General features: G+C 71.0%; 86 protein-coding genes and 4 pseudogenes (1 of these 90 running past the window's edge). 47 read left to right on the top strand and 43 right to left on the bottom strand.

Translation table 11 applies throughout. The annotated features are described in order from the left end of the window. Together AB0H12_RS20830 and crtI are read left to right on the top strand one after the other, a co-directional pair. A protein-coding gene (locus tag AB0H12_RS20830) for a polyprenyl synthetase family protein (protein WP_499624512.1) crosses the window boundary here: on the top strand, window positions 1-119 show its end. It extends 988 nt beyond the left edge of the window; 119 of the gene's 1,107 nt are visible here — the last part of the coding sequence; its start codon lies beyond the left edge, outside the window; its stop codon occupies window positions 117-119. Window positions 120-132: 13 nt separating this feature from the next. Then, window positions 133-1,602, top strand: coding sequence for a phytoene desaturase family protein (crtI, locus tag AB0H12_RS20825; protein ID WP_499624511.1), 1,470 nt, complete (start codon window positions 133-135; stop codon window positions 1,600-1,602). A 26-nt stretch (window positions 1,603-1,628) separates the two neighbouring features. Here the strand turns inward: crtI and AB0H12_RS20820 are convergent, their stop codons facing one another. Both AB0H12_RS20820 and AB0H12_RS20815 read right to left on the bottom strand, forming a co-directional pair. Then, the gene (locus AB0H12_RS20820; protein WP_499624510.1) at window positions 1,629-1,925 is read right to left on the bottom strand and encodes a DUF3140 domain-containing protein; all 297 of its coding nucleotides are present in this window, start codon (window positions 1,923-1,925) and stop codon (window positions 1,629-1,631) included. Continuing rightward, window positions 1,922-2,137: a hypervirulence associated TUDOR domain-containing protein gene (locus AB0H12_RS20815; protein ID WP_499624509.1), complete on the bottom strand. Its 216-nt coding sequence runs from the start codon at window positions 2,135-2,137 to the stop codon at window positions 1,922-1,924. The genes AB0H12_RS20820 and AB0H12_RS20815 overlap by 4 nt, the downstream gene beginning before the upstream one ends. A 326-nt stretch (window positions 2,138-2,463) precedes the next feature. Between AB0H12_RS20815 and AB0H12_RS20810 the strand changes: the two genes are divergently transcribed. After that, window positions 2,464-3,807: an NAD(P)/FAD-dependent oxidoreductase gene (locus AB0H12_RS20810; protein ID WP_499624508.1), complete on the top strand. Its 1,344-nt coding sequence runs from the start codon at window positions 2,464-2,466 to the stop codon at window positions 3,805-3,807. Continuing rightward, window positions 3,804-5,405, top strand: a complete 1,602-nt coding sequence (locus tag AB0H12_RS20805) for an aminotransferase class I/II-fold pyridoxal phosphate-dependent enzyme (RefSeq protein WP_499624507.1) — start codon at window positions 3,804-3,806, stop codon at window positions 5,403-5,405. Before AB0H12_RS20810 ends, AB0H12_RS20805 begins: the two co-directional genes overlap by 4 nt. A 125-nt stretch (window positions 5,406-5,530) precedes the next feature. On the opposite strand, the gene AB0H12_RS20800 is transcribed toward AB0H12_RS20805, so the two are convergent. The 3 genes from AB0H12_RS20800 to sigK form a co-directional block, all read right to left on the bottom strand. Further along, complete coding sequence (locus AB0H12_RS20800; RefSeq protein WP_499624506.1) at window positions 5,531-5,926, bottom strand: HNH endonuclease; 396 nt, start codon at window positions 5,924-5,926, stop codon at window positions 5,531-5,533. 128 nt (window positions 5,927-6,054) lie between these two features. Next, on the bottom strand, window positions 6,055-6,690 hold the full coding sequence (locus AB0H12_RS20795; RefSeq protein ID WP_499624505.1) for an anti-sigma factor: 636 nt from the start codon (window positions 6,688-6,690) through the stop codon (window positions 6,055-6,057). Next, window positions 6,687-7,286, bottom strand: coding sequence for an ECF RNA polymerase sigma factor SigK (gene sigK, locus AB0H12_RS20790; protein ID WP_499624504.1), 600 nt, complete (start codon window positions 7,284-7,286; stop codon window positions 6,687-6,689). The genes AB0H12_RS20795 and sigK overlap by 4 nt, the downstream gene beginning before the upstream one ends. Window positions 7,287-7,583: 297 nt before the next feature. Here sigK and AB0H12_RS20785 point away from each other — a divergent pair, with 297 nt between their 5' ends. Then, on the top strand, window positions 7,584-8,594 hold the full coding sequence (locus AB0H12_RS20785; RefSeq protein WP_499624503.1) for an SMP-30/gluconolactonase/LRE family protein: 1,011 nt from the start codon (window positions 7,584-7,586) through the stop codon (window positions 8,592-8,594). A gap of 102 nt (window positions 8,595-8,696) precedes the next feature. Here AB0H12_RS20785 and AB0H12_RS20780 read toward each other — a convergent pair whose 3' ends face one another. The 3 genes from AB0H12_RS20780 to AB0H12_RS20770 form a co-directional block, all read right to left on the bottom strand. Beyond that, window positions 8,697-10,958, bottom strand: coding sequence for an NACHT domain-containing protein (locus tag AB0H12_RS20780; RefSeq protein WP_499624502.1), 2,262 nt, complete (start codon window positions 10,956-10,958; stop codon window positions 8,697-8,699). A gap of 88 nt (window positions 10,959-11,046) precedes the next feature. Continuing rightward, a complete protein-coding gene (locus AB0H12_RS20775; RefSeq protein WP_499624501.1) occupies window positions 11,047-11,301 on the bottom strand; it encodes a hypothetical protein in 255 nt (84 codons plus the stop codon). A gap of 127 nt (window positions 11,302-11,428) precedes the next feature. Next, the gene (locus AB0H12_RS20770) at window positions 11,429-12,688 is read right to left on the bottom strand and encodes a family 43 glycosylhydrolase (protein WP_499624500.1); all 1,260 of its coding nucleotides are present in this window, start codon (window positions 12,686-12,688) and stop codon (window positions 11,429-11,431) included. Between the two features lie 790 nt (window positions 12,689-13,478). Here AB0H12_RS20770 and AB0H12_RS20765 point away from each other — a divergent pair. The 5 genes from AB0H12_RS20765 to AB0H12_RS20745 are packed head-to-tail and all read left to right on the top strand — an operon-like array spanning window position 13,479 to window position 18,111. Beyond that, window positions 13,479-14,420 carry a hydroxymethylglutaryl-CoA lyase-like TIM-barrel protein gene (locus tag AB0H12_RS20765; RefSeq protein ID WP_499624499.1) on the top strand — a complete coding sequence of 314 codons (942 nt, stop codon included), beginning with the start codon at window positions 13,479-13,481 and terminating at the stop codon, window positions 14,418-14,420. Next, window positions 14,413-15,165: an iron-containing redox enzyme family protein gene (locus AB0H12_RS20760; protein WP_499624498.1), complete on the top strand. Its 753-nt coding sequence runs from the start codon at window positions 14,413-14,415 to the stop codon at window positions 15,163-15,165. Before AB0H12_RS20765 ends, AB0H12_RS20760 begins: the two co-directional genes overlap by 8 nt. Then, window positions 15,162-16,106 carry an aminotransferase class IV gene (locus AB0H12_RS20755; protein ID WP_499624497.1) on the top strand — a complete coding sequence of 315 codons (945 nt, stop codon included), beginning with the start codon at window positions 15,162-15,164 and terminating at the stop codon, window positions 16,104-16,106. Before AB0H12_RS20760 ends, AB0H12_RS20755 begins: the two co-directional genes overlap by 4 nt. Continuing rightward, window positions 16,103-17,458, top strand: coding sequence for a hypothetical protein (locus AB0H12_RS20750; protein ID WP_499624496.1), 1,356 nt, complete (start codon window positions 16,103-16,105; stop codon window positions 17,456-17,458). Before AB0H12_RS20755 ends, AB0H12_RS20750 begins: the two co-directional genes overlap by 4 nt. Next, the gene (locus tag AB0H12_RS20745) at window positions 17,455-18,111 is read left to right on the top strand and encodes an RraA family protein (RefSeq protein ID WP_499624495.1); all 657 of its coding nucleotides are present in this window, start codon (window positions 17,455-17,457) and stop codon (window positions 18,109-18,111) included. The genes AB0H12_RS20750 and AB0H12_RS20745 overlap by 4 nt, the downstream gene beginning before the upstream one ends. A gap of 86 nt (window positions 18,112-18,197) precedes the next feature. Here AB0H12_RS20745 and AB0H12_RS20740 read toward each other — a convergent pair whose 3' ends face one another. From AB0H12_RS20740 to AB0H12_RS20715, 6 genes are all read right to left on the bottom strand, one after another. Next, the gene (locus tag AB0H12_RS20740; protein ID WP_499624494.1) at window positions 18,198-19,118 is read right to left on the bottom strand and encodes a hypothetical protein; all 921 of its coding nucleotides are present in this window, start codon (window positions 19,116-19,118) and stop codon (window positions 18,198-18,200) included. Beyond that, window positions 19,076-19,696 carry a hypothetical protein gene (locus tag AB0H12_RS20735; RefSeq protein ID WP_499624493.1) on the bottom strand — a complete coding sequence of 207 codons (621 nt, stop codon included), beginning with the start codon at window positions 19,694-19,696 and terminating at the stop codon, window positions 19,076-19,078. The genes AB0H12_RS20740 and AB0H12_RS20735 overlap by 43 nt, the downstream gene beginning before the upstream one ends. A 160-nt stretch (window positions 19,697-19,856) precedes the next feature. Then, window positions 19,857-20,333 (bottom strand): SMI1/KNR4 family protein, encoded by a 477-nt coding sequence (locus AB0H12_RS20730; protein ID WP_499624492.1) that lies wholly within the window; start codon window positions 20,331-20,333, stop codon window positions 19,857-19,859. Next, entirely contained in the window at window positions 20,326-29,247 is an 8,922-nt protein-coding gene (locus tag AB0H12_RS20725; protein ID WP_499624491.1) for a SpvB/TcaC N-terminal domain-containing protein, read from the bottom strand. The genes AB0H12_RS20730 and AB0H12_RS20725 overlap by 8 nt, the downstream gene beginning before the upstream one ends. A gap of 173 nt (window positions 29,248-29,420) precedes the next feature. Further along, window positions 29,421-30,053, bottom strand: a complete 633-nt coding sequence (locus tag AB0H12_RS20720; protein WP_499624490.1) for a hypothetical protein — start codon at window positions 30,051-30,053, stop codon at window positions 29,421-29,423. Between the two features lie 2 nt (window positions 30,054-30,055). Continuing rightward, window positions 30,056-40,138 (bottom strand): polymorphic toxin-type HINT domain-containing protein, encoded by a 10,083-nt coding sequence (locus AB0H12_RS20715; protein WP_499624489.1) that lies wholly within the window; start codon window positions 40,136-40,138, stop codon window positions 30,056-30,058. A 468-nt stretch (window positions 40,139-40,606) separates the two neighbouring features. Here AB0H12_RS20715 and AB0H12_RS20710 point away from each other — a divergent pair, with 468 nt between their 5' ends. The 3 genes from AB0H12_RS20710 (at window position 40,607) to AB0H12_RS20700 (ending at window position 43,769) form a co-directional block, all read left to right on the top strand. Next, the gene (locus tag AB0H12_RS20710; RefSeq protein WP_499624488.1) at window positions 40,607-41,086 is read left to right on the top strand and encodes a hypothetical protein; all 480 of its coding nucleotides are present in this window, start codon (window positions 40,607-40,609) and stop codon (window positions 41,084-41,086) included. A gap of 623 nt (window positions 41,087-41,709) precedes the next feature. Continuing rightward, entirely contained in the window at window positions 41,710-42,231 is a 522-nt protein-coding gene (locus AB0H12_RS20705) for a ricin-type beta-trefoil lectin domain protein (RefSeq protein WP_499624487.1), read from the top strand. Between the two features lie 35 nt (window positions 42,232-42,266). After that, on the top strand, window positions 42,267-43,769 hold the full coding sequence (locus AB0H12_RS20700; RefSeq protein WP_499624486.1) for a glycosyl hydrolase 53 family protein: 1,503 nt from the start codon (window positions 42,267-42,269) through the stop codon (window positions 43,767-43,769). Between the two features lie 423 nt (window positions 43,770-44,192). On the opposite strand, the gene AB0H12_RS20695 is transcribed toward AB0H12_RS20700, so the two are convergent. The 3 genes from AB0H12_RS20695 to AB0H12_RS20685 form a co-directional block, all read right to left on the bottom strand. Beyond that, window positions 44,193-44,957, bottom strand: a complete 765-nt coding sequence (locus AB0H12_RS20695) for an ABC transporter permease (RefSeq protein ID WP_499624485.1) — start codon at window positions 44,955-44,957, stop codon at window positions 44,193-44,195. Between the two features lie 12 nt (window positions 44,958-44,969). Continuing rightward, window positions 44,970-46,025 (bottom strand): ATP-binding cassette domain-containing protein, encoded by a 1,056-nt coding sequence (locus tag AB0H12_RS20690; RefSeq protein WP_499624484.1) that lies wholly within the window; start codon window positions 46,023-46,025, stop codon window positions 44,970-44,972. A gap of 170 nt (window positions 46,026-46,195) precedes the next feature. Beyond that, a complete protein-coding gene (locus AB0H12_RS20685) occupies window positions 46,196-46,507 on the bottom strand; it encodes a hypothetical protein (RefSeq protein ID WP_499624483.1) in 312 nt (103 codons plus the stop codon). Window positions 46,508-46,794: 287 nt separating this feature from the next. On the opposite strand from AB0H12_RS20685, the gene AB0H12_RS20680 reads away from it, so the two are divergent. From AB0H12_RS20680 to AB0H12_RS20670, 3 genes are read left to right on the top strand one after another with little or no spacing between them, the layout of a single operon-like run. Beyond that, window positions 46,795-47,484, top strand: coding sequence for a hypothetical protein (locus AB0H12_RS20680; RefSeq protein ID WP_499624482.1), 690 nt, complete (start codon window positions 46,795-46,797; stop codon window positions 47,482-47,484). Beyond that, window positions 47,481-47,711 carry a hypothetical protein gene (locus tag AB0H12_RS20675; protein ID WP_499624481.1) on the top strand — a complete coding sequence of 77 codons (231 nt, stop codon included), beginning with the start codon at window positions 47,481-47,483 and terminating at the stop codon, window positions 47,709-47,711. Before AB0H12_RS20680 ends, AB0H12_RS20675 begins: the two co-directional genes overlap by 4 nt. A gap of 32 nt (window positions 47,712-47,743) precedes the next feature. Continuing rightward, window positions 47,744-48,862, top strand: coding sequence for a DegT/DnrJ/EryC1/StrS family aminotransferase (locus AB0H12_RS20670; RefSeq protein WP_499624480.1), 1,119 nt, complete (start codon window positions 47,744-47,746; stop codon window positions 48,860-48,862). Window positions 48,863-48,895: 33 nt separating this feature from the next. Here AB0H12_RS20670 and AB0H12_RS20665 read toward each other — a convergent pair whose 3' ends face one another. The 6 genes from AB0H12_RS20665 to AB0H12_RS20640 form a co-directional block, all read right to left on the bottom strand. Next, on the bottom strand, window positions 48,896-49,900 hold the full coding sequence (locus AB0H12_RS20665; protein WP_499624479.1) for a histidinol-phosphate transaminase: 1,005 nt from the start codon (window positions 49,898-49,900) through the stop codon (window positions 48,896-48,898). Further along, entirely contained in the window at window positions 49,897-51,201 is a 1,305-nt protein-coding gene (locus tag AB0H12_RS20660; protein ID WP_499624478.1) for an FAD-dependent oxidoreductase, read from the bottom strand. The genes AB0H12_RS20665 and AB0H12_RS20660 overlap by 4 nt, the downstream gene beginning before the upstream one ends. Continuing rightward, window positions 51,198-52,856: a prenyltransferase/squalene oxidase repeat-containing protein gene (locus tag AB0H12_RS20655; protein WP_499624477.1), complete on the bottom strand. Its 1,659-nt coding sequence runs from the start codon at window positions 52,854-52,856 to the stop codon at window positions 51,198-51,200. The genes AB0H12_RS20660 and AB0H12_RS20655 overlap by 4 nt, the downstream gene beginning before the upstream one ends. After that, window positions 52,853-53,872, bottom strand: a complete 1,020-nt coding sequence (locus AB0H12_RS20650) for a UbiA family prenyltransferase (RefSeq protein WP_499624476.1) — start codon at window positions 53,870-53,872, stop codon at window positions 52,853-52,855. The genes AB0H12_RS20655 and AB0H12_RS20650 overlap by 4 nt, the downstream gene beginning before the upstream one ends. Window positions 53,873-53,902: 30 nt before the next feature. Continuing rightward, window positions 53,903-54,922 (bottom strand): polyprenyl synthetase family protein, encoded by a 1,020-nt coding sequence (locus AB0H12_RS20645; protein WP_499624475.1) that lies wholly within the window; start codon window positions 54,920-54,922, stop codon window positions 53,903-53,905. Window positions 54,923-55,003: 81 nt separating this feature from the next. Continuing rightward, a complete protein-coding gene (locus AB0H12_RS20640; RefSeq protein WP_499624474.1) occupies window positions 55,004-56,017 on the bottom strand; it encodes a methyltransferase in 1,014 nt (337 codons plus the stop codon). 75 nt (window positions 56,018-56,092) lie between these two features. Between AB0H12_RS20640 and AB0H12_RS20635 the strand changes: the two genes are divergently transcribed. After that, complete coding sequence (locus tag AB0H12_RS20635; RefSeq protein WP_499624473.1) at window positions 56,093-56,956, top strand: TauD/TfdA dioxygenase family protein; 864 nt, start codon at window positions 56,093-56,095, stop codon at window positions 56,954-56,956. On the opposite strand, the gene AB0H12_RS20630 is transcribed toward AB0H12_RS20635, so the two are convergent. Beyond that, window positions 56,950-58,119, bottom strand: coding sequence for a cytochrome P450 (locus tag AB0H12_RS20630; protein ID WP_499624472.1), 1,170 nt, complete (start codon window positions 58,117-58,119; stop codon window positions 56,950-56,952). The two genes, AB0H12_RS20635 and AB0H12_RS20630, sit on opposite strands and share 7 nt — an antisense overlap. 76 nt (window positions 58,120-58,195) lie before the next feature. Between AB0H12_RS20630 and AB0H12_RS20625 the strand changes: the two genes are divergently transcribed. Beyond that, window positions 58,196-59,362 carry a nucleotide disphospho-sugar-binding domain-containing protein gene (locus tag AB0H12_RS20625; protein ID WP_499624471.1) on the top strand — a complete coding sequence of 389 codons (1,167 nt, stop codon included), beginning with the start codon at window positions 58,196-58,198 and terminating at the stop codon, window positions 59,360-59,362. Further along, on the top strand, window positions 59,359-60,543 hold the full coding sequence (locus AB0H12_RS20620; RefSeq protein WP_499624470.1) for a cytochrome P450: 1,185 nt from the start codon (window positions 59,359-59,361) through the stop codon (window positions 60,541-60,543). Before AB0H12_RS20625 ends, AB0H12_RS20620 begins: the two co-directional genes overlap by 4 nt. Here AB0H12_RS20620 and AB0H12_RS20615 read toward each other — a convergent pair. The 5 genes from AB0H12_RS20615 to AB0H12_RS20595 form a co-directional block, all read right to left on the bottom strand. Next, window positions 60,503-61,909, bottom strand: a complete 1,407-nt coding sequence (locus tag AB0H12_RS20615; protein ID WP_499624469.1) for a condensation domain-containing protein — start codon at window positions 61,907-61,909, stop codon at window positions 60,503-60,505. The two genes, AB0H12_RS20620 and AB0H12_RS20615, sit on opposite strands and share 41 nt — an antisense overlap. Further along, window positions 61,902-62,141 carry a hypothetical protein gene (locus AB0H12_RS20610; RefSeq protein ID WP_499624468.1) on the bottom strand — a complete coding sequence of 80 codons (240 nt, stop codon included), beginning with the start codon at window positions 62,139-62,141 and terminating at the stop codon, window positions 61,902-61,904. Before AB0H12_RS20610 ends, AB0H12_RS20615 begins: the two co-directional genes overlap by 8 nt. Further along, window positions 62,138-62,326: a hypothetical protein gene (locus AB0H12_RS20605; protein WP_499624467.1), complete on the bottom strand. Its 189-nt coding sequence runs from the start codon at window positions 62,324-62,326 to the stop codon at window positions 62,138-62,140. Before AB0H12_RS20605 ends, AB0H12_RS20610 begins: the two co-directional genes overlap by 4 nt. Before the next feature lie 352 nt (window positions 62,327-62,678). Further along, window positions 62,679-62,801 carry a hypothetical protein gene (locus AB0H12_RS20600; protein WP_499624466.1) on the bottom strand — a complete coding sequence of 41 codons (123 nt, stop codon included), beginning with the start codon at window positions 62,799-62,801 and terminating at the stop codon, window positions 62,679-62,681. A gap of 76 nt (window positions 62,802-62,877) precedes the next feature. Then, complete coding sequence (locus AB0H12_RS20595; protein ID WP_499624465.1) at window positions 62,878-65,742, bottom strand: AfsR/SARP family transcriptional regulator; 2,865 nt, start codon at window positions 65,740-65,742, stop codon at window positions 62,878-62,880. Between the two features lie 232 nt (window positions 65,743-65,974). On the opposite strand from AB0H12_RS20595, the gene AB0H12_RS20590 reads away from it, so the two are divergent. Continuing rightward, a complete protein-coding gene (locus tag AB0H12_RS20590) occupies window positions 65,975-66,721 on the top strand; it encodes a hypothetical protein (RefSeq protein ID WP_499624464.1) in 747 nt (248 codons plus the stop codon). A gap of 107 nt (window positions 66,722-66,828) precedes the next feature. On the opposite strand, the gene AB0H12_RS20585 is transcribed toward AB0H12_RS20590, so the two are convergent. From AB0H12_RS20585 to AB0H12_RS20570, 4 genes are all read right to left on the bottom strand, one after another. Continuing rightward, the gene (locus AB0H12_RS20585; protein ID WP_499624463.1) at window positions 66,829-66,981 is read right to left on the bottom strand and encodes a hypothetical protein; all 153 of its coding nucleotides are present in this window, start codon (window positions 66,979-66,981) and stop codon (window positions 66,829-66,831) included. Further along, window positions 66,978-67,109: a hypothetical protein gene (locus AB0H12_RS20580; protein ID WP_499624462.1), complete on the bottom strand. Its 132-nt coding sequence runs from the start codon at window positions 67,107-67,109 to the stop codon at window positions 66,978-66,980. Before AB0H12_RS20580 ends, AB0H12_RS20585 begins: the two co-directional genes overlap by 4 nt. A gap of 53 nt (window positions 67,110-67,162) precedes the next feature. Next, window positions 67,163-67,453, bottom strand: a complete 291-nt coding sequence (locus AB0H12_RS20575) for a DUF4342 domain-containing protein (RefSeq protein ID WP_499624461.1) — start codon at window positions 67,451-67,453, stop codon at window positions 67,163-67,165. Window positions 67,454-67,824: 371 nt separating this feature from the next. Then, entirely contained in the window at window positions 67,825-68,514 is a 690-nt protein-coding gene (locus AB0H12_RS20570; RefSeq protein ID WP_499624460.1) for a TetR/AcrR family transcriptional regulator, read from the bottom strand. Between the two features lie 106 nt (window positions 68,515-68,620). On the opposite strand from AB0H12_RS20570, the gene AB0H12_RS20565 reads away from it, so the two are divergent. Next, window positions 68,621-69,598: an SDR family NAD(P)-dependent oxidoreductase gene (locus AB0H12_RS20565; RefSeq protein ID WP_499624459.1), complete on the top strand. Its 978-nt coding sequence runs from the start codon at window positions 68,621-68,623 to the stop codon at window positions 69,596-69,598. 290 nt (window positions 69,599-69,888) lie between these two features. On the opposite strand, the gene AB0H12_RS20560 is transcribed toward AB0H12_RS20565, so the two are convergent. The 3 genes from AB0H12_RS20560 to AB0H12_RS20550 all read right to left on the bottom strand — a co-directional run bounded on the left by AB0H12_RS20560 (window position 69,889) and on the right by AB0H12_RS20550 (window position 71,506). Then, window positions 69,889-70,323 carry a sigma-70 family RNA polymerase sigma factor gene (locus AB0H12_RS20560; protein WP_499624641.1) on the bottom strand — a complete coding sequence of 145 codons (435 nt, stop codon included), beginning with the start codon at window positions 70,321-70,323 and terminating at the stop codon, window positions 69,889-69,891. 302 nt (window positions 70,324-70,625) lie between these two features. Continuing rightward, entirely contained in the window at window positions 70,626-70,925 is a 300-nt protein-coding gene (locus AB0H12_RS20555) for a hypothetical protein (protein ID WP_499624458.1), read from the bottom strand. A gap of 35 nt (window positions 70,926-70,960) precedes the next feature. Further along, window positions 70,961-71,506 carry a transposase gene (locus AB0H12_RS20550; RefSeq protein ID WP_499624457.1) on the bottom strand — a complete coding sequence of 182 codons (546 nt, stop codon included), beginning with the start codon at window positions 71,504-71,506 and terminating at the stop codon, window positions 70,961-70,963. Between the two features lie 786 nt (window positions 71,507-72,292). On the opposite strand from AB0H12_RS20550, the gene AB0H12_RS20545 reads away from it, so the two are divergent. Next, the gene (locus AB0H12_RS20545; RefSeq protein WP_499624456.1) at window positions 72,293-72,784 is read left to right on the top strand and encodes a DUF5662 family protein; all 492 of its coding nucleotides are present in this window, start codon (window positions 72,293-72,295) and stop codon (window positions 72,782-72,784) included. 314 nt (window positions 72,785-73,098) lie between these two features. Here AB0H12_RS20545 and AB0H12_RS20540 read toward each other — a convergent pair whose 3' ends face one another. Continuing rightward, window positions 73,099-73,590, bottom strand: coding sequence for an ABC transporter transmembrane domain-containing protein (locus AB0H12_RS20540; protein WP_499624455.1), 492 nt, complete (start codon window positions 73,588-73,590; stop codon window positions 73,099-73,101). Between the two features lie 396 nt (window positions 73,591-73,986). Here AB0H12_RS20540 and AB0H12_RS20535 point away from each other — a divergent pair, with 396 nt between their 5' ends. Then, complete coding sequence (locus AB0H12_RS20535; RefSeq protein WP_499624454.1) at window positions 73,987-75,030, top strand: cation:proton antiporter domain-containing protein; 1,044 nt, start codon at window positions 73,987-73,989, stop codon at window positions 75,028-75,030. Window positions 75,031-75,658: 628 nt separating this feature from the next. Further along, window positions 75,659-77,872 (top strand): ATP-binding protein, encoded by a 2,214-nt coding sequence (locus tag AB0H12_RS20530; RefSeq protein WP_499624453.1) that lies wholly within the window; start codon window positions 75,659-75,661, stop codon window positions 77,870-77,872. A gap of 555 nt (window positions 77,873-78,427) precedes the next feature. Here AB0H12_RS20530 and AB0H12_RS20525 read toward each other — a convergent pair. Then, entirely contained in the window at window positions 78,428-78,994 is a 567-nt protein-coding gene (locus AB0H12_RS20525) for a hypothetical protein (protein WP_499624452.1), read from the bottom strand. A 716-nt stretch (window positions 78,995-79,710) separates the two neighbouring features. Here AB0H12_RS20525 and AB0H12_RS20520 point away from each other — a divergent pair. The 4 genes from AB0H12_RS20520 to AB0H12_RS20505 all read left to right on the top strand — a co-directional run bounded on the left by AB0H12_RS20520 (window position 79,711) and on the right by AB0H12_RS20505 (window position 85,466). Beyond that, a complete protein-coding gene (locus tag AB0H12_RS20520; protein ID WP_499624640.1) occupies window positions 79,711-79,890 on the top strand; it encodes a transposase in 180 nt (59 codons plus the stop codon). Between the two features lie 526 nt (window positions 79,891-80,416). Further along, the gene (locus tag AB0H12_RS20515; protein ID WP_499624451.1) at window positions 80,417-80,848 is read left to right on the top strand and encodes a hypothetical protein; all 432 of its coding nucleotides are present in this window, start codon (window positions 80,417-80,419) and stop codon (window positions 80,846-80,848) included. 472 nt (window positions 80,849-81,320) lie between these two features. Further along, entirely contained in the window at window positions 81,321-84,623 is a 3,303-nt protein-coding gene (locus AB0H12_RS20510; RefSeq protein WP_499624450.1) for an nSTAND1 domain-containing NTPase, read from the top strand. A 228-nt stretch (window positions 84,624-84,851) separates the two neighbouring features. After that, window positions 84,852-85,466, top strand: coding sequence for an AfsR/SARP family transcriptional regulator (locus AB0H12_RS20505; RefSeq protein ID WP_499624449.1), 615 nt, complete (start codon window positions 84,852-84,854; stop codon window positions 85,464-85,466). An 11-nt stretch (window positions 85,467-85,477) separates the two neighbouring features. Here AB0H12_RS20505 and AB0H12_RS20500 read toward each other — a convergent pair whose 3' ends face one another. Then, a complete protein-coding gene (locus AB0H12_RS20500) occupies window positions 85,478-88,306 on the bottom strand; it encodes an FG-GAP-like repeat-containing protein (protein ID WP_499624448.1) in 2,829 nt (942 codons plus the stop codon). Continuing rightward, a complete protein-coding gene (locus AB0H12_RS20495; protein WP_499624447.1) occupies window positions 88,300-94,533 on the bottom strand; it encodes an RHS repeat domain-containing protein in 6,234 nt (2,077 codons plus the stop codon). The genes AB0H12_RS20500 and AB0H12_RS20495 overlap by 7 nt, the downstream gene beginning before the upstream one ends. A gap of 342 nt (window positions 94,534-94,875) precedes the next feature. Here AB0H12_RS20495 and AB0H12_RS20490 point away from each other — a divergent pair, with 342 nt between their 5' ends. The 9 genes and pseudogenes from AB0H12_RS20490 (at window position 94,876) to AB0H12_RS20450 (ending at window position 103,325) form a co-directional block, all read left to right on the top strand. Next, entirely contained in the window at window positions 94,876-95,205 is a 330-nt protein-coding gene (locus tag AB0H12_RS20490) for an integrase (RefSeq protein WP_499624446.1), read from the top strand. Window positions 95,206-95,398: 193 nt separating this feature from the next. Next, entirely contained in the window at window positions 95,399-95,605 is a 207-nt protein-coding gene (locus AB0H12_RS20485; protein ID WP_499624445.1) for an integrase core domain-containing protein, read from the top strand. A gap of 216 nt (window positions 95,606-95,821) precedes the next feature. Next, the gene (locus AB0H12_RS20480; protein WP_499624444.1) at window positions 95,822-97,267 is read left to right on the top strand and encodes an ATP-binding protein; all 1,446 of its coding nucleotides are present in this window, start codon (window positions 95,822-95,824) and stop codon (window positions 97,265-97,267) included. An 83-nt stretch (window positions 97,268-97,350) separates the two neighbouring features. After that, a complete protein-coding gene (locus AB0H12_RS20475; RefSeq protein WP_499624443.1) occupies window positions 97,351-97,662 on the top strand; it encodes a transposase in 312 nt (103 codons plus the stop codon). 5 nt (window positions 97,663-97,667) lie between these two features. After that, window positions 97,668-98,069 (top strand): hypothetical protein, encoded by a 402-nt coding sequence (locus AB0H12_RS20470; RefSeq protein ID WP_499624442.1) that lies wholly within the window; start codon window positions 97,668-97,670, stop codon window positions 98,067-98,069. A gap of 40 nt (window positions 98,070-98,109) precedes the next feature. Beyond that, a pseudogene (locus AB0H12_RS20465) lies at window positions 98,110-98,469 on the top strand (transposase); the annotation flags it as partial. A gap of 143 nt (window positions 98,470-98,612) precedes the next feature. After that, window positions 98,613-100,085, top strand: a complete 1,473-nt coding sequence (locus AB0H12_RS20460; protein WP_499624441.1) for a hypothetical protein — start codon at window positions 98,613-98,615, stop codon at window positions 100,083-100,085. A 311-nt stretch (window positions 100,086-100,396) separates the two neighbouring features. Then, window positions 100,397-100,708 (top strand): integrase, encoded by a 312-nt coding sequence (locus AB0H12_RS20455; protein ID WP_499624440.1) that lies wholly within the window; start codon window positions 100,397-100,399, stop codon window positions 100,706-100,708. A gap of 808 nt (window positions 100,709-101,516) precedes the next feature. Next, on the top strand, window positions 101,517-103,325 hold the full coding sequence (locus AB0H12_RS20450; RefSeq protein ID WP_499624439.1) for a caspase, EACC1-associated type: 1,809 nt from the start codon (window positions 101,517-101,519) through the stop codon (window positions 103,323-103,325). Here AB0H12_RS20450 and AB0H12_RS20445 read toward each other — a convergent pair. Both AB0H12_RS20445 and AB0H12_RS20440 read right to left on the bottom strand, forming a co-directional pair. After that, complete coding sequence (locus tag AB0H12_RS20445; protein WP_499624438.1) at window positions 103,274-105,019, bottom strand: glycosyltransferase family 2 protein; 1,746 nt, start codon at window positions 105,017-105,019, stop codon at window positions 103,274-103,276. The two genes, AB0H12_RS20450 and AB0H12_RS20445, sit on opposite strands and share 52 nt — an antisense overlap. After that, window positions 104,988-105,440, bottom strand: coding sequence for an effector-associated constant component EACC1 (locus AB0H12_RS20440; protein ID WP_499624437.1), 453 nt, complete (start codon window positions 105,438-105,440; stop codon window positions 104,988-104,990). Before AB0H12_RS20440 ends, AB0H12_RS20445 begins: the two co-directional genes overlap by 32 nt. Window positions 105,441-105,968: 528 nt before the next feature. Here AB0H12_RS20440 and AB0H12_RS20435 point away from each other — a divergent pair. The 8 genes and pseudogenes from AB0H12_RS20435 to AB0H12_RS20400 form a co-directional block, all read left to right on the top strand. Continuing rightward, a pseudogene (locus tag AB0H12_RS20435) lies at window positions 105,969-106,445 on the top strand (helix-turn-helix domain-containing protein); the annotation flags it as partial. Window positions 106,446-106,526: 81 nt separating this feature from the next. Beyond that, complete coding sequence (locus AB0H12_RS20430; RefSeq protein WP_499624436.1) at window positions 106,527-106,937, top strand: integrase; 411 nt, start codon at window positions 106,527-106,529, stop codon at window positions 106,935-106,937. Window positions 106,938-106,957: 20 nt separating this feature from the next. Further along, window positions 106,958-107,113, top strand: coding sequence for a hypothetical protein (locus AB0H12_RS20425; RefSeq protein WP_499624435.1), 156 nt, complete (start codon window positions 106,958-106,960; stop codon window positions 107,111-107,113). Window positions 107,114-107,202: 89 nt separating this feature from the next. Next, window positions 107,203-107,595 carry an integrase core domain-containing protein gene (locus AB0H12_RS20420; RefSeq protein WP_499624434.1) on the top strand — a complete coding sequence of 131 codons (393 nt, stop codon included), beginning with the start codon at window positions 107,203-107,205 and terminating at the stop codon, window positions 107,593-107,595. A 272-nt stretch (window positions 107,596-107,867) separates the two neighbouring features. Next, entirely contained in the window at window positions 107,868-109,685 is a 1,818-nt protein-coding gene (locus AB0H12_RS20415) for a hypothetical protein (RefSeq protein ID WP_499624433.1), read from the top strand. Between the two features lie 29 nt (window positions 109,686-109,714). Continuing rightward, a complete protein-coding gene (locus tag AB0H12_RS20410) occupies window positions 109,715-111,277 on the top strand; it encodes an ABC transporter substrate-binding protein (RefSeq protein ID WP_499624432.1) in 1,563 nt (520 codons plus the stop codon). A gap of 463 nt (window positions 111,278-111,740) precedes the next feature. Further along, window positions 111,741-111,899: a hypothetical protein gene (locus AB0H12_RS20405; protein ID WP_499624431.1), complete on the top strand. Its 159-nt coding sequence runs from the start codon at window positions 111,741-111,743 to the stop codon at window positions 111,897-111,899. A gap of 144 nt (window positions 111,900-112,043) precedes the next feature. Next, the gene (locus AB0H12_RS20400) at window positions 112,044-113,429 is read left to right on the top strand and encodes a hypothetical protein (protein WP_499624430.1); all 1,386 of its coding nucleotides are present in this window, start codon (window positions 112,044-112,046) and stop codon (window positions 113,427-113,429) included. Between the two features lie 277 nt (window positions 113,430-113,706). Here AB0H12_RS20400 and AB0H12_RS20395 read toward each other — a convergent pair. Then, window positions 113,707-113,971: pseudogene (locus AB0H12_RS20395) on the bottom strand (transposase); the annotation flags it as partial. Between the two features lie 133 nt (window positions 113,972-114,104). Between AB0H12_RS20395 and AB0H12_RS20390 the strand changes: the two are divergent. Next, the gene (locus AB0H12_RS20390; RefSeq protein ID WP_499624429.1) at window positions 114,105-114,857 is read left to right on the top strand and encodes a S1 family peptidase; all 753 of its coding nucleotides are present in this window, start codon (window positions 114,105-114,107) and stop codon (window positions 114,855-114,857) included. A gap of 9 nt (window positions 114,858-114,866) precedes the next feature. Beyond that, window positions 114,867-115,343, top strand: a pseudogene (locus tag AB0H12_RS20385) (integrase); the annotation flags it as partial.

The raw sequence follows: 115,343 nt of genomic DNA, 5'->3' as shown, positions 1-115,343 counted from the left end.
AGCACATCGAAGCGTTGACCACCAGCGGCCTCGCCGCGCTCGACCGGGCGGCCGTCGACGACGTCGCCCGCACGCACCTGAGGCAGCTGGCGGCCAAGGCCGTCCGCCGCCGCGATTGACGGGGGGAGCGCCGTGGCGCACCTGGTGAGGGGTCGCACCGACTCGGTCGTCGTGATCGGCGCGGGCCTGGCCGGCCTGTCCGCCGCGCTGCACCTGCGCGGGGCGGGGCACGAGGTGACGGTGCTGGAGCAGCACGGCCACCCCGGCGGCCTGGCGGGCAGGCTGGACGTGGCCGGCCACCTCGTCGACACGGGACCGACCGTGCTGACCATGCCGGAGCTGCTCGAGGACGCGTTCGCGGCGGTGGGCGGACGACTCGCCGACCACCTCGACCTGGTGCCGCTGCACCCGGCCTACCGGGCCGAGTTCGCCGACGGCAGCGCGCTCGACGTGCACACCGACGCCGACGCGATGGGCCAGGCGATCGCCGAGTTCGCAGGCGTCCGCGAAGCGGAGGGCTACCGAGAGCTCCGCGAGTGGCTGACCCGGCTGTACCGGGTCGAGCGCGACCGGTTCATCGGCGCGAGCTTCGACTCGCCGCTCGACCTCCTCGGCCGCGACCTCGTCACCCTCGCGCGGCTCGGCGGCTTCGGCTCCCTCTCGCGGGCGGTGGGTCGCTTCCTCCACGACGACCGGCTCCGCCGCGTCTTCACGTTCCAGGCCCTGTACGCCGGGGTGTCCCCCACCGACGCGCTCGCCGCCTACGCGGTGATCGCCTACATGGACACGATCGCCGGCGTGTGGTTCCCGCGCGGCGGCATGCGCGCGGTCCCGCAGGCCCTCGCCGACGCCGCGGCGGCGGCAGGGGTCCGGTTCCACTACGACACCGAGGTGGTCTCGCTCGACCGCACCGGCCCGCGGGTGACGGCCGTCCGCACCACGACCGGCCGCTTCCCGTGCGACGCCGTCGTGCTCGCCACCGGCTCCGCCCAGAGCACGCGGCTGCTGCGCGGCGAACCGCGGCGTCTCCTCGCGCTGCGGTGGTCGCCGTCCGCGGTGGTGGTGCACCTCGCGGCTCCGCGCGTGGTCGACGGGGTGGCGCACCACACCATCTCGTTCGGCGCCGCGTGGGAGGCCACGTTCGACGAGATCATCCGCGAGGGCCGCCTCATGAGCGACCCGTCCCTGCTGCTCACCACACCGACCGTCACCGACCCCGGACTGGCCCCGCGGGGACGGCACCTGCAGTACGTGCTCGCCCCGTGCCCGAACCTGGACGCCGCGCCGATCCGGTGGGACGCCGTCGGCCGCCGCTACGCCGCGGAGGTCGTCGACGAACTCGTCGCCCGCAAGCTGCTGGACCCCGACGTCGAGGTCCTGTCGGTGACGACGCCCGACGACTGGGCGCGGGCCGGCCAGGCCGCCGGGACCCCGTTCTCGGCGGCGCACACCTTCGCCCAGACCGGCCCGTTCCGCCCGCGCGACCTCCCGTTCCGCGACGGCAACGTCGTGCTCGCGGGCGGCGGCACCACGCCCGGCGTCGGCATCCCGCCGGTGCTGATCTCCGGCAGGCTGGCCGCCGAACGGCTTCGGCGGCGGTGACGAGCGGGGACTCGCCCGCCGCGTCGTCAGTCCTTGAGGGGGTCGTGCACCCAGTTCATGAGCGAGTAGCGCCACCGCGTGTGCGTGACATCCCCCTCAGGGCGCTGGGCGAGGTGCCGGTGGACGTAGCCGACGACCTTGCGCACGCGCGCCTGGTCGTCCTCGGTCAACTCGCCCTTCTTCGTCCTCGGCAGGTCCACGATCCGCCTGCCGGACTCGTGCCCGACCGATTCGCCGCCGTCGGACCGCGACTCGTCGGTGTCCGACCACCGCGCCGACTCGGCCGCCGTCATGTTCACGGCGTCCTCGAACTCGCCGCTCACGAGTCGTCCTTCAGCGCGGACGGCTTGTGCACGGCGTCCTTGCCGCTCTTGTCGCTGCGCACGCGGTACTGAGGCTCCTCCTCCGACGCGCGGACCTGCCTGCCCGCGGCCTCGGTGTCCTCGGTGATCTCCTCGACCACCTCGCCGTGCACGGTCTGCCCGTGGCTCGACCACGTGACCTCGTCGCCCTTGTGCAGCTTCTTCTCGCACACAAGCGAATTCTGCGCGGCCTCGTCCCGGCGCGCCGGACGGTGGCGCGCCGATCGGGCGTACGACGCGACAGGTTCACCCGGTGGCGTGGCCCGCCCCCGCGTCCCGGTCGCCCGCGCGACGCCATCACCCGATCGGGGCCCTACAGCGGATCAGCTGCGGGAAACGCGGACATGCAAGGAATCGTCACGTTGGAATTCGAACCAGTGCCGGACAGCGACTGATCGGGTCATCGGATTTGCCCATCACATAGGTGAATGACGGTGTGACGAAAGCCGGAAGTCGCTCGCCCATTCGGCCCTGTACAGGGTATGGAGGTGCTGTTGGGATGATCGACATGTACAACGCCATTGTGATAGGTGGTCGGTGTGCCGGGGCGGCGGTCGGCGCGCACCTGGCCCGACGGGGGCTCCGGGTCTTGGTGGTGGACCGGTCGCGTTTTCCCAGTGATGTCCTGTCCACGCATTTCGTCTGGCCGCACGGAGCGTCCTACCTGAACCGCTTGGGGGTGTTGGACCAGGTCCGGGCCGTGACGCCCGCCCACACCGAGGTCACGGTGGTCAACAACGGGATCGCCTTGCGCGGCAGCGTTCCCGAAGAGCTGCTGCGCAACCAGTTCCGGTTGCTGCACGACGACGACACCGGTATCACCACGGAGTACTTCTCGGTCCGCCGGCACGTGCTGGACAAGATCCTGGTCGACAACGCGGTGCGAGCCGGTGTCGAGTTCCGCGAGGGCTACACCGTCAAGGAGCTCCTCCGGGACGAGGACGGGACCGTCATCGGCATCAAGGGGCGGGACGGCACGGTCGAGCACGCGCAGGTGGTGATCGGGGCCGACGGGCGCAACTCCTTCGTCGCGCGGGCCCTCGGGGTCGAGAAGTTCGACGAGCGGCCGAGGTGCACCTTCGCCTATTGGAGCTACTTCAGCGGCATCCCCGACGCCGCCGCGCAGATCCACCGGCGGGGCAGGCTCGGGATGGCGATGGCCTCGACCAACCACGGGCAGACCATGGTGCTGACCTGGGGGCCCAGCGAGTGGGCCGCGGAGTTCCGGGCCGACGTCGAGGGCAACTTCCACCGCGCGCTCGGGCTGATCAGCGAGGAGGCGGCGGACACCGTGGCGCGGGCGCGGCGGGAGGAGCGCTTCTACGGGACGCTCGACCAGGCCGCGTACCTGAGGCAGCTGCACGGACCCGGCTGGGTGCTGGTGGGCGACGCCGAGTCGTTCAAGGACCAGTGCACGGCGCTCGGGATCACCCACGCCCTGCGTGACGCGGAGCTGGCCGCCGACGCGGTCGGCCGGTGGCTCGGCGGCGAGACCGACCGGGACACCGCCATGGCCGGGTACGCCGCCAAGCGGCGCAGCCAGACCGCCGCGGCCTACTACGACTACGTGTGCACGCTCGCGGAGATGAAGCCGCTGCGGCACGACGAGCTGCAGCTGTTCGCGATCCTGCGCGGCAACCAGGCGGAGACCGACCGCTTCATCGCCACCCACGTCGACGTGGCGCCGGTCTCGGAGTTCTTCGACCCGTCCAACGTGTTCCTGCTCAACGACACGGCCAAGGAGTCCTCGCGCGACCACGTCGCGTTCGCCGACTTCGAGGCGACCTACCGCGCGTACCAGCAGAACCCGTTCCTGCGAGTGGAAGCGGAGGCGACCCGATGACCGGCACCCTGCCGCACGAGCGCGAGGACGGCGAGGTCGTCGCCGCGCTCATCGCCGCCGCCGACGCGGCCGACATCGACCCGCTCGCCGCGTCCAAGTCGGTCGCCGAGGCCGCCCGCGAGGTGTCGGACATGATGCGGAACTGGGCGACCCACATCCCGTGGGAGGACCTGGAGGAGCTGGACACCCTCCCGGCGGACGAGGTGGTCCGCTTCTTCGGCGAGGACTACCCGGCGATCCGCGCCGACCTGGAGCCGATGTGGGAACCGGCGACGACGGCCGCGCCCGCGATCGACCCCGACGAGGACTACGCGCTCGACAAGAACGCCTACGACTTCTTCCGGCCGGTCGGGGCCAACCTGCTCGGCCGGACCGAGGAGTTCCACGGCTGGGTGGAGGCGCGCAGGCGCACCGAGACCTGGCAGTACTCCCGCGTCCTGGAGGCGGCGCCCGGTGGGTTCGCGACCATCACCAACGACCTGAGCAAACCGGCCAGGGGCATCAACTTCAACTCCCAGGACTACCTGTCGTTCAACGCCCACCCGGAGATCAGGGAGGCGGCGGTCCGGGCGATGCGCGACTTCGGCCCGCACAGCGCCGGGTCGCCGATGGTGCTGGGCAACACCCGCATCTCCGACGAGCTGGAGGTCGCCCTCGGCGAGCTGGTCGGCCTGGAGCACGTGACCCTGTTCTCGAACGGGTGGTCGGCGGGGTTCGGCACCGTCACCGGCCTGGTCCGCCAGGAGGACCACATCCTCATCGACCGCCTCGCGCACTCGTGCCTGCAGACGGGGGCGCGTGCGGCGACGAAGAACATCACCCGCTACACCCACCTCGACGTCGAGGCGGTGCGCGCCCACCTGGCCCGGATCCGCGCCACCGACACCCACAACGGCATCATGGTCATCACCGACGGCCTGTTCTCGGTGGACGCCGACTGGCCGGACGTCGTCGCCTTGCAGGAGATCTGCCACGCCTACGACGCGACCCTGCTGGTCGACGTCGCCCACGACCTCGGCTCGATGGGCCCCGGCGGCACCGGCGTCCTGGGCATGCAGGACATGCTGGGCAAGGTGGACCTGGTCATGGGCGCGTTCTCCAAGACCTTCGCCTCCAACGGCGGCTTCGTCGCGGCCGGGTCGCCCGCGGTGAAGCAGTACATCAAGATGTTCGCCGGGTCCCACTTCTTCTCCAACGCCCTGTCCCCCATGCAGACCGCGGTGGTGCTCAAGGCGGCCCAGATCATCCGCACCGACGAGGGCGACGCCCTGCGCGGGCGGCTGTTCTCGGCGATCCACGCCCTGCGCGACGAGCTGACGACGCGCGGGTTGACCTGCATGGGCTCGCCGAGCCCGATCGTGCCGGTCCTGATCGGGAACGAGAAGCTCGCCCGGACGGTCAACCGCCTGCTGTTCGACCGCGGGGTGCTCGCGTTCATGGTCGAGTTCCCCGTCACCCCGACCGGCGCCTCGCGCTTCCGGTTGCAGGTGCAGGCCGCGCACGAGCCGGAGCAGGCGAGGGAGGCGGCCCGCATCATCGACGAGGCCCTGCGCGACGCGCGGGAGCACCTGTCCAGCGCGTTCGGCAACTCGTTCTGACGGGAAGGGCGCTCGCGGCGAACGCGAGCGCCCTTCCCCGCCGCACGCCTGATGAGGTCGGCCGGCGTCGAGCCGATCCGCGACCGGCCGGACCGCCGCCCGCGTGAAGCCGTGGAATCCGCCGGCTAACCAAGCGCCTCGTCGTGCGCACCGCTCTCTCGGACGACCGGGCTCGCGAACCGCGACGCCAGCTCGGCGTTGACCTCCACGTGGCGGAGCAGGAACGCCCGCTCGTCCAGCCGCTTGCGCCTCAGCCAGCCGGTGACCTCGTCGTTGCACTTGCTCGCGTTGCACGACCCGCACGCGGGCACGATGTTGTCGAGCGTGTACCGCCCGCCGCGCGACAGCGCCTGCACGCAGTCCTTCTGGAGGGGCACCCCGGTGGACCCGCAGTAGGCGCAACCACCCCAGGCGTCCTTGAGCGCCGTCCACTGCGCCACGGAGAGGTCGTGCTCGACGCGCTCCATCCGGCGCTTCCGCTTGCGCGCGGCACGTGCCCTCCTGCTCCCACCGACGGCCATGCGCGAACCTTACGCTCCGTCACCCCTCCGGCACCGGCGGACCCGCCGGGCACGGCGGCGTGCCGGACCCGCGTGGTCGCGTCCACATCGGGTGTTCGTGGCGGATCTCCCTTCGTGGTCGGTGTTCCTCAGACGAGCGGAAGGACCACCGCGGTCGGTGTCGTGGGACGGGCGGATCCGCCCCGCGGCTCCACCGTCAGCCCCACGGCCTCCCTGCCCGTGAAGCCGCTCGCCAGCAGGGGTTCGGCGTGCCCGTCGGACGACGTGAGCAGCCCGGCCGGTCGCGGCCCGTCGGCGCCGATCAACCACAACTGGTACGTGCGGTCCTCGGGCAGTCGCGGCAAGCCCTGGGCGAGGAAGAGGACTTCGCCCTCGGCGGAGGACGCCACCACGGCGCCCGTGCCGCCGCCCGTCACCTCACCGCGGACGAGCTTGGCGTCCGGTGCGGCCAGCAGGTCGGCCATCCGGCTGTGGTAGCCGTCGACCTGTTCCAGCGCTCGCAGCTCCCGTTCCAGTCGGCGGTTGGTGTCCACGCCCTGGATACCCGACGTGATGGCGACCGCGATGCCCGCCGCGGCGGCGAGCGCCGCGGTCCGGCGCAACCACACACCCGCGGTCCGGGCCGGACGGGACGGCTTCGGTCCGGTGGGGACGGTCTTCGCCTGGTCGTCCTCCGGAGGGAGCTGCCGGGTGTCGGCGATGGCGTCGAGCACGTAGGCCCCGATCAGCGTGTGGACCTCGGCGCGCGCGGTGCGGTCGGTCACCGGTTCACCCCCAGGCAGTCGCGCAGTCTGATCAAGCCGTCACGCATCCTCGTCCTGACCGTGCCCAGCGGGATGCCGAGCACGGAGACCGTCTCCGGGTAGGTGCAGCCCTGGAAGTAGCCGAGCAGGATGGACTCCCGCCGCAGGTCGGTCAACGTCGACAGGCACCTCCGCACCTGCCGCCGCTCGAGGCGCGCGGCGACCTGCTCGCTGACCGCGTCGAACGGCGTCTCGACGTCACGACGGGCGGCGACGTCCTCGCGCCGGGTCGCGGCCTGCGCGGAGCGGACCCGGTCCACCGCACGGCGGTGCGCCATCGTCATCACCCACGCCGACGCGCTGCCCCGCTCCGGGTCGAAACGGGCGGCGGTGCGCCACACCTCCACCAGCACCTCCTGCGTGACCTCCTCCGACTGCGCGTGGTCCCGCAGGATCCGGCGGACCAGGCTCAGCACCTTGCCCGCCATCGCGTCGTACAACCGCTCGAACGCCTTGTCGTCACCGCGCGCCACCAGGCACAGCAACTCCTCGGCCGAGGCGTCACCCGCGTCATCGACACCCACTACCGCTTGGAGCTCGCGCTCGCGCCCTGCCATCGTGACCTTCCCGATCGACTGGTCCCGAGAGGCGTTCGTCGCCGACCCCTCTTCGGTTCGCGACGAGGAAAGTGACGCCCGTCACATAGGTCGGTTGAGCCGCCGGCCGACCATGGCTGTCGGCGCCACCTATCACGGAGCCGACCCGATGACCTTGTCGACGACGAACCGGTTGCGCTACGGTGCGATTGGGAGCGCTCCCAATCGCACTGGTCGACACCTGGCGACGACATGCTCCGCCCCGGCGTGTTAGCGATAACAAGCCGATTGCCTTGTCCGCCAAGACAAGGAGACACCATGACTCACCGCAGTGCATCGCGCCACCGTCGCTCGCGGACGCTCACGGCGGTCGCGATCGCCGTCGCCGGTGCCGTGGCCCCCGGCGGTTCCGCCGACGCCGCAACGGCCTCACCGTGCACCCCGGGCGCGAGCTACGGCCCACCGCTGCCGACCCGCGCGGTGGCGGCCCAGCTCATCCGGGGCGGGTTCAACTTCCTCGAAGGCCCGACGTGGGACCAGCGCACCGGCACCTTGCTGCTGTCGCACATGCAGCGCCCCACCGGTCCGCAGGGCGTGCAACCTTCGGCGGTGCTCCGGCACACGCCACCGGCCACCTTCGAGACGTTCGTCGCCGACTCCGGCAGCAACGGCCTCGCGATCACGCCCGACGGCACGCGGTTGCTCGCCGCCACCCACGACAACCGCACCCTCTCCGCCTACAACCTGACCGACCGCAGCCGCACCACGGTCGCGGCCGACTACCTCGGCCGCGCCTTCAACTCCCCGAACGACCTGACCACCGGCCCGGACGGCACCACCTACTTCACCGACCCGAACTACCAGCGCGGCAACCGCGCCGACGAACAAGGCGGGCGCACCGGTGTCTTCCGCGTCCGCGACGGCGTGGTCAGCCTCGTCGACGACACGCTGCGGCAGCCCAACGGCATCGTCCTGTCGCCTGACGGCAAGACGCTCTACGTCGGGGCCACCGCGAGCAACACGATCGTGAAGTACACCGTCCTCCCCGACGGCACCACCGGCAGCCGCACGACGTTCGCGAGCATCCGGACGCCGGACGGCGCGACCGTCGACTGCGCGGGCAACCTGTACTGGGCCTCCTACGACGAGGGCCTCGTCCACGTCTTCTCCCCGTCGGGCGAACGGCTCGGCAGCATCTCCGCCGGGCGCAACAGCACCAACGCGGCGTTCGGCGGGCCGGACGGGCGGACGCTGTACATCACCTCCGGTGTCTCCGGCGGGTTCGGCCTCTACCGGACGTACCTCAACGTGCCCGGGAACCCGTACTGAACGAACCGGTCTCCATCCTGGCCCGGTGTGACGCGTGCGGCGATCGTCGAGGCGGCGGGTGTCGTGGTCGGCGCGGGCGGCACCCGGGTCAGGACGTGCGTGCTAGCCGGAGCTCTCGTTCACCCGTCGGCGCACCCGTTGGGCGAGCTCGACGGGGTCGCAGTCGGCCAGGTGGTCCCGGATGAGGCGATGCGCGAACCGGTACTCCGCACCCACCTGGATGAGCAGGATCCGTTCCGCGGCGAACCGCAGCAGGACCGTGCGCCGCCAGGGCAGCTCCGCCGCGGCCAGCGGCCGGGCCAACACCTCCGCCAGCCCGTCGGTCATCACGTCGACCGGGAAGGCGTCCACGGTGAAGACCGGGAACACCGCCAGCCCCATCAGCAGACCGGCGACCGGACCGACCACCGCCGCGTCCACCGGCGCGCCGGGCGAGGCCGCGGCCAGGCCGGCGCAGGCGCCGAGCACCATCACCACCCCGCCGAGCAGGCTCCACGGGATGCGGGTCGTCACCGGGACGTGGACCGACCACCACACCGCGGAGAACGCGTTGGCCACCACCGCGAAGACCGCGCCGAGGAGCAGTCCGACGGCCAGCCCGCCCAGCAGCCCGGGTGACGGACCGGTGTGGGCCATCACCGCGACCGGCAGGGCCATCGCCACCACACCGAAGTAGACCGGGCCGTCGCGCTCGGCCACGATGGCGAGGACGCTGCCGAGCACGAGCGTGGCCAGCAGCACGAGCCCGTAGGCCGTCGGAGCGGCCCAGGTGTGCGCGACGTGCTCCGCCACCGCGGCCACCGGCACGGCCGCCGCCGCCACGGCCCCGCCGACACCGAACGCGACCGCCGACGACCTCCACCCCCGTCCGGTGCGCGGGTCGACCGGCATCGCCGGTGCGGAGATCCGGTGCATGACGAACAACGCCGCGGGCAGACAAGCGCTCACGACGAGCGCCGGAACCATCCCGTAGCGCAGGGCCACCACCGCCGCCGCGACGCCCGCGAACCCGGCGAGAAGGGCCGGCACGACGCGGGTCGCGAGACCGACCACGGCGTCGGACGGCACGAACGGCAGCCACGCCACCCGCTGCGCCAACCGGCGGCGGGCGACGTCGTCGTTCCACAGCGGGCTCGACGCCAGGCGCGCCAGGAACCGCAGCCCGCGGATGACCTGCTCGTCGTCGAACGGGGCCGTGCCCGCCCGTCGGCGGACCAGCATCTCCACGACGTAGTCGTCGAACAGGCGGCGGTGGTGGTCGGCCGCCGTGCCGCCCTCGTCCAGCTCGTCGGCCTGACGGCCGGGTTTGTAGGTCAACGCCATGATGTTGAGCATCAAGGGCGTGACGAGCAGCTCCCACAGGCTTTCGCTGCGCCGCAACGCGGTGCGAACCCCGTCCAGCGCCGGGCCCACGGCGTCGAAGTAGTCGAGCAGGCGACCGCGGTCCAGCGGTTCGATGCGCACCGCGTCGTACAGCGCCAGCCTGCGCTTGAGCCGCTCGTAATCGGCGAGGCGGCACGCCACCGCGATCTGGAGGTTGTGCTCTTGGCGCAGGGCGTTGATCTCGTCGACGCAGCGGGCCCGGTCGTTGGCGTACACCTCGTCCAAGCCGTCGAGCAGCAGGGCGATCCGGCCGTCCCGCAGCCACACCTTCGCGGTGCCGGGCGGAATGCGGTAGCGCGCGCCCATCTGGGCGACGAGCCAGGTGCGGAAGTCCTGCGGGGCGGTGAGCTGCCCGTCGCCGCGCAACCGGCGACCCGAGGTCGACCACGACGCCAGGTCGATCAGGACGGGGACCGGCCGCTCCGGGTCGTCCCGCGCTTCGGCGAGCAGCGACAGGCACAGGTTGAGCAGCAACGTGCTCTTGCCCGCGCCCGGCGCGCCGAGGACCAGCAACTCGTGCCGCTTGTCGTCGAACAGCTCGGCGACCTGGTCGCTCGTGTAGGCGACGCCGTCCGGCTCGTCGGGGTCCTCGACCCAGTCGATCGCGCGCACCACCATGTCCGGTTCGGCGGACAGCGCGAGCTCCAGCTGGACCCGCACCACGAGGGAGCTGTTCCGCCGCTGCACCGCCCACCGCTCGACGCGCTTGCGCGCCGCCTCGAGGTTCCCCGGGTGGTCGGCCTTGGCGAACAGGTAGGACGTCCCCTTGTCGCGCAACCGCTCCCACGTGCCGAGGAGCACGGTGAGCGCGGTGAGCCCCACGACCGCCGGCCAAAGCCAGCCCACGTACCCCGCCAGGAAGCCCGGCGCGGTGCCGCCGGTGCCCACGTTGATCGCGATGGGCAGCAGAACCAGCGTGGTGACCGACCCGGTCGCCACCACCGCGACCACGCGCGCGCTTCTCCCGAAACCCCGAGCCATGATCACCCTCCCCTGGTGATGGGGACGACCGTAGTGGGCGACCGCCGGCCCCGGCTCCCGAGCCCGTCCCAGGGGACCGTGCTGGTGCTCAGCGACGGACGACGACGGGAATCACGAGCTGGACGGGCACGCCGCCGCGAGGCCCGGTGTTCGCGACGTCGCGGTAGCCGCCGTCGGCTCGCCGGCGCTGGTAGACGATGGTGAGCAGGGCCGGGCGGTGGGCGGTGACGGCGATCTGGTCGCCCCGCACGGTGACGGTGCCCGCGTCGGCGGGCCGCAGCACGGCGCGGACGCGGTTCTGCGGGTTCGTCAGGGCGAACTCGGCGCCGCGAGCGCTCGTCACGTGGACCGTCGTGGTCCCGGAGCCGTCCGGGCGCGGGCGCAGCACCGGGTCGTCGGCCCGGAGCCCCAGCGGTCCGACGCCCGACGGCAGCGGCTCGTCGGAGGTGGACGCGTCGATGGACAGGCCGTCACCGAGGTGGAGGCGCGAGGTGTACAGCGCCCGGGAAGACGTGGTGGACGGACGCCCGTGGTGGACGTAGTAGAGCTGCGCGCCGTCCGGTGAGCCGATGACGCTGCCGTGCCCGGTCGAGTACAGGCCCCGGGCGGGGTCCTGTGCCGGCACCGGGTTCGCGGGGCTCTTGCGCCAGGGGCCGAGCGGGGTGGTAGCCGACGCCGTAGAACTCGTTCTCGTAGTTGTTGGCCGAGTACGCCAGGTAGTAGCGGGGGTTCCCGCTCGCGTCGACGGTCCTGGTGGTGGTCGAGCCCTCCGCCCACCGCCGGTCCTTCTTCGCGCCGCCCGACGTCGCGTGGTCGTGGACGTGCGCGTTCTCCCACCCCTGCGGGTCGGAGCCGTGGTCCAGGACCGGGACGTAGCCGTCCTTGCGGACGCCGGGCGGATCGTCCGGCGACCGGTTGCTGTCGCGGTACGCGGGCGCGATGGTGGGCATGGTGCGACCGGTGGGATCACGCCACCAGTCGCCGGTCAGCTCGACGGCGTAGATGTTGGACTCCTCGACGTACTTGCCGAGGTCGTGGTCCCACACCCAGTTCCGGTAGGCGTTGCGGGAGAAGTAGAGGAAGATCCGGCCGTCGGCGTCGAAGAAGACGTTGGGGTCGATGTAGGGGATGTAGGTGCCGAGCGGGGCGGTCCGGCCCTCCTCCAAGGTGGCGGGCGGCTTCTTCTGCTCGGCGTCCATGATCAGGTTGACGTCGTGGTACGCCGGGTCGTACGGGTGGTAGTCCATCGGCGCCTCGGTGATGTCGCGGAACGGCCCGGCCGGTGAGCGGGACACCGCGACGCCGACCTTGCACGGCTCCTCGAAGTCGGCGTGCCGGAAGTGCTCGGCCACGCCGCGGTTCATCCTGGCCGCGTAGAACAGGAAGTACAGGCCGGTCTCCGGGTTGTGGTAGACCTCGGGCGCCCAGAACCAGTCGTGCGCCCAGTCGCCGTCCTGGCCGGCCCGCAGGGCGCCGCCGGGCAGGTGCTCCCAGGTCGCGAGGTCGGGCGAGCGGTAGATCGCGAAGTGGTGGCCGGGGTCGGCGCCCTCCGTGGAGTAGGCGTAGTACTGACCGCTGGGACGGTCGAACAGCACGAACGGGTCCGCACCGGGGGTGTCGGCGGCGTTGTGGTAGGTCGCCTCGGTCGACCGGGCCGGGTGGGCCGAGGCGGGGACGGGCACGAGCGACAGGGTCGCGAGCACGGCGACGAGCAGGGCGGTGAGTCGCATCCCCGCATCGTGCCGCCGATCCCGCCCACGCGGAACGACTCGGACGACGCGGTCCCCGGCTCGACGCCGCGCGGGTGCGGGGTTCGGGGAAGGCGCGCTGGATCCCGGCCCGCGTCGGGACCTCCGAATGGCTGATCGCGACTGCTTTCACTGACGTCTCCTGGTCGGGAATCGGTCCGACTGACGCCGCCGACGTCAACCGGACGCCCCCGTCCGCTTGGCTGAAGTGAGAGCCGTGACGCGGCACGTGCACCGCCACTCTCTACCGTCGTTTCCCGACCAAGGAAATACTGGTAACCGAAGCATTCGGAGATCAGCCGCGCGCGCGTCAAGCCATCGTGGACGAAGGGCTCACCGACCCGGATCCGTGCACGGCTTCTGCCTTGCGATCGAACGGATCCACGAGTTGCACGCACGCAGTCGGGGCTTCACCTCGGCCTTCATGTCGACCTTCCCCACGCGGTGGATTTCGCCGCGATCCGCTGGCAGTCGCCCGGTCCGGACGCCATGACCGGAAATTTCGGCATCCGCGACCACTGCGCGTTCGGCGGCCGAACGCAGAATCGTCGAATTGCCCCCAACACGGGCGTACCGACCGATACGACAATCGGATCAGTCACCGAAGGCAGCCTGACCGGAGGTTGCCACGCGAGGTGACCGCCGGTTACGCTGAAGCCAGCCATCATGACGATAAGTCGAGGGGGCGGTTCATTTTGCTCTTCGCGAATGACGCTCCGCCACGCCGCCGCGCCGCGTGGTGAACGTGAATTCAACCCCCATTCTCCTCGATGTGACCTTGCGCGACGGCGGCTATTTCAACGACCACCGCTGGACCACTCACGAAGCCGCGTCGATCGTGCGCGCCGTCGGGGCCGCCGGTGTTCCGTACGCGGAGATCGGCTACCTGCGGCGCACGCACGACCCGGGGCGGCCGACGGCCAGCTGCCCGCCCGCCTACCTCGACGCGCTCGCGACCGTGGCCGAGCGACCGAAGCTCGCCGTGATGGCGCGTCCCGCCGAAGCGCCGATCGAGCGCATCGCCGAACTGCCCGACCGGGGCGTCGCCATGGTGCGGGTGCTCGTCTCGGGCGGGTCGGTCGAGGCGGCCGAGCCGTACGTGGCGGCGGCACGTGCGGCGGGCCTGGACGTGGCGATGAACCTGACGCGGGTCAGCGAGCGCGACCCCGAGGGGATCGCCGTGGCGGTCAAGGCGTGCGCGGACGCCGGCGCGCAGATCATCTACCTCGCCGACTCCAACGGCAGCCTCGATCCCGGCTCGGTGTCCGAGCGGGTGAGCGCGGCGGTCGACGCGAGCCCCGTGCCGGTGGGCTTCCACGCGCACGACAACCTCGGGCTGGCGTTCATCAACACGACGACCGCGATGGCCGCGGGCGCGACCGCGGTGGACGCGTCGATCGCCGGCATCGGCAAGGGCGGCGGCAACCTGCGGCTGGAGGTCATCGTCGCGCACCTGATCGTGCGGCACGGCGCGGAGCTGCGGCTGGACCCGATCGCCGCCGACCGCACCACGTTGGCCACCCAGTTGCGGATGATCGCCGACGGCGGCTCGAAGACCGTGGTCAGCGGGCTGCTCGACGTGAACCTGGACGGCGCGGCCCACTTCTCCGACATGGTCGCGGCCGACGGGCTCGACGCGACGATCCTGACGCTGACCGGCCAAGGGCGGCCGTCGGCCGAACCCACCCACGACAGCAGAGGTGCCGATGAGTGACTTCGTCGCGGAACTCGACCGGATGATCGACGAGCGCAGGAAGATGACCAGCGGGCTGTACCAGACGATCCTCGCCGGCAAGGCCACCCGGCGGTTGTTGCACGACTTCGTGCTGCACCGCTGGCCGATCAAGAGCTTCTGGACCCGCAACATCCTGGGCATCGCCTCGCGGATCGAGGACTACCGGCTGCGCGTGCTGCTCGTGGAGAACATCTACGAGGAGGAGACCGGCAGGCTGTCGGGCTCCGGCCGCCACCTGGACACGTTCGCCGCCTTCGGCGAGGCCGTCGGGGTCACCGCCGACGAACTCGCCGACGCGCCGGTCGTGCGGGAGACCGCGGCGGTCGTCGAGCACAACGTGCGGGTCTGCAACACCGAGACCCACTTCACCCAGGGCGTCGCGTCGGTGCTGCTGCTGATGGAGGGCCAGCCGCCGATCGTGGACAAGGGCGGCAAGAGCATGCTCTCGGTGATGCGCGACGTCTACGGCCTGCCGGAGGAGGGGTACGAGTTCTTCGTGCACCACGCCTCGGCCGACGAGGGCGACGACGCGGTCAGCGAGCTGGAGGACGAGCACGCCGCCGCCGCGCGCGAGCTGCTCCGCCGCTACTGCGACACCCCCGAGCTGCGGCAGAACGCGATCGCCGCGCTCGCCGACGCGCTCGAGCTGCGGCACCGCCACTTCGACATGATCCTGCGGACGGCGTACGACCCGGCGGAGCCGGTGTTCCGCTACACCGCATGACGGCCCTCGCCGCCGACAGCCACGTGGTCTGGCCGCTGGCCCACCACCGGGGACGGCTCGTGCCGCGCGACGAGGCGACCCTGCCGGTGGGCAGCATCGCGTTGCGCTACGGCATCTCGGTGTTCGAGGGCATCCGGCTGTACCGGCAGGATTCCGGTGGCGTCGCGCCGTGGCTGCCGCGACCGCACCTCGACCGGCTGCGCCACTCGTGCCGGCTCATGGGCCTCGACGAGGAGTGCGCGGCCGACGTGCCCGCGATCGTCGACGAGCTCGTCGCCGCGCAGCGCATCGACGCGGACGGCTACATCCGGGTCGCGGCGAGCGCGGCCAACAGCGGCGGCATCGACCAGGCCGCCGTGACCGCGTTGACGGTCACGATCACGCCGTCGGGCCGCAAGCGCTGGTTGGCCGACCAGGAGGGCATCCGGCTGGGGATCAGCGCGTGGCAGCGGCCCTCGGACGCGGTGTTCCCCAGTGCCGCCAAGAACATCTCGGCCTACGCCGGGCCGCGCCTCGCGCTCGCGCAGGCCAAGCGCGACGGCTACGACTCGTGCGTGCTGCGCACCGCCGACGGGTTGATCAGCGAGGCGCCGACGGCCACGGTGTTCCTCGTCGAGGGCGAACGCGTCGTCACCCCGCGACTCTCCGACCACGTCCTGCCCGGTGTCACGCGGGCGTGGGTCCTGGCGATCGCGTCCTCGCTCGGCTGCGAGGCCGTCGAGGACGCGGTCACCGAGGAGCGGCTCACCGCCGCCGACGAGGTCTTCCTGTGCGGGACGGGCATCGAGTTCGGTCCGGTGCGCGAGGTCGCGGGCGTGCCCCTGTCCGGCTGGCCGTCGGGTCCGGTCACGAAGGCGTTGGTGGACGCGTACTTCGCGCAGGTGCGTGGCGCCGCCCCGCCGACCGGAGTCGATCTCGGCCTGCCGGGTCGGCAGTCGTGACGGTCACCGGGCTGATCGACTGGCCGGCCGCCCTGCTCGCCACCCACGCCGCCGTGGCGCGACCGGCGGACACCCGCAGGGCCACCGAGCACGCGGTGGCCGCCGGGCCGGTCTTCCGGAACAAGGAGTTCCCGCTCTCGCCGGTTCCCGTGATGGTCCGCGCCGACCGGGCCGAACGGCTCGCGCCGCTGCTGACCCGCTACGCCGACCTGCTCGGCAAGGTCGTCGCCCTGTACCGGACGCGGCGGGACGTGCGCGACTTCTACGGCCTCGGCACGATCGCCGAGCTCCTGATCGACGCCGATCGCGGGGTGGGCGACGCGCCCTGGGTGTGCCGGCTCGACGGCTACCTGGAGGCCGGTTCGGAACGGCTGCGGGTGTTGGAGAACAACGCCGACTCCCCCGCGGGCACCCTGTTCACCGCGCGGATCAACGACGTGGTCGCGCGCATCCGGTCGAGTTCGCCGCACGCGATGACGTACACCGGCGAGCACCGCTTCCTCGACGCGCTGCGCGCCGCGGCGCGCGCCGCCGCCGAACGGGACGCGGGCCGCTGCGCCGACCCGTCGCACATCGCGGTCCTCCAACCCGCGGGCGCCCCGAACGTGGAGAGCGTCGAGCTGGTGCGGTGCCTGCGCGCCGCCGGCGTGGACGCGTTCCTCGCCGACCCGCGCGCGATCGAGGTCGACGGTGACCGGGCGCGGTTCGACGGCAAGGTGGTCGACCTGTGCTGGAACAAGGTCAACACGGTGTCGTGGCTTGCGTACTGCGCCGACCCGGCGTTCGTCGACCGGTGGGCACGCGCCGTGCGGGACACCGCGATGGTGCACGTGAACCCGTTCGGCGCGCGGTACGTCGCGGAGAACAAGCTGGCGCTGGCATTCGTGCAGCAGCCCGAGTTCGCCGACCTGTTCACCGCCGGGGAACGGGCACTGGTCGACGGGTTGCTGCCCTGGGCGCGCAAGCTCACTGCCGACGCGGTCGACGAAGACGGCGGACCGCTGGCCGACCGGCTGCTCGCCGACCCGCGCGAGTTCGTGCTCAAGCAGCCGTACGACATCAGGGGCGACGGCGTGACCATCGGCCACGACTGCGCTCCGGACGTGTGGCGCGACGCCGTCGCCACCGGGCTGCGCGCGGGGCATCTCGTGCAGCGGCGGGTGGCGCCGGCCGGCTACCCCGTCGTGCGGGCCGGCTCGGACCAGGTGCAGGCCATGCCGATCAGCCTGGACACGTACCTGTTCGGCGGCCGGGTCGCCGGCTTCGGGTCCAAGGCGAGCCGCAACGCCAAGGTCAACATCTTCCAGGGAGGCCAGAAGTTGGCTGTGCACGTGGTCGGCGGCGGTTCATGACGGACAGCGGCCGTGAGCTCGCGGTGTTCGGCACGTCGGCGGTCAGCGACGCGCTGGACCTCCTGGGCGTGTCGGGCGCGCTGTGGGGCGCCACCCGCCAATCCGGCTCCGGGGTGGTCGTCGGTCCCGCGTTCACCGTCGGCTTCGAGCCGGTGGCCGAGGGCGACCGCGCCGCCGCCGCGGACTACATCGACGACGTGCCGCCGGGTTCGGTCGTCGTGCTCGCCAACGACGGCTCGCACTGCACGGTGTGGGGAGACATCCTCGCCGAGGTCGCGGTGGCCAGGGGCGTCGCCGGGACCGTGATCGACGGCTACTGCCGCGACATCGACGGCATCCGCGCGCTCGACTACTCGGTGTGGGCGCGCGGCGCGTTCATGCGATCCGGCAAGAACCGCGCGCGCATGGTGGCCGTGCGGCAGCCGGTGACCATCGGCGCCGACGGCGACCGGATCACCGTGCGCCCCGGCGACCTCGTCACCGCCGACGGCAGCGGTGTCGTCGTCGTGCCGGCCGACCTCGTGGCGGAGGTGGTCGACACCGTGAAGCGGGTGGCCGACGTGGAGGCCAGGGTGCTCGCCGACGTGCGGGCGGGCGTGCCGCTGCGGGTCGCACGGGCCGACCACGGGTACCACGACGTCGCGCGGCGGTGACGCGATGACCGGGCTCGGCGTACCGCTGCGCTCCAGGACGATCCCGGGATCGTGCGGACCCACCCGACGAATCGGGACGTCACAGCTCACCCCGAGATGAACCCCGGCGCCAGGTCCACCCGCACGCGCTCCGGGTCCTCTTGGAGCACGACGACCGTGGCCACCTTCTCGCGGCGCCACCCCACCGGCAGCAGGAACCAGCGGCTGTTGGCGTACAGCAGCGGTCGCAGGCCGTTGTAGCGGAACCGGTAGGCACTGGCCTCCCCCGTCAACGGCGTCGCGCTCACACCCGGCCCGGACAGGTGCAGGTCGTCCCGGCTGTAGACCACCGCCTGGGCCTGGAGCGGCAACGACAGCTCGCGCAGTCGCGCGGCCTCCAGCCCTCGCGACTGCGCGATGTTCGTCACCGCCCAGAAGACCGCCGTCACCACCAGCGCGAGCAGCACACCCCGCCGGAGCACCACTCCCGACCGCACCACGCCCCGCGCCCCCTCCGACAGGACCGCGTAGCGGTCCGCCAGCCACGCGCCGTAGTCGACCAGCAGCCCCGCCGCGGCCAGCGAGAGCGGCGCCACCAGCCCGCGCGGCTGCCCGAACAGCCCGGTCAGGCCGACCTCCGCCAGCGCGATGACGGCCACCACCAGGGCCAGGAGGACCCAGCGGGCGCACCGGCCCCACCGGGCCAGCACGGCCCGCAGCGCCAGGTGCAGGGTCACGACGGCGGCGGCCACCAGCAGCACCGTGATGAGCGACCGGAAGAGCAGGTTCGGGCTGATGATCAGGTAGTCCGTCGGCTGGAGGTCCAGGACGCTCAGGCTCACCCCGAAGTAGGAGTAGAACGTCCCGGCGCTGACGTAGCCGAAGTAGTAGAGCAGCGCGCCGACCGCGCCCGCCGGTCCGAGCAGCACCAGCAGGTCCACGGACAGGCGCCAGAACGAGCGCTCCTCCCCCGGCGGCGCCGTGCTCACGAGCCGGTGGTCCGGGGCGGCGGCGTCGGAGTGGGCCACGACGGCGGCGTGCCGGTCCCGGTGCCCGTGGTCGGTGGACGGCCGGTGGTCCTGGTCGAGGTCGTCGGAGGAGTCGTCGTGGACGTCGGCGCCACTATCGACCGCGCCGCGACCGTGGCGCCGCTGCACAGCTCCGCCCGACGCCGGCAGAAGGTGCTCCCGGGATCGGGGTCCCAGATCATGACCACCCCGACGTCCGCGTCGTCCCGCGCCAGACCGAAAAGCACGCAGGGCGGTTCGTGGCACGGCGGTCGGGACGGCGGCGACGCTCCCGGGGTAGTGGTAGCGGTGGGGAGCACCGCCACGTCCGCGATGCTGTCGATGCACTTGTCGGAGATCCCCGGAATGCCTTCGACCTGCTCGCACGCCCGCTCGATCTCGGCCAGCTGCTCCCTGCTCAGCCCCACCGCGGCGACGTCCGTGACCTGGTCGGACGGCCTGCCGGGAACGGTCAAGCTGACCGGGACCGGCGTGGTCGCCGACGTGGCGCCCCCGGTCGATCCGCCGCCGCCGCACGCGGTGGCGGACGCGACCAGCGCCGCGAACACCAGGGTGGTCCGGATCGTGGTGCGGCCCACGACATCACCTCCACGCCGGGGATCGCGGAGTGCGCGGAAAGCTCGTCCACCCAGACTAGGCGAACCCGTCGCCGCCATCCCCCGACATCGCCCGATCGTGGGACCTGCGCCGCGTGAGGCCATCGCTGTGGGTCACCCTGCGCCTCACGGTCCCGCACGGTCAGTCCGGGCAGTCCTCGAGCGCGGCGACGAATCGGTCGAACGTCGCGGCGACCCGCCGAGGCACGCGGTCCTCGTCGACGTAGGCCACCGCGGGCTCGCCGGTCGGGCCGCACTCGGAGTAGTCGAGCATCACGGTGTCGTGGCCCGCCGACGGGGTGTCGCAGATGACCACCCCGATGTCCGGGTAGCCCCACTCCCCCACCAGGTACCGGCTGCCCAGGTCCTCCGAGTCGATGCCCCACGGGCCGCCGAGGCCGCGCAGGCCGCGGATCTCGAAGTGGTCCGGGGCCCACGACGTCGCGAACGGCGTGCGCAGGCAACGGCGGCGTGGGGTGCCGCCGTTGCGCTGCGCCAGCAACGCGAGGTAGGTCCGCGGGAGCCGGACGCCCAGGTGGGCCTCCGCCGCGCGGACCATCTCCCCGGTCAGAGGAGGACCCGTGTAGTACGGGTCCTCCTCGAAGAACGACTCACTCATGCAGGTTCAACGCGTGCCCTCCCGTGTGACCCGTGGCGTTGTGGACGTCACGGCGGATCAACTGCATCAGACCACTGTCCTGGTGGTGGTGCCAGGTGTAGTCGGACGGCGTGTTCTTCAGCCCGGCCGCCTCGTTGGCCAGCCGCTCGTCGACCTTCCGGTTGCCGGTCAGCTTGATCCGCACGTCCGGGACCTTCGGGTGGCGCCACTGGGAGAAGTCCGGGAAGCCGTTCTTGTCGAACGGGACCCCGGTCTTCGGGTGCTTGCCGCCGGCCAGGTGCTTGTTGCGGATGACGGGGCCACCGCAGTTGTGCACCAGGACGTCGACCGCACCCGCCGCCACGTGGTAGGTGTGCAGTCCGTCGACGGTCAGGTTGTGCACCCGCTGCTGCTGCGTCCACGCCCTGACCTCGACCACCTGGACGTAGGTGCCGCTGCCGGTGCGCAGCAGCGTTCCGACCCGGACGTCCTTCGCGTCGACCCACGACCCGAGGTCGGCCGCCCAGAACGGGTGACCGTCGGTGGCGATGACGACGCCCTTGCCGGCGCCCGTGTCGACGGTGATCTCGACCAGGTCCTTCGAGCCGTCGCCGACGATGAGGTCGGTCACCGGTCGGGCCTCGGCCACGCCCGTCTCCGGGTCGGTGGCCAGGACCAGGTCGCCGACCTGCACCTCGCTGATCGGCTTGCGCGTGCCGTCGGCCATCAGCACCGGTGTCTCCGGCGTGAAGCTGTTGGGCACCGCGCAGGGCACCGACGTGTTGCGCGCCGCCTTGGCCGCGTCACCGCCCTTGTCCGCGGCACGGGCCGTGGCCCGGACGCCTTCGACCGCCCGTTCCGCGTCCCGTGCCCGGTCGGCGGCCCGGACCACCTCCACGCCCTTCTCGGCCGCGCGACCGGCCTTGATCAAGGCGCCCGCGCCGCCCGGCACGACTGGCAGCACCAGCGCCGCGCCGTCCGCGACGATGCCGACGGCGTCCAGCGCCGCGCCCCACCCGTTGCCCTCGCGGACGTTCTGCACGAAGCTCGCCACGCCGATCCCCAGGCTGATGGCGTCCCACGCGCTCTCCACGTACCGGCCGTCGGGGTCGGTGAACTTCACCGGGTTGTTGTGGGCGTAGGTGTAGGCCGCGAGGTTGACCGGCCGGTGCACGCCGCCGGCGGGTCCACCGTCGAGGTAGGACTCGATGATCGGGTCCGGACTCTGCCAGACCTGCGTGCGCGGGTTGTAGTAGCGGGCCCCGTAGTAGTAGAAGCCGGTCTCCTCGTCCAGCTCCTTCGACCCGTACAGGTACGGGACCGGTGTCGGCTGGGCCGGGTGCTCCTGCACCCACGGCTCGCCGAACGCGAAGTACTCGGTGTGCTCGGTCAGGTTGCCGTGCTCGTCGGTGACGTACCCCGACGAGCCGAGGTGGTCGGCGTGGAAGTAGAAGTGGTGGTTCTCGTAGGTGGAGTCGGTCTTGACCGTCTTCGTGGCGATCCGGGTGTCACCGACGAACACGTGCTTGAACGACGTGCCGTTGCGCTCGCTGAACGCCCGGTTGGGGTAGATGTGCTGAGGTCCGGCGTTCTTGACGACCCGGTTGCCCTCGTCGTCGTACACGTACCGCACGGTCGCCGGTTGCTGCGGGCTGGTGCACGCGTCCGGGTGCTGGGCGACGGTCTTGTTGCGGCTGTGGTCCTGGTTGCAGGCGAGCCGGTTCTCCTCGTCCCACACGAGCTGCCGTCGCTTGCCCGGCGCGGGCGGCAGGGTGTTGACCGAGTCGACCAGGTTGCCGTTGGCGTCGTAGGACTCGTTGACCGGACCGACCGCGCTGGGCGCGTGCGGTTTCCCGCTGTTGTACGCGTAGTTGTAGTCGTAGGTGGTCTTCTTCTGCTCCTGCGCCGTCGTCGCGGACTGCACCGAGTAGGCGACCGGCTCGTACGCGGGCTGCGTGGACGGCACGGGCTCGGTCTGCGAGACCTGCTCGTCCTCGGGCTCGATCGGCCCCAGCGGCGGCAGGGCCTCCCCGGTCGCCGGGTCGGTGACCGGCTCGTCCGCCAGCGTCGTCGTCTCCTGCGACAAGGCGGACGTGGAGCCCGACTGCACCAGGATCTCGTGCCGCTGGCTCTTGGCCGTCAGGTTGTGGATGGAGTCGTAGCCCAGGGCCATCGAGTACCGGTCGAGCTTGTTGTCCTTGTTCTTGTACTCGCCGGTGGCCGACGTGAGCCGGTACAGGTCGTCGTAGCCGTAGGTCTGCCTGCTCGGACCGCCGATCGGCTTGCCGTGCGGCAGCGGCACGGTGTTGGTCAGGGACAGGACGTTGCCCACGTTGTCGTACTCGTAGCTGATGTCCTGGAACTGGTGCCCGTCCGCCAGCCTCGACTTCAGGGCGCTCAGCTGCCGGTCGGCCGGGTCGTAGGCGAACGTGGTGCGCACGCCCGTCCCGGTCTCCTGCAGGAGTCGCTGCCCGAACTTGTCGTAGTCGAGGCGCGCCAGGTACGGGTAGTCGAACCCGGCCTTGCGCCCGGTGGCGCGGGTGACCTGGCCGCCGGAGTCGTACTCGTAGGTGAGCACCTCCCCGTCGGGGTAGGTCAGGTCGAGCACCCGGTTGAACGAGTCGTACCGGTACCCGGTGGTGTAGGTCCGCGCGGGGGTGGTGAGCGCGGTGACCGACCGGGTCTCGCTCGTCTTCTCGCCGAGGGCGCCGTACTTGCGGGTCACGGTGCCCGCCGCGTCGCGGACGGCCACCACGCGGTCCGCGCCGTTGTCCGGCGCGCCCGGACCGCCGTAGGTGTAGGTGACGTTGTTGCCGGAGAACACCGGGTACCGGATGCCGGCGAGCCGGTTGTACTCGTAGTCGTACTCGACGGCCTTGCCCGCCGCCCGCAGCTTGGCCGTGGCCTTCGCCGTCTTGTTGCCCGCCAGGTCGTACCGGGTCTCGGTGCGGCCGGAATCGGGGCTGTCCACGACGGTGCGGCGGCCGAAGTTGTCGTACTCGGCCCTGGTCGTGTTGCCCTTGTCGTCCACGACGCTGGTGAGCTGGCCCATCGGGTCGTAGCCGTAGCTGGTCCAGATCGCGGCGCCGGCGTTGAACTCCTGCACGGCGGTGGTCAGCACCCGCACGTCGGTGTAGGTGCGGCGCTGCTTGCCGTTGGCGTCGGTGGCGATCGTCCGGAACCGGATCTCACCGGAGCGGTCGGCGCCGAAGCCGTAGGCCAGCTCGTTGGACGTGCCGTCCGGCAGCACGGACTTGACGCTGCGGTCCACCACGTCGTAGCTCAGCCTGGTGGGGGCCACCGCGTCGTAGGCCGCGTTGAACGCCGTGTTGCCCGCGCCCTTCGGCTCGGTCACCGGGTAGTACTGCTCGACGACCCGACCCAGCGGGTCGAACGCGACCCGACCGGACACCACCATCACGTCGGCCGGCGCGCTGCCCGCGGTGTCGGCCACGGAGCCGTCCTGCTTGCTCTGCACCGGTCGGGCGAGGCCGTCGGCGAACTGGACGGTGTCGAGCGTGTCGTCGCGCACGCCGGTGGCGGTGCGGTCGAGGTGCCGGGTGACCGCGTACGGGACGGCCGCCTCCGGGTGGTACTCGAAGTCGATCGTGGCCCGCCCGGAGTCGATCTCGTACGGCCCGACCACCTCGTCCACCCGGCCGGCGCTGTCGTAGGACATCCGCAGCGACTGGCGGTTCTCGTCGACGGTGAGGTCCGGCAGGCCGAACCGCAGGTCGTGCGTCGCCGACGACTCGTAGCCGAAGCTGTCCCTGATGGACTCGACGTGCACGCCGACGACGGTGTCGTAGCCGTACTCCTGCCGGTAGCGCTGCCCGTTCTTGTTGGCGGGCCCCGTGATGGTGCGCAGGTTGCCGTTGTCGTGGTAGGTCAGGTCGCTGACCGCGGCCGATCCGTCGGGCAGGATCTCGCGCACCGCCAGCACGTCACCGGTCTCGCAGTCCAGTGTGGACTCACGGTGGCGCATCAGGGTTCGCGGCGTGGCGCCGTGCTCCCGGACGAGGTTCGCGACGCCGACGATGTTGCGGTCGCGGCACGCCTGGATCGAGGACGTGTAGCCGAACTCGGCCTCCACGTCGTCACCCGGGCCGCTGTCGGCGGCGTCGAAGGACCGCACGAGGTTGCCGTGCTCGTCGTACGACATCTCGGTGTAGGTGGACTTCCCGGGGTTCGCCTGGCCCTCGTGGTAGTGCTTGTCCACGCGGGCCAGCAGCGGGAAGACCCTCGCCGTCGTCGCCTTCGGGTTCGCGGCGCCGCCGGTGGCGACGTCGCGCAACTGGTAGGTGTTGACAGTCTCCTGGAACAGCCCGCCCGACGCGTCCGCGGTCGCCGACCGGGTCACCAGGCCGCGCAGGTAGTAGCTGTCCGTGCGGTACTCGCTGGTCAGCGCCCGCAGCAGGGCGTCACCGGAGCCCGCGTCGCGCTGCTCGGCGACCACCTTGCCGTAGCCGAGGAACTCGCGCTCCAGCCGGTCGTACCTGCCCGCCTCGTAGCGGAACGTGGACAGCTGCACGTCCTGGCCGTCACCGGGGTGCCCGTCGTGCACGGCGGAACGGGAGAGCACCCACTTGGAGTCGGGCTGGTCCTGCGTGTTGCCGGACCGGGTGTAGTCCAGGTCGATCCGGGCGCCCAGCGGCCGGGACACGGTGCGCAGCAGGTTCGTGCGCCCGGTCTTGTTGGCCGCCACCACGAGCTCGTCGTCGCGGGTGGAGCGGACGTGGTCGGCGTAGCCGTCGCCGTTGACGTCGCGCAGCGCCACCTCGGCGCGGCCGATGCCGGTGGAGACGTCGGCGCCGGGGTTGAAGACCAGGCAGCCGAAGAAGAAGCAGAACCCGAACGTGAAGTACACGCCGCCGCCGAGGGTGGCGTTCTCGTCCTTGCCGACCTCGCCCGCGCTGCCGCGGAACGGGGTCGGCGCGCCGAACCCGTTGCCGGTGTTGACGGCGACGCCGACGGGGTTGTCGCCGTTGGCGAACACGCGGTCGGCCAGGCCGTCGCCGTTGACGTCCAGCAGCGTGGCGCTGGTGACCGACGAGCCGACCGCCGCCGACACACCGCCCGCGAAGCCGTAGTAGTTGGTGTTGAAGCCCAGGTTCACCCCGGCGCTGGTGGTCTTGCCGTCGTTGACCGGGCCGCCCGGCCACGGCTCGCGCGCCGCGAACGAGTAGCCGAGGTTCAGCGCGGCGTCGCCGTTGTCGAACACCTTGTCCGGCAGGCCGTCGCCGTTGATGTCGATCAGGTCGTGCCCGGTGTCGGACTCGCCGCCGCCGACGTTGCCGCCCACGCCGAGCGCGGGCATCTCCGGGCCGGACTTGGCGCTGTTGGCGTTGCGGCTGCCCGAGGGCGCCGCCTCGCCGCGACCGTTGCCGCTGGTGCGGGCCGGGCTGCCCGCGTTGGCGTTCACGCCGTAGGCCAGCGAGTCGGACTCGCGCACCGCGCCGCCGACGCTGCCCCTGGTGTCACCCAGGCCGCCGGTCATGTCGGAGTACTGCACGCCCGCCGAGCCGACGACGTCGGGGAACCGGTCGCCGTTGAGGTCGAGGAAGTCGAGCTGCCCGGTGGAGCGGCCCTTCGCCACGCTCGCGCCACCGCCGATCGGGACGCCGGGGATGCTCGCGCCGAACGTGGTCGAGATCTGTTGCGTGCGCCCGCGCCGGGACACGGCCGCGGCGCCCGCGACGTCGCCGTCGGTGACCACGTCGATGGTGTCCAGGCCGAGGCGGGAACCGGCCGCCGCGTCGCGCGAGACCCACGTGTTGTCGTCCGCGCCGGCCCAGCGGTCCTGCGCGGGAAGCGGCGCGAACACCACCACCCGCGGCTGCTTGACCTGCGGGTTCTCCGTGAAGCCCGGCACGTCGTCCTCGGTCGGGCCGTCGGGCAGCTCGTCGCGGTAGCTCTCGTCCAGGACGAGGTCGCCCCGGTTGATCGGCTTGGTCGCCCGGTCGCGGTTGCCCTGGTAGCCCACGGCGCCCCAACCCCGGTACGGCTGCGCGAACGCGCCCTGCTCGGCGGAGGCGTGCAGGGCGCTGGGCACGGCGGTGAAGTTCGTGCCGTCGTGGGAGAGGGACGCCGACTGGCCCGTCAACCGCGCGGGCAGGCCGGTGTCGAGGGTGGCGAAGTCGAAGAACAGCTCGTCGCCCTGGGCGACCTCGGCGGTGACGCGCAGCGAGGCCGGGTCGGGCACCTGGCCGTCCACGACGTCGATCACCCGCTTGGCCAGCAGCTCGCCGCGCTTCTTGACCGTGAAGACGACCCGGGTGTCGGGGGTCTGGCCCGCGAAGTCGAAGGCCAGCGCCGGTTCCACGGTGACGGTGCCGCCCTGCGTCGCCGTGTGCGACGCCTGCGGCGCGGTCAGCGTGGAGACCGGGTACATGTCCAGGTCGTACGGCGGGTGGATGACCAGCGTGGGGTTGCCGTCGCCGTCCACCACCGAGTCGACGCCCTGCGCCGCGGTGTAGTGGGCGCGCGGCACCCAGCGCAGCGTCCCGGCGTCGACCGGCGAGTCGACCTTCAGCCGCCACGACAGCGTGTCGTCGGCGGTGACCGGGATGTCCAGGTCGATGGACGCGGTGCCGGAGCCGCCGCGGGCGAGCGTGTGGCTGTAGACGTCGGAGCCGTTGCGGGTCACCACGACCGTCACGTCGTCGGTCGTGGGACCGGACTTGGTGACGTCGCCGGACAGGTGCAGCGTGCCGGTCAGCGGCGCGACGACGACCGACGGCCGACCGCCGAGCGTGAAGTCGCGGGACGCGAGGTAGGTGTCGTTGGCCAGGCCGTTGACGTCGGTGCCGGTCGGGACGCCGGTGTAGGTGATCTCCGGGTCCCACGCGACCGCGTCGTAGCGGCCGTCGAGCACCGACTGGACGCGGAAGAACAGGGCTTCGCCCTTGCGCACGGCGATGTTGTCGGTGCCCGTCGGCGCGAACTCGATGTGGTCGTCCGGGCCGATGCGCTGCGACCACAGCTCGGTGTCCTGGTGCTGGATGGCGACCCGGACGCCGTCGGCCGAGCGGTACGCCTGCCGTTCGGGGCTCGTGTCCTGCACCAGTTTGACGCGGCCGGCCACGCGGACCGTGCCGTCGAACGGCGCCACCCAGCGGCGGACGCCGTCCAGCAGCGGGAACGCGTCGACCTGGCGCTCGAACTCGGCGGTCTGGTCCCCGACGATCGTGCCGGACGCGGTGCCGACGCCGACGGGGACGCCGGTGTCGGCGCTGTCGGCGCTGTAGGCGGGCCGGCCGTCGGCGTCCAGGTGGCCGAACAGGACGCCGCCGTTGTTCACCAGGTCGGTGATGCCGTCGCCGTTGACATCGGCGAAGTAGCGGTCGGACGTCGTGGTGGTGGAGACGTAGTCCAGCTGGGCCGCCACGCCGAAGTAGGACTCGACGCCGACCGTGCCGGACCGCGTCTTCTCGGTGGAGATGCCCGGCAGGTTCGTGAGGCGGATCGGGGTGTCGCCGAACCTGGCCCGGCCATCCGGTCCCGACTCGTTGGGCCGGTAGAACACGCCGCCGCCGGAGCGGAACACCTTGTCCGGCAGGTTGTCGCCGTTGACGTCGGCGAGCGCGAGCAGCCCGTCGGAGGAGCCGGAGTTGTAGCCGACCTTGACCCCCGCGGAGTTCGACTTGCTCACCGAGCTCGGGTTGTAGCCGACGTACAGGTGCCCACCCGCGCTCGTCGACGTGGTCGCCGAGAGCGCACTGGCCTCGCCGTCGCGGATGTCCACGCCCAGGTCGTCGTCGGCGACGGCCCAGTCGCCCGCCGCGTCGAACGCGTCGTACCCGCCGGAGGCGTCGCGGATGTCGTCGAAGTAGTCGAACGCGTGGGTGTTGAAGCGGGTGTTGTCCGCGTCGAACTGGCTGACCGAGCCGAGCAGCGTCTTCGCGAACGCGCCTTGGCGGTACTCCAGCTCGTAGGCGCGGATCAGGGTGTCGTCGACCTTCACCTCGACCCGCCGCAGCAGGTCCGCCGTGACGCGCTTGAACCCGGAGCGGGCCTCGATCTGGACGTCGCCGCGGCGCGGCTCACCCCGGTCGCGGTCACGGGTGAAGGTGACCGAGTAGCGGCCCTCGGTGTCGCCGTGACCGGTGTAGGTGATCTTCGAGGGGTACAGGTTGGCGCCCGGCACCGATCCGCCCGCGACACCGGCGTCCTCGACGCGGACGCTGTGGTAGCGCACGAAGTTGTCGTTGGTGTCACGGGTTTCGCGCAGCGCCCAGGTGGCGATGTTGCCGGACGCGTCGGCCAGCGTGGAGGTCTGGTCGCCGCCGAAGACCGACCGCGTGCCCTCCCGGTCCACGACCTCCCACCAGTAGTTGGTGGGGTGGTCGCCGTGCCGGACGATCCGGTCGAACCGTCCCTCGACGCGGGTGTGGAACACCTTCTCTGCGGTGCGCGCCTGGAGCTCGCCGCGGTGCGCGACGGGCGTGAGCTGTTCGCCGTTGAGCAGGTAGGTCTCGGTTTCCAGGCCGGTGTGGTAGCGGGGCACGCCCCAGCGGGTGTCCAGGGTGATCGCGGCCTGGGGGAGGTCCCAGCCGACACCGGTCCAGCCGTTGCCACCGGCGGAGTTGTACTGGACGACGAGCTGCGGCTGCATGCCGGCCCGGCCCGGCGGCACCTCCAGCGGGTACGACAGCCGGGCGTCGCCCATGTTGTTGGCGCTGGGGGCGGAGACGAGGTTGACCCCGCTGGTCGGGTCCGCGGCCTTGATGCCCTTGAGCTGGTTGGGGTTGAACGCGGCGCCCTCGGGGTGGTCCGGCGCGGTCACCGAACCGCTGCCTGCCGAGGTCGGGCTGACGCGGTCGTACAGCTCGGGCGGCGTCAGCCCGACGCCGATCAGTGCGAGGAGGGCGAGGAGGGCTACTCCGGCACGTCCTTTGGACCTCGGTCTGCGGCGTAACCCGGCACGAGCGGACATGCGGCGTCCCCCTCATCAGGCGGCGTTCTTCCCTAGCCTGTTCGGGTAGCGGCATCCCGGTCGTTACACGAGCGCTCGTCCGTCACTCGTCCGGCCTAGCACGACGTGGGGGAACTCCGGCCGGTGCTACCGGAGGTGTGCGCGACACCGGCCCGGACGCGGGCCGTGGTGGTTCAGCGCCGGTCCAGGTCCCAGTCGTTCAGCACGGCCAGGCGTTCGACGACCGGGGTGAACTCCGCGGCGTAGGACTGGGCGGCGGCACGCGCACGCGCGAGCACGGCAGGCGGAACCACCCCGTCACCCGAGGCGACGAGGGCGGCCACGTCCCGCTGCGCTGCCAGCTCCCTGCCCAGGAGCGGGCCGGGCGGAGGTGGTGGTTCCCCGTGCCGCACGACGACCGGGCGCTTGCCCATCACCTCGACGTCCAGGACCCCGGCCAGGGAACGCAGCGTGCCCAGCGCCGTCGCCACATCGGACGTGGACCGCCGCAGCGAGCCGGCGAGCGCGATGCCGACGAGGGTCGTGGACTGGTCCACGAAGTACTCCGGGCTGCCCATGTCGACCTCCTCCAAGTCGTCGGCACCGGGTTCCAGTTCGCCCAACGCCTCCTCGCACTCGTCCGCCACCGGCTCCCCGGCCGCCGCCGCCCAGGCCAGGTCCAGCGACGCGGTCAACCACGCCACCTGCTCCGGCGTCCCGAGGACGCGGCACAGCGGAGCGGCCCGTTCCGCGACCGCGGCGCTGATCACCGCCAACTCCTCGTCCGAGGCGTCGGCCAACGGACGGGACTGCGATCCTGACGTCACGCCTACTCCCCTCCGCGGACGTAGAAGAGCCGGAACGGGGAGTTCTGCGGTAGGTGCGGGAACATCCCCTCGCCGAGCAGCACCGCGCCGCGGACGTCCAGGTGCGGCAGGCAGTTGGCGACGCAGAAGTTCCGCGACGCCGCGCCGAAGATCGCGTGCTCGTGGGCGGCCATGTTGTTCAGGATGGTCTCCTCCCCGTGGTCGCGCAATCTCGCTCCCTGCACGAACGTCTCACCCGGCCGGAGGGTCCACGTGCCGGGCATCTCCCCCGGTCCGTTGATGGCCAGGCGCGTGCTCGTCTGGTGCGTGAGGGTGTTGTAGACCCCGATCACCGCCGTGGTGCCGTGCACGACCATGCCGTCGTCACGGGTCGACTGCAGTTCCATCGCCCGGTCCAGCGAGAGCCAGGCGTCGTCCTCGGACGCGATCCGGTTGCCGCAGTTGTGGACGAGCACCGAGATGGCGCCGGCGACCACGAAGTACGTGTGGACACCTTGGACGGTCAGGTTGTGGACGGTCGTCACGACCGTGCGCCGCGTGACCGACAAGACCTCCCGAGCCGCACCGTCGGAGGACCGCAGCACGTCGCCCGCCGCCAACCGCTCGGCGTCGACCCACTCGCCGCGGTCGTTCACCCAGAACGGGTGGTTGTGGGTGGCGGTGATCGTGGCCGAGTCGTCACCGGCCGCGCCGTCGGCGTCCACCGTGACGTCGACCAGCGCCTTCTCGCCTCGACCGACGACGGTCCTGGTGACCGTCCGGGCACCGGTCTCGCCGGTCTCGGGGTCGGTGGCGACCACCTCGTCACCGACGCGCACCGCGTCGATCGCCTTGCGCGCGCCGTCGGCCATCAGGACTTCGGTGTCGGCGGTGAAGCTGTTCTTGCAGCTCGCCGCCCCGGCGCGCCCCAGCTTGCCCATGCCCTTGCCGCCGACCACGAAGTCCAGCAGGCCGCCGACGGCCATGCCGAGCGCGGCGCCGTGCCGACCCGCCTGGTCCGCGTCGATGATCGGCTGGACCGTCGCGTCCCACAGGCCGGTGGCGAAGCCGACCGGATCGGTGACCAGGAACTCGACCGTGCCGAAGAAGTTCTGCGCGTACTCCAGGCATTCGTGGCGGTAGGCGATCGCGGCCAGCGGGGTGCTGCACTTGGCCGCGATGAGGGTCAGGTCGATCGCCCCCATGACCGTTTCCGTGACGGCGTTGCCGAGGGCGTTGAAGAAGTCGTCGACCTGGCACCCGAAGCTGCAGGACGACTCCAGGCCGTTCGCCTGGCCGGGCGCGTAGGGCAGGTCCTCGGCCACGGTCGAGCCGTTGCCGATCTGGATGGCGCCCTGGCCGGTGCCGACCGACGCCGACGGGCGGTTCACCCACGCGGTGCTCTGCTCGATCGTCGGCGCCGGGGCCGGGTTGCTGTTGTTGATCTCCGCGATCGGCGGGCGCGGCGGGGTCGGGACGGTGACGTGGCCCTTGCCGGTCCCCGTGCCGCCGCCGATCTTGCCCGTGCCGGTGCCGCCGGGCTTCTGGCCCGGCGTCGGAACACCCTGGGTCGGGTTGGGGACCGGGAGGTGGGTGCTCGGCGTCGGCGAGCTGTCGGGCTTCATCCCGCACCGCGAGCACCCGGAGATGCGCTCCGGACCGGGCGAGGGGTAGGGGGGCAGGTTCGGGTTCGGCCTGCCCGCGACCGCGGCACCGGTGGCGATGCCGACGACGGCGATGGCGGCCCAGATGAACAGCGGGATGGCGTGGCCGGACGGGTCGTTGTGGTTGACCGGATTGGCGTTGGCGTAGGTGTAGCGGTTGGCCTGCACCACCGGTGACGGGGGCAGCGTCCACGTGTCGCGCGAGGTGAACGCGCCCGTCGCCGGGTCGTACCACCGGGCGTGCGCGTTGACCTGGCCGGTCAGCGGGTCGGTGTAGCCGCCCTGGTAGCCCAGGGCGCCCTGCTCGCCGGTCCGCTCGCCGAACGGCGAGTACGACGTCGACCCGCCCACGGCGCCCGTCGCCGGGTCGAAGCCCGCGGTGACGTCGGCGCGGCCGGTGTCGGTCAGCAGGGACCTGGCCGGGCCCGTGCCCGTCCGGTCGGACTGCGGCGTGCCCAGCGCGTCGCGGGAGACCAGCGTGTCGCCCGGCAGGCCGACCGGGCTGTTGTCCAGGCCCGCATACGCGAAGCCGGCGCCGTTGCGCGTGACGAGGCGGTCCAGCGCGTCGTACTGGTAGGTCGCCGTCTCGGCGCCGCGCTTGGCCTCGGTCATCCGCTCGTACGCGTCGAACTGGTACTCGGTGGTCACCGACCCGCTCTGGCTGCTGCGCACCGTGCCACGCGGGGTGTGGGTGTTGGTCACGTCCGGGACGCCGCCGCCGGTCACCGCGGTGAGCCGGTTGCGGGCGTCGTAGGTGGCCGTGCGCGTGCCCTGCGCGGTGGTGACCGCCGTGCGGTTGGACGCCTTGTCCCAGGTGTAGGTCTCCTGGGCGCCGTCGGGGCGGAGCCAGGACCGGAGCCTGCCCAGCCCGTCGAAGGCGTAGGCGTTCAGGCCTTCGCCGGTGACGCCGGCCGTGGTCTCCTTGGTGATCAGGTCGTCGCGGTCGTGGTCGTAGTCGGTGCTCGCGGCCACGCTGCCGTCCGGCTTGACCAACTGGTCGAGGTCCAACCGGCCGAGGCCGTCGTACTGGAACGCGCGGCTCGCCGCGCCGGTCCCGTAGCCGATGGAGGTGACCAGGCCCAGGTCCGCGTCGTAGGTGTAGGAGGCGGTCCGGCCGGTCAGCGGGTCGGTGGTCGAGGACAGCTTGCCGGTGGTGGGGTGGTACGCGAACGCGGCGGCGCCCGCCTTGTCGACCCGCTCGGTGAGCCGACCGTCGCCGTCGTACTGGAACGTCGCCGTGCCGCTGCCGCCGGTGCTGCCGGTGAGCAGTCCGCGGTCGTTCCAGGTGTAGGTGGTGTCGCCTGCGGGGCCGGACACCTTCGCCACCCGACCGGCGGCGTCGTAGGCGAACTCCTTGGCCGGGTTGGCGCTCGCCGTGCCGTCACCGGTCTGCCTGGTCAGCCTGCCCAGCGCGTCGAAGGTGCGCCCGACGGTCACCCCGCCGGGCAGCGACTCGGCCACCGCCAGTCCCGCCACGTCGTAGGTGGTGGTCCAGGTCCGGTCGGACGGGGCCGGGTGCGCTGCGGTGGCGGCCTCGACCGTGGACTCGGGCAGGCCCCAGGCGTTGTGGGTGTAGTCGGTGGCGTTGCCGTTGCCGTCGACCATGCGCGTGGTGCGACCGGCGGCGTCGTACCCGAGCTGCACGGTGACCGCGCTGGTCGGGTCGGCGGCGTCGGCGAGCTGCGTGATCGTCGTCGTGCGACCGGCGGCGTCGTAGGCGCGCCGGCTGACGCGGCCCTCGCCGCTGACCGCCTCCGTGAGCCTGCCGTCGGCGTCGTAGGAGTGGCGGGTGGTGCGCAGCGCCGGGTCGTAGCGGCCGTACGCGCCGGTGTGGCTCGCCTTCGCGACCAGCCTGCCCGCGGCGTCGTAGCGGTAGCTCTCGCCGATCTCCTCGCCGATCATCCGGCCCAGCAGCCGGCCGCTGTGGTCGTACTCGCGGTCGTCCCACACCCCGGCCGGGTCCAGCACGTGCTTGAGCTCGCCGACGTCGTTGTAGGTGAACTTCGTCGTCGCGCCCGTCGGCGTGGTCGCCCGGGTGACCTCCCCGGCGTCGTTGTGCTCGAACGCGGTGGTGAAGAAGACGGTCTGGCCGCCGATGCGGTCCGACGTCGTGGCGGTCGCCCGCCGACCGCGGGTGTCGTAGGTGGCCGACGTCGTGCCGCCGGCCGGGTCGGTGGTCTTGAGCAGCTGGCCGACCCGGTCGTACTCGTGCGTGGTGACGGGCGCGGCCTGCGGGCCGTCGCCGTCCGGGTCGGGCGCGGTGGTGCGGACCACGCGGCCGTAGTGGTCGTGGGCCAGGGCGGTGACGCCGCCGCGGGCGTCGGTGACCTCCACGGGAAGGCCGCGGTCGTCGTAGCGGTAGGACGTGGTCGCGGTCAGCACCTGGCCGTCGGGCCGGGTGTAGTCCGGCGAGACCTCCTTGGCGACCCGGCCCATCGCGTCGTACTCCGCGCGGGAGGTGGCGCCCGCCGGGTCGCGGGTCTCGACGACCTCGCCGTAGGTGTTGCGCCCGAGCACCGCCTGCGGGGTCACACCGGTCGTGCGCTGACCGGCCACCCACGTGTCGACCGCGGGCAGGGTGGTGGACACCAGGGCGCCCGAGTTGTCGTACGCGAACGAAGTCGTGCCGCCGCCGGGCGAGGTGACGGAGGTGACCAGGCCGCGCGGGTCACGCAGGTAGGTGGTCGCCAGGGTGGACGGCGTGCCGCCGGGGTTGTCCACGACCTCCTTGGTCTGCCGGCCGGCCGCGTCGTACTCGTAGGAGACCTTGGTCGTGGGCGAGGTGCTGTCGGTCAGCCGCAGCCGCAGCGCCTCGACCCGGCCGCCCCAGCCGTCCGCCGGGCGCGAGTCCCGGATGCGGATGTACACGGTGCGCGAGGACAGGAACCGGCTCACGTCGTAGGTGCGGTCGCCGGTGTTGGACCGGTTGGTGACGGCCTGCGTCTCACGACCCAGCTCGGTCCACGTCGTCCGGTCGGAGCCGGCCTCCACCAGGAACTGGTTGGACAGCCGCAGGGTCAGCTCACCGCCGGTGAAGGTGCTGCCCTGACCGCTGACGTGGCCGGCCGGGGGCAGGGTGAGCCGGTAGACCCACGACCTGTCGTTGTCGGCGAACCGCGCGCCGGGGCCGTCGACCTGCGAGGTGTCGGGAGAGCTCGAGTCCAGGAACGACGCGTCGTCCTGGCTGGTGAACGCGACACCGGTGTGGTTGCTCACCGAGGTCGGGTTGCCCATCGCGTCACGGGTGTAGGACTGCGCGTGCTTGCTGGTCTCGCCGGTGTGCCCGCCCGCGAGCAGGCCCGCCGCGTCGTGGACGTACCGGCTGGTGCGCGAGCCGGCGGTGACGAGCTTGACGACGTTGCCGACGCCGTCGTAGGTGTAGGACGCCAGCGTCACGGAGTCGGTGATCGCGCCGGCGGCGTCGCGCTCCACCTGCCGCTCCTGCGCCAGGGGCCCGTTGCCGTGGTAGGTGTAGGTCCGCTCGCGGCCCTGGGCGTCCACGACGGACGCGAGCCTGCCCATCGGGTCGTAGCCGAGGGACTGGACGACCATCCGGGTGCTCCCGGCGTCCAGCGGGTCCACCCCGGCGCCGACGGCGGCGGTCTCGACCAGCAGGTGCCGGTCGTCGAACCGGTGCTCCAGCACGCGGTTGCCGGTGTCGACCGTCTTCACCACGTCACCCGCGGCGTCCCACTCCTGCCGCCGGACGGTCTGGTCGGGCAGGGTGGTCGAGGTGAGCCGCCCCGCGGCGTCGTAGCCGAACTTGGTGGTGCGCGGCGCGTCGTTGCCGTTCGCGTCGGACACGGTCGTCTCGGTGAGCCGGCCGGCCCGGTCGTAGACGTGCTTGGTGACCAGCCGGTGCGGGGTGTTGGTGACGGCGTTGGCCGTCGGAGGTTCCTTGACCTCGACCGGGCGGGACACGGCGTTGTAGGCGTACTCGGTCGTCCCGGTGTAGGTCCAGGTGGTGCCCGACCTCACCGAACCGGTGCGCCTCTTCACCCGGCCGAGCGCGTCGTAGCTGTGCTCGTACCGCCTCCCGACCTGGTCCACGACGCTGCCGAAGTCACCGGTGCCCCAGTACCAGTACTGGGTGAGGCCGCCGCGCTGGTCGGTGTGCGCCAACAGCTTGCCCGCGGGCACCTTGCCGCCGTCCACGGAGGTCTCGGCGCCGGTGGCGTAGCGGAACGTCTCGGTCGGGTTGGCCGCCACCCCGACGGGTCTGGGGTAGGTGGTCTTCGTGACGCGCCCGGCCGCGTCGACCTCGTAGGACGTCTTGTAGGCGTCCTCGTCGCCCCAGCCGTAGCCGTTGGTCTCCCACGCCAGGGTGTCGTTGCGCGGGTCGAGCGGATCGGCGGTGTTGAGGAAGTAGCCGTAACCGCGGTAGCTGTACCGGCCGCCGTTGTAGTGGGCGCTGCGCACGACGTTGCCGCGCGCGTCGGTGTCGGTGTACCGGGTCCACCCGGTCTCGTCGATCGTGCGGTGCACGTACCCGGCGGCGTTGTACTCCCACTTGACCGCGCCGAACTGGTCCTTGCGCTCGATGATCCGACCGCCGTTGGCGGTGTCGTAGCTGTAGGTGATGTCACCGCGGACCGTGGACTTCACGGTCACCGTGCGCACCGCGCTGCCGCTCGGCGTGGACGCGCCGACCGTCCACGTGGCGCCGTTGCGGTCGGTGAGGGTGCCCACCCGGCCGCCCTGGCCGTCGTAGGTGATCGCGGTGGCGGTGAAGTCACTGGGCTCGACCACCTTGGTGAGCCGGTGGGACGCGGAGCGCAGCGCGTGGTGCGTGGTGACCTGCGCGGGCGTCAAGGCGTGGCGGTAGACGGCGGCCTCGTCCAGCGCGCCGGTGAACGGGTGGCTGCCGGCCGGGGCGTTCGGCCACAGGTTGGTGTGGCCGGTGCCGACCAACACCTTGTGGTTCAGCTCGTGGTCGATGGTCTTGCCGGTCACCTGGCCCACCTGCTGCCCGTCGAGGAACAGCGTGTGCGTGTCGACGGCCGTGGTGAGCACCGCGTGGTGCCAGGCGCCGTCGTCCACGCGGGCGGTGCTGGTGATGTGCATGCCGCCGGAGGTGGTGATCGCGTTGCCGCTCAGCTTGCCGTTGAGGTCGACGTGCAGCAGCGGCGCGTAGTTCGTCGGCGTCGTGCCGAGCTCGGTGTTCTGGTGCGAGAACAGCACGCCGCTCTTGCCGGGCGCGGCCTTGAACCACACCTCGAGCGAGAAGGACATGTCCTTGTTCAGCAGGTCGTCCGGGGCCACGACCGCGGCGCCGGCGGCGAACTCCGCGCCGAAGTCCGTCGAGCCGGTGATCGCGCCCGCCCTGCCCTGCGCCACGCCGTGGTAGGCGCCGTTCCACTCCCCCGCCGTGCGCGCGGCGACGTTGTTGGCCGTGGCGCCGGTGGCCTCGCCCAACGTCCAGTAGGCGGTGGGGTTGTCGTCCAGCACGGCCGAGCGGTAGTGCGACGACTCGCCGTACTGGTAGTCCACGCAGGACTCGGTGGTCAGCGGGGAGCAGACCTTGGTCAGCTTGTGGCCGCTGTAGTCGTAGGTCCACCTCGACGCGACGGTGTTCGCGCCCGGCGCGTCGGTCGACACCGAGACGACGTGCCCTCCGACCCAGGACAGGTGCAGCTGCCGGCCGCTGTGGTCGTCCTTCACCTTCGACACGTGCGTCGAGGTGCCGTCGTAGATCATGGACTGCGTGTTGCCCGAGGCGTCGTGCACCTTGACCAGGCGGCCCTGGGTGTCGAACACCCGCTTGGTGCCCTTGGCGTCGCGCAGCGTCCAGTCCGACGCGGTCCGGACCAGCGTCAGGTTCACGCCCGGCGGCGGCGCGTAGGTGCCGTCGGGGTTGCGGCCGAACCGCAGCTGCAGGCCCGTAACCAGGGTCACGACCACGTTGCCGTCGCTGTCGGCGGTGATGCGCTGGTCCAGCGGCGTGGTCCAGCCGGTGCCGAAGGCGCCCGTCGAGCGCGGGTCCTGGGAGTTGTAGGTGCGGCTGATCGACAGCGGCGGACCGGCGACGGAGATGTCGACGTCGACCGCGGTCGAGCCGAAGTTGCCCGCCTGCGGGTTCACGCCGGGCACGTCACCGCCGTCCGTGGCGCCCACCAGGCGCGAGGTGATCTCCGGCTGCGGCACCACCGGCGTCAGGTGCAGCGGCCCGAGCTTGCCGCTCTCGACGTTGTTGTCCGACAGCTTGACGTACCAGTGGCCGTCCTTGCTCCACGACAGCGGACCGCTCGGCGGCGTCCACGACGGGCTGTTCTGCCAACCGGAGTTCACGCACCCCACGGGCGCCTGGGGCGTGCCGCCGCACAGCTCGAACCAGTGCTGACGGCCCGCGTTGGGCCAGTTGTCCGGGTCGGAGTAGTTCACCCACAGCGTGGGCCGCAGGGTGTCGACGATCGCGTTGTTCGCCGGGTGGTTGCCCTTGATGGTGGGCGGGGTGTTGGGAACGCTGATCGTGGCCTCGAGCCGCTGCACGTCGCTGAACGGCCAGTAGTTGCCCGCACCCGCCTGCTCCATGCCCAGCACCAGGCGGTAGCTGCCCGGCGGCAGCTTCGGCGTCTTCACGTCGATCCGGACGCTGCCGCGCGTCCAGGTGGTGGCCGGCACGGTGAAGTGCCGGTAGCCGTGCTGACCGAGCTTGTCGATCATGTCCTCGCCGGCCGAGTTGTAGATCGACTGGCGCAGGCCGAACGACCCGCCCGCGGACCAGGTCGACACGCCCCAGTTGGTCACGTCGACGGGGATCGTGCCGTCGCTGACCGAGGTGACCGGGGTGCTGTAGCCGCCGTGGGGCAGCCCGTAGGTGGCGCCCTCCACCGAGTAGACGACGTCGAGGAACGGGATGGCGCCCGCGTTGGTCGCCTGCGCCGAGGACAGCCGCTTCCAGGCGTAGGAGTCGGTGTGGGAGGCGCCGAGCCGGAAGCCGTGGAACGCCTCGGTGCCGTGCACCCACCGGGTCATCCGGTCGCCGGCGATCGGGATCGACAGCCACGCCGCGGAGGTGCCGTGGGAGGCGTTGATCGAGCCGACCACCGTGCCGTCGTAGGACGGGCCGGGCCAGCTGGCCACCTCCGTGCCCCACGGCGAGGTGACCCGCTGCACGTGCAGTTCGCGCGCCTGCGCGGGGCAGCAGTAGGAGTAGATCTCGTGCAGGTTCAGCGTCGCGCCCAGCACGTAGTGGTTGCGCAGGTTGTTGAACGCCTCGTTGAAGTGCAGGAACGACGCCGCCACGTGGCCGCCGCCGTCGTAGGTGCCGACCTTGAGCTCGGACTCCGACCAGCTCGGGTAGGCCGGGGCGTTGGTCATGACGTAGGTGTCGTCGGAGTCGGTGTGGTCGCGGATCGTCGGGTCCACCACGACCGGGTAGACGCGCGCCGGGTCCTCGAGCCAGGCCGTGTCCAGCTCGATGCGCAGCTTCGTGGTGCTGCCGTGCCGCGAGAGGGCGTACTTCACGCCGTTGGAGCGCACGCCCTCGCCGGAGCGCGGGTCGATCTTCGAGTCGACCATGAAGCCGGGCGGGATCACGCCTTCGACGCCACCGCTGGAGGACTTCAGCAGCACCGAGCCGTTGGCCGGGTCCAGCTCGGCACGCAGGCCGCCGGTCAGCTTGAGGGTGAAGTCCCACACCGCGGGCGCGTCCGGCGAGCGCAGGACGATGTCCTCCTTGACACCCCACAGCGCCGGGGTGAGCTCCAGGTCGGCGTGCGGGCGGATGCCCTTGAACCTCGCCTTGCCCTGGCCGCGTCCCGGGTTCCGCAGGTCGTCGGCCTCCAGCACGACCGGGGCGGCCCCGTCGAGCGCGAACGACGCCGACGAGCCCTGGGCGAGTTCGAACGACACCAGCTCCGCGTCGTCGCCCTTGCCGCCGATGGTCACCGGCGCGGCGTTCTTGGGCTTCACGCGCCCGTTGCCGGTCCGTTCCAGGGTGTTCTCGACCGGCTCCAGCTTGCCGCCGGACTCCTTGAACCGGGTGCCGCCGAACACGCGCAGGGTGCGCGAGCCGTCGGGGTTGGCGTACTCGGTGGAGTCCGCCTTCCGCTTGGCGACGTCCTCCTTCGACTTCTCCGCGTCGAAGCCGGGCGGTTGCTTCGCCGGCTCCACCCGGACCGCGGGCACGCCCGCCACGTCGTCGCCGGGCAGGGCGGGATCCGGGGCGCTCACGCGCGTCCCGACCACCTCGGGACGCTCGTAGGGCCACCGCGGGCCGCCGTCGGGCGTGCCCGAGCTCTCGACGGCCGACGCGTCGCGCGCGTCACCGGCGAGCCCGGCCCGCTGCCCCGGCGCGTCCTTCGACGCACCGGCCGGCAACACCGGCTCCGCGGCGCCAGGCGTGGACCACGCGGGCAACCCCGCCACGGCCACCACGAACGCCACCACCACGGCCACGGCCTGCCGACCGGACCTCGCGAACCGCGAGCGACCCCGCACCCCTGCCCCTTCCCGCGTGCGCCACCGACCGGCGGACCTGGTGCGGTCCGCGGGTCGAGCGGGTCGACACGAGCCCGCTCCTGCGGATCAGCGGGAGGTCCGCCGATCGGCAGAGATCACACCCGACCGGGCGCGCGACAAGAAGCCTCCATTCGGAGCAACACGAGCCTCACTCGGAAACCTACTTCGTCGTTATCCCGTTGCCCGGCAACGGTTCGTGCGTGGCCACTGTGGACAATCGCGCGAATCGCCCCGCCGGCCGCGATCGTTACGTGACGAAGACGACACGGCGGCGGCGCCCGTCGACCGCCTGCCGGCGGCGAGTGCCGCCGTGGTGGCCGCTTGATGCCAGTGCCGCGCCGACGGGTCGTCGGACGACGTTGACTGGGGCCACCACGACGGTGAGCGAGTGGTTCAGCGGGCTCGACGGCGGCGCGCCGGGTGCCCGGCCGAGCGGAGGAGGAACAGGTGCACGGATCCGTTGACCGGTCGCAGGGCCGCCGGCCGAGCCGCGTGCCGATCACGATGGCGGTGGCCTGCGCGATCCTGCTCGGTTGCTTCGCCCTGGTGGCCGCGATCAGCTCGCTCGGCGTGGACGAGGACCGGGTCACCACCTTCGGCGTCGTGCTGAGGGTCGTGCTGGCGGTCGAGGGCGCGTGCTGCCTCGTGGGCGCGGTCCTGCTGGCGCGGCGGCAGCCCTCGGGCCGAACCCTGACCGCGGCGGCCGGCGCCGGCGCCTTGGCCTTCACGCTGGCGATGTTCCCGCTGGGCATCGTGGCTCCGGCGGAACTGGCCACCGCGATCCGGCAGGCCGGCGGCCTCGTGGTGCCGTTGGTGCTGATCGTGCTCGGCCTGCTCACGATGGTGCAGAGCCTCCGCCGCGCCACCCGTGACACGATCACCCTGCACCGCGCCGACCCGATCACCCACCACGCGCCGCGGTGGTGAGACGGCGACCAGCGGGTCTGTCTCGGCAGGCAAACCCGCCGGTCGCTGGAAAGCGCTTACCCATCAGCCCGGAACCGCCGCAGGAAAACTTGCTCGGACTGTCAGGTGCTCATGGGTACCGATGTGCTTGCCGGATCGATCACTGGTTGGTCGGCTTCAGCTTCATGATGATCTCGGACGCCTCCGGGCCGGCCCACAGGGCCGGGAACGCGTAGAGGTCCTCTGTCTCGCGCGGAAAGCGCTATCCACCTCCGGCCGACCTGCTCGGTCAGGCCGCTCACGCGGCCCGGTCGAGCTCGTTGATTCGTTTGGCGCCAACGGGTTCGGCCAACGATGCTTGAGCGACGGTAAGAACGCCCCGGCCCCGCTGTCAACAGCCGGATCGAAAAAGTTTCGGAGGTCGTCCCAGCCTCGCCCGAACGGCGTAGCGGCAGCGCCACATCGGCCTGCGGACTGGGAACGTTCACAGCTGCCTTTTGGGCAAGTTCGTATAAATGCCAACGACGGACAGCCTGTTTACACATGTGCACCCAAGGGTTACTGTGCACGTTCACAGTGCACCTCCTCGCCACTGTCCGCTGCCGCACCCTCCCCGGTCCCTGTCTCCAAGGAGTGCACCGCAGATGCCGGTGAACGACGGCCGAAGCCCCGGTCGCCCCGCGAGATGGGCGGGGATCGCCCTCGCCCCGCTCCCCGCCGCGGCGACCGCGTCCGTCCAGATCGGACCCGCGATCGCCGCGGACAACCCGTACCAGCGCGGCCCGGAACCGACGCGGACCGGCGTCGCGGCCTCGCGCGGCGCCTTCGCCACCGCACAGGTGAGGATCGTCGTCATCGGCATCGACACCAACAGCCCCAACGACTTCGACTTCGCGCGCGGCCGGCAGCCGCTGGCCGCGCTGGGCTACCTGACGCGGCGCAGCTCGGTGCGCGACCGGGTGGCGACCCTGCTGCCGGCCGGGCAGGACGGGACCAGGGTCACGATCACGTCCTGCGCCGGTGGCGGCGGCCAGAAGTGGGTGTTCAACGCCAACGGCACGATCACCACCCCGCAGTCCGGGCGCTGCCTCGACGTGGACGCCCGCGCCACGGCCGACAACACGGCCGTGGCGATGTCGAATCAGGTGTGGACCCGAAGGGCCTGAGACCTCTTCGGCCGAGCCAGCACGAAGGAGCATCGATGAAGCTGTTCTCCAGGTTGTCGTGGGCCACGGCGGTGACGACCGCGGTGGCCGGCGCCGTGGTCGCGCTGCCGGTGACCGCGGGCGCCGCGACGAGCCGGTACGAGGCGGAGTCCGCGCCCGCCGTCTGCGGCGGCGCCGTCGCCTCGAACCACACCGGCTACACCGGCACCGGTTTCTGCGACACGACCAACGCCGTGGGCAGTGCGGTCCAGTTCGCCGTGACCGCGACGACCGCGGGCACGGCGACGCTGACCTTCCGGTACGCCAACGGCAGCGGCGCGAACCGGCCCGGCGACGTGAGCGTCAACGGGTCGGTGGCCCAGGCCGGGGTCGCGTTCGACGCCACCAGCGCCTGGACCACCTGGGCGACCAGGAGCCTGACCGTCCAGCTGGACGCGGGGTCGAACACCGTGCGGCTGGCCGCGACGACGTCGGGCGGGCTGGGCAACGTCGACCACCTCGACGTGGTGACCGGTGACGACCCGGGTGACGACGGGATCATGCGCGGCGCGGACGTGTCGACGCTGCAACGGGCCGCGGACGTCGGCGCGCGGTACTACCACGCCAACGGCACTCAGGGAGACCCCCTGGACATCCTCAAGAGCGTCGGCGTCAACTACGCCCGGCTGCGGATCTGGAACAACCCGCGCAGCGGCTACAACAACAAGGACAAGGTGTTGCAGTACGCGCGGGCGGTCAAGGCCAAGGGCCTCAAGCTCATGGTCGACTTCCACTACTCCGACACCTGGGCCGACCCGGGCAAGCAGTTCAAACCCGCCGCCTGGGCCAACCACACCATCGGCCAGCTCCAGACCGACGTCTACAACTACACCTACGACGTGTGCACCAGCCTGAAAGACCAGGGCACCACGCCGGACAGCGTGCAGATCGGCAACGAGATCAACACGGGCATGCTGTGGCCCGAGGGCCAGGTGACCAACGGCAACTACTACAACCTCGGCCTCCTGCTCAAGGCCGGCTACAACGCCACCAAGGCGTGCAACAGCGGCACCCAGGTGCTCATCCACACGGCCAGGGTGGAGAGCGGCGCCCGCGCGTTCTACGACGGCATCCGCGGCCAGGGCGTCCAGTGGGACGTCACCGGCCTGTCCTACTACTGCTTCTGGCACGGCGGCATGGCGAACATGGCGAACGTGGTCTCGGACATGAGGTCGCGGTACGGCAAGCCGGTCGTCATCGTCGAGACCGCGTACCCGTTCACCACGACCAACCACGACAGCACCGCCAACGTCGTCACCTCGACGTGCTCGGGTTACTCGGCGTCGCAGTCCGGTCAGCAGGCCAACTTCGCGGCTGTGCAGAACACCGCCCGCAACGCCGGCGCGTCGGGCGTCTTCTACTGGGAGCCGACCTGGTACGCGGTGGCCGGCAACGGCTGGAACCCGACCGACATCGCCAACTCCGGCAACGAGTGGGACAACATGGCCGTCTTCGACCGGACCGGCCGCCTCAACCCGAACATCCGCTGGCTGCCCTGACCCGAGGGGTGGACGCTGGTCGTCCACCCCTCCCTTCAGGATCGCTTTATCAAGAAACTGGCTCTGGGCGTGGTGGCGGTCCTCGTGCCGGCGCTGGTCACTTTCGTGAGCACGCCCGCGGGCTCGGCCACGAACGGCTTCTACGTCGGCAACGGGCGGTTGCACGAGCCAACGGCAGCGAGTTCGTGATGCGCGGGATCAACCACGCCCACGCGTGGTACGCGTCCCGGACGCCCCAGGCGCTCACGGACGTCAAGGCGGTCGGCGCGGCGGCAGACGAGGTCGCGCCCCGAGCGCCACCGCCGGGGATGTGCAACCGTTCATCGGACGGGACGCGCCCGACCGGCATGGCGGTCCGCGCCGTGCTCGACGAGCATCAGCGGCACGTTGCCCGCGCGAGAGCGGCCCGCAGCCGGGCCGGACTCAGGAGACCTCCCGGTTGAACAGGCGGGTGGACCAGCCGACGGCCACGACGCAGGCGGCGAGCATGACGACGCCGCCCTGCCAGACCGCGGGCGCGGTGAAGTGGCCGGTGAACAGGGCGCGCAGGGCGTCGGTGGCCCAGGCGAACGGGTTCCACCGCGCCACGTTCTGCACCCACAGCGGCGCCAGGGTCAGCGGGATGAGCACACCGGCGAGCAGCGACACGGGCTGGCCGACGGTGTTGACCAGCACGCCCAGGCTGTTCTCGTTGCGCACCAGCAGGGCGATGGCGTAGGAGATGGAGATGCTGAGCAGGATCACCAGCGACAGCAGGGCGTAGGACACCACCAGGTCCAGCAGGTTCACCCGCAGCCCGAACGGCCACGCCGCGGCGGTGATCACCGCCGCCTGGAACTCCAGCAGCGCCACGTGCATCAGCGCCCGGCCCAGCAGCAGGCCGGTGCGGCTGACCGGGGTGACCCGGCAGCGGTCGATGATGCCCGCGCGCAACGCGCTGAGCAGGCCGTAGCCCGCGTACAGGCCGCCGAGCAGGCCCATCGCGACGAACAGGCCGGGCACGTAGACGGCGTAAGCGTCGCCGTAGCTCTCCACGCCCCGGCCCGCCATCGCGACCTTGAGGAAGGGCGCGAACAGCACCAGGAACGTGATCGGCTGGGCCAGCGTCAGCGCGACCACGGTGGGGTTGCGCGCCATGATCCTGGTCTCGAAGGTGAAGATCAGCCAGGTGTCGCGGAGCACCTTCACGCCGGCCGTCCTTCAGTCGTCCAGGGTGCGGCCGGTCTTGGCCAGGAACACGTCGTCCAGGCTGGGCCTGCGGGCCTCGATGGTGCTCGGCTCGACCCCCACGCGCAGCAGCGCGGCCGTGATCGACGGGATGGCGGTGGCCGCGCCGTCCACGTACAGGCGCAGGGTCGTGTCGACCGCCTCCACGCCGCGCACGTAGGGCTGCGGGGTCAGCACGTCGGCGGCGCGACGCAGCTTCTCGGCGTCGAGCTGGCCCGCCTCGTCCGGGGCCGCCAGGCCGACGGTCACGACGTCACCGGAGATCTCCCGCTTGAGGTCCGAGGGCGTGCCCTCGGCGACGATCAGTCCCCGGTCGATGATGGAGATGCGGTCGCACAACGAGTCCGCCTCGTCGAGGTAGTGCGTGGTGAGGAAGATGGTCATGCCGTTGTCTCGCAACCGCCGCACCTCGCGCCACATGCGCGCCCGGCTGGGCGGGTCCAGGCCCGCGGTGGGCTCGTCCAGGAACATCACCGACGGCCGGTGGATCACGCCCAGCGCGAAGTCCAGCCGTCGGCGCTGCCCGCCGGAGTAGGTGCGGACGCGGCGGTCGGCGAACTCCTCCAGGTCGAAGGTCGTGATCGCGGCGGCGGCCAGCTGCTCGGCCTCGGCCTTGCTCCGGCCGTGCATCCGGGCCTGGGCGACGAGTTCCTGCCGCGCCGAGGCGTCGTCGTAGGTGCCGCTGGACTGCGCGACGAACCCGATCACGTCGCGGACGCGCGCGGGCGAGCGCACCAGGTCCACTCCACCGATGCGGGCGCTGCCGCCGTCCGGGCGGACCAGGGTGGCCAGCATCCGCAGCGTGGTCGACTTGCCCGCGCCGTTGGGCCCGAGGAACCCGAAGATCTCGCCCACGCGCACCGCGAAGTGCACATCCCGCACCGCTTCCACGGCCTTGGCCTTGCGTCCCCGCTTGCGATAGGTCTTGCGCAAACCGCTCGCCTCGATGACCAGGTCCCGCCGATCGCCGGCGGCGGCTCGGTCCGACGCGCCGGGATCGCGCGCCGACAGCGTGGGGCGGGTGCTCATCCGCTGAGGCTAGGTTAGCTGCGGCGCAACGACAATCACGCTTTCGGACGCGTCGGCGCACCGCCGCGGGGAGTCATCGGCGCGCCGACGGCCGTGCCGATCGCCGACACCGGGCGCGGCAGCGGCGCGTGCTCGTGCCCGCGGTCCACTTCGGGCGGGGTGGGCGCGGATCAGGTCGGCCCGGTCGCGGGCGATCTCGACCAGGTCCACCGGCAGCGGTTCGGGTCTCCGCAGCCCGCGCGGCTGCGGCCCCGTGCACCGGGTGCGCCCGCCGCCGCGACCCGGTGCGACAGCGCCACCTGCCCGGCACGGACAGGGGCGAGGACCATCGGGACCCCGTAGCTCGACACCTCGTTGACCGCACCACCCGCGTGGCGGACCACGGCGTCCGAACGGCGCATCAGGTGCGGCATCCGCACCAGGTCACCGGCGATGACGTTCACGAGGAACGGCTTCGCGTCCATCCTCGAGGTCACGAACACGGCCCGCACGTCGTGGGCCGGCGGCGCGGGCAGCCGCGGCAGCCGTCCCGCAGCGCGTGGACGCCGGCCATGCCGGTCTCGGCGTAACGGCGGTAGGCGCGTACCCCGGTGGGGTGCACCGTCGCGTCCGGACCGACCAGTGGACAGACACTTCATGTCCACTGTGGACGGTCGCTTGACCGGTGGCGGGCATGGGGAACCGGTGGCCTCGCAGCGGCAGCACGACGAGCAGGAACCGCGCCCCCCGACGACGACAACACTCATTGACGTTCGCCAGGACGCGTGGTGTGATCCCGACTGTGACCGCGCTCGACGCGGTGTCGGCGCGCACGCCGGCTGTCCGCGTTCCCATCGAAAGCCTCGCCGAACCGCTGGGGTTGACCGACATCCAGGTCCGGCGGTTCCACGGGCTGGGCGAGACCGGCCTCGACCCGGAGCGGTCGCAGGCCGACCTGCCGCGCGCGGCGGCCGACGACGCCGTGACCTGGCAACGGCTCTGCCTGCCGGTGGACTTCCCGGTGGAGCGCGTGCCGCTGTCCAACGCACCGGTCAACGGCCACCTGTTCGGCGCCGACGCGTTCGCCGACCACGCCGCGGCGCACGAGCGAGGGCTGCCGCGCGCGGGAGTCCGCTACCTCGTGGGCGCGGTCGGCGCGGGCGCCGGGGCGACGTTCTCCGCGATGGTGTTCCAGCACTGGGTCCGTTCCGCCCTGGAGGCCACCATGACCGCACCCGACGCGCGGGGTGACACCGAGTCGCCACGCCACGGCCACCCACCTGAGCCACGTCTGCACCGGCACGCCGTTGTCCTTCGCGGTGTGCCGGTGCAGCGCCACGCCGTTCACCGCGCTGCGCCTGGTCCGCGACCGCCCGCCGCGGCGGGCGCTGGTGGTGGCCGTCGAGCAGGGCGAGTTGCCCTACGACTTGACGGCGACGCCGCCGCGCGAGCACCGCGGCGCCGCCCCGCTCTGCGGTGACGACGCGGGCCACCGCGTCACCGACCTCCGCCAGTTCCGGGACGTGGCCGGCGAAGGCCGTGCCGGAACCGGCGGCCCGGACGATCGCCGACCAGTCCGCCGGTCAGCCGCTCACCGGGGTGTGGCGGCCGGCCGACGCGCTCACCGAGCGGGGCCTGGTGGTGGCGGTCGGCGAGCACGACCGCGAACCGCGCTACCTCCGCCCGGTCGGGATCGAGGTGCGCTGACCGGAAACCGGCCGCACGACGAAGGAGCACGCATGATCCCCCTGTTCAAGGTCGCGATGTCCCCTACCGCGCCTGCCCTCGTCGAGAAGGTCCTGACCAGCGGCTTCATCGGGCAGGGCACCAAGGTGGACGAGTTCGAGGCGGCCCTGGCCACCCGGGTCGGCAACCCGAAGCTCGCCACCGTCAACAGCGCCACCTCGGGCTTGCACCTGGCCCTGCACCTGGTCACCGGCGGCGCGAGAGGCGGGGGCGGCGAAGTGCTGACCACGCCGATGACGTGCAGCGCCACCAACTGGCCGGTGCTGGCCAACGGCCTGCGCCTGCGCTGGGTGGACGTCGACCCCGCCAACCTCAACATGGACCTGGACGACCTGGCCCGCAAGATCACCCCGCGGACCAAGGCGATCATCGTGGTGCACTGGGCCGGCTACCCGGTGGACCTGCGGCGGCTGGCCGAGGTGCTGGACCAGGCGGAGAAGGTGCACGGCGTGCGCCCCATGGTGATCGAGGACTGCGCGCACGCCTGGGGCGCCACGTTCGACGGCAAGCACCTGGGCAACCACGGCAACATCTCGGTGTTCAGCTTCCAGGCCATCAAGCACCTGACCGCCGGCGACGGCGGCCTGGTCGTGCTGCCGGACAAGGAGCTGGCCCGCCGGGCGCGGCTGCTGCGGTGGTACGGCATCGACCGCGAGACCAGCGCGCGGTTCTCGTTCCTCAACGACATCCCCGAGTTCGGCTTCAAGTTCCACATGAACGACATCAACGCCAGCATCGGCCTGGCCAACCTGGACCACGTGGACGAGAACCTGGCCAAGCACCGGCGCAACGCCGCGTACTTCGACGCGGAGCTGGCCGACGTGCCGGGCCTGGAGCTGACCGAACGCGCGCCCGACCGCGAGTCGTCGTGCTGGATCTACACGATCAAGGTCGACGACCGCGACGGGTTCATGCGCCGCGTGGAGGAGGCGGGCATCATGGCCAGCCAGGTGCACGAGCGCAACGACGTCTACACGACGGTGCGCGAGTACGCCGCGCTGCTGCCCGGCTTGGACAGCGTGAGCGCGCGGATGGTGTCCATCCCGGTCGGCTGGTGGCTGACCGAGGACGAGCGCGGGCACATCGTGTCCACGATCAAGGCGGGCTGGTAGGGACGCGCGCCGCGCCGGGACCCGGCGCGGCGCTCACCTCCGGGAGCGCGCGAAGGCCACGAACCGGTCGTTGGCCTCGGCCGTGCCGACGGTGACCCGCACGCCCCGCCCGTCCAGGCACGCCACCAGGATGCCCGCGGCCTTGGCGTCGGCGGTGAACGCGGCGCTGTCCTCCCCCAGCGGCAGCCACACGAAGTTGGCCTCGCTGTCGGGCGCGGTGTACCCGGCGTCGCGCAGCCCGGCGACCAGCCGGGCGCGCTGCGCGGCCACGTCGGCGCACCGCCGCGACAGCTCCTCGGTGACGTCCGGGTCGAGCGCGCGCAGCGCGGCGGCCTGGCCCAGGGAGTTGGCGAAGAACACCATGCCGGTCATCCGCGCGGCCATCACCCGGTCCGCGGGCAGCACCGCGTAGCCGACGCGCAGCGCGGCCAGGCCGTAGGCCTTGGAGAAGGTGCGCACCACGCACACGTTCGGGTGGTCCCGGTACAGGTCCAGCGCGTCGGGGAAGTCCGGGTCGGTGACGAAGTGCCGGTAGGCCTCGTCGATCACCACCGGCACGTCGGCGGGCACGCGGCCGAGGAACTCCTCCAGCTCGGCGCGGCCCAGCGCGGAACCGGTGGGGTTGTTGGGGTTGCAGATCAGCACGCACCGGGTGGCGTCGGTGACCGCCTCGGCCATCGCATGCAGGTCGTGCCGGTAGCCGTCCATCGGCACGAGCACGCTCTTCGCGCCCGCGTTGGCGACGACCAGGGGGTAGCCCTCGAACGACAGCGCCGCGTGCACGACCTCCGGTTTCGGCCCGAACGACTGCACCAGGTGCTGCAACAACCCCGCCGAGCCCGGTCCGACGAGCACCGTCTCCGGGCCGACGCCCAGATGTCGGGCCAGCCCGGCGGTGAGCGCACCGGCCAGCCGGTCGGGGTAGCGGTTGAGCAGCGCCGCGCCCTCGGCGACCACCTGCCGCAGCGCGGGCAGCGGCGGGTAAGGCGTCTCGTTCATGGACAGGTCGTGCAGCCGGTCGGCGTCGACGGCGGTCATCGGACCTCGCTTCCCCTCGGGTCGGCCGCGTGCGGGTCGTGGGCACGCCGGTCGGCGAGCACGCCCAGCTGGTAGAGCCGGTCGACGAACGTCAGCGGCCGGACGTCCGTGCCGGACATGTTGCCCGCGGTGCGCCGCAGCAGCCGGGGGTTGGCCGCGGTGCGGCGCATCATCCGCGCGCCCAGCAGCCGGGGCGCGCCGGACAGCGCGGTGATCATGCGGGCGGCGTTGTGGCTGACCTTCGCGATGTGGTCCAGGCTCGGCCGCCGGGCCGCCTCGTACGCCGCCAGCGCCTCGTCCACCGCCGGACCCCCGTCCACTACCGACCGCGCGGCCGGCGCCCCTCCCAACGCCTCTGCCAACGCCTCTGCCAGCGCCTCGGCATCGGCCAGCGAGCTGTTGACGCCCTGCGCCGCCATCGGGTGCACGGCGTGCGCGGCCTCGCCGACCAGCGCCAGGCCGGGCACGGCCAGCCGTCCCGCCCGCAGCCGGGACACCCCGAACAGCTGCCGGCGGTGCAGGCTCGCCCGCACCGCGGGCGCCAGCGGCGCGAGCGCGGGCACCTCGGCGAGCACGCGGTCGACCCAGCGGCCCAGCTCGGCCAACCCGGTGGCGCGGAACTCGTCCGGCGCGACCTGGACGTAGAGCCGGCAGCGGCGGCCGGGCAGCGGGTAGACCAAGCGCAGGCCGCGCGCGGTGCGGTAGGCGGTCACCTCGCCGGGCACGTCGGCGTCGGCCACGTCGAAGGCCAGCAGCCGGTGCGGGTACTCGTCCCGGTCGACGGTGATCCCGGCGTCCTTGCGCAGCGCCGAGGACATGCCGTCGGCCGCCACGACCAACCGCGCGCGGACCTCGCCGCCGTCGGCCGCCACGCCCGCGACCCGCCCGCCCTCGCGCAGCACCCCGCCCACGCGCACGCCGCGGACGATCTCCACGGTGTCGGGCAGCGAGCGGGTGATCGCCCCGCACAGGTCCTCGTAGGCCGCGCACAGCACCTGCCGGTGCGGACCGGGCAGGGTGCCGTACTCGACGGTCAGCAGCGCGGCGCCGTCGCCGTCGCGGATGGCCAGCCGGTCCACCGGGCGCGCGTCGGCGGCCCTCAGGTCGTCCAGCGCGCCCCAGTCGTCCAGCACGCGCACCGCGCCGGGCTGGAGGATCTCGCCCTTGGCGGTCGGCGCGGGGGTGGGCCTGCGGTCCAGCACCAGCACCCGCAGGCCGGTGCCGCCCAGCGCCCGCGCGGCGGCCAGCCCGCCCGCGCCCGCGCCGGACACCACGACGTCGACGGTCCCTGGGAGCGTCATCGGACGGCGGCCCGGTACTCGCCCAGCGCCTTGAGCGCCACGGCCTGCGTGATCACGCCGTTGGCGTAGCGCATGTGGTGGCGGATGTAGTTGCACACCCGCGTGGGCTCCCAGCCGCCGTCGGGTTCGGCGACGGCCACCAGCCAGGCCGCGCCCCGGTCCACCGCGTCCGCGCCGGTTCCCGCCGCCAGCAGCGCCTGCACCGCCCAGGACGTCTCCTCGACCGAGCCCTCGGTTCCGTCGCCCGGGCCCCACGAGCCGTCGGGCAGCTGGGTGCGCAGCAGCCAGTCCACCGCCTTGCGCACGACCTCGTGCCCGCCGTGCCCGGCCCGCGCCAGCGCGCCGACCACGACGGCGGTCCCGGACGTGTGGTCGCGGTACCACAGGTTCTCGAACGTGCCGTCCGGGTTGTGCGCGGTGAGCAGCCACGCGGCGGCGGAGGCCACGGCCGGGTCGTCGGCGGGGCGGCCCGCGTCCAGCAGGGCCTGGACGGCCTGGCTGGTGATCGCCGGGCACGGCCCGTCGTTGGTGAGCTTGGTGTCGCGCACCCACAGGCTCCACGAGCCGCGCGTGTCCTGCCGCCCGGTCAGCCACTCCAGCCCGCCGCGCAGGTGAGCGTCCTCGGCGGCGCCGGGCAGCCCGGCCAGCGCGCTGAGGATCTCGGCCGACTCCAGCGTCACCGGCCAGCCGCGCCGGGTGGAGAAGCTCCAACCGCCCGCCGGGACGTCCAGGACGGTGAACGGCTCGGTGGTGCGGGCGGCGTGCAGGAAGTCGCGGGACGCGCGCAGCCGGGGGTCGGCGGCGTACCCGGCGGCGACCAGGCCGGTGGTGGCGTAGCCGGTGCGGGTCAGGTCGAGGTTGGCCACCGCGTCCCACGCGCCCTCGGGCCGGACCGCGGCACGCAGCCAGCCCGCGATGGCGGCGGCGATGTCGGGCGCCTCGCCGGAGCGGGCCAGGCCGAGCAGCACCAGCGCGGCCGGCCACGGGTCCTCGCTGAGCGCCCCGGTGCGGCCCTCGTGCTCGTACACCGCGCGGACCAGTCGCAGCGCCGCCGGACGGGCCAGGCGCAGGGTGAACCGGCGCACCGGCCCGGTGGGCAGCAGGCCGTCCTGCATGAGCGCCAGGCCGACGAACGGCGCGGTGCGGAACGAGATCAACCGCCGTCGCACCTTGTCGGCCAGCACGATCTCCAGCGGCAGCCGCCGCAGCGCCCCCGCCTCGGCGGTCAGCCCGGCCAGGATCAGGAACTGGCGGCACATCAGCGCCACCGCGCGGTCGCTCACCGCGTCCACGCCACCCAGCGCGGCCAGCGCGGCACGCCCCGCCGTCACGGCCGTCTCGCTGCGCTCCGGGGAGACGACGTGCAGGGCGGCGGTGGCGATGGCGGTGGGCACCGCCTCGCTGGGCGCGCCGTCCACCCCGCCCCAGCCGCCGTCGCCGCGCTGCCGGTCGCGCAGCCACGCCGCGCCGCCCGCGACCAGGTCGGCGTGGGCGACCGGGTCGGCGGCGTGCAGCGCCGTGATCGCGCCCGCGGTGCCCAGCACGGAGGCGGGCGGGTCGTCGGTGAACGCGCCGTCCGGGCGCTGCCGGGCCAGCAGCGCCTCCGCGCCGCGCTCCACGGCCTTCGCGACGTCGACCTGCGACACGGCTGTCATGTCTTGTCCTCCAACGGGATCAGGCAGCGCGAGCGAGCCTCGGACGGCCGCGACGTGCCCAGCTCGTGGCTGCTCCGCATCGCCGACTGCGTCCACCATGTCAGCGCGGCCAGCGGCAGGGCCAGCCCCAGTTGCCAGCCGACGCCCAGGCCGAGGCCGACGATCGCCGAGGCGAGCACGAGCCGTTCGACCACCAGCACTTCGTGGCTCCGCAGCGCGACGACCACCGGCACGTCCGCGCGCCGCCGGACCAGGGGCGCCAGCGCGAGCGCGCCCAGCGCGGCCACGACGGCCAGCGTCACCAGGTACGCCGTCCGGTCGCCGACCGCGGCCAGCAGCCCGCCCGCCACCGCCACGCCGATCACCGCCACGTACAGCGCGAGGACCGTCCACACCGCGAAGGGCATGCCGCGGCGCACCGGCAGCGTGTCGTAGCCGCCCGCGCGGTCGCCGTCCACGTCGCGCAGCGTGCCGACCAGGTTGGACGTCGTGTCGTGCAGCCAGAACACCGCCGCCAGCGCCACCACCGCGGCGATCCGCGACGACGGCCACGCCCCGGCCACGCACACCCCGTACACCAGGGCGATCGCGCCGAGCGCGCCGCGCACCAGGTTGCCCGCGATGCCACGCGCCTTGGCCCACCGGCTGTAGGCGACGATGCCGAACACGCCGAGCGCGGCGGCCAGCAGCGTCGGCCACCCACCCAGCACGGCGATCGCCGCCACCACCAGCATGCACAGCACACCGCACGCCCGGGCAACGCGCGGGCTCAACCGTCCGGACGGGATCGGTCGGTGCGGTTTGCCGATGGCGTCCAGGTGCCGGTCGAAGTAGTCGCCCAGGTAGTGCCCGCCCAGCCAGCCCGCGGTGGGCGCGGCCCACGCCGCGAGCAGCCGCCACGGGTGACCGGCCGCGCCGGCCAGGACCGCACCGCCGAGCCCGACCAGCCCGACGTACCAGAGCGTGTAAGGGCGCCACGTCTCCACGTGCGCCCGGACCGCCGTGCCGAAGCCCACGTCCTCACCCCCGGCCGTCCGGCGGTGCGCTCACCGCGCCCCGCTCGTGGTCCAGCGCGCGATGTCGGCCAGCGCGGTGGCGTGCGGCGACGGCGACAGCCCCGCCAGCCCGGCCAGCGCCAGCTCCACGTGGGACGCCATCCGCCGGTGCGCGCTCTGCACCGCGCCGGAGGCCGTCACCAGGTCCCGGACCCACCGCACGTCGCCCTCCCGGGCGGCGCGGCGGCCCAGGACCTCCCGCAGCTCCCGCCGATCGGTCTCGTCGGCCGCCTCGTAGGCCAGCAGCACCGGCAGCGTGGGCCGTCCGTTGAGCAGGTCGCTGTCACGGGGCTTGCCGGTCTGCTCGGGCGTGGCGACGAAGGCCAGCAGGTCGTCGCGGATCTGGAAGGCGATGCCGACGTTCTCGCCGTAGGAAGCCAGCATCGCGCCGGTGTCCGCACCCGCGCCGCCCAGCGTCGCCCCGATGTAGCAGGCGGCCCGGAACAGCGCGCCGGTCTTGAGGCGCACCATCTCCTCGTACCAGCGCGCGCCCTCCTCCGGGGCGCCGACGAGGCGCGACTCCAGCACCTGGCCGCGGCACAGGTCCCGGCCGACCTCGGCCAGCTCGCCGACCGCCGCCACCACGCGCGCGGGCGAGGCCGACCACGGTTCGTCCACAAGGGACTCGAAGGCGCTGAAGATCAGGCCGTCACCCGTGACGATCGCGTTCGGGACTCCGTAGGCGGCGTGCACCGACGGCCGTCCGCGGCGCAGGTCGTCGCCGTCGATGATGTCGTCGTGCACGAGGGTCGCGGTGTGGACGTACTCCAGCGCGAGCACGGCCGCGGTGACGCGCAGCGGGTCGCCGCCGACGGCCTGCGCGGTGTGCAGCGCCATCAGCGGGCGCAGCAGCTTCCCGGCCGGCACCAGGGCGAACCGCGCCATGGCAGCCAGTTCGTCGGTCGTCTCCGGCCAACGGCGGCGCAACTCCTCCTGGAGGAGCCGTCCCGACTCGCTGTGGGCCAGACCGTCGAGGAAAGTCCGATACTGCGGTGAGTCGGAAACGGTCATGCGCGTCCGCCCTTCGACAGGCGACAGGTTTGACGCTCAGCGTGACGGTAAGGCGCGGAGAAACCCGCGGCAAGACGGCGATCAGCGCAACGCCGCCCGGAACTCCATGAGCGCCAAGCCATCCGAGCCCGCGAACGTCCGCGCCGGCGCCAGTCCGACCGACGCGGCGAGCACGTCGTGCGCCGCGCGGTCGCGCTCCCTGCCGCCCACCTCCACCAGCATCCGGAGGTCGAACGGCGACAGGTGCGGCACGTGCGGCTCGGTGGGCAGCACCTCGACCACGAGCACTCGTCCGTCCGGACCGGCCGCTTCGGCGCAACGGCGCAGGATCGTCGCGGCGGAGGCGTCGTTCCAGTCGGTCAGCACGCGCGAGACGACGTAGACGTCCGCGCCCGCGGGCAGCGGCTGGAAGAAGTCGCCCTCGACCGTCTCGACCCGATCGTCCAGGTCGCTCTCGGCGAACCGCGCCGCCGCCGTGGACACCGGTTCGGCCCGGTCCACCAGCATCCCGCGCAGGTGCCCGTGCGCGGCCAGCAACTCGGCCAGCAGGGCGCCCGACCCGCCGCCGACGTCGGCCACCAGCGCCACCTCCGGCCACGGGTAGAGCTCGGCCACCTGCGGCGCGGTCGAGGCCTGGAGGCCGGCCATCAGCCGGTCGAAGTGCGCGCGGTACTCCGGGGTCGCGTCCAGGTCGGACCAGAAGTCGCGGCCGTGCACCGACGCGTAGCCCGGTTCGCCCGTGCGCACCGCGTGCGGCAGACCCAGCGCGGCCAGGTCCATCCGCGCCGGGAAGGCGTCCAAATCGAACCTCGTGCCGTAGCCGGTGTCGCCGCGGTCGCGGAGCAGTTCGCCCAGTTCGGTCAACGCGAACACGTCCGGGGAGACCTCCGCGAACACCTCGCGGTGGACCAGGTGGCGCAACAACCGGCCCAGCGCGTCGCGGTCGGCGCCGCAGCGCCGCGCCAGCGCGGTCAGGTCGGCGGTGCCGTCGGCGATCAGGTCGGGCACGCGGAGCGTGACCGCCGTGCGCACCGCCATCGGGGTGACCAGGTCGGTGAGCGCGTCCAAGCGCTCCCCTGCGTTCTCGGGCGCCATCGGCGCAGCGTCCTTCAACCGCACCACCGCAGTCAACCCGTGGACCAATGCCGCCGCGTGGCACAGAATGGCCCGATGACGAGTGTGACCGCCCCGGAAATCCGCCTGGTGTCCGGCGCCCTCGGCGCGGAGATCAGCGGCATCGACCTGAACACGTTGACCGACGACCAGTTCGACCTGATCCGCGATCGGCTGCTGCGTCACCAGGTGGTGTTCCTGCGCGGTCAGGAGAACCTGACGCCACAGGCGCACATCGACTTCGGGCGGCGCTTCGGCGAGGTGGAGCTGCACCCGTACCTGCCGCGGCTGGAGAGCCACCCGGAGATCGTCGTCATCGACTCGGAGGACGGCGCGAAGGTCGACGTGTGGCACACTGACATGACCTTCCACGAGAGTCCGCCGATCGCGTCGGTGCTGCACCTGATCGACCTGCCGCCCAACGGCGGCGACACCATGTGGACGAACCAGTGCCTGGTGTACGAGTCGCTGTCGGCCCCGCTGCGCGACCTGGTGGACGGCCTGACCGCGATCCACACCATCCGCGTGGGCACCGAGTTCTCCAGCCGCGCCGAGCACCCGGTGGTGCGCGTGCACCCGGAGACCGGCCGCCGCTCGCTCTACGTCAACCGCCTCTTCACCTCGCACATCCCCCAGCTGTCGCGCAACGAGAGCGACGCCCTGCTGGAGTACCTGTTCCGGTTCTCCGAGGGTCCGCAGTTCACCTGCCGCTTCCGCTGGCAGCCCGGCGACGTGGCCATGTGGGACAACCGGGTGACGCAGCACTACGCCGTCAACGACTACCGCGAACGCCGCCGGGGCCAGCGCATCACGGTGCTGGGCGACGTGCCGACGGGCAACCCGCCGCGCTGGGAGCACTACCAGCCGGCGCCGGGCGAGCGGTACTGGCCCGACCGGGTCAACGCGGTGGAGGACTACTGATCCTCACGCCACACCACCGGGAACTCCTCGATGCCCCCGTTGATCCGGTCGTGGCGCCACGGCAGCTCCTCGACCGGGATCGCGGGGGCGAGCCCTGGCAGGCGGCGCAGCAGCGTCGCGATGGACAGCTCGACCTCCATCCGGGCCAGCGCCGTGCCCAGGCAGAAGTGCGGCCCGTAACCGAAGGCCAGGTGCGCCGTGCGGGGCACGCGGTCGATATGGAACACGTTGGGGTCGCTGAAGATCCGGGGATCGCGGTTGGCCACCCACGGGACGGCCATGACGCGGTCCCCGGCGCTCATCGCGACGTCGCCGACGGTCACGTCCTCGGTGACGACCTGCACGCGGAACATGCTGCTGACTGCGGTGTACCGCAGGATCTCCTCCACCGCGGCGGGGATCTTCTCCGGTGACCGCACCAGCTCCGCCAGCTGCTCCGGGTGCTGGAACAGCACCCGCACGCCCGCGGCCGTCGAGCCGACCTCCAGGCCGCCGCGCAGCAACCCCATGGCCAGCACGATGATCTCCTCGTCGGACAGGCCGTGGTCGTCGCCTTCCTCCAGCCACACCGACAGCAGGTCGTCGCCGGGCTCGACCCGCTTGGCGGCCAGCTGCCCCGCCAGGTAGACCCACAGCGACTTCGCGGCCTCCGCGGAGTTGTAGTCCACCACCGAGTTCAGGCCCGCGAGCCAGCCGTAGAACTGCTCGCGGTCGGCGGCCGGCACACCGATCACCTCGCAGATCACCAGCAGCGGCAGGGGCGCGACGAGGCCGCTGACCAGGTCGGCGGGCCGCGGGCCGGCGATCATCGCGTCCACCAGCTCGTCCACCAGGGCCTGCACGCGCGGCCGGTAGTGCGCCATGCGGCGACCGCCGAACGCGCGGCTGCCCACCCGGCGCACCGCCGCGTGCGCCGCGCCGTCCTGGTTGAGGTCGCGCAGCGGCGGGTGGTCCGGCGGCGGCCGGCGCAGCACCCGGCTGAACCGGGGGTCGGCCAGCACCTTGACGCACCCGGCGTAGTCGAGCACGAGCCAGGCGGGCTCCCCGTCGGGCAGCAGCACCCGGCTCACCGGGTCGGTCTCGATCATGCCGAGGAGTTCCGGCGACAGCTCGCCGGTGAACGGCTCGAAGGGGTACCGGCGCAGTTCGGGTTCGACGGCCACGGCGGACAACACTGCGCCCGAAACCCCTCTGCGTCAACGGATTCCGCACGCCCCCCCGCGCGGGTTACCATGCCGGGTGCGCATTCTGATCTCGACGTGGGGCTGGCGTTCGCACTTCTACTGCCTGGTGCCGCCGGCGTGGGCGTTGCAGACCGCCGGGCACGAGGTGCTGGTGGCCACCCAGCCGGGGCTCGCGCCGGTCGTGGACGAGGCCGGCCTGGTCGCCGTGCCGCTGGGACCGCACCTGGACTTCGAGGCCGTGTTCACCGACCGGATCGGCAAGGTCGGTGGCAGCACCGGCGACGGCACGCCCGATCCGGACGGTCCGGCGATCACCCCGGACGGCGGTGTGGTCCACATGGCCGACGCCTGGGTGGACGACCTGGTCGCGTTCGGACGGTCCTTCCGGCCGGACCTGGTCCTGTGGGAGCCGTTCAACCTCGCCGCGGCCGTGGCGGCGGCGGTGCTGGACGTGCCCGGCGCGCAGGTCCTGTGGGGACCCGACCACGGCTCCACCCTGGCGTGGGACCACGACGGCGTCTTCGGTCCGCTGGCACGGCGCTTCGGGATCACGTCGTCGGACGTGCGCGTCGCGGGCGGCCTGATGATCGACCCGGTGCCCGCGCCGCTCCAGGTTCCGCTGCCCGTGCCGAGCCTGCCGATGCGCTACCTGCCCTACAACGGCACCCAGGTCCTCCCGCCGTGGCTGCACGAGCCGCCGAGCCGTCCGCGCGTGTGCGTCACCGGCGGCACGGTCGCCGGGCCGGGGCTGTCCGAGCGGGCCGATCTCGCGGACGTCATCCGCGCCGTGGCGGACCTGGGCGCGGACGTGGTCGTCGCCGTGGCCAAGGCCCACCGCGACGCGCTGCCCCCGTTGCCCGACACCGTGCGGGTGGCCGACACCCCCCTCGCGCTGCGCCTGGCGCTGCCCGGCAGCGCGGCGTTCGTCCAGCACGGCGGCGCGGGCACGATGATGACCGCCCTCGTGCACGGCGTGCCGCAACTGATCCTGCCGCAGGTCGGCGACGAGCACTTCAACGCCGAACGCCTGCTGCTGTCCGGCGCCGGTCTGGTGCTGGAGGAGCCCGACGTCGTGTCGGTGCGCGACAGCGTCGCCGCGCTGGTGGACGGGGGGCCGTGGCGCGAGGCCGCCGAACTGCTGCGCGACCGCATCCGCGCCATGCCAACCCCCGCCCAGGTGGTCGACCAGCTCGTCGCCTACGCCGAAGGAGGCCGCCCGTGATCCGCTTCCCGCTCCCGCCCGCGCCGTCGCTGCACCACCCGTCGCCGGAGTACGCGCGCCTGCGCGCCGAAGACCCGGTGCCGCGGGTGGAACTGCCCGACGGCGCCGTCGCCTACCTCGCGACCAGGCACGCGGACGTCCGCAAGGTCTTCAGCGACCCCAGGTTCAGCCGCGCCGCGGCCACCGGGCCGAAGGGTCCGGAGTGGGAACTGGGGTCGCTGGCCGACGACTCGCTGCTGGGCATGGACCCGCCCCTGCACACCCAGGTCCGCCGCGTGGTCGGCAGCGCGTTCACCGCACGCCGCGTCGAGGACATGCGCGCGACGGTGGCCGAGCTCGTGGACGGCATGATCGACCGCCTCGAGGAGGCCGGCCCCGGCGCGGACCTGAGCGCGCACGTGTCCGCGCCGCTGCCCATAGCCGTGATCAGCGGGCTGTTCGGCGTGGCCGACGAGGACCAGGACCGGGTCAAGGAGTGGTCGGACGCGCTGGTCGGCGACTGGAAGGCCGACCCGGGCCCGCCGCGCGCCGCGCTGGCCGCGTTCGGGGAGCTGATCGAGAAGCGGCGCGCGAACCCCGGCGACGACCTGATGAGCGCCCTCGTCGCCGCGTGGGACCGGGAGGACTCGCTGTCCGAGCGGGAACTCGTCTCCGTCACCGCCGGGCTGCTCGCCGGTGGCCACGAGTCGACCACCAACCAGATCAACCTGTTCGTCACCGTCCTGTCGAGCCACCTCGACCAGCTCGCCGCCCTGCGCGGCGACGACCCGCACGCCGTCGCGGTGGCCGTGGAGGAGCTGACCCGCTACATCCAGCTCGGCGAGAGCGGCATCCTGATGCCCCGGGTCGCGCTCGAGGACGTCGACCTGGGCGGCGTCCCGGTGCCGGCGGGCTCGGTCGTGCTGCCCGCCGTGGTGTCGGCCAACCGCGACGAGTCGGTGTTCCCGGACGCCGACCGGCTCGTGCTGACCCGCTCACCCAACCCGCACATCGGGTACGGCGCCGGCCCGCACCACTGCATCGGCGCTTCCCTGGCCCGCATGGAACTCCAGGAAGCGCTGGGCGGCCTGCTGCGCCGGCTGCCCAACCTCCGCTTGGCCGTGCCGGAGTCGGAGCTGCGCCTCAAGCCCGGTCTGGTGGTCAGGAGCTTCCGGGAGCTGCCGGTGACGTGGGACCGATAGCGGGCGCCGTCGGGTCGAACGCGGCTGCCAGCGCCACCTCCTCCACCGCGTGGAGCATCGCCTCCACCTGGTCGGTGGTGAGCACGGCCATGTCGAACACCATCTGGAGGTGGATCGTGCCGGGGCGGTCCTCGACGCTGATGAACAGCTGGTCGGGCATCGCGTCGAGGTGGCCGTCCCAGGACAGGAACGTCCGGGGCAGCTCGGCCCGCACCCGCTCCTCGGTGACCGGGTCGCCGTCGGCCAGCAGCTCCTCGGCGTCCGGGCGGGTGCTGAACCTCAGGTCGCTGATGCGGCAGGTGACCACGGCCGGGTGGCCGCGTTCGGCGTCGAGGCGGGCGATCAGGCGGTCGAGCTGGTCGGGGTCGTAGTAGGCGCGCATCCAGGCGGCCGTCGCCGCGTGCCGGGTCCGCGCCACCACCTCGTCCACCGTGCCGCCCAGGTCCAGCGTCACCACCGAGTTCTGGCTCAGCGTGCCGATCACGTCGGCGAAGCCGGGCCGGAACCGGTTGCTGACGATCACGTTGGTGGTGAGCGGGTCGACGCCGGTGGCGCGGCCGATCGCGATGGCCAACACGGCCAGCAGCACCCGCGCGGTGTCGGTGCGGGTGCGGCGGGCGATGGCCAGCACCGCCAGGTGGGCGGCGGGAGAGTTGAACCGGCCGTGCCAGTAGCGGTGCCCGAGCCGCCCCTCCGGGTACTTCGGCTCCCCGAAGGTCGCGGGCGGCAGGCCCCGGAGCCGTTCCTCCCAGTAGCGCATCGCACCGTCGCTGGTGCGCCTCGCCCCGGGGGTCTGCTCGCGGCGCGCGAGGTCCAGCCCGGTGACCGCGTCGGGGTCGAGCCGGCGGTCGGCCAGCTCGCCGATGCCCAGGCCGGTCATCAGCAGCAGCGTGCCCGTGCCGTCGGCGACCAGGTGGTTGACCGCGAACACCAGGTGCGCCGCCCGGCCGCGGTGCTCCAGCACCGCCAGCCGGACCAACCACGGGGTGTGGCCGTCGAACGGGGTCATCATCCACTCGAACCAGATCTTGTGGCTGTGCGCCCGGACCTCGGCGGGGTCCACGTCGTCGCCGAAGGCGGTCACCTCGACGTCGATCTCGCCGGACGCCACGACCACCTGGCACGGCTCGCCGTCGTCGCCGACGCCGAGCCTCATCCGCAGCGCGGGGTGGCGGCACATCATCTCGCCCAGCCGGGCCGCCAGCTCGGCGACGGTCACGCCCTCGGGCAACGGGTGCGCGCCGCTGTTGTTGTGCGGCCAGCCGGTCGCGCGCATGTCGCGCATGATCGCCTTCTGGCCCCACGTCAGGGGCGCGGTGCCCGCACCGGGTCCGGAGAAGGGGACGGTGACGCGGCGCTCACGCATCGGCGTGCCCGAGGACGGGGCTGACGTCGGGGCCGCCGAAGCCGACCGAGTCGGACATGACGGCGACGTCCGCGGTGGTCGGGCCCGCGTCCGCCAACGCGTCTTCGGCAGCCCGCAGCACGTGGTCCTCCTGTGGCGCGGACAACCCGGAACCGCCCGCCCAGACGACGTCGAACACCTCGCCGACCGGCGCGCCGAGCCCGATGCCGGTGACGGCGGCCCGCGTGGTCACGTCGCGGCCGAGGTGCTGATTCGCGGGGCGACCACGGCGCAGCACTCGCCGACGGTCAAGCCGGCGAAGGCCTCGGCCTCGTCGGCCTCGGCGGGGCCGAGCACGGTGTCCTCGCCGACCTCGTCGGTGCTGTGCTCCACCTCGGTGAGCGACTCCAGCAGGAAGTCGCGGATCTCAGAGGTCATGGTCCACGCGCCCCTTCCCTGCCGGTGAAGGGAGATTCTTTTGCCATCCGGTCCTGGCCGTCAAGCAGTCGTTTCGCCGAACCGGCGCCGTGGACCGCGCTCACGTCGGGCCCGGCATGGCGACGACCACGCCGGGCCTGGTGGCGCGCTGGGCCACGGCGAGCCGTCCGACCTCGTGGGACAGGTCGGACAGCGTTGCGACACAACTACAAGGGCCTCGTGTTGTGCGCGGTCAACCTCGACCTGCCCAACGGCACCGGCCCATCTCTCCGCACTGCGGTCGGGCCACGTGGTCGCGTTCCTTCCCGCGACCACCCGCGCGCCCCGATCTCCGACGAGACGGTCCTCCTGCTCACGACTTCGGGACCACGGGCAACCCGAGGACCGTCCAGCTGTCCTGTTCGGCGATCGCGGACGACTCCCGGGCCATCGTGGACGCCCTGGGCATCACCGCGGCCGAGCGCACCGCCACCACGTGGTGCCCGTTGCTGCTCGACTCCGCCGACCTGAGGCGACGACTCCACGACGCCGGTCCCGCAGGGGAAGGTCGCTCAGGACGGCCCCGGCCCTCCGTTCCCGGTCCTGAGCGACGCCGGATCCAGGTCGGCGAGCTGTCGGCGGACGCGCTCGGCGTCGGCGTCGCGGCCCTGCTGCCGGTAGAGGTCCAGCGCCTCCCTCCAAGCCGCGCGAGCCTGGGCGTGGTCACCGAGTGCGAGGTGGGGGTGGGCGAGGTTGTCCAGGGTGTCGGCGGCCTCGGCGGTGTTGCCGACGGCGTGGTAGAGGTCAAGCGCCCGCCGGTAGTGGTCGACGGCCCGGCGGTGGTGGCCGGTGTGGTGCTCGATCCAGCCGAAGCTGTCCAGGGTGTCCGCCTCGCCGTCGAGGTCGTCGTGGCGGCGGTACAGGTCGAGGGCGGCCTGGCAGTGCTCGCGGGCGACCTCGTACTCGCCCAGGCGGGCGGCGTGCCAGCCCACCATGTTGAGCGCGGTGGCCTCCCACACCGGGGAGCCGAGGGCGCGGAAGAGGTCCAGGGCGTGCCGGGCGTGGTCGAGGGCCTTGCGGTCGTTGCCGCGCTGCTCCCAGGCCCACGTGAGGGCGTGGTGGGTGTGGGCCTGCTGCGCGAGGTCGTGGTGCTGCCGGGCCAGCGCGAGCGCTTGGTGGAGGTGGTGGACGGCCCGCTCGTGCCGCTCCAGCTCGGCGTAAGCGTGGCCCAGGAGCCGGTGGGCGAGGACGTGCGTGCCGGGGTCGGGCAGGTGGGTGGCGGCCTCGGCCGCGGCCTGCCACACCACAAGATCGTCGTGGATGTGCCCGCGCAGGCGGTGGAACGTGCCCAGCGTCCAGGCGATCTGCCACACCACCCGGTGGTGGCGCCGGGCGACCGCGTCCTGCTGGACGGCCAGGAGGTGCAGGTGGTGGGCGTCCATCCAGGCCAGGGCGGTCGCGCGGTCGGGCAACGGGTGGGACTGGGCGCCGGGCGCGGGCGGGTCGAGCCGGATCGGCGGGCGGTGGGGGTTCAGCAGGTGGTCGGCGGCGTGGGCGGTGTGCAGGTAGAAGTCCGCCACCCGCTCCAGCGCGGCCTCCCGCGCCGACTCCGACAGGTGTTCGTCCGCGGTCGTGGCGTAGGCGCGGACCAGGTCGTGCATCGCGTAGCGGCCGTGCGGGTGCCGGTCCAGCAGCGAGTGGTCCTCCAGCACGCGCAGTTCCTTGCGCGCCTCGGTCGGGGTCAGGCCGGTGAGGGAGGCGGCGGCGGGCAGGTCGATGTCCGGTCCGGGCGCGATCCCGAGCAGCACGAACACCATCCGCTGCCGGGCGGTGAGGTGGCGCAGTGACCATGACAGCACCGCGGGCAGGCTGGCGGTGAGGTCCGTGTCGTGGTCGAGCATCTCCAGGCCCGCCTCGCGCAGTTCCGCGGCCAACTCGGCCAGCGGGAGCCGGGGACGGGTGGCGGCGTGCCGCGCGGTGATCGCCAGGGCCAGGGGGTGCTGACCGCACAGCCCGGCCAGCTCGTCGATGGCGTCGGGTTCGGCGTCGGTGCGGTGCTCGCCCAGCCTTGCGGCCAGCAGGGCGCGGGACTCCGCGGGCGTGAGCACGCCCAGGGGCAGGTGGTGCGCGCCGTGCCGGTCGATCAACGACGGCAGGCTGGTGCGGCTGGTGACCAGCACGGTGCAGGTGGGGTTGCCCGGGAGCAGCGGCACGACCTGGTCCGCGGATGCGGCGTTGTCCAGCAGCACCAGCGCCCGACGCCCGGCCATCAGGTTGCGGTACAGGGCGCCCAGGTCCGACTGGGCCCCGTCGGTGGTGGCGCCCAGGGCGGTGAGGAAGCCGCGCAGCGCGTCGGCCGGGTCGGTCGGCTCTCCGGTGGGGCTGAACCCGTGCAGGTCCACGAACAGCTGCCCGTCGGGGAACCGGTGCAGGTTGCGGTGCGCCCAGGCCAACGCGAGCCAGGTCTTGCCGACCCCTCCCACCCCGCCGACCGCCGAGATCGCAACCGTGCCGGTCGCCGAGATCGCCCCCGTCCCCGGCCCCGTCGCCGGGTCGCCCGACGTGTCGGCCCCGTCGCCTGGCGCCGCGGCCAGGGCGCGGTCGAGTTCGGTCAGCTCGGGCACGCGGCCGGTGAACGGCGCCGGCGCCGCGGGCAGTTGGCGGGGCACCACCGGTGACCGGTCCGCCTCGGGCGAGGCCAGGTCGGGGTCCGCGGCCAGGATCCGGTGGTGCAGCTGCCGCAGGTCCGATCCGGGATCGGTGCCGAGTTCGTCGGCCAGCCGGGTGCGCAGCCCCCGGTACCGGTCCAGGGCCTCGGCCTGGCGACCGGCGCGGAAGAGGGCGAGCATGAGCTGGGCGGCCACGTGCTCGTTCAGCGGGTGCTCGGCGGCGCGGTCGGTCAGCTCGGGCAGCAGCGCGGCGTGCCGCCCGAGCCGCAGCGCCAGGTCCAACCGGTCGGTGTCGGCGGCGAACCGCTCCTGCTCCAGCCCGTGGCGCACCGAGGTGATCCACGGCGTGTCCAACCCGAGCAGCGCCTCGCCCCGCCAGAGCTTGGCGGCGACCTCGGCCAGCTCCAGTGCGCGGACCTGGTCCGTCTCGGCGCGTGCCCGCGCGACCAACCGGCGGAACCGGTGCACGTCCACCGCTTCCTCGTCGACGACCAGCTCGTACCCGCTGGACCGGTGCACGATGGCAACCTGTTCGGTGGCGCGCAGGGCCCGGCGCAGGCGCGACAGGTAGCCGTAGAGCGTGTTCCGGCCGCCGGGCGGGACCCGGTCCCCCCAGGCCCGGTCGAGCAGCTGGTCGGCCGACAGCCACTGGTTGGCCTCGACCAGCAGCACCGCCAGCACGCACCGCTGCCGGGCGTGACCGAGATCCACCGATCGCCCGCCGATCCACGCCTGCACCGGGCCCAACACGCGGAACTCCACCGTCACCGCGGAACTCCCTTTCGCCGACCGGCACCCGTCATCCCGGTCTAGCAGGGGCTTCGCGCGGTTGCAGGTTTCCCGCAGGTTTTCGTTCGTTCGGTCGAGCAAGGTGGCGGACGTGGCGGACCGGAACGGCACGAGCTCACGACACGCCGGTCCTCGCCGCACCCCCATCACGGTCACGGAGGACTTCATGCGGTTACGGCAACGAACAGTCGCGGAGGCGCTGGGGAGCAGCATGCGATCGCGATTGGTGCGCGGCTCGACGGCCGCGGTCTTGGCCACGGCGATGGTCCTGCCGATGGCGGCTCCCGGCGCGCAGGCCGCCCCCGCGGCGGCGCCGCAGTCCGGTGAGGTGTCGGCGACCACGGTGCAGGCGATCGTCGCGGCGGCCCAGGCTGCCTACTCGGCGTACAAGCAGTTCGCGAAGGCGGGCATGTCGGTGGAGGAGGCGACCAGGCAGATCCTCAGCGCGATCAACTCGGCCAAGAACGAGATCATCTCCCACATCGACCTCATCGCCACCGCGCAGGCCAAGGCGTGCGCGCGGGCCGCGATCATCGACTTCGCGGACATCGAGCGGTTCACACCGGACACGCTCCAGGCGTTCGCCCGCGACGCCACCGCCTGCGTCACCTACATCGACAGCCTGCTCGACACCGTGGTCGACCCCGGCGCGATCGACCAGCTCGGGTTCGCCCTCGACGCGGTCGGCCCGGTGGCGCTGATCGCCCGCGGACGCGCCGGCCTGACCACGCAGGGCCTGGCGGACACCCTCGTGCACGGCAACACGACGGTGATCTCCAAGCTCGCACCGACCTGCAAGGGCGTGTACCGCGAGGGCATGCTCGAGTGGTACGGCTGCACCGCGTACAACGGCGACAAGGGCCGGCACGACACCTCCGCGCAGATCGCCGCGGACCTGGCCACTGCGAACACCAGTCGCCCGGTCGCCAAAGCCTCGCGGACAGTCCTGCTGTCCTGACCCGAGGGGTGTTCCCGCCCGCGGCCTTCCCCCCGACGGGCCGCGGGCGGGGGCTTTTCCCGGGCCGGGACCACCACCGCGGTCGCCCGGTGCGGAACCACGGCCGTTCAGTGCACGACGGCCCACATGCGCACGACCGGGTCCACCAGCACCTCCGGCACCGGGTCCGGCCGCTGAGCCGCGGTGACGCGCGTGTGGTTGCCGCAGCTGTGCACCACCTGGAGATCCGCACCACCCGGCAGCGCGATCCACAACGTCAAGGCGAGGACACGTCGTCTTCCCCGGCGTTCTCCACGGCCGACAGGACCTCCGCCCGCATCGCCACCCCGCTGGTGCGCAGCGCGACGGTAGCCCTCGCGTCCTCACCCGCCCGCGCCCCGATGCCCACGCCGATCGCAGCTGTCCGTGCCGTCGGTGCTGCTGCTGTTCACCGACTGCTGACTACACCTGCTCGCTTGCGACCGTTGTCGCGGACTGGCTGCCAGGCTGTTGGCGGTTCTCGAGCGTGATTCCGCACTTGCCGACCAGCGCGACACCGGTACCGATCGCCGTGACCACCGGAGCGGCCAGCGCCGCGACCAACCCGAGAGCCACGGGCACCTCCAGCACCACGTCCTCCTTGCTGTCACGCACGACCACACGGCGGTTGATGCCCTCACGGACCAGCCCGCGAACGGCGCCGACCACAGCGTCGACGGTGACACGGGGGTACTCGGGCGTGAATTCGCTCATGACTCTCCTCGAACTGCGGATGCCTGCTGACCCCTCCCAGCGTGCCCGCGGTCCGGCGCCCCGCCATCAGGGATCTCCCCGATCCCCGCCTGGTTCCACCCCCAGAACCACCGTGTCGGTAGTGTCGGGGACTGTTTCGAGATCACGAGGTAGACCCGCCAGCCGGTGCAGATCGACAACTACCGGTACAACGGCGACGACGCCGCCAGCGCGACTCGCCCGGCTGCGTCCACCGCGGTGTAGATTCCGCGCACCCATGACCGCTTCCGCGTGCGGATGACCACTGGATGATCATCCGATTCGGTTCTGCGGAAACGTCGTCAGGCGTTTGCCCCGACTGTGGTGGAGGTCAGGGCAGTCGGTAGCGGGGCCTACGGCAGGTCATCGGCGAGTGGGGTTGCCTTCGCTCCGCGGGAAGCCCGTGGAGCGGCGTGCCCGGTGGGGTCGGGCGGGTCGAGTGATTCGACGTAGTGCAGAGCGATCCCGGCCGCGTGTTGCATCGCGGCGCGGGTCCGCTCGGGCGGCTCGCCGAGTTGGAGGCTGGCCACGGCGGCGGCGCTGATGGCGCCCGTCAGCGCGCCGACGACGCTTGCCGCGGTGATCTCGTCGAGCGTGTCCGGGTACGCCCCGCGCAGCGCCGCGGCGATGCGGGTCTGCGCGGTGAACATGGTGTGCAGCACGCGGGCCTGAACGGCGGGCGTGGTGACCACCAGCCGGGCACGGAGCGCCGCCAGTCCGTTCGGCAGGTCATCGCCGGCGGTGTTGTCGATCATGCTCTTCGTCGCTTCGGCCAGTACCTCGCGCATCGGCGCGTCGGGTCGCCGTTCCTCGATGGCCCGCACGGCCAGGTCGATCCTCGTGCTGCCGTCGGCCAGCAGCACGTCCTCCTTGGTGGCGAAGTGCAGGAAGAAGGTGCGCTTGCTGACGTCGGCGGCTTCCGCGATGTCGGCCACGCCCGTCTGGTCGTAGCCCTGTTCGGTGAACAGGCGGACGGCGGCGTTCACCAGCGCCTGTCGGGTGAGCTGCTTCTTGCGTTCACGGCGTCCGACGTCGTCTGGCACAGGGCGAGCATAGTGCACCGTGTGACTCAATACACCGAGTGCATGAGTACACTGAGTGCATCAGTCTTCCGACTGGAGGACGTTGAGCGCGGAGAGGGGTCTCGTGATGGACGGGTTGACTGGTCGGACGGTGTTGGTGACCGGTGCGGGACGGGGGATCGGCCGGGCGGAGGCGCTGCACCTGGCGGCTGCCGGCGCGAACGTGGTCGTGAACGACCCCGGCGTGGAGATCGACGGGCGTGGCGGTGACGAGGGCGTCGCCGCCGCTGTGGTCGACGAGATTCGCGCACGGGGTGGACGGGCGGTGGCCGACACCGGCAACGTCGCCGAGTGGGAGGACGCCAAGCGCATGGTCGAGTTGGCCGTCGCGGAGTTCGGCGATCTGCACGCCGTGGTCAACAACGCCACCATCGAGGTCAACAAAGGGCTCGAACGGCTGACCGAAGCGGAGTTCGACGACGTTGTCGCGGTCAAGCTGAAGGGGACCTTCGCGGTGAGCCGCTGGGCCACGGCGTACTGGCGCGGACGGGTGGACGAAGGAGTGCGCACCGACCGCGCCATCGTCAACACCGCCTCGGGCTCCGGTCTGCTCAACCCCCTGCCCACGCAGACGAACTACGCGGCGGCCAACGCCGGAGTCGCGGCCATGACGACCGTGCACGCGTTGGAACTGCGGCGGCTGGGGGTCCGGGTGAACTGCGTCAGCCCGTCGATGGTGCGCACCCGGTTGACCGACCCGGTGCCGGGCATGGACCGGACACCGCCGGCCGGGGAACCGGACCCGAAAGACCCTGCCGTGGTGGCCCCACTCGTCGCCTACCTGGTCAGCGAGGACTGTCCGCTGACCGGCCAGGTCCTGTCGGTGCGCGGCGGCTCGATCGCGGTCAACCACGGCTGGACGCGCGGCGCGCACGTCGACAAGGACAGCGAACTCTGGACGGTGCCCGAACTCGCCGAAAACCTCACCGCGCTGCCGCTGGAGGACCCGTTCGACCGGCTGGCGACGGCACTCGGCGGCGCCCTGGGCATCCGGGGCCGCGACGAGTTCGAGACGATGGTCAACGCCGAACTCGACAAGAGCTGAGCGGGGCGGCCCGCGACGAGGCCGGCCACCGAAACGCCTGGTCAACGCCTGCGCCGCCTCGGCGGTCGCGGGCGTCGGACCACCCAGCGCCACCTGGGCCAGCACCGCGACCGCGGTCAGCGCGGCGACGCCCGCGGCGACACCCCACCAGCGCCACGCCGGCCTGCCCGCCGGCCGGCTGGCCGGCCGCGGCGAGCGCGAGCACCTTCTCCCGGTTGGCGGCGAAGCTCTCGCCGGTCATCGGCGCCGTGTCGCCGCGCACGTCCCGCACGACGTGGTCCACCTCGTCCTCACGCATCGCGCGCCTCCTCGGTCCTCAGCTTCGTCCTGGCCCTGTGCAGGCGCGTCCGCACCGTCTGCTCCTTGATCCCGAGCACCTCCGCGATCTCCGCCGTGGTCAGCTCGCCCCACGCCACGAGCAGCAGCACGTCGCGCTCCTCGGCGCGCAGCCCCGCGATGGCCTCGGCCATCCGCCGGGCGCGCACGTCCGCGTCCACGCTGTCCGCGACCCGGTGGTCGACCTCGTCCTGGGTGATCGACCCCGGCGACTGAGCGGTCGGGGCCGCCCGAAGAGCCTGAGCTCCGTTCGCCGCCGCGGTGGTCGAATGGTCCCGACCTTCGGCCGGCCGTGCTGCCGACGAACCTGGGAGCGTGGGTGGGGCTCCCCGCGTCCCCGGTGCCTGTAGGTGCCAGAACTCTGCGTTGGGATGCCGAGTTGCAGCGATCGCGCATCATGGGCGGTAAGGGCATGATCGTGGGACGTGGCGTTACGACTGCCGTACCTGATCTTCGTCCGGCTCGCCGGCTGGTTGGTCCTGCTCGGCCGGTCATCGGCGGCCAAGGACGTGGAGTTGCTGGTACTGCGGCACGAAGTCGCCGTACTGCGCCGGGCCAACACCGCCCGCGGCTGGAGTGGGCCGATCGCGCTGTGCTCGCCCCGCTGGTACGCCGGTTCCCCGACTGTTGATCGAGCTGATGGCCCGAGAGAACGCCGGCTGGGGCTGCCGCAGGATCCAGGGCAAGCTGCTCAAGCTCGGCCACCCGACAGCCGCGTCGACGGTGCGCCGCGTGCTGAAACGTTGGCGAGTCCCGCCCGCACGTCCACATCCTCGGCACCACCACCAACCCCGACGGCCCCTGGACCGCCCGACAAGCCCGCAACCCACTCGTGGACCTCGACGACCGGACAGACAACTTCCGGTTCCTCACCATCCTGCGAAACCTCGCCACGCCGATCTTCACCCGCGAACGCCCGATCGACGACCACACCGCCGCCGCTGTCCGCGCCTGCACGCTCGTACTCGGCCTCGACGCGCAACTTCACCACCTTCCCGACCACTACCGCCCCCATCGCCGCCGCAGTCACCACGCTCCAAGACCGCGCCGCGGCCGATCCACCCGCTCTGGACACCGTGCTGCTCGCGACAGGCTGACCCAGCTCGACCAGATCGGGTCTCGGAGCCGCCGGAAGGGGGACGAACACTGGGTTCGGCGACGCGCAGGGTGCGGATGGAGGGACGGCAGATCGCTCCTCTGCCAAGCGGAGGTTGGCCGGGTGATCGTGGCGTCGGCGTGTAGGGCGCGGTAGACGACGTCGGAGAGGTGTCGTTTGAGCACGCGGAGGGCTTCGAGTCCGCCGTCACCTCCTGCTCGGCGGCGTGCGAGCAGGGCTCGGGCGTCGGGGTGGCGGCGGGCTTGGGTGAGGGCGATGCGGGGCGGGGCGGCGTTGAGTCGTCGGTTGCCGGTGCGGCTGAGTCGGTGGCGGGCGCGGTTGGACGACCACACGGGCAGTGGCGCGGTGCCGTTGTGGCGGGCGTAGGCGTCGCGGGAGCGGAACCGGCGGATGTCGGCGGTCTCGCTGAGGATCTTGGCCGCCGTCAGTGGCCCTGTGCCTGCCGACAACTCCACCCATGCAGGTTGAAGCCGTGCGTGGCATGAGGGGATCGAGGAGCTCCTGGGTGCGGCCGCAGGTCCGCAGCGCCCTCGGCTGACGCGGCATGATGACCGACCGTGCCGCTTCGACTGGCCTACCTCGGTGTGACCAACGCGTTCGCCTTGCTGCGCCCGCTGCCCGTGAGCGATCGGGGCAAAGACACAGAGATCCTGGCGCTGCGGCACCAGATCACCGTCCTGGAACGCCAACCCGGAGACGCCCGTCCACGGTTCTCCCCCAGCGACCGGGCATTCCTCGCGGCACTGCTGCACCGACTCCCGGCCGCCACGCTTCGTCGACTCCGACTACTGGTGCGCCCGGAGACAGTCCCGCGATGGCACCGGAACCTCCTCGCCGGCCGCCCGACCAGCGGCTCTACCTGGTCATGGACAACTTCTCCCCGCACCGGCCCCCCGACGTCCGCGACTGGGCCGCCGACAACGACGCCGAACAGAACGCCGCCATCGGCTCGTTCATCCGTTGGCGCAACGCCCGAGCTCAACCAAGACCGGTTTCGCCACAGACCCACCCATCCGCACCTGGCCTCATCACCCGGCCAAGGCTGCGCGACAAGCCACCAGCCGCGGGTCGCGCGGTCCCGGCTGGGGCGGGGGCCATGGTGGAGACGCGCTGGGCCGTGGTGCGATCACGACGTGGGCTGTTCCGGATCAGGGGCAGACTGCACACTTGATCCTGCGCGTTGGGAATCGCATCACGGGCGTCCTGGCTGATGGCCTGAGGAGGCCCACATCAGGGGGTACATGACCATGTCGTACGACTCCACGCCAGACACTCTTTGGCATAGCCTGCGAGTCGCCGAGCTGATGGGCGAGCTGATCAAGGAGTTGCTTGACCGGTCGGTCCGACACGACCTGAGCAAGACCCGCGAGCCGGAGCGGGCAGTCTACGATGAGGTCGTGCCGCACCTGCGCGCCGCGACCTACGGCAGCGCGGAGTATCGGACCCTGGTCGACGCGATGGGCGAGGGGCTGCGACACCACTACGCGCACAACCGTCATCACCCAGAGCACTTTGCCGACGGGATCAACGGCATGACCCTGGTCGACCTGCTCGAGATGCTGGCGGACTGGAAGGCGGCCACCGAACGCACCTCGGATGGTGACCTCGCGGACAGCCTGACGATCAACCGCGAGCGGTTCCGTATCGCACCACAGCTGATGGACGTCCTGGTGAACACCGCTCGCCACTTCGGGTGGCTGACCACGGAGCCAGACCACGACGCAGCGCCCTGACACGGCGTGGCCCCCGAGATCGGGCAGTAGCCACATCATCGACGAGGCGCCCGAACACCCTCTATGCCGCTAATCGGGTGTTCGACAACGCAGCCTCGCGAATCGACAGCGCGTTAACCTGTTCCGCTTCTGCGCCGCTGTCGGCACCCCACCACTGGCAACGTGGTGGTCCCGCAACGGGGCAAGCGACAGGTGGAGCGCCAAGCGCGAAGCGGAGGACGAACGACCTGAAGGGTGCGTCGGGTAGCGGCCAGACTTGATCGCGAGGAGCCCGTGGGGCGGTCGAACTCGCGGACATGATCACGTGACAGCGATCAGCGCCGGCTCCTGCGTAAGGCGAAGGCGCCGAGCACGCGCTCCAGCCGCGCACCGGTGTCACCGACAGCGCTCTGGGCGGCGTGTGACGCCTTCTCGATCATCGGCATCCCGGCCAGCGCGAGCAGGCCGACCACCAGGAGCACGGCCAGGGTGACGCCCAGCAGGACGAGGTCCATCACGACCATCACCACGGTCGTCACCGAGCCGGTGACCAGTGCGACGAGGGCGTGCGTGCACACCTCGCGCAGCAGCGTCGTGTCACCGGTGAACCGCGACAGCAAGTCTCCTGGCTCGGTGCGTTGCACCGCGGGCACGCGCAACGAGAGCAGCCGCCTGGCCAGCCGTTTCCTGGCGACCAGCACGACCGACTCCGCGGCACGTTCCAGCAGGCAGTCACCGACCATCGCGATCGCGGCGCCCGCCAGCGCCAAGCCGACCAGCAGCGCCAGCAGACCGGTGATCCCGTCACCTGAGCTCAGCCGGTCCACCAAGCGCCTTGGCCGTCAGCGGCTGTGCGGCGGCGGCAAGACCGCTCAGCAGGACGAGCGCCCCTCCGAGAAGGATGGTGAGCCGCTGTGGTCTTGCGTACCCCAGAAGCGTTCGCCAGGTCGCGCGGTCGATCGGGGTGCGCACGGTAAGCAACTCCGTCTTCTTTGTTCGTGGCTGGAAATGCGATCCAGGCAGGCGACAGCGCCGCCGCGAACCGGCTCCACGAGCATCGGCCACGCCGCACGTCGCACGGCACCGGCGAACCAGCTGAACCTCCCAGCCAGGTGACCTGGCAACACCCGCCACCTGGGGGATGACGAAACGCCGAGTGTCCACAATGGTCCTGCGAACAGCAAGCTTCCTGTCCGTCACGCCGCCTCACGAAGCACGGTCACGTGAACTCGCTGCTACTCGTGATCGCGATCGCCATGTCGGTCCGCTCCCTCGCCGCGTCCCGGCTGGACCGGTGGAACCTCGGTGCACCGGTCGTCATCGTCGTGGCGGGTGTCGTCATCGGTCTGGTCAACGAAGGGTCGATCAAGATCGCGCTGAACACCCAGGCGATGTTGTACATGGCCGAGATCGTGCTCGCCGTGCTGCTGTTCGTGGACGCCACCGGGTTCGCGGCGGGCGGTTGTAAGGCAGCTCACCGGGGCTTGCGGCCAGGGTGCTGCTCATCGCGATGCCGCTCGGCTGGTGGTTGTTCCCCGGCCTGCCCTGGCCGGTGCACCTGCTGCTCTCCGGCGTGGTCGTTCCCATCGACTTCGCCCCCGCCGAACGGGTCGGGCGCGATCGCGGTCTGTCGTCGCGGGTTCGTGCTGCCCTTCGCGCTCAAGGCCCTCGTCGCCTGTCTCCTGCCCGGTGCGGCACTCGCGCTGCTGCTGACCTACACCGCCGCGGTCGCCGTTGACGGCAACGGGTTCGTGGCCTCCTTCGTCTGCGGCATCACGTTCCGCTACGTCCACCGTCAAGCCAAGGCCCGCCAGATCCGCAACGCTCCACAGGGCCGGGACCTGCTGCGCCGCGGGGCGCTGGACGAGGACTTCCGGCTGCTGGAGGACTTCACCACCCTGCTGACCATGACGCTGTGGTTCGTCGTCGGCATCACCGCCGTGGTGGCGTTCTCGGACGGACTGCCCTGGCAGGTCGCGCTCTTCAGCATCGCGGCGCTCACCGTCGTCCGCATGGTCCCCGCGCACCTCTCCCTCACCGGATCGGTGCTCACCCAAGGGGAACGTCTCCAGGTCGGGACGCTCGGGCCACGCGGCACAACATCGATCGTCTTCGGACTCCTCGCCTTCAACCGACTTCCCGAAGGGCCCGCCGCGGACACCATCCTGCTCGTCACCGTCACCGTGGTCCTCAGCGTCGTGCTCCACGGCATCGGCGCCGGCCCCACCGTCAAATGGCTGACACCCGCGAAGCCGGCTCGTCACTGAACTTCCACGTGGCCGACTTCTGGCACCCCACGAGACAAGGTGGATGAATGGTCGACGACTCAGCTTACCGCGCACATGCAGAGGAGCAACCGGAGCAAACCGCGGGTTTGGCTCGATGTGGAATCGTCGAGAGCGCGTGAGCCCGGTATTCCGAGATCAGCCCGCGACCTCCTCCAGGTACTCGACGGCAGTACACGACCGGGACCGGGACCGGTGCAGGTCGACAAGGCGAGCGTGCGCATGGCCGTCGAGTCCGTTCGTGATACGCGTCGTCGCGGACTGGTGTTCATTGCAACCTCCGACAACCAGCTCCATGCTGAGCAATGGTCGCAGTACGTCGAAAGGCCGTATGCCGCGGAGGACACCAGCGCCGCCCGCCGTGGGTACGCGACTCCCCCGTGCTCCCACTGCCCGGCAAGGTCCCGCCCTGTCCGCCGAAGTGCGGAGAGGGCCGTGCGGTCGGGTGAACTTCCGCCTATGCCCGTCGAGGCCCCGGTGAGGCGGTGCAACGCTGGATCCGTCTGTCCTCGGCCGGACGTGGGAGGTGTTCTCGGTGGCGACGCCCGAACCACAACTACCCGACAGTCCCGAACCCGCCGCCGGGAGCGGGTCCGCAGTGCACAACACCGTGTCGGGCACCGCTGGCCAACTGGTGCAGGCCGGTGTCGTCCACGAGGTGAACCTGCACGCGCCACCGCCGACGCCCGCAGCGGTCGTGCCGCGGCAACTGCCCGCCGCGCCGGGACCGTTCACCGGGAGGGAGGCGGAGCTCGACCGGTTGGACCGCGCCCTGGCCCCCACCGGACTGGACGAAGCAGCCACGGCTTCGCACGGCCACGTCTCCGCCGACCGGCTCGCGGGTCCACCTGTCGCCGGGGCGGCGGTGATGGTCTCGGCGATCGGCGGCGCTGGAGGAATCGGCAAGACCTGGCTCGCCCTGACCTGGGCACACCGGCACCTCGAGCGCTTTCCCGACGGGCAACTGTTCGTGGATCTGCACGGCTTCAGCCCCGCAGGCGACCCGACCGAGCCGGCGGCGGCGGTGCGTGGCTTCCTCGATGCCCTTGAAGTCGACCCCGGCCGCATCCCCACCAACCTTGACGCCCAAGCCGCGCTGTACCGCAGCCTGGTCGCCGGGCGACGGATGCTCATCGTGCTGGACAACGCCGCCACCAGCGACCAGGTCGTGCCCCTGCTGCCCGGCAGCCCGACCTGCACCGTGCTGATCACCGGCCGACACCGGCTCGCCTCCCTGATCGACCGGCACGGCGCCCGCCACCTGCCCCTCGACGTCATGTCGCACGACGAAGCGCGCGGCCTGCTGATCGCACGCCTCGGTGGGGACCGGGTGGCCGCCGAACCCGACGCCGTGGACGAGCTGATTCGGTTGTGCGGGCGGTATCCCTTGGCGTTGTCGATCACGGCCCGGCACGCCGGTACCCGCGCCGTACTGCCGCTGGCGGAGATCGTGGCCGATCTGCGCGAGCTGGGTCTGGACGCGCTTGACCACGACAGCGACCCCACCGCCAGCCTGTCCACAGTGCTGTCTTGGTCGCTGCGCGGCCTGACCGACCAGCAGCGCACGGTGTTCGCCCTGTTGGGCACAGCTCCGGGCTCCGACATCAGCTTCGCCGCCGCGGTGTCGCTCATGGCACTGCCGACAACGGCGACGCGCACGGCACTTCGTGCCCTGGAGGACTCGTCGCTGATCGATCGGCACGCGGGAGGTCGGTACGCGATGCACGACCTGATCCGCAGCTACGCCGCCGTGCTCGCCCACGGTCTCGACGCGACGGTCCGGCAGGCAGCACTGGAGCGGGTCGTGGACCACTACCTGCACACCGCCCGTGAAGCGGACCACCTCGTGGACCCCATCGCCATGCCGATCCGACTCGACCCGCCGGCTCCGGGCACGCGTCCCGATCTCTTGCGAGACGACGCGGCCGCGATGGCCTGGCTGGACGCCGAACACCTCCACCTGCTGGCCGCCCAGCGCACCGCCGCCGCCCAGAACCGCCACGACATCGTCTGGAACCTGGCCATGGCCCTCACAACCTTCCAGCACCGGCGGGGACATCTCCACGACAACGTGACCGTGTGGCGGGCCGCCCTCACCGCATCAGGACACCTGCCCGACCCGATCGCCCGCATCCGCGCGCACCGCAACCTGGGCACCGCCCAGGCCCGTCTGGGCGAGCGGGAGCAAGCCGTCGGACATCTGCGCCGCGCCCTCGCCTTGGCAGAGCACAACCAGGACACCAACCAACAAGCCGCCACCCACTACGACCTCGCGATGGCGTGTGGACTGCAAGGGGATGACCAGCAGGCGTTGCACCACGCCCGACACGCTCTGACGCTCTACCAAGAGGCAGGCCGATCGATGTGGGAAGCCATCACGCTGAACCTCGTAGGCTGGTACTCCGCCCAACTCGGTGACTACGACACCGCTCGGGCGCACTGCCAGGCCGCTCTCACCCTGACCCGGCAGTACGACAACCCCGCCGCCGAAGCCGACATCGTGGACAGCCTGGGCTGGATCGATCACCACACCGGTCGCCACCGACGAGCGATCAAGCACTACCTGCGGGCCTTGACCTTGTACCGCGGCCTCGGCACCACCTACGCGGTGGCCACCACGCTCGACAACCTCGGTCACCCCCACGCCGCGCTCGACCAGCACGACCAAGCCCGCGCGGTGTGGCAGGAGGCGCTCACGTTGTACCGGGAACAAGACCGCGGCACCGACGCCCTGCGCGTCCAACAACAACTCGACGACCTTGACCTGGCCGGAGCGCCGAGCAGGCCATCACCGGACACCGGCGGGGACACGACCGGCGGATGAGGCGCACGGGGTGCCATAACTCTGCGCGGTGCCCTTCGTCCTCGAAGCAGCCACCTGCTACGTCCACGTCGTCGGCACCACCACCGACCTAGATTGAACATGGAAACCCAACGAGCCCGCAATCTGCCCCATGGATCTGGACAACCGGGCAGACCAAATCCGGTTCCCCGTTCGAGACCGGGCCAGCCAGTTCACCACATCATTCGACGCCGTCCACGCCGGCATCGACAATGAGGTCCGTGAAAATGGGCAGCGAGTTCGGGACCGAATCCCGACCAACGCACCCCTGACCTGGCCGGGTAACGCGTCGTTGAAGTTCGGATCTTCTTGCCGATACGACTCGAGGATTCGACAGTGCCCCGGAAGGTGCCTTCCGGGTCGTTCTCGACCTCAACCACGGGAAGTCGGCGGATACCCTCGTACGCACTATCCAGCGGTGTGCGATTCGTTCGGCAGGCGAATCAGACCAGACCAGTAAGCGGTCGACCAAGTCGGCATTCAGCCGATGACCGGCAGCGCTTCGCGGCCGCTTTGCCGTGTTCATCGTCCATAAGACTATCCTTCCAACTGCCCATCTACGACGAGGAGACCCCTCAGACGTTCCAGCAGGGTGAGCATCGACGTCCGGTGCGTCTCCAGATCTGAGAACTTCCGATAACCCTCATGAAGAGGCGCGACGTTCTCGACCGGAAATCCTGGAGGAAAAGCCCCCCAGATTGCCATGATTGCCACGTACTCGCACGCATGAGCCATGACTTCGACCGTCGCGTGAACGTGCTCCAGAAGCCGACGTCCCGGGGCACTGCACAGCGGCTCTAGCGCGTAGAGCGCCGATTCGAATCGCGCTTTTTTGACCGAAAGCCGGTCGACCGCTTTCTGGAGGTCAAATTCGAGCATTCTCCTCGCTTGCTCAGACTGCAGTCGCAATACTCGCTCGCACGTCTCACGAATCTCATAAACATCAGTAAGGACGTCTTTGACCACGGCGTAGCAGTCCAAGAATCTACTCGTTCGCACCGCCTCCACCGAGTTGCCTATGGTAAGCGAGTCGATTGATTGCGACTGCACGACATTGCTATAGCTGCCACCGGTTATGATGTTGGCAGCAGGCTTGGCTTCCACGCCGGACGACGATCGTAAGAAGTCGTGGTGTGTGTCACCGGTCACGGCTGTCCCCCACGGAGTAAGTATTCGTCATCAATGCAAACAGTGCCGCCCCGACAGGTCGCCAGCATAACGCAGGTCATTGAGGCGAAGTCACGTTGCAGCGCAGTGGCGGGGATGCCAGCGGTCGCGTTCGAAGCAGCGCAAGACTGCCTTGACACTCACTCTCGTCACGGTCGCGACGAGCGAGCACGGCCAGGCCCATCTCGCCCCAGGCGCTGAGGCAGCCTCGGGTTCTCCGGCTGGAGGAAAGTGCTTGGCGAGTGCGGTCAGCAGTTCGCGTATGGCAGCGGCCGGATCGTCGCAGTAGCGTGCCGCCTTCGCGCGTGGCGCCAGGTGCTCGGCGAACGCTTGGCTCTCCATCTGCTCGACAAATACCTGGATCTGTCCACCGGAGCGGCCCGCGTTGACGATCCGGTGTGCCCAGGTGCTGCCGGACGCTCTTGCGGTTGCACACAGCACGATCGGCGTTCCGCCCGTGACGGCTCCATTGCCCAACCGATGAGCGACTCCCCCACGACAACGTCCCGTTGTGGGTAACGTCGTACCCGGCCTCACGCAGTGGTCGGGCCAACAACTCCGCTTGGGCGATCGGGACTTGACCCTGGATGTTGGACACCAGACACACTTGGATCCTGACGATCCGGGTGAACAGGAGTCCCGTTCAGGTGGTGATGAAGCACTACCCGCCGGAGTTCCGGGCCGAGGTGGTCGCGCTCTGCCGCTCCCGGCCGGGAGCCACGATCAAGTCTGTGGCCGGGGATCTCGGGGTCAACCACGAGACGCTGCGCGACTGGATCCGGCTCGACGACGCGCAGCGCTGTGCCTGCCGACAAGATCATCCACGCTGGTGAGAGGCGCGAACAGGGCACGGCTTCGGGATAGCCCCGGATGCTCGTGTTCCACGGTTTCGTCGACTGACACGGCATGATGACCGGCCGGACGCACCGTCGGATTCGTCACCGCACTCGACGGCCACGGCAGGCCAGCTAGTGGCGCGCCTCGGAGGGTTGACCCGGTAATCGATCGGTTGGGCTGATCGGCGAGGCTGGTCCCGCATGTCAAGTGCGGGAGGTGGTTGTGGCTCGTCGTCCGAGCGTGTTCGTGAGGCCGCTATCGATGGAGGAAGGCCGGAAGTTCCAGCGGGTCACCAGGACCGCGAAGGCCCCGGTGCATGTGACGCACCTCCGACCCGATCACCGATGACATCCGCTCGACCCTGAAGCTTCCGCGGAGGACAGAGGAACGCCGTCCACCTCTGGGGCCGAACGAGTGATCTGCTGTCGAAACCGTCACTGGCGCTCGCCGAGACGTCTCACCATGAGGGCTCTGTCACCTGCCGAAGGGTGAGCGATGGGAAGGTTGTGGGCTACGACGTCGATGCGCATCGCGGCGATGTCGGATGCGGTTGTGGCGTCACTGGTGGTGCTGCCACCGACCGCGCCGGCCGACCCGGTCGCGGCGACCGACTCCGTCAGGCCGATGGGCGAGTGCAGCTTGGGATTCCTGTGCGGTCTCGCGCGGAATGACCCGCCGAGGTCGTCCACCGTCAAGCTCGCCGAACTCGGCACGGGGTCGGAGCGGTGCGTAACCGATCAGGGAACTTTCACCTGCGGGACGTCCTGGCTGCCCAGCGACTGGACCAGCCGGCTGACCGGCGCCAAGGATGCCGACGCTCTGACTGTGGAGAACGCCGCCTGGACGTACGGCCCGAGCACCTGGTTCGCCGCAGGCGCCTGGCAGAGGATCTCCAACGTCGAATCGCGCTCGTGCGTCATGCGCGAAGAGCATCCGGCCTGCTACCAGAACTGACGGTCACCACCGCGCCGCTCTGCGAACACGGAACGCGTCGATGTGCGACGACACGAGCATCCGACCGCCGAGTCGTGGAGGCACACCAGGTCAGTCGAGGCGCGGGGTGAGCCTTCCTCGTCGTCGGGTGATCGAGCCGGAAGCTGTCGGGTGGGTCAAGATCCGAGGAGTGGTCATGTCTCGTACGCAGCGGCCGCTGGGCGGGGAAGTCTCCGCGGTTGTCGAGTTCGCGGCCGGGTTGAGGCGACTACGGGACAGGGCTGGTAAGCCCAGCTACCGGGAGTTGGCACGGCGGGCGCATTTCGCGTCCACGACGTTGTCCGATGCTGCTGGCGGGCGACGGTTGCCCACTTTGGCGGTGGCCCTGGCGTTTGTGCGCGCATGTGACGGGGACGTTGTCGACTGGGAGCAGCGGTGGCGAGAGGTCGCGGCGCAGGTAGGTGGAGAAGCGGGTGCGGCACCTTATGTCGGGTTGGCGGCGTTGCAGGTCGAGGACGCGGATCGGTTCTTCGGGCGGAGCTCGTTGGTGGAGGACATCGTCGAGCGGTTGGCTCGGAACCGGTTTCTCGCGGTCGTGGGGGCATCGGGGGCGGGCAAATCGTCGTTGCTGCGGGCAGGGTTGGTCGCTCGGGTTCGCGCGGAGGGACTGGGTGGATATTCGACTGTCACTGCTGTGTTGATGACGCCCGGGGAGCGGCCGGTTGCCGAGTTGGCGGCGCGTTTGGCGGAGTTCGGCGACGACGGCGAGCTGGTCGTTGTGATCGACCAGTTCGAAGAGATCTTCACGCTGTGCCACGATCAGGACGAGCGTGCTCGTTTCGTCACGGCGGTGGTGAGGGCCGCAGCCGACCGGACACGTGTTGTCATCGGGTTGCGGGCGGACTTCCTTGTGCACTGCGCGGACTACCCGGAACTGCGGGCAGCGATGGGGAACTCGCAGGCGCTGGTCGGTGCCATGACAGCCGACGAGTTGCGGCAGGCGGTAGTGGGACCGGCCGAACGGGCGGGGTACATGGTCGAGGGTTCCCTGGTGTCGGAGGTCGTGGCGGATGCGGCCGGGGCTGCCGTGCTGCCGCTGGTGTCGCACGCGTTGTTGGAGACGTGGCGTCGTCGTAAAGGCGGGATGCTCACTCTTGCGGGATACCGGGCTGCGGGAGGCATCGAAGGGGCGCTGGCGCAGACCGCCGAAGACCTCTACGGGTCGATGAGCGAGGACCGGCAGTGGATAACGCGTGAGTTGTTCCTGCGGTTGACGGCCCTCGGTGAAGGCACGGAGGACACGAGGCGCCGCATCTCGCGCGACGAGATCGACACCGGCGACGCGAACACGCGCGAGGTGCTGGAGGCCCTGGCAGGATCGCGGTTGGTGACACTCGACCAGGACACGGTCGAGCTGACACATGAGGCCTTGATCACGGCGTGGCCTCGGCTGCACCGTTGGCTGGTGACCGATCGGGACGGCCTCCGCACCCATCGCAGGCTCACCGAGGCAGTGCACACGTGGCGTGCCCTCGGCGAGGATGCAAGCGCCCTCTACCGCGGGGCGCAGCTGACCATCGCCCGCGAGTGGGCCGAGCGAATCGGGTACGGCCGCGAGCTGAACCCGGCTGAGCGCGCGTTCCTGGATGCGAGCGTCGAACTGGAGGCCGACGAGAGGAGGAGAACGCGTCGCCGCGTTCGTCAACTGCGGTTTCTGACCGCCGGGTCCATGGTCCTGCTGATGGTGGTCCTCGGTGTCGCGCTGGTCGCCATCGAGCAGCGCCGCGACGCCGTCGACGCACGACGAGTGGCGATCTCCCGGCAGTTGGCGGTGCAGGCCAACACACTCGTCGACTCTCGGCTCGGCACGGCGATGCTCTTGAGCGTGCAGGCCTACCGCAACGCGCCAACAGTCGAAGCACGGGGTGCGTTGCTCGGCATGTCGACCCGCAGTGCTTACGCCTGGGAGCTCGCCGCGCATGCCAAAGCGGTGTCGGAACTCGCCTTCACCCCCGACGGCCGCACGCTGGTCACCGCGAGCGCGGACCACTCGATGGCGTTGTGGGACGTGCGCGACCACCAACGAACCGGTTCACTCACCGATCACGACACCTGGCTGCGCGCACTAGCGGTCAGCCCCGACGGCGCCGTCCTGGCCAGTGGCGGCGACGACCGCGACGTGATCCTCTGGCACATCGCCAGCCGTGTTCGCGTCGGTACCTTGTCCGGCCACGTCGGCGCAATCAAGGAAGTCGCGTTCAGCCACGACGGGCGCCTGCTCGCGTCGGGCGGCACCGACGACACCGTCATCATCTGGGACCCGGCACGACGCACCGCCATCGCCCGGCTCACCGGGCACGGCGGCGCGGTGAACACCCTGGCGTTCAGCCCGGACGGGCGTGTCCTGGCCGCGGCCGGCACGGGAAACACCGTCGTGCTCTGGGATGTGGCGACCCATACCCGGATCAGAACTCTCGCCGGCCACACCGCGACCGTGCACAAGGTGGCGTTCGACCCGAGTGGCCGTTTCCTGGCGTCGGCGGGGGACACCGCGGTTCGGCTGTGGAACCTGTCCGACGGCACCCTGGCGGGGACGATGACAGGCCACCTGGACAACGTGCTGACGCTCGCGTTCAGTCCCGACGGAGCCACTCTCGCCAGCGCCGGCAACGACACGGCGGTGATGCTGTGGGACGTCGCCCGAGGCACTCTGCGAGCCCGCCTCACCGGGCACACGAACAGCGTCTACGCGCTCGCGTTCAGCAGCGATTCCACCCTGGCCACGGCTGGTGAAACCGGCTCGGTCATCGTGTGGGACACCAGCCGGACCTCGCTCGTCGAGCAGGCCGGGACTGGCATGACCGACCTGGCGTTCAGCCCGGACCGCAAGACCCTGGCCGCCGCGGCCGGGAACCGCACCACGTTGTGGGACGTGAGAAGTCGCCGTCGGCACGGCGTCCTCGTCGGCACGTCGGCGGTGAACGCCGCAGCGTTCGCCCCACACGGCGAGCTGCTCGCCACGGCGAACGAGGACGGCACAGTGACTCTGTGGGCGCCGGGGGACGGCATCCCTGTCGCACGACTGACCGGCGACGCGGGCGCTGTGCTGGACGTGGCGTTCAGCCCGGATGGCAACACCCTGGTGACCGGGGGCGCCGACCGCATCGCGGTCGTGTGGGACGTCGCCACCCACACTCGCCTGGCCACACTGGCGGGGCACACAGAGGTGATCAACGGTGTGGCATTCAGCCCCGACGGCCGCACCCTGGCCACCACCAGCCACGACTCGACCACGGTGCTGTGGGACACGGCGAACTGGTCACCGCGTGCTCAACTGACCGGGCACAGCGGCTGGGTGCGCAGCGCCACTTTCAGCCCGGACGGCCGCACCATCGCGACAGCGAGCAGCGACTCCACGGTCCGCCTTTGGGACACGGCAACCGGCGCACCGCAGAACACGCTCACCGGCCACCTCGACACCCAGTTCAACGGGGTCGCGTTCAGCCCGGACGGCAGGACGCTTGCGTTCACCAGCGGCGAGAACACGATCTCGCTGTGGAACCTCGACGCGGACGCGAACTGGGCTCGACTGGCCGGCCACGCCAATAAGGTCCGGGCCTTGGCATTCAGCCCCGACGGCCACGCGCTCGTCACCGCGGACACCGACACCGTGCTGTTCTGGGACACCGACGCCGACGAGACGGCCCGGCGCATCTGCGACACCTTCAAGCACGATCTGACCGACGCCGAGTGGAAGCAGTTCGTCCCCGATCTGCCCCGCACGAAGACGTGTTGACGTTGTCCGGGCTTTGGTGTCCGGACGGCCGACGAGCCGGGTCCGGACACCGCTGCGGTGTTAGACAAGAAGCGTGTCCAAGGATGGTTTCGTGTGAGCCGCAGACAGTTCACCGCTGCCCGCCCGGCGCGATACCGACCGTCTCGTCCCGGGGGAAACATGGAAGTTCGATTGCTGGGTCCGGTGGAAGTGCGCACGGGTGGTCGAGTAGTCCCGGTGGGGCCCCGGATGACGCGGACGTTGCTGGCTGTGCTGGCAGCGGAGGCGGGGCGTCCGGTCCAGGTCGACACGCTCGTGGCGCGGCTGTGGGGTGACCGTCCGCCGGAGCGGCCTCGACACGCGGTGCACGTGTACGTGGCCAGAGTGCGCGCGTCGTTGTCCCGCAGTGCCGTCGTCCGTCGTTCTGATGGGTACGTGTTCGACGTGCCGCAGCCGTCCGTCGATGTGCATCGGTTCCAGCAGTTGGTCGCGGCCGGGGAGTTGGACGCGGCCCTCAGCCTCCCCCGCGGCATTCCTCTGGAGGACCTGACGGGTTCCTGGGTGGAACGCATGAGGGTCACGTGGGAACGCAGGCGACTGGACGCCGCGATCACCTGGGCGCGGCACGAAACGGCGACCGGTGATCCGCACCGCGTGATCAGCCGGTTCGGAGACCTACTCGACCAGCACCCGCTCGCAGAGCCGTTGGCGGCCTCGTTGATGCTGGCCCTGCACGCCGTCGGCCGCCGGGCCGAGGCACTGCACGTGTTCGCCCAGACCCGGCAGCGGTTGCGCGACGAGCTGGGGGCTGAACCAGGTGCCGTCCTGCGGTCGGCTCACCTGCGACTGCTGAAGCCGGGTTGAGCGCACCCAGGTCACTGCACGAGGTATGCCTCGATCTCGGCCACCTGCATCAGGATGAGCCCCGATCCGGTCCAGCGGATCCTGGTCGTGGTACGGGCCGGGAACGAGGAGGTGATCAGCGTGGGAACGGCGCCCGCCGCTAGCTGAATCTCGCTCACCTGCTCCCAACCCGCACCGGTCCAGACATCGACCACAGAGCGTGACGGGAAGTGCGCGCCGTTCTCCGGTGTCGCGTCCTTGCGGGCGTAGAAGTCGACGCGGTTCACGGCGCGCGGCGTCGGGAACGACAGCTCGAACCACTCGCTGTGCGGTATCTCGAGGTTCGAGTACGAGCTCCACCCACCGGTGGTCGTGCTGTCGCGGCGACCGTCGAGTGCGAACCGCGGCGCCCAGCCCCACTCCTCCGGCGCGCTGCTCGACGCCGTGGGCGTGGCGTCGGAGGTCAGATCGGTCAGCACGCCGGTGGTGCCGAACCCGACCGACGCCCACTCCTGCCCACTGGTATCGCTGATCGTCTGGAGTGGCTGGAACCCGGTTCCGGTGGACCGAATCACCCGGGTGATCGTCCGGGCATAGCCGGAGTCGACCACGGCGACGAGATCCGCGAGGGCGTCGCCGTCGACATCGGTGGCGCCCAGCTTGGTCCGGACCGGGTCCGATGATCCCGTCGACCAGGTCGCCGACCGGAGGGCGGCGCCGTCCGAGAGCAACGCCCGGATCTCGGCGCGGCTGAACAGCACAAGGTCGTCCGGTCCCGCGCCGTCGACGTCACCGACGACGACGACGGGCAGGTAGGGCACCGGTGTGGGGATGGGCAGACCGCTCCACCAGCGGGTCGCGGGGTCGAACGCCGTCCCGGTCGAGGCATGCACCCAGGCGTCGCCGTCGAGTGAGCGCACGAGGTCGGCGCGACCATCGCCAGTGAGGTCGCCGGCACGGACACGACCCACGACGGCGCCCGTGTACCAGGGTTCCGGCGCCGTCAATCCGCCGGCGGTGGATCGCATGACGCGCACGCCGTCCGGTCGCGCCAGCAGCACGTCGTCGCGGGCGTCGCCGTCGACGTCGGCCATGATCACCTGCAGGGTGGTGAGATCCCAGTCCGCGGTGCCGGAGTCCCAGACCGGTGGTTGGGCGAACAGTGCCAGGCCGGCCGAGGTGAGCACGGAGACGTCCACTCGTCCTGCCGCCGGTGCGCGGACGACGACGAGGTCTGTCCGGCCGTCCGCGTCCGCGTCGCCGTCCGCCCAGCGGGACGATGCGGTCGGGAACGCCGAGCCGCCGTGGAACACCCGTGCCGCAGGAAAGGCACGATTCACGTCGGAGGTCAGCGGAGAGATCCACGCGGTCAACTCGCCTCCGACATCACGCACCTGGAGCAGGTCGCCCCGACCGTCACCGGTCACGTCGCCGGTGGTGCGGGGGTGCTCCGGAGCCGGGGCTGCGCGGAACCGGTAAGTGGCGGTCGCGCCCTCCTGGCCGGTGCGGTCCCGCGCCCGCACGGTGAGCACGGTGAGATCGTGGCCCGTGCCCAGCGGTGGCACCGGTACATCCACCGTGGTGCCGGAGGTGAGCGGTGCCCACACCTGTGGCGGCTCCGCGACGCCGTTGCCGACGTTGTACAGGAACCCCGCGACGTGCGTGTCCCCGGGCGCCGGTGCGAGGGTGACAACGGCGGGGCGGCCGACGATCGCCGTCGGCGGCGGGGACGGCGGGATCGTCGCGGTGTCCAGGGCGAGTTCGGTACTGGTCGCCACCGGCGGGTCGGGCAGCGCGTTGTTGACGGTGAAGGAGCAGTCCGGGCCCCACGGACCTGCGTCGGTCCCGTCGTGTCCTCGCACCGACCACGTGTACGTGCCACCCTCGGTGAACGCGGCCGCAGGCACCAGCGTGCTCACCGGCCCGGCGGCTGCGGGCGTCGACGCGGGCGGAACGTGCTGTGGCGCCACTCCCGAGAGCCGCCACTGCGCCGACACGTTGTCGCCGTCCGGGTCCGACAGCCTGGCCCGCAGGGTGACACCGGCGGTGCTGTTGAGGAATGTCGGCGTCGTCGTGCACGAGGGCGCCGGGTCGACCGTCATCGCCGTTGGTGCGACGGGTGCCCGGTTGTACTCGATGACGAACTTCGCCGTGCCGGGGAGGAACTTCTTCCACCGGTCCTGTGTCGTCTCACCGTTGCCGCTGCTGTCGCGGGCAGACAACCCCACGGTATACGTCGACCATTGCGCGTTCGCCGCGGCCTGTACGTCCCCGGTGGCGGGGAAGTTCATCAGTGGGGTCGCCGGCGTGGGGCAGGCATCCTTGTTGGCCGACTCGTACTGCGTGGACAGGTACGCCTGGAACGGGTTCGCCACCCAGACTGTGCGCGGGGCACTCGCGATACCCGCGGTTCGCCACGCGGTCACCGGTGTGTCGGCGCACGACCAGGAGTGCGCGAGGTTGATCGAGAACGTCGCCGAGATGATGCGGGTTCCGGCGACGGGCGCGATCGGGAACTCGAAGTACGAGCGGTAGGTCGCCCCGCTGTCGGGGCTGCGTCCGACCCGCGCGACTGACGTCTCGTTGGTGGCGTTGCCGCTGTTCGAATAGGCCCAGCGCGAGGCACCGGTGCCGTGACCCGACCGGATCTCCACTCTCCTGGTGCCGTCGGGCCGCGCGACCTCCCGCCACCCGGCACGTGGCGTCATCACCTCGACGGAGTGGCCGCACTCTGCCGCCACGGCGTCCGCGATCGTCGCGGGGACCGGTGAGGCGCAGGATGGAATGGCCGCCGAGTGCGGCTGCGGCGCGCCGACGCCGGCCAGCACGAGCGCGGCGCCCACCAGGATCCGCCTCACCACGGGAAGCTCCACGAAAGGCGGTCCGTCGTGTCGTTCCACATGTGTGCCGCACCGAGCTCCGGCGTGAAGGCCCAGGGCAGGGGCGGGACGGTGAGGCTGTACGCGTGGACGGAGCCGTCCGTTGACGTGGTCACCGCGCCCTCCCAGTTGCCGACGCTGACAGCGTTCGACGTGCTCTTGCCGGTCTGGGCGGCGTAGTCGCCGTCCGACACGAACCCGCTGTAGCCCCAGCCGTAACCCACCACCCCCAGACCGGTGGCTTTGGTGGTTTGTATGCCGAAGCGGTTGGCGTCGGCCACTACGCAGGCCGAGCCACCCACCGCCCACAAGGCCCCTACGCTGCCGGAAACGCACACCCCACCGCTCTTGATCGTCTGCGGTGCCGCTCCGATGTAGGTGGGTCTGGCCGGCGCAGGGCCGACCTTCGGTGTGGGTGTGGGCTGGCAGCTACGCGGCTGCGGTGGCCGTGGCGCCGTGCGTCCGCACGGCCCGAACTCGCCATCCTTCAAGCAGGATCGCCCGCCATCGATGTCGTACACGTACCCGTCACCCTTCCGGTAGCAGACGCTGCCCGCAGAGTTGCCCTCCTTGCACTGCGCGACGGGGCCCAGCACCGTCGTGCCCTGCCCAGAGCACGACATCGAGGGTCCCGAGATCGGGTGTCCAACCCCGTTCTCATAGCTGTCACAGCCGACGCGGTCCTCGAGCATCCCGCCGTTGTTGTAGTAGCGGTGGGTGCGGATGGTCCGGCTCTTCACGATCTTGGTCGTTCGGACGTACTGCTCACCGACGACCTCCCGGCGGTCCGCGAGGTGGGTCAGCCTCGCCTGGGACTTCTTGGGCGGTGGCGGGTTCGCCTTACAGTCGCCGTCCGGGCACATCGCCAGCCCGGTGGGGTCGCTGTCGGTGACCGGGGAAGATCCGGCGTAGGCGTACCCGTTCATCTGCCGGGGGTCGTCCGGTGCGAGCAGCGGGTCGACGGACAGGAAGCGGCCCAGTGCGGGGTCGTACTCGCGCGCCCCGAGGTGAACCGTGTCGCCGTCGTCCGTGCCGGCGACGAACCCGCGTCGGTCCGGCCACCGCACGGTGCTGCCGCGGTCACCGCCGAAGGGCAACGTACGTCGTTTGGCCACCGCCATGCTGCTGGCGTCGACGTTGACCCGGCCGGTGTTCTGGTGATCGGACATCTGCCACTGGAGGCCGCCGCTCGTCCGCACGGCGATCAGGTGCCCCGCCGCGTCGTAACTCCGCGTCGCGGTCACGGGCTTCCCCGGCTCGGTGTGGTACTCACCCGCATCGGTGTGCAGGGTGGTGCCCGTCGGCGACTCCTCCAGCAGCCGGTTCCCGTCCGCGTCGTAGACGTAGGTGGTGGCCCCGTCGGGTCCGTTGGATCCCTCGAGGTAGCCCTCGGCGTTCCACGTCAGGGTGACCCCCGGCTTGGCCAGGGTGTTGCCGGAGTCGTCGTACCCGAACGCCGCCGACGTCGTCCCGGCCGGCCCGGTGGTGGTCACCGAGGTCGGTGCGTGGGGACGAGCCTGGTCCGCTGCAGGGTATTCCAACGTCTGGGTGGTCGTGCCGGCCGCGGACCGCTCCACCTGCGTGCGCCGGTTGCCCGCCGCGTCGTAGGTCCAGCTCTGCCAGTACGGCGCCGGTCCGCCCAGCGCCGCTACGGCGGGCGCTGCGGCGCAGTCCCCGTTCTTCGGCGTCCACGCCTCTGCCAACCGGCCGAGGCCTTCGTGCCGCAGGCACTGCGTGTCGTCCGGACCGGCGCCGTATCGCGCGGTCCGGTCCGCGATCATCGTGATGTTGCCCGCGTCGTCGTACCGGTATTCCTCGTCCATCAGCACACCGGGGTCGCCGTACGCGGCGTGCGCGACGATGCGTCCGGTGCCTTCCTCCCGGCCCCATTCCTCGACCACGCTCTGCCCTCCCGCGTTCGCGCGGGTGATCCGGCCGATGCGACCGAGCCGGTCGTAGCCGACCGATCGGAGGTACTCGTCCGCGCCGGTGACGGTGGTGGGCAGCCCTAGTTCGTTGTACCCGTACCGCACCGTTTCCGCGGGCAGCCCGCCCTTCTCCGGCAACGTCGTCGTCGCGGGTGACCCATCGGGGTTGTAGGACCGGCCGACGGTGTAGGTGCCGGCCAGATCACCTGTCGGCACGGTCAACGTCGAGCCGGTCGCCCGGTAGGCGTCGTCGTAGGCGGTGATCGCCGTGGTGTACTCGGCGCCGCCGTGGAACCGGGTCGAGCTCGTCACGTGCCCGCGGGCGAGGGTGTCGTGCGTCCAGGAGGCGAGCACCGTCGAGCCTTGCCGGATCGCGGTCCGACGGCCCAGTTCGTCCCGGTCGTAGGTGATCGTGACGCCGCGTGCGTCGGTCGAGGTGAGCTGCGCATCGGTGGCGTCGTAGGTCGCGGTCACGGTGCCGCGGTCCGGGTCGGTCGTGCTGATGGCGCGGCCCCAGAGGTCGTACTGCCACGACCAGCGAGCACCCCCCGACGAGATCGTCGCCGGCAGGCCCGCTCTCGTGTAGGTGTAGATGGTCGCCTCGTACGCGCCGCCGACCGTGCCGTTGGTGTACTGGCGCAGTTCCGTCCGACGCCCGCGGGCGTCGATGAACGTGCTCGTCGGTGTGCCGCCCTTCGGCGGGGTGACGTCGGTGCGGTCGCCGCCATGACCGGTCGTCGTGCGCCGGCGCTCGGCGCCGTTGACCAGCGTGATCACCGCGATCACCCTTTCGGCGCCGTCGTACTCCCACGCGGTGGACGACGGGACGTTGCCGGACGGCAAGAACAGCGCGTCACCCGGCGCGGTTGCCACGACGTACGGTTCGAAGCGCCGGCGCACCAGCCCGCGGTCGTCGTGCAGGGTGTCGGTCACGACCGCACCGCCGCCGGCCGCGGGCGTTTGCGTCTGGCGGGGCCGAACCAGGCCGTCGTAGAGCTCGTGGCTCGTGAGGTAGCCGGTACCGGTGTGGTTCAGCCGGGCGGTGGTGACGGACGTCGGCCTGCCACCGTTGCGGATCTGGTAGGTGAACGTGGTGTTCGCTGTCTGGCTCCGGGCCCGGCCGGGCAGCCAGACGGCCGCCACTCGGCCCAGCCCGTCGTACGCCGTCTCGGTGCGCTTGCCGTTGACGTCGACGACTGACGTCGGCAGGCCCCACGCCGGGTCCACGGTCGTCGTGGACCTCCATCCCTTGGCGTTGGTCACCACCTCGGCCGTGACAGGTCCGCCGGTGGTCGGGACGTAGGACGTGGTGGTGCGCCTGTCGAGGGCGTCGAACGACTCGATCACGCGGCCGTGGACGTCGTGGACCGCGCGCGAGACCGCACGGTAGGTCGGGTTGCCGCCGTTCCACTCGGCGAGCCGCTCGACCCTCGTCTGGTCGCCCTGCCCGAGGCCGGCGCCGAGCACCGTGCTGCCGTCGTAGTAGGTCCGCACCCTGGACACCAGGTCGCGGGACCGGTCCGGGGTCGCCGTGCACACGACGCTCACGGTCTCGACGTCCGACGGGTAGGTCATCATGTTCCGCGAGGGGTCGGTCGTGTAGGCGGTGCGGGTGCACGTGTCGTCGGCGGCGGTCGCGGTGTCGCCCATGTCGTTCACCGCTGTGATGCGCCCGGTCGGGTTGGCTGTCCCGTCGTCGTGGTCGAACGTGTTGGCTGTCTTGGTGGTGCGCCAGCCGCGACCGCCGTCGAGCGCGACGCGCACGGTGGTCGCGGCCACCCCGGTGGCCCAGGCCTCGACGACGACGCCGTTGCGGTCGCGCCGCGCGGTCGGGCCGTGCTGCCAGGGGTCGGTCGTCGTGCGGGTCACCGGGTCGGTGCCGTTGTAGGTGGTCACCTCGCGTACCGCGCCCTGCAAGTGGTTGGCGTCCGGCAGGGAGACGCCTGCCGCGTCGGTCACCGTCGCGAGCCGCTTTCCGTTCGACAGCAGGTCACCGTCCATGCCGCGGAAGTACACGGTGTCGGTGCGGGAGCGGGTCCTCCCTTCGGCGCCGGACAACGTGCTCACCGTGCCGTACCCCCGCCACTGCCCCCAGGACTTGCGCGCCGCCGGGACGAACTCCGCCTCGTCGTAGTGCCACGCTGGGGCCCCGACGTACTGGTAGCTCTTCACGGTCGCAGGTGACCCGCCCGTGAGGTCGGTCTCGGTCACGCTCGTGACGACGTACTTGTTGAACCAGTCGAGAGTGGGCGTCGCACCACCGGCGTGACGCCAGATGACCGGGAAGCACCGCCGGTCGTTGCGGTCCGGCGCGGCGGGCATGGTGCCACCCAGCACGCAGTCGACACGCGAGTAGTTGACGCTCAGCACGCCTCCGAACTCATTGCGCACCGACGACAGCCGGAACCGCACGATCGGGTCCGTGGTCGACGACAGGTCGACCCTGTTGTTGAGCCGTGTGCCGTCGAACGTGATGTCCGGTAGCGTGGTGGAGCCGCCCACCAACCCCTCGTGTTTGAGACCGGCGAGCCACAACAGCTTCTGGTTGTGGTCACCGGGGTCGGAGAAGACGTGGTTGAGCGTCCAGCGATCGACCTCGGTCAACGTGTCCGCCCGGCGAACGGACGTGGTCACGGTGGCGAGCCGCTTCTGCGTCCAGAACGTCGGCGAGTAACGGTTGGGACAGCTCGTCGACGACGTGCAGAGCTGATCCATCGGGATGTCCGGCCAGTTGGCCGCGTTGGCGGTGCTGAGGGTGCAGGTAACGCCCTGGGTCACGCACCGGTCGGCGGTATCGAGGCTGACCCGCATGGGCGCGCCGGCGAACACCGTGTCACCGGCCGTCTCCTTGCGGGTGCCGTAGTCGATTCTGGACAGGGTGCCGCCGCGGACATACGCGGACACCGATGTCGCGGTCGCGTTGCGCGCGTAGTGGTTGATCTCGGGCGTGTACCAGTACGAGAGTGAGTTCCCGTGCGGGTCAACGACGTAGTCGAGGTTCCAGCGGTACGTCTGCGGGCACCACGAGGCGTGGAAGCCACCGGTGTTGTGGCAGGGCTCGCCCGTGTTGTCGCCGAACACCGGCACCGTCCACGCCGAGGCGGTCTCCGACCGTCCGGCGCCCCACCCAGGGAGCCGGTTGAGGCCGAAGAAGTACTGCATGCCCTCAGTAGTGGTGACCTTCCAGTACTCGCCGTCGTTGTCACCGTTTCCCACGCCCGTGAGCTTCTCGATCCGGGTGCCGTCGTCGTTGCGAAGCCGCCAGCGGCCACTCGAGTCCTGGATCAACTCCCCGCCGTGCCCCGGCAGGGAAAGCGTCGCGTTGTCACCGCCCCAGCACAAGTCACCCTTGCCCGGGTGGCCGACATCGGCGCACCCGGGGTAACTGCGCACGATCGAGCCGGAGCCGAGGTCGAACCCGTCCCCGGCCCACGACGGTTGGCTGTTCGCCGCCGCCGTGCGCCCGTCGAGGCTGCCTGCGGAGTACGCGAGGCCTAGTTGCGGCTCGGGACCGTTGGCCGCCGGGGGCACGCGCATCGGGTACGACCAGGCGAAGTCACCGCTGGACCCACCGGCCGACCAGGTCGCCGACGGCGCGAGGTCAGTCGCGGTGAAGTCACCGCCGGACCCGGAAGGGCCAGCGACGAGCGCGACGATGACGCCGTGCGAGGGGTTCAAGGTCACATCCATGGTGATGGCGCCGATGTCGCGGTCGTTCCTGCCGACCAGTGGCTTCGGGGCGCACTCCTCGCCTTCCGGCGTGATCAACGCGCACTCCGGCAGCAGGACCGGTCTGAGCCGGTCCGCCCACGCGCCGCCGTGGGCATTCCGGACATCCGCGTAGGAGACCTGAGTCGACACCACCGCGTCGCTGCTCACCCCGTCGGCGCGGCTCAGGCGCACGAGCGGACCTGGAGCACCCACCCGCGCCGCGGAAAGGCCCTCGAGAACCTCAACCCGCACCTTGGCCGGCGCCTTCGCCGTGCCGGACCGGCCGACCCGGATCGGCAGATCACCAGCCCGTGCCGCACCGACATCGGGCACCGCAACCTCGGCCACACCCGTCGACGGACGTGGCACGGCGGGTGCGCCGGTCAGCCTCGGCACGGTACCGGCTCGCGCCGCCCTGCTCTCTGGATAGGAGCCTGTCACCGGATCCACGTCCCGGAAGGCACTGGGCTCGTCCGCCATCGCGAGCGGGGCTGGCACCACCATGAGCGGCCCTGCCGCCAGGATGGCGGACAGCAGCAGCGACGGCCACGACCGCGGAGAGCTCCTCATGCCGATCACGATGTCGCGGTTGGCTCTCACAGAGCTTTCAGATAGCTCTCAAGCACCGCGATCTGATCAACGAGTACGAACCCGCGAGCTGGAGCGCTCGGCGGGGTCGGCGGTGGTTGTAGTGGGCTGACGACAAGGAACCTCCTCCCATTTGAGCAGGCTCCGGTAGTGGCCCACGTGGGCGTGCAGGTCGAGCGGTAGCCGAGTCGCGTCGACCCCCGAGGGCGTCGAGGAACCCCTGCAGGGCCACCTCGGTCGTCATGTGGGGTGTCAGAACTCTGCACTGGGACGCTGAGCTGCGACGATCGCGCACGCTGGGCCTAATGGGCATGATCGTTAGGCGTGGCGTTACGACTGCTGTACCTGATCTTCGTCCGACTCGGCCACTGGCTGGTCCTGCTCAGCCGGTCTTCCGCGGCCAGGGACATCGAACTGCTGGTACTGCGGCACGAGGTCGCCGTGCTGCGCCGGACCAACCCCCGCCCGCGGTGGGAGTGGGCCGATCGAGCTGTACTCGCCGCGCTGGTTCGCCGACTCGCCCGGCTGCTGCGTGAGCACCGGTTGGTGACACCGGGAACGCTCCTGCGATGGCACCGGCGCCTGGTCGCGCGGAAGTGGACCTATCCCAGTCACACCGGCCGACTCCGGTCGACGACACCATCGTGGCGCTGATCGAACGAATGGCGCGGGAGAACACCAGTTGGGGCTACCGCAGGATCCAAGGCGAACTGCTCAAGCTCGGCCACCGGGTGGCCGCCTCAACCTCGGCGACCGGGCAGACGGCTTCCGATTCCTCATCCGCGACCGGGCCGGTCAGTTCACCGCCTCGTTCGACGCGGTCTTCTCCGCTACCGGTATCCAGGTCGTGAAGCTCCCACCACGGTGCCCGCGAGCCAACGCCCACGCCGAACGGTTCGTCGAGACCGTCCGACGTGAAGCCACCGACCGCCTGCTCATCATCAACCAACGCCACCTGCGGACAGTGCTGGACCGCTACGCGGACCGCTACAACCACCGCCGCCCACACCGAGCCTCCAACTCGCACCACCACGACCGGACAGGCCAGCAGTAGAGCCGAGCTGCACGTCGATACGTCGCCGACCAGTCCTCGGCGGCCTGATCAACGAGTACGAACCCACAGCCGCCTAACCGCAGGTCAGGCCCTGTGGCCGACTACTGGCGCCCCACACCCACAGGTACTTCACGAGAACCGGGGGCGACGCAATCGGGCCCGCAGCTTCGAAGTGTGTAGATGCAATCTATGTAGATTCCATCTACACTAGTGTCCATGTCGGGTTTCGTGGGCAGACAGGCCGAGCTGCGTCTCTTGCGCAAGCGCCTCGAGCGGGTGATCACCTCACGGGAAGGTGCCGCGATCGCCGTCCGCGGACGGCGGCAGGTGGGCAAGTCCCGATTGGTTCAGGAGTTCTGCGACCGCGCCGACGTCCCCTACTTCTACTTCGCCGCCACCAAGGGCGCGTCCTCTGTCGAGTCGATCATCACCTTCCTCGCCGAACTCGCCGACTCGTCCCTGGCCGCCGGCCAGGTCGGCCCGCCCACCGGGGTCACCGGCGGATGGCCCGACGCGTTCCGCGTCCTGGGCGCGACATTGCCGGACACCCCGACGGTCGTGGTGCTCGACGAGTTGCCGTGGTTGGCGGAACAGGACGCGGTCTTCGACGGCGCGTTGCAGACCGCGTGGGACCGGTTGTGGTCGCGGCGCCCGGTGTTGCTGGTGCTGCTGGGCAGCGACCTGCACATGATGGAACGCCTCACCGCCTACGACCGCCCCTTCTACGGACGCGCGGACAATCTCGTGCTCGGACCGCTCAACCCCGCCGAGACCGGACAAGCCCTCGGTTTGGACGCGGTGGACGCCATCGACGCCCACCTCGTCACCGGTGGACTGCCCGGCATCATCCGCAGCTGGCCCCACGCCATGCCACCGGCCGACTTCCTGCGCAGGGAGTGCGACGACCCGGCCGCGCCCCTGTTCGGCGTGCCGGAGTCCTCCCTGCTGGCCGAGTTCCCCTCACCCGATCAGGCCCACCGCGTCGTGGAATCGATCGGCGGGGACAACCGCACCCACGCCAACATCGCCGCCACCGCCGGAAGCAACCAGGGACACATCCCCTCCGGGACACTGTCGCCGCTGCTGCGCCGACTCACCGAGGAGAAACGAGTCCTGGCGGTGGACCACCCACTCTCCACCAAGCCCGGCAAACCGGCCCTCTACCGAATCGCCGACAGCAACCTGCGCTTCTACCTGCCCATCGGACGTGCCGTCCAGGAACAAGCCCGCCGCGGACGCCCCCACGTCGGCGCCCGCGTCCTGCAACGCCAATGGACCAGCTGGCGCGGACGCGCGGTCGAACCACTCATCCGCGAGGCACTGGAACTCGCCGGACAAGCCGGCGAACTGCCCTGGCCCGACACCGCCGCGGTAGGCGGCTGGTGGAACCGCCAACACAACCCCGAGATCGACCTCGTCGGAGCCGACCGCTCCCCCGTCGCCGACCACATCGACTTCGCCGGGTCGATCAAATGGATCGGCAGCACCTTCGACCGCCACGACCTCCAAACGCTCCGCCACTCCGCCAACCACGTCCCAGGCTACGAAACAGTCCGCTCCGGCCTAGCCGTCGTGGCCCTGTCCGGAGTCGACATCGACACCGACGACGCCGACCTCGTATGGGGACCGCAAGAGATCATGGACTGCTGGAGAACCGGCTGAACAGTCCGACAGCCTGTGAGGTTCCCCTTGGTAGCTCGATGGCTTTCCAGACATGGTCCGATAGGGCCTGAAGGGAGCCGTCCGTGGCACCACCGAAGAAGTACCCCGACGAGTTGAGGTCCCGTGCGGTCCGGTTGTACCGGGAGTCGGACACCAAGCCGATGATCCGGCGCCTGGCCGAGCAGCTGGGCGTGCACCCCGAGGCGTTGCGGAACTGGATCCGGCAGGACGAGGCCGACCGCGGCGAACGGGACGACCGGTCCACGACCACCGAGTCGGAGGAGCTGCGCCGGCTGCGCAAGGAGAACGCGGAACTCAAGCGGGCCAACGAGACCCTCAAGGCCGCTTCCGCGTTTTTCGCGGCGGAACTCGACCCGACCCGGCGACGGTCGTGAAGCTCGTGCAGCAGCTTCGCGGCCGCTTCGGGGTCGAGTTCGTCCTCCGGGTCCTGGGCGTCGCCTCCTCCACCTACCGCGGCTGGGTGGCTCGACAGGCCGCCCCGTCCCGCCGCGAGCGCGACCTCTGGACCACACAACAAGCCCGCAACCTGCTGATGGACCTGGGCAACCTGACAGACGACTTCCGGGTCCTCATCCGCGACCGGGCCGGCCAGTTCACCACCTCGTTCGACGCGGCCCTCTCCGACGCAGGCGTCCACGTCGTGAAGATCCCGCCACACCGAGCACTGCAACTCGCGCCACCACGACCGGACCACCCGATCGCAGAGCCGGGCCGCACCTCGATACGCCGCCGACCAGTCCTCGGCGGCCTGATCAACGAGCACGAACCCGCGACCGCGTAAGCGCAGTTCAGGCCGTGCGGCCGACTATTGGCACCCCACAGCCGCCAAGGAGCGGTTCGCCGAGTTCGCCGACGCCTGGGGCGCCCGCTATCCGGCGATCGTCAGGCTCTGGGACAACGCCTGGGCCGAGTTCGTGCGCTTCCTGGCCTTCGACGTGGAGATCCGGCGGGTGATCTGCTCGACCAACGCCATCGAGAGCGTGAACGCCCGCATCCGCCGCGCGGTCAAGGCACGAGGCCATTTCCCCAACGAGCAGGCCGCGCTCAAGTGCGTCTACCTCGCGGTGATGAGCCTGGACCCGACCGGCACCGGACGCAAACGCTGGATCATCCGCTGGAAGCCCGCCCTCAACGCCTTCGAGATCGCCTTCGACGGCCGCCTGGCCGCCGGACGCAAGTAACCCTCTTCAACCCGAGTTACACCGGCTCGTTTGACAGACCCCTTCGACGCTCCTCGGAGGCTGGTCCACACGGACGAGTGAGTTTGGTAGCGCTCACAGTCGGTGGCTGTAAGTATCGAAATCGTTACAACTGTGACTAAGGGGTGGGGTTCGCCGTCGTGGATGGAGGGGCCGGGACGCCGTTGCACTTCATGCGCCGGGGACGACGTCCATCGCCTGTAGACGGGAGGCCACGGGTGAACACGACGCAGCGCTACGGGGATCTGGAGCTGTCGTTCCAACTGACGGGAACGGTTTTCGACCTCATCATCGGTCCTCCGCTCGTATACACGGCTTATAACCCGACCAAAGAGTGGACGCGGGAGTTGTTCCCCACCGGGCTGAAGATGGGGCCGGGGGGGATGACGGGCAAGACGGGTGTGTTGATGCTGAAGGACCGCTCTGCCGACCGGAGCCTGCTGCGGGACCCGGTTGGCTTTGTCAAGGTCGCCCAACTGCCCAGCAGCGTGCCCGGGTACCCCTGGGGGGTGTGGCGCCCGGTGCCTCCCGAGGGGTACGTCGCTCTAGGCGACATCATCGCCCCCTGGGAACAGGACGAACCGGCAGTGGACACCTGGGCCAGGACGGCGTGTGTGAAGCGGGGCGAGCACACCGACGGCCGCACCTACGTGCGTCAGGGCGAGTGCGGGACCCTGCTCTGCCAATCCAGTGGGGGCACGCGGGTGTGGTCGATCGTGACGCCCCCGTACCCCGACGGCGACGAGGACGAGCACCTGTACCTGCCGGTGGGCAACTTCACCGCCGTCACGTCGTCCGACCACCCGGCGCCGACGGACACCACGTGGATTCTGGACCTGCCCGCGGTGATCGACAAGAACGACGGCCCGGAAATTCCGGAGCTGACCTCTTACTCCCGGCCCCCGGCGCAGACGGTCATCACCGACCGCGAGGTCACCGTGCCCTACTACCTGGTGCACGATGCCGCCCGGGACGAGAAGTGGAAGGTGGAGAACTCCCCCTTCTACAAGCTGCGCCGCAAGCGCCACTACGAACTGGTGCTGTTCCGCGACAACCGCAACGGCACTGAGCCCCAGGATGAGTCGGAGTCGATCACCACCGGCGTGACCCAGACCAGCGGCGAGACCTTCAGCCAGACCACCGGTGTCACCGTCGGCGTCAAGGTCGGCGTCTCCGCCGGAGCCAAGCCCTTCGGCATCGGCGTGGAGACCACCGTGACCACCTCGGTGTCGACCACGGTCGAGATCGGCTACGAACGCCGCACCGACATCAGCATCATGCGCGAGGTCACCAAGACCCGCGGCCTGAGCGTCCCGCCCCGCAGCTCGGCCTGCCTGTGGATGGAACACCACACCCTGCTGCCCATCCGCGCCAACGGCGACACCCTCGGCGACCAGGCCAACCTCGGGTTCAACACCGACTACTACGTCACCGGCGAATACCCCTCCGGCTCCGGCCCGATCTACTGGGAGACCGGCGACAGCGGCAACCGCCGCAAACTGCCCGCCACCCGGCTCGCCCCCGACCTGCACGCCCGCCAGTCCATCCCCCACCTGACCCCCGAACCCAACCCCGCCACCAGCCCCGCCGAGGTCTGAGCCCGGCAGCGACCCGTCGGCGCTCGCCGCGCCCACACCGGCCGCTTCCCGCCTGCGTCCGTGCCACACGACCGCGCGTCGGCCGCCGGTCAAGCCCGACGGTCAGCCCGCGATCGGCGACCGTCGAGCATGACCGGCCTGCTCACGACAAGCTGCGACCAAGTTCAACGCGGCGGCCACAGTCCCTAGCAGCGTGTCGCACACGTCGATGCCCAGCCGCCGCGCGTGCCTGTGGGGTGTCAAAACTCTGCACTGGGACGCTGCGCTGCGGCGATCCTGCCCTCTGGGCCTCCGAGGCAGGATCGTGAGGTGTGGCGTTACGACTGCTGTACCTGATCTTCGTGCGACTCGGTGGCTGGTTGGTTCTGCTCGGCCGGCCGTCATCGGCCAAGGACGTGGAGTTGCTGGTGTTGCGGCATGAGGTCGCCGTGCTGCGCCGGGCCAAACCCCGTCCGCGGTGGCAGTGGGCCGATCGCGCCGTGCCCGCCGCATTGGCGGGCCGATTGCCACGACTGCTACGTGAGCACCGGTTGGTGACACCGGGCACCGTCCTGCGATGGCACCGACGTCTGGTCGCGAAGAAGTGGACCTTGTGCCGCTCGAAAATTCATCGCCGCTGGTAGAGCGAGAGCGCCGTCGTCTTTGGGAGCATGGCCGGGCGATCGTGTCCCTGCTGTACAAGACGACCCGGAGGTTGCTGTCCGTCCCGTCGGTGCTGCTGCGCAGCGAGGCGGTGAAGGACGCCGAGCTGCTCGTGCTGCGGCACGAGAACGCGGTCCTGCGCCGGCAACTGGCAGGTCCGGTCCGCTACGAGCCCGCCGATCGGTTCTGGTTCGCTGCCCTGGCCGGGCTGGTGGATCGCCGCCGGTGGCGGAAGGTCTTCCCGGTCACCGCGGACTCGTGGCCCGCAAGTGGGACCACTCCGCGCGTCGACGCATCGGACGCCCACCGACACGATCCGCGGTCAAGACGCTCGTGCTGCGACTCGCCCGGGAGAACCCCCGATGGGGTCATCGGCGGATCCTGTGGGGTTCCAGAAGTCGGCCGTAGGGTCTGACCTGGGGTTAGGCTGCTGCGGGTTCGTACTCGTTGATCAGGCCGCTGAGGACTGGTCGGCGACGTATCGAGTTGCAGCCTGGCTCCGCGGTCGGGTGGTCCGGTTGTGGTGGGCCGAGTAGTAGGGCTTGGTGGTCTGCGGTGGTTGTAGTGGTTCGCGTAGCGCTGCAGCACTGTCCGCAGGTGGTGTTCGTTGAGGATCTTGCGGACGGTCAGCCGACGTGGGGTCGGGTCAGCCGATCCATCGAGCGGATCCTCGAATTTCACTCCATCGAGTGGTAGTCGCCCAGTTGGCGTTGCTGTCCGCTGGCCCGTCCCTAATGTTGCGGTGTCCGAACCTGCAGACCGCAGTCCCGTCAGCCGTGCTTCTACGAGATGGTGATCATGTCGGGTGCAAGAGTCGCGCTGGTCGTCGCCAACGGCTCGTATGACGATGAGAAGTTCCGTGCGCTGCGCGCGCCGACGGCGGACGTGGAAATCCTCGCGTCGGTGTTGCGTGATCAGCGGATATGCGACTTCGAGGTGAACACGCTGGTCGACGAGTCGGCCGCTGTGGTGGCGGAGGAGATCGAAGGCTTCTTCGCCGACCGCCGCCGCGACGACTTGTTGCTGCTCTACCTGTCCTGCCACGGGGTCAAGGATCCCGACGGGCGGCTCTACTTCGCCGTGCGGAACACGAAACTGCACCGACTGGCGGCCACCGGTGTTTCGGCCCAGTTCGTCAACGAACAGATGAACCGGAGCCGGTCACGCCGGATCGTCCTGCTGCTCGACTGCTGTTACAGCGGTGCCTTCACCCGGTTCGGCAGCAAATCCACCTACGACATGCACGTCCGCGAGCGTTTCGACGGGCACGGTCGCGCCGTTCTCACGGCTTCGAACGCGATGGAGTACGCGTTCGAGGGCGAACAGCTGTCGATGAACGCCGCCGCGCCGTCGGTGTTCACCGCTGCGGTGGTGCAGGGTCTGAGCACCGGTGCGGCCGATCGCGACGGTGACGGCAGGGTGTCGGTCCACGACCTCTACGAGTACGTCTACGAATCGGTTCAGGAGAACACGACCGGAACGCAGACCCCCGGCATGTTCGCGAGCCTGCACGGGACCCTCTACCTCGCCCGTGATCCCCGTGCTTCCGCCCGGACGAGTCTGGAGTTCGTGCCGGCGCCTCCCTCTCCCGGCCCTGCGCTCGTCCCGGTCGAGCCCTCGGGCGCCGAGCCACGAGACCGACCGGGACGGGACTGGTCGAGGTGGCGGTGGACGGCCAGCACGGTGGTGTTGGTGCTGTTGCTCGTCATCGGGATCGTGGTGTTGCGCCCGTCGCCCGAACCGCAGTGGACGCGGCTAGCGGACCTGCCCACGCCATTGGAAGCGGCCGCGACGACGGCGCACCTGGGCGGTGTCTGGGTGGCGGGAGGGATCTCGCCCGACGCGGACCGGCGCAAGCTTGATGCGGTGCAGGTCTACCAGCCTCACACCGGCAAGTGGTCGTCCGGTCCTCGCTTGCCCGTGGCGCTGAGCCATGCGGCCCTCGTGAGCAACGGGCCACAACTGTATCTGCTCGGGGGCTGGGCACAGGCGGGCGCGGTGGCCGAGGTGTGGCGGCTGGACAGGCCAGACGGGCATTGGGTTCCGGATCAGCGGCTGCCCGGTCCGCGGACGGCCGGTGCGGCGGCATGGGACGGCAGCCGTGTGGTGTTCGCCGGCGGTGTGTCACCGGATCAACAGGCAACCGCCACTGTGTGGGCGTTGGAGCAGAACGCGTGGCGCGAACTGCCGCCACTGCAAGTGGCCAGGGAGAAACTGGCGGCGGTGACTGACTCGAACGGCACGGTGTGGTTCGTCGGCGGGCGGGACCGCAACCAGGGATCCGGATCGCTCTATGGCGCCGTAGACGAGGTGACCAGTGTCCGCACGCGGTCGTTGGGCTACCCGATCCCTGCGGTGGAGGCGCCCGGTGGTGTGTGGTGGCCGGGGGTCGGACCGTGCGTCGTCGCCGGATACTTCTCGGATGGGTTCAGCGACCGGGCCGAATGCTGGCGCGGCACGGGCGAGTCGACCCTGCCACGACTGCCTGAGGCGCGTGCAGGCGTGGGTGCCGCGGTGGTGGACGGCGTCGTGTACGTGGTCGGTGGCTACAACGACGGCGAGCACGGCTCTGGCCACGTCTTCGCCTTCAGTCCTTGAGGTGCCTCCGACCGTCGTCCGGAGAGATGTCGCCGGAGTGCGATCAGCGATGGTGCCGCGCTCGCGGTGAGCGTGATCGACATCCAGATCAGCGAAGCGACGTCGGCGCTGGTCAGGAACAGGCCGCCGGCCAGCGCCGCGAGCGCCGAAGCGGTCCAGACGAGGTGCTGGAGGAACGTGCGGAGGCAGTCCCGGCTGAAGAACTCGCCCTTCCCCGTCACGCGGTAGTTCAGCGTTCGTTTCGCGACCGCTGCTGCCGCCGCCGCGACGTAGACCGGCCCGGACATCGCCGAGATTGCCAGTCCCGCGAGCCCGAGCTCACGTCGTTCCTGCTCGGCAAGGTTGAATCGGCGCAGCCACAGGAACAACGCGAGCCAAGCGACCAGCGTGCCACTCCACAGCACCGGCCAGGTGCCGCCGCCGTTGGTCGTGTGCAGTCCTGGTAGCAGCAGGTACAGCCAGGTCGCCGTGTTGCCGCAAAGCCAGCTCACGGCCGCACCGGGGTAGAACATCTGCATCAACCCGTACGCCAAGCGTTGCCGGGGTGCAAGGCGGGGCATCAACCGCGGGCTGTGGCGCAATACGACGTCCCACACCCCGTAGGCCCAACGGCGTTGCTGGTTGAAGTAGTCGGTCCAGCTCGTCGGTCCTTCACCGATGGCCAGCACGTCGGGGGTGTAGACACCCTTCCATCGTCGACCCGTGTCCGGGTTCGTCGTCGCCACCACCGTCATGCCGGTGAGGTGGTCCTCGGTGAGCGAGTCCTGGTAGCCGCCGATCTGGCGCCAGGCACCGACCCTGTAGAGGTGGTTGGTCCCGATCAGCAGCGGCGCGCCCAGTCCGTTGCCACCGCGCTGCACGATGCCGTTGAACAGGTAGGACTGGGCGGCCGCCGCGTGTGGCACGAAGCCGTCCGAGCTGTTGCCGTAGACCTGCGGCGCCACCACGTAGCCCACGTCCGGGTCGCGGAAGTACCCGAGCGAGCGTTGCAGGAAGTCCCGAACGGGTACGTGGTCGGGGTCGACCTGGGCCACGATGTCGTAGTTCGACTCGTGCTCGGCCCGCCAGGCGTTGTGGTTGCCAGCCTTGGTGCGCCGACGGTACGGGCCGGATGGCTGGTTGAACTCCGCGCTGCCGGCGCGGGAGAAGTGCCGGACGCCAAGGCGGGCGGCCGTGGCGCGCACGGCCGGATCGTCGCCTTCGTCGAGAATCCACACGTCCACGTGGCCGTCGTAGGTGAGTCGGCGCATTGCGCGCAGCGTCGGCACCACGGTGCCCAGCGGTTCACTGGAGGGCACGATCGTCGTGAGCACGGCGATTCGCAGCCCAGGAGGCGGGGTTACGGGCACCGGGTCACGGGCGGCCAGGCAGAACACCCACATCGCCGTCGCCTGCAGGGCGCGGACCACCTCCACGACGATGACGAACAGCGCGCATACGCGTTGTGGCCAGGATCCTCCTGCCATCACGACCGGCAGGAGCCAGCTCAGGAACCCCACGGCCGCGACGGCGTTGCCCGACACGAGCAAACACAGATGGACCCGCTGCGGTCCGGCGACGACTCTTCGGAACCGCACCGTGGCCGCGGCCGTCTCCGGTGTCGTCAGCGGGCCGGCGATGGCCTCGAGCCCTTGGTAGCTGGTCAGCGGCCGGCGGAGCGCTTCACTCGGCGGACCGGTTGTGCGACCACTCATTGAGTACCTTCTCCAACTCGTCCGAGTGAAGCCCTTGGACATCGAGGGTGTGGTCGCCGATCCGCAGCTTCACCGAACGCGAGTCGTCCCGGTTGATCCACGCCCGGAGGGTCGCGAGCAGCGCGGTGAGCGTTCCCGACGTGGCCAGCGTGACCACGAGAGCCCCCGCCGTGATGGCGTCACCTTTGGCACCTGCCGGGGCGGGGCCGCCGGTCAGTGACTCGACGTCGACGTCGAGTTCGAGCAGTTCCTCCCGCAGCCCGGCGGCGGCGTCATCCACCTGCTCGGGCGTGCCATCCGGTCCGCAGTCGACACTGAGCACCATGGACGTGGACATCGGCAAACCATCCGTTCGGCAGTTCGGCTTTGTCCATTGGTGCGATGAGCGCTGGCAGCGATACGACACATGGCCCTGTTTCACCCTTTCGTGGTAACGGGCGTCGGTGCATCGCAGAATGGGTCCCGGTGGCACCGACCGCTTTCGTGCAGCCGCCGGGGCAAGTCGGCGGTGCGCCGGGCGAGACCCGTCCATGGAGCGCGTTGATGATCAGTAGCCATCTGCGTCCGTCCTCGTGCAGCGCGATCGGGTGGCGGGTATGTCGGGCGGCCTCGCCGGCGGCGAAGTAGCACAGCGGACGCGAGACCACCCGTTCGGGTGAGTCGTTGTCGGTCTTGTCCCGCTGACTGCCCCCGGTTCTGTCCCGGGGTGCGCCGCGTCCTCTTCTCGGCTGGCGATCCGCCAGCCGCCACAGGATGAGGAGGGTCAGAGATGAGCCCGTTAAGGTTCCACACCCCACCGCCGGACGATCGGCCGCCGCCATGTCCGTGCCTGCCCTTCCCCGTCCTGTTCCGCCTCGACCGGTAGGAATGAGGTTGTCCCCTTGAACCGGACGCCCTGATCCCAGACAGCGGTCTGGGGAAGGATGTTCCCCGTGTCAGGCAAGTCGAAGTCAACCGCCACCGCCGCTATGGCGAGGCCGGACTGCTCGACCGGCCCAGCGTCCCGCACCACCAGCCCACCGCCACCCCCGCCGAGGTCGTGGCCCGCGTCGAGCGGCTGCGCCGGGACCACAAGTACTCGGCCCGGCGCATCGCCCTGGAACTGGAAGCCGACGGCGTCCGGATCTCGGCGCGCACCGTCGGACGGCACCTGGCCCGGCTGTTCCTGGACCCGAACGGCGAGAACAACCGTCGCCCCCGCCGGATCGCCGCCCGATGGCCCGGCCACATGCTCCACCTGGACGTCAAGAAGGTCGGCGTGATCCCCGACGGCGGCGGATGGCGGGCCTGGTCGCGACAGCGACCAGGCCCGCCGGGTCGGACGCGCCAAGAACAAGGGTGCCCGCGCCGGCTACACCTACCTGCACTCCGCGGTCGAGGGTTCTCCCGCCTGGCCTACACCGAGACGCTGCCCGACGAGAAAGCGTGTGGGGTGCCAGAACTCTGCTCTGAGGCGTTGAACTGCGGCGATCGCGCACTACGTGCTGTAGGAGCATGATCGTGAGGCGTGGCGCTACGACTGGTGTACCTGATCTTCGTCCGGGTCGTCGGCTGGTTGGTTCTGCTCGGCCGGTCATCGGCGGCCAAGGACGTGGAGTTGCTGGTGCTGCGGCACGAGGTCGCCTTGCTGCGGCGGGTCCACCCCCGTCCGCAGTGGGAGTGGGCCGATCGCGCGGTGCTCGCCGCATTGGCGGGCCGACTGCCACGGCTGCTGCGTGGGCACCGGTTGGTGACACCGGGCACCCTCCTGCGATGGCACCGACGTCTGGTCGCGAAGAAGTGGACCCACCCGAAGCGCACCGGGCGTCCACCGGTCGACGACGCCGTCGTAGCGTTGATCGAGCGGATGGCCCGGGAGAACGCCCGCTGGGTCACCGCCGGATCCAGGGCGAGCTGCTCAAGCTCGGCCACCGGGTAGCCGCGTCGACCGTGCGCCGCGTGCTCAAGCGCCTGCGGATACTGCCCGCGCCCCAGCGCGACACCGACACCTCCTGGCGACGGTTCCTCCGCGCCCAGGCCTCGAGCATCCTGGCCTGCGACTTCTTCCACGTCGACTGCGCCCTGACGCTCAACGGGTCTACGTCTTCTTCGTAATCGAGGTCGCCACCCGCTACATCCACATCCTCGGAACCACCACCCACCCCGACGGGGCATGGACCCCCCAACAAGCCCGCAACCTACTGATGAACCTCGGCGACCAGGCAGACGACTTCCGGTTCCTCATCCGAGACCGGGCCGGCCAGTTCACCACCTCATTCGACGCCGTCCTCTCCGACGCCGGCATCAAGGTCGTGAAGACCCCACCGCAGTGTCCACGAGCCAACGCCCACGCCGAACGATTCGTCGGCACCATCCGACGCGAAGCTACCGACCGCCTGCTCATCCTTAACGAACACCACCTGCGGGCCGTGCTGCAGCGCTACGCGAACCACTACAACCACCGCAGACCACACCAAGCCCGACAACTCGGCCCACCACGACCGGACCACCCGACGGCAGAGCCGAACTGCACCTCGATACGTCGCCGACCAGTCCTCGGCGGCCTGATCAACGAGTACGAACCCATCACCGCGTAAGCGCAGGTCAGACCACATGGACGACTATTGACACTCCACAGACTGACGACCTAACGGCTCCGATCATCCGATGTTCATGACACCGGTCCAGTGATAGGAAGAGTGACCCTCACATAACTATTCCGCATAATTGCGGTCTATTTGCATGACTTATATCAGGTGAACTGGAACGTATTTTCATCAACCGCAGCCGTAACGATCCCCCGACACCCCACGATGACGGGTTGTGATCGTCAGAGATCGCAATCGGTTGAATGGTGGCGAAGTCGCAGATGTTCGTTGGTCGTTCCAACCTCGTGTCCCTCGTCGAGCAGTTGGTCCTGGTGGACGGCCGCCCGCCGACCGGTCTGACCCAGGAACCGCCGGTGCTCGTGATCGAGGGGTACGGCGGCACGGGGCGCAGCGCGTTTCTCGACACCCAGGCGGCGCGGTGGAAACCGCACACCCCTACCGCGCTGGTCAACGCCCGGTCGGCCGCCGACGCGGACGTGGATTCGCTGCGCCCGCTGCTCGTCGCGGTGATGCAGGGGTTGAGCGAGAAGGTCGGCACGTACGAGGTGAAGTTCCCCCGCGTCGTCCTCGCGTATGTGGCCATGGAAAGCCCGATCGAAGGCGACTTCGACGTCAAGCGCTCGAGGGACGAGATGAAGGCACGCCTGGTCGCCTATCGCGACCGGGACGCCTTGATCGGGTTGGTGGGCAGCGTCGTGCAGTCCTCGTTCGGCGCACTGGTACCTCAGTTGGGCATGGGTGACGCGTTTGTCGACGGAGTCGCGCAGCGCATAGTCGACCGGCTGCGCCGCGCGTCCCGGCTCGCCCGGTTCAGCTGGGACGAGGCGTTGCCGTGGTTCCGGCACCAGGACAACGGTTACGACTTCGACGAGTTCACCGCACTGGTCCGGCTGAGCAAGCAGGCGGCCAAGGACACCTCCGACGTGCGCGCCGACGTGGACGACCTCCTGATGGGCGCGATGCTCGCGGACCTCCGTGAAAGCCTCGACCGGGTGGCGAACCGGCCGTGGAACGCCGTCGTGCTGCTGGACGAGGGCGACACGGCCGCCGCCCGGTCGTTCGTGACGGCGCTCGTGGACCGGCGCCGTCGCCGCCACGGGCGCGAGCCCCGGCTCCCGCCCGACCCGCTGGTCGTGGTGACCACGAGCGCCGGCGCGCTGTCACAGGACCTCCCTGACGTCGACGCCGGTCACCCGTGGCTGCGCGAGGTGCTGGGCGACCTCACCGAAGCCGACGTCCACGACCTCGCCCGCGCCCGCCTCTGGCCGCCCGACCTGGGCACCCGGCGGGTCGCGGACGTGACCCATCGGCTCACCGGCGGTCACGCGGAGGCCACCGTCGCGGTCCTGGACGCCCTTGAGGACGACCACGGGCTCATAGACCGCGTGGACGAGATCTTCGACCGGCCGGTGAAGACTTCGCGGAAGACACTGGAGGCGCACCTGCTCGACAAGGTCGTGACGGGCATGGGGGCCGGGGACCACGTCGCCGAGGACCTCGCCACCCTGTCGGCCGCCCGCAGCCGCGGTGAGGCGACCCGGTTGGCGAAGCTGCTCCGCCTCGACCCGACCCTGGAGCTGATGGCCTCCCCGTCCCTGTGGCCGGACCAGGCGCTGCCGCGGTTCGTCCGCTACCTCGGGCTGCGCAGGCTCGCCGCGCGCACGGAAGGCCACCGCTGGACGGACGTCTTCACCGCGTTGCGCGACGAGGCGGTGCGACAAGGCGACGTGGTCGGCAGCCTGCACCACCGGCTCGCGCTCGGCGAGACGGCCGCCGTCGCCGCCGAGCTCACCGGGCTGCTGCCGGAACTCGGCGACACCGAGTGGCTCGAGCTGCTCGACTCGATCACCGCCACGCCCGCCCTCGCGCACCCCCTGGGCACCCCGAAGGTGGACGACCCCGTCCACCGCCTGCTCGTCACGAGCCACGCGCTGTCCGACTCCCGGCTCAGCGAACGCGCGGGTCTGCGCAGCCGCTACGTCGTCGCGGAGAAGGACCTGCGCTCCCTCGCGGGTTCGTCCGAGGCGTTCGTGTTGCGCGCACAGCACTACCACAAGCTCGCGGGACGGCTGGATTGATCCGCGTCGACCGGAAGGAACCGCTGCACATGTCTCAGCCGGGTAGGTACCGCCTGGGGGTCTGGCCCGTCGGCTACCACCCGAACCGGTACCGCAAGTGGTGGCGGCTGGCCGTCGTCGTGGTGGTGCTCGTCGGGGCGGTGCCCGCCGTGTCGCTCGCCCGGTGGCTGCCCTCTCACGTGGCCTGCCGTGACGGGTGGCCTTCGGGCGACGTGTGGTCGCAGGACGGTGAGTGCGTCGGCGTGACCGAAGGGCCCTACGACTTCGAGCTCGACCAGTTCACCAAGGTGATGGCCGTGATCGACCAGCAGAACCGGACGGTTCGCGACCACGGCTGTCGCGGCGACCACCCGATCGTGACCGTCGCGGTGCTGACCACGTTCACCTCCCCCCACGGCGGTGGGCGGATGGTGCAGGAGCTGGAGGGCTTCGCCGCCGCGCAGAGGCGTGCCAACGGCGCGGGTTGCCGCTTCCCCGTGCGGCTCAAGGTCGCCAACGCGGGCGGCGACGCGCAGGCGGCCGAAACCCTGGCGCGGCGGCTCAAGGACGACCCCTCGGTGCTGGCGGTCGTCGGCATGGGTTTGAGCGACCAACGCTCCGCGGACGCCGCCGACGTGCTGGGCTCGTCCGGTCAGCCGGTCCCGATGGTCGCCGACCTCATCACCGCCGCCGGGTTCGACGCGGACGGGTCGAAGGCCGACTCCCCGGACTTCGGAACCTGCGATCAGAACGCCACCTACCGCGACGGCGTCGGTCACGGCTACTTCTACCGCGTCGCACACCGCACCACGAAGCAGATCTCGGTGCTCGCGAACCTCCTCTCCGCCCCACCGGACCTGCTCATCACACCCACCGACGAGCGCGACCCGTACACGTGCACCTCGTTGCCGGTCGCGCGGAAGCTGGGCAACGACGTCCAAGAGGTCCGGTTCGACCCCCAGGACTCGCGGACCGTGGCGCAGGCGGCCGAACAGGTGTGCCGGCGTTCCGGCGGGGTCACCGCGTTCTACACCGCGCGCAGCCGCGATCTGGGACGGTTCCTGCACCGCATCGTGGACCAGCGGCACAACGGCCAGTGCGCCGGGCCGTCGGCCATCACGGTCTTCAGCACCTCCGACGCGGTGCGGATGCGCGTGCCCGAGGCGGAGAAGGAGCTGGAGGCGTCGCGGACGGCGGTGCTGGAGTCGGAGATGTTCCGGCTCGGCCGGCTGCGCCTGGTCTACACACCGCTCGCGGACGCCGATTCGCTCGAGGACAACCCGGAGTTCGGCACCCTCCGCCGCCAGTTCGTCGACCTGGGTTTCGAGGTCGCGCACCTGGAGGGCGGCTGGGCGGTGAACGCCTACGACTCCTTGCGCACCGTCACCGAGGCGGTCCAGACCCTGCGCGGCAACGAGCCGTCCCGCGCGCAGATCAACGCCGCCATCAACGGGATCAACGGGAGCAACAGGTTGCTGGGCGCCGGTGGGCCGATCGAGTTCGACAACAGCAACAACCGAACGAGCGACCCGGTCGCGGTCGAGCTGTGCCCAGGTCAAGGCGGTGGCAGGCCATTCAGCGTTCCCATCTCCAGTTCGGAGCCCTGCCGGTGACCTGTCGGGCCGTTCAAACCGGCCGCCTACCCACCCGCACCGGCCGCATCGGCATGGGCACCGCCGTGATCGAACCGATCATGTCCGGCGTCGCGCCCTGAGCGACGACGAGCCGTCGATGTCGGTAACGGTCACCGACCTGTGACACCGGGCACCAACCCCGCGACGACGCCAGCACCGGCCACAAGGAAGTGGATCGACACGCGGCGAACACCCCGACCCGCCCCCGGAGAGACGTCGCACAAGCCCTCAACCGACCCGAACGGGCAATCAACCGCACCCGCGACCTCTTCGGTGCGGCACGAAGTCCGCCATCACGGCCCATCCAGAGGTCGTGGGCGCGCCGCACGACTGGGACTTCTGGCTGATCGGTACCGAGGTCGACGACGCGGTCCGCAACCTGTAGAGCGACCCCGCACGACCTGGCCTGACCACCAACAATCCCCGCTACCGGATCTGGGTCGTGACCTGGGGACAACTGCTTGATCAGGCTGATCGGAGGGTCCAGGCGTTCCGCTCGGCGCTCGAACTGGTCTCCACGGACCAGACCAGCCGCGCCTACCTCCAGCGCAAACACGCGGAGATCATCCCGGCGCTGTCCTCGGCCGACGAGGCCGAATGACGTTCGCCGCGTTCAGAGGCGAGCCGCAAGCCGACGCGCCGGATGATTCTCGCGTGTCCTCAGCGGACGTCGGCTGTATGCTGTGCGGCTCGCGCCTGACTGGTCCTCCGCGAGCCGGACGTCGACGGCGAGAGTACGGGGCCGATGCAGTCACTTACGCGATACAAGATCCGAAACGCTGTTGCCGCGCTGCTCGTCGCCGCGCTGCGTGACCTGGCGGAGCGCAACGACGCCCCACAGGTTGGCGACCTGACGGACCGGCGGAACTGGTGGCGGTATGGCCAAGAGTCCTTCGTCGCCCTGCGGCCCAATGCCTGGCAAATGCCCGAGCGGGTCACCGTCGTCGGTTGGCTGAACACCTTCACCGAGATGACCACTGTTCGCGACGCGATCGACGCGGATCCCGTCCTGGGCGCCCGACTCGACACCATGGTCGGCACCGAGTTCTCGCTGAATCAGCGACCCCTCGACTGGCTCTTGGTGGAGCACTTGCTCGAACCCATGATCATCGCGAGCCGCTCGTACGAGTTCAACGAGGCGCTCTTCGAGCAACAGTTCAACCGACTGGACGCTGGCCTGCGGGCCGACACCATCCGCTTCGTCGAATTCATCCCGCTCAACGGCTTCACGTCGAGCATGGCCGACATCGCCTTGGTCGGCGGAGTGGCCCTGCGCCCGATGACTGACCGCCAGGTCAGCCGGGCCATCCAGGTCCTGGCGGTACCGGCGGAGTTCAGCGGCGGCCCCAACAGCGTGCAGGTCTCCAGGTTTCACCAGTGGGCCGTGATGCGGGAGCAGGGCTACCCGGTCCGGTCGTACAAGCAGGGCATGCCTGAGCAGCCGCAAGCTCCCGACTTCCCGAGGCTGGAGGAACCGGCACAGCGGTTGGTCACTGCTCTACGGATCGTGTGCGGTGGCTCTGTTGTGGCCACGCGTCCGATCCATGCCCAGCACGACGACGACTTCCCACCGACCGTGGCCGGCAGCGCTGCCCTGCCAGCCGTGGTAGCGGCCGACATCAGCCGGCCGACGCAGGTGCTCACCGACGAGCAGGTCGAGGCCGTACGCGAGGTGTACGAGACGCTCGGGAACCCAGCGGTTCAAGAGGAGCGGTCGTTGCAAGTGGCGTTGCGTCGATTCGTGTTCGCCGATTCCAAGGCCCAGCCAGAGGACCGGCTCATCGACCTCGTCATCTGCTGCGAAGCCCTGTTCCTCAAGCGACACGGGATCGAGGGGCCCCAGAAAGCCGCGCCCGCGGCTGTGAACGCTGCGCGGTTGCTGGCAGACGACCCGCTGCTGAACGTCGGGCGCACGCAGGTAGAGCGGCTCGTCAGGGCTGCGTACCGGTTGCGGAACGCGGAAGTTCATGGCGACCATCCCGTCCGCCGATCGATCACGCTCCTTGGTGGAGGAACCACCGAAGACCTCGCCCGGTTCGTTGAGGACCTCAGTCTCGTGGTTGGTAGGGCGCTTCACCTGGTGCTGAGCGAGCTGTCACGCCCAGCCGCGGCAGCCGGGTTGGTCCGGTGACGGTGCAACCGCCGGGATTGCTCGGCGCCGCAGGCCCGGCGCAATTCGAGTTCCTGATCCACTTCTATGGGCGGCCGACCTCGGCAGCCATGACGCCGACGGTGCCACAGGCGATTCGGGACCTGCAGCTGTGGCAGCGATTGCACAACGTCCTGTGGGAGGGCCAAATCCAGGGCTTCGCCCCGTTCGGCTCCGACTCGCCGATGGTGTGCAGGCGTGGGCCCAAGTCAACCACCGGACGGTGCTCATGACCTGAGGGCCTTGCGAGTCCATCAAGCCAAGTGTGCCATCGGTCGCCGATCTGGACGGCGTCCGGGGCGCCTTGACGGACGGCTTCGGCGTAGGTGGCCGAGCAGCTCGGCAGAGCATGAACACGCCGGATTCTCGCGCAGCCAGGCGGTCAGGGTCGCGGCCCTGCGGTCGGGCAGCACGTCAACGCGGCAATGGATGACCGCGTCGACGAGCAACACGGTCGCGTAGCGGCGACCGCGCCGCAGGGCGAAATCGTCGACTCCCAGCACCTCCACCTCCCTAATCGGCGGACCGCTGAGGAACAGAGGTGGTCATGGGTCGCGGCCGGGTCGCGGGGCGCGGCTTGTGGCGGGCACTGGGCCGTTAGGGGGGTGGATTCACCGATACGCAGCCCTGGCATGGATCACGTCATATGGTTCGGTCGTGGGTGGTGGAAGGGGGCTGGCGTTCGAGTCCTGGCGATTACGCATTCGGGACCGCGACGGTGCGGTCCTGGGTGCCGGCGTGCTGCTCGGGGACCGCACGGTGCTCACGTGCGCCCATGTCCTGCCACCCGACCACGAGGTGGTCGTGGACTTCGTCGGGCAGCGCGACGTGCCCTCCGCCCTGGCCCGGGTGGTACCGGGGTGCCTGGTGCCGCCGGGCGACGACCAGCGCGGTGACGTAGCCCTGCTGCGGTTGGACCACCCGGTCGACGCGGCGTTCGGCACCTCGCTGCGCAGGGCCGCGCTGAGCTGGAACCGGCCGGTGCGCACCCTAGGGTTCCCACAGGGCTTGGAGTACGGAGTGTGGACCAAGCTGGTGCTCGCCGCCGGGGTGGGTCCCGGCTGGGAGTGGGTGCAGATGAACCTCGTCGCCGGCGAGCCGCCGGTGCGGCCGGGGTTCAGCGGCGCCGGGGTGTCCGACGAGGAGACCGGCGAGGTGCTGGGCATCGTGGCGAGCGTGAACCGCCGGGAGTCCAGCGGCCTGTCCTGGATGCTGCCGGTCGAGATCATCCTGAGCTACCTGCCGGACCTGGAGGAGTTCGCGACCGGGAGCCGGGCCGTCGACCCCGGCTTCCACGCTGTGCATGCCGATAACCTCATCCACGCAGGTAAAAGGCATACGCAGCCCAAGCGTCCGAAGCGCTCACGGGCCACGGTTGCCATCCGCGTGATGTCGTCCAGCACGGCATGATGACCGGCTGTGCTGCTCCGACTGGCCTCCCTCAGTGTGACCAACGCCTTCGTTTTGCTGCGTCTGCTACCCATGAGCGACCGGGACAAGGACACGGAAATCCTGGCGTTACGGCATCAGATCACCGTCTTGGAACGCCAACTGGGCAACGCCCGTCCACGGTTCTCCCCCGCCGACCGAGCGTTCCTCGCGGCACTGCTGCACCGACTCCCGGTCGATGCGCTTCGTCGGCTCCGCCTACTGGTACGCCCGGAGACGATTCTGCGGTGGCACCGAGACCTCCTCGCCCACCGCCACGCAGCCCGTTCCCGCCCCAGGCGGCCCGGCCGACCACGGACCATCCGCTCGATCCGACTCCTGGTGCTGCGCCTGGCACGAGAGAATCCGACCTGGGGCCACCGCCGCACCCACGGAGAACTCCTCGTCCTCGGCATCAAGGTCGCCGCCTCCACGGTGTGGCAGATCCTCCGGGACGCCGGGGTCGAC

Source organism: Actinosynnema sp. NPDC023794, from assembly GCF_040639675.1.
GTDB classification, from domain to species: Bacteria; Actinomycetota; Actinomycetes; order Mycobacteriales; family Pseudonocardiaceae; genus Actinosynnema; species Actinosynnema luteola.
Note: the sequence above shows the minus strand (reverse complement) of the source record. Positions and strands in the feature narration are given on the sequence as shown.

Bases quoted from the DNA above. Each gene is read 5' to 3' on its own strand.
- AB0H12_RS20810 (WP_499624508.1), top strand. From the start codon at position 2,464: ATGATCGACATGTACAACGCCATTGTGATAGGTGGTCGGTGTGCCGGG.
- AB0H12_RS20805 (WP_499624507.1), top strand. From the start codon at position 3,804: ATGACCGGCACCCTGCCGCACGAGCGCGAGGACGGCGAGGTCGTCGCC.
- AB0H12_RS20800 (WP_499624506.1), bottom strand. From the start codon at position 5,926: ATGGCCGTCGGTGGGAGCAGGAGGGCACGTGCCGCGCGCAAGCGGAAG.
- sigK (WP_499624504.1), bottom strand. From the start codon at position 7,286: ATGGCAGGGCGCGAGCGCGAGCTCCAAGCGGTAGTGGGTGTCGATGAC.
- AB0H12_RS20785 (WP_499624503.1), top strand. From the start codon at position 7,584: ATGACTCACCGCAGTGCATCGCGCCACCGTCGCTCGCGGACGCTCACG.
- AB0H12_RS20780 (WP_499624502.1), bottom strand. From the start codon at position 10,958: ATGGCTCGGGGTTTCGGGAGAAGCGCGCGCGTGGTCGCGGTGGTGGCG.
- AB0H12_RS20770 (WP_499624500.1), bottom strand. From the start codon at position 12,688: ATGCGACTCACCGCCCTGCTCGTCGCCGTGCTCGCGACCCTGTCGCTC.
- AB0H12_RS20760 (WP_499624498.1), top strand. From the start codon at position 14,413: ATGAGTGACTTCGTCGCGGAACTCGACCGGATGATCGACGAGCGCAGG.
- AB0H12_RS20755 (WP_499624497.1), top strand. From the start codon at position 15,162: ATGACGGCCCTCGCCGCCGACAGCCACGTGGTCTGGCCGCTGGCCCAC.
- AB0H12_RS20745 (WP_499624495.1), top strand. From the start codon at position 17,455: ATGACGGACAGCGGCCGTGAGCTCGCGGTGTTCGGCACGTCGGCGGTC.
- AB0H12_RS20730 (WP_499624492.1), bottom strand. From the start codon at position 20,333: ATGAGTGAGTCGTTCTTCGAGGAGGACCCGTACTACACGGGTCCTCCT.
- AB0H12_RS20725 (WP_499624491.1), bottom strand. From the start codon at position 29,247: ATGTCCGCTCGTGCCGGGTTACGCCGCAGACCGAGGTCCAAAGGACGT.
- AB0H12_RS20705 (WP_499624487.1), top strand. From the start codon at position 41,710: ATGCCGGTGAACGACGGCCGAAGCCCCGGTCGCCCCGCGAGATGGGCG.
- AB0H12_RS20700 (WP_499624486.1), top strand. From the start codon at position 42,267: ATGAAGCTGTTCTCCAGGTTGTCGTGGGCCACGGCGGTGACGACCGCG.
- AB0H12_RS20690 (WP_499624484.1), bottom strand. From the start codon at position 46,025: ATGAGCACCCGCCCCACGCTGTCGGCGCGCGATCCCGGCGCGTCGGAC.
- AB0H12_RS20670 (WP_499624480.1), top strand. From the start codon at position 47,744: ATGATCCCCCTGTTCAAGGTCGCGATGTCCCCTACCGCGCCTGCCCTC.
- AB0H12_RS20665 (WP_499624479.1), bottom strand. From the start codon at position 49,900: ATGACCGCCGTCGACGCCGACCGGCTGCACGACCTGTCCATGAACGAG.
- AB0H12_RS20660 (WP_499624478.1), bottom strand. From the start codon at position 51,201: ATGACGCTCCCAGGGACCGTCGACGTCGTGGTGTCCGGCGCGGGCGCG.
- AB0H12_RS20655 (WP_499624477.1), bottom strand. From the start codon at position 52,856: ATGACAGCCGTGTCGCAGGTCGACGTCGCGAAGGCCGTGGAGCGCGGC.
- AB0H12_RS20645 (WP_499624475.1), bottom strand. From the start codon at position 54,922: ATGACCGTTTCCGACTCACCGCAGTATCGGACTTTCCTCGACGGTCTG.
- AB0H12_RS20640 (WP_499624474.1), bottom strand. From the start codon at position 56,017: ATGGCGCCCGAGAACGCAGGGGAGCGCTTGGACGCGCTCACCGACCTG.
- AB0H12_RS20635 (WP_499624473.1), top strand. From the start codon at position 56,093: ATGACGAGTGTGACCGCCCCGGAAATCCGCCTGGTGTCCGGCGCCCTC.
- AB0H12_RS20615 (WP_499624469.1), bottom strand. From the start codon at position 61,909: ATGCGTGAGCGCCGCGTCACCGTCCCCTTCTCCGGACCCGGTGCGGGC.
- AB0H12_RS20605 (WP_499624467.1), bottom strand. From the start codon at position 62,326: ATGACCTCTGAGATCCGCGACTTCCTGCTGGAGTCGCTCACCGAGGTG.
- AB0H12_RS20590 (WP_499624464.1), top strand. From the start codon at position 65,975: ATGCGATCGCGATTGGTGCGCGGCTCGACGGCCGCGGTCTTGGCCACG.
- AB0H12_RS20575 (WP_499624461.1), bottom strand. From the start codon at position 67,453: ATGAGCGAATTCACGCCCGAGTACCCCCGTGTCACCGTCGACGCTGTG.
- AB0H12_RS20565 (WP_499624459.1), top strand. From the start codon at position 68,621: ATGGACGGGTTGACTGGTCGGACGGTGTTGGTGACCGGTGCGGGACGG.
- AB0H12_RS20545 (WP_499624456.1), top strand. From the start codon at position 72,293: ATGACCATGTCGTACGACTCCACGCCAGACACTCTTTGGCATAGCCTG.
- AB0H12_RS20520 (WP_499624640.1), top strand. From the start codon at position 79,711: ATGAAGCACTACCCGCCGGAGTTCCGGGCCGAGGTGGTCGCGCTCTGC.
- AB0H12_RS20515 (WP_499624451.1), top strand. From the start codon at position 80,417: ATGCGCATCGCGGCGATGTCGGATGCGGTTGTGGCGTCACTGGTGGTG.
- AB0H12_RS20505 (WP_499624449.1), top strand. From the start codon at position 84,852: ATGACGCGGACGTTGCTGGCTGTGCTGGCAGCGGAGGCGGGGCGTCCG.
- AB0H12_RS20495 (WP_499624447.1), bottom strand. From the start codon at position 94,533: ATGAGGAGCTCTCCGCGGTCGTGGCCGTCGCTGCTGCTGTCCGCCATC.
- AB0H12_RS20480 (WP_499624444.1), top strand. From the start codon at position 95,822: ATGTCGGGTTTCGTGGGCAGACAGGCCGAGCTGCGTCTCTTGCGCAAG.
- AB0H12_RS20450 (WP_499624439.1), top strand. From the start codon at position 101,517: ATGGTGATCATGTCGGGTGCAAGAGTCGCGCTGGTCGTCGCCAACGGC.
- AB0H12_RS20445 (WP_499624438.1), bottom strand. From the start codon at position 105,019: ATGAGTGGTCGCACAACCGGTCCGCCGAGTGAAGCGCTCCGCCGGCCG.
- AB0H12_RS20420 (WP_499624434.1), top strand. From the start codon at position 107,203: ATGAACCTCGGCGACCAGGCAGACGACTTCCGGTTCCTCATCCGAGAC.
- AB0H12_RS20415 (WP_499624433.1), top strand. From the start codon at position 107,868: ATGTTCGTTGGTCGTTCCAACCTCGTGTCCCTCGTCGAGCAGTTGGTC.
- AB0H12_RS20410 (WP_499624432.1), top strand. From the start codon at position 109,715: ATGTCTCAGCCGGGTAGGTACCGCCTGGGGGTCTGGCCCGTCGGCTAC.
- AB0H12_RS20400 (WP_499624430.1), top strand. From the start codon at position 112,044: ATGCAGTCACTTACGCGATACAAGATCCGAAACGCTGTTGCCGCGCTG.